The organism is Paraburkholderia metrosideri (assembly GCF_904848625.1).
Taxonomy (GTDB): domain Bacteria; phylum Pseudomonadota; class Gammaproteobacteria; order Burkholderiales; family Burkholderiaceae; genus Paraburkholderia; species Paraburkholderia metrosideri.
Window position 1 is genome coordinate 56,309 of the sequence record NZ_CAJHCP010000016.1, and the last position, 106,467, is coordinate 162,775.

Here is a 106,467-nt window from a genome sequence, read left to right on the forward strand (position 1 = left end):
CCGCGATTTTCCAGGTACGTATAAAGCGAATCGCCGATGGCCTGCGGATCGGGAATCACCGCCGACGGGAAGGTGGAGTTTTCCACCGCCATCACGATGCCGTCAGCCAGACGCAGGCGACGCAGCCGCGTCACCGCCGCCGCCGGCGACAAGCCCAGTTGAATCACCTCGTCGCGATTGGCCGGCGAAATCTCGCGCGACAACCACTTCGAGCTTGGCGTAAAGCCGCGCCGCCGCAGCATCTCGCTGAAGCTCGACAGGCGCGACAGCGGGTCTTCATAACGCGGCGTGATGAAACTGCCCGCACCCTGGGTACGGCGAATCAATCCTTGCTCGACGAGCAACGCAATTGCCTTGCGCGACGTGATCCGCGAAACGCCGAGCGCTTCGGAGAGCACGCGCTCGGACGGTAAAGCCTCGCCGGCGTTCCAGCGGTTTTCGTGGATGGCGGCGCCGAGCTTGCGAGCTAGTTGCAGATACAGCGGTGTGTCGTTTTCCGGGTCCGGGCGCAGGTCGCGCCAGCGGTCTTCCGAGGCAGAGGTCATGAGGCTCACGCAAGATGGGCAAGCGGCAATTCTATGACATCGGCGCGCTACGTTATAGCGGGCTTTTGCCTGGTGCCCGATCGAATGCTCGTAGAGCCGCTAAACTCGTCATGATGATTTGCGTCGCGCGCAGTGGGTCTGGACGCCTAAGGTTTGAAAAAGGGTCCGCGTGGCGCATTGTTTTGCATCGAGCTATTTCGAGGAGTCCGCATGACAAGCGATATTGCAAGCGTCAGCCTGCCAGATGGCGAACGCATTCCGGTATTGGGGCAGGGCACGTGGGAGATGGGCGAGAATTCCGCGCGACGGGCGGCCGAAATCGACGCGCTGCGCTGCGGCGTCGAACTTGGCATGACGCTGATCGACACCGCGGAAATGTATGGCGACGGCGCGACCGAATCGCTGCTCGGCGAAGCGCTTGCCGGGTTGCGGGATCAGGTGTTTCTGGTCAGCAAGGTGTATCCGCATAACGCCAGCCGGCGCGGCGTGATCGCAGCGTGTGAAAGGAGTCTGAAGCGTCTGAAAACGGATCGGCTCGATCTGTATCTGCTGCACTGGCGCGGCTCGGTGCCGCTCGCGGAAACCGTGGAAGCTTTCGAAGCTTTACGCGACGCAGGCAAGATCCGGCATTGGGGCGTCAGCAACTTCGACACCGACGATATGGAAGAACTCGTCGCCACACCGGGCGGGGAAGCGTGCGCGACCAATCAGATTCTGTATAACGTCGCGCGCCGTGGACCGGAATTCGATCTGCTGCCGTGGATGGCCGGGCGCAAGATGCCGGCCATGGCCTACAGCCCGGTCGACCACGCGCGTTTGCCCAAGCGCTCGCCGTTAGACGATATCGCCGCTGCGCGCGGCGTGTCGGTTTTCCAGGTCGCGCTGGCGTGGGTGCTGCTCAAACCCGGCGTGTTTGCGATTCCGAAGGCGGGCAGCGCCGCTCATGTGCGCGACAACCATCGCGCGTTGCAATTGCGGCTCAGTGTCGATGAACTGGCAGCCCTCGACACCTACTTCAAGCCACCGCGCAGCAAGCGGCCGCTCGACATGCTGTAAGCGCCGCGTTAGCTGCTGGCGGCACAGCGATGCGCTGTGCCGCGCGCGATCAGGTGCACGCGTGGTGGAGATGCACGGAACCCAGCAGGGCGACTTCTGCGGAGGTGTGCTTGAGTGCGTCCGGATCGACCTGGGCGGCGTCCGCCAGGAAGTCGTCGACGATTGATGACACGCGGGTGTCTTGCAGACACAGCGACACGCGCTGTGTTTCATTGGCCGGCAACGTGCCGCGCTGGCCCAGGAACAGCACCCCATATTGATAGCCGTGGATGATGCCGCGAATCGCGCCGATGCATTGGCCTGCCGCGACATTGTCGTTTTTCTGCTGGCAGGTCTGCATGAGCCAGTAAGCAGAGAAGGTCGGATCCACCGGCGGGGCGGCTTGCGACATCGTGGGCTGCATGGATGGCGCCGGCGTTTGCGCCTGAGCGAGCGAAGTCAGGCCGAGAGTCAGGCCCAGAGCGGCAGCCATTAGCAGGCCGGAGGCTGCACGTGCTGCGGCGGGGGAGACATTTCGTTGCATGTGGTGGGCCCTCATATCGAACGTTGAATGTGATATGAGGCTTGGCGCCTCAGATTGGTTCCACAACACTTGTGCGCGATCGGCTGTTTTGCGTTCTGGCCGTCGGCAAGCTGGCGTGTGACGGTTTTGTGAGTGTCGATAGCTTACCGGACGCCCATTGCCGTGCGCTTAAGGGGATTCCCGAATCGGACGCTCGCTGACCGGCTCGGGCGGTGACGCTCGACCGGGGGATCGAGACATCACCGCCGATGCCAGCGGGTCGCGAACGGTATGCCGGGGCATGTTGCTGGCGCGAGGAGGGCGCGGGGGCACCCTACCCAGGGAGCGGACGACGACTAGTGTCCGTTCCCTCCGCCATTGCCACTGCCGTTACCGCCGCCACCCTTACCTCCGTGACCGCCGCCGAAGCCTCCGCCAAAGCCCCCGCCGAAGCCGCCACCGAAGCCACCGCCAAAGCCACCGCCTTTTCCGCTGCCAAAGCCACCGCCTTTGCCACCGCTCGGGCCGCCGCTGGAGCCACAACCGCAGCCTGCGCTCCCACTACTGCTGCCGCTGCTGCTTCCGCCGCTGCTTCCACTACTGCCGCCGCTACTACCTCCACTGCTGCCGCCACTACTGCTGCCGCCACTACTGCTTCCACCACTGCTGCTTCCACCACTGCTGCCACCGCTGCTGCCACCGCTGCTGCCACCGCTGCTGCCACCGCTGCTGCCACCGCTGCTGCTTCCACCACTACTCCCACCGCTGCTCCCCCCATTACCTCTACCGGTACCGCCTTTCCCGCCCGCGCCACCGCCGGAACTGCTGCCGCCATTCGCAGCACCCGCACCCGCTGCGCCGCCGCCGCTCGACCCGCCACTCGCCGCACCGTTACTGCCGCTGCCGCCACCGCGGTGAACGCATCCGCTGATATTCGCGCTATTGCAATCGCGCGGCGCGAACAGTGCAGCGGCATCATCGGCGGCGGTGGTGTCGCCGGGTGCCGTACCCGTGGCCACCGCGTCGGGTGTCGCGCCGCTGTCCTGCGCGGCTTGCGTCGAGCCATGCTGACTGTCGCCAGGCAACGGCGTATCGGCAAGCACCATCCACTCGGGGACCACATCCGTCGATGCCGGATACGCCACGCCAGTGGCTAGCGCAACCACGCCTGCCACGATGGCCGCATTCCGAAGGATCCCGAAATAATATCGGTTGAATCGTCTGGTCTTCATCACGTCTCTCCCGAGGGAACGACGGCGCCTCGTTACCGTCCTCTCTCACGCTGATTCCACAGCGGCGGACCCGTCTGAATGCGGTCTTCGCCACCCCCGGGGTTCGTTCGGGCCATCCCGTCGATGCAGCCGGATCATTCTCTGCTGTCGACTCAACGGCGCCTGGTTCGCCGGCACGCGCCCGGGCGCGTTCGTCCTGCCTTACCCGTTTCGCCTTTACGCTCTTCATTTACTCATCGTTCGTGCGGATGCGTGCATGCACGCATCCGCACGGCGCCGCTGGTCTCCCCGCGCCGTCTGGCCTCAACTGTCTGAGCGATACTTAGCGATAACCATGCCACCGGCCGGAAAACCTTGTGGCGCGAGGTGTCGGATGAGCATGTGCGCTGCGCATGACAAAAAAACACCTGAAAACGTTTCGGCGATGAAACGCGCGGCAGGATAACCCCGCGAAAGTCCGCGTGAGCGCCGCCGGCCAAGTCCGGTTATCCAGTCTCTCCGGCGTTCCCGGACACGTCGCCGTTTGCAGTTTCACGTGAGGCGGCCTGCAGCGTGCGCAGTTCTTCTACCGGGATATGACAGCGGATTCGATGCACAACATCGTTGCCGGCATCGACGAAAGGCGGGGGTTGTTGCTCGCAGATCGCACCGATCTTGCGGGGGCAGCGCGTATGAAAGACGCAGCCGGAAGGCGGCGAGACCGCGCTCGGCAGATCGCCGGACAGACGAATGCGCGCGGGTCGGCTTTCGCCATTCAGCGCCGGTGCTGAAGACAGTAGCGCTTCGGTATACGGATGATGCGGTCCTTCGAACACGGTCGCGGCCGGCCCGATTTCCAGCAATCTGCCGAGATACAGCACCGCGATCCGATCCGACAGATAACGCACCACATGCAGATCATGCGAGATGAAAACGTAACTGACCTGGCGTTCACGCTGCAGATCGGCGAGCAGATTTAGAATCGCGGCCTGCACGGAGACATCGAGCGCGGATGTTGGCTCGTCGCAGACCACCACGCGTGGCTCCCCGGCAAACGCGCGCGCAATCGCGACGCGCTGCTTGAGTCCACCGGACAACTGTCGTGTGCGTGAATCGAGATAACGCGCCGGCAGACGCACGGCGTCGGTCAACGTGCCGAGCCGTTCGTCGATCGCGGCGCCGCGCAACGGCGTGAGCCGCGACAACGCACGGCCAATCAGCCGCTTCACCGAATGCGCGCGATTGAGCGCCGAATCGGGATTCTGGAACACGATCTGCAGCGACTTGATCTGTTCGTCGCTGCGTCGCGTGACCCGTGCGGCGAGCGGCGCGCCATCGAGTTCGAGCACGCTGCTTGCATCCGGTGCGAGAAGGCCGAGCATCAGCCTCGCGAGCGTGGTCTTGCCGCTGCCCGATTCGCCGACGAGGCCCAGCGTTTCGCCGCGGGCGAGATCGATTGAAACGTCGTCGAGTGCGACGAGCGGAGCGCCGGATACGTGGAACGTTTTCGACAGCTTCTGCGCGCGCAGCACGGGCGAGGACGGCTTGCCGTTCAAACACGCGTCGGCAGGGTGGTGGGGCAACGTTTCTGGCGTTGCACGCGGCAATTCAATTGCCCGCTCGTGGTAATGGCAGCGCGACATCTGATCGCCATGCGCCGCACTCAGCCGATGCGGCGGCGGCGCGTCACGACGGCAACGGTCATCGGCGAGACGGCATCGATCCGCGTAAATGCAGCCTTGTGTGACCGAACCCGGCGGCGGCAGGCTGCCCGCAATCGTGTCGAGCCGCTCGGTGTCCTTGCTGCGCCCGGCAGTGGGCAAACAGCGCAACAATCCCACCGTGTACGGATGGCGTGGCCGGGTGAACACATCCTGGGTCGCGCCTTCCTCGACCAGCTTGCCCGCGTAAAGCACGCCGACGCGCTCGCACATCCGCCCGATCACCGCGAGGTTATGGCTGATGAACAGCACCGCTGTACCGAGTTCCTCGCGTAGTTGCGCAACCAGGTCGAGCACTTCTGCCTCGACGGTCGCGTCGAGTCCAGTCGTCGGCTCGTCGAGAATCAGCAGCGCGGGATTCGACGCAAGCGCCATCGCGATCACCACGCGTTGCTGCATGCCGCCCGACAGCTGATGAGGATAGCTGTCCATCACACGCTCCGGCGCGGCGATGCGAACGCGCTTGAGCATGTCGAGGGTGCGGTGCAACGCTTCATCGCGCGCGATGCCTGCGGCCTCGAACGCTTCGGACACCTGCCGCGCAATAGTCAGCGATGGATTCAGCGCGCGCCCCGGGTCCTGATAGACCATCGACGTCGTATTCGCCCGCATATGACGCAGCGCATCGGCATCGAGCTTCTGCACATCGTCGCCGGCGATGACGATCTTGCCCGCCTTCACCTTGCCGTTGCGCGGCAGATAACGCACGGCCGCCATTGCAACCGTCGATTTGCCGCAACCCGATTCGCCGACCAGCCCATACGCTTCACCGCGTCGCACACGGAACGACACGTCCTGTAGCACTTCGCGGTCGCGGCCGCGAATCCGGTACGTGACCGTGAGGCCGACCACGGTCAACGCATCCGTGCGGTCGCTCTTCGACACATCGAAGGCGGCGAACGCCGCTGAAGAAGAGGGGGGCGCGTTGTTCATCGGTCGAGTACACCTTGCACGCTATCGGCAACCAGATTGACGCCGACCACCAGCGACGCAATCGCGCCCGCCGAAAACACCACGGTCCACCATGCGCCGCCCGCCATCAGCGTGTACGACTCGGACAACGCCAGCCCCCAGTCGGCAGAGGGCGGCTGAATACCGAAGCCGAGAAACGACAACGTCGCTACCGCGAAGATGGCGTAGCCGAGCCGCACGGTCGCCTCGACGATGATCGGCGGCAATACGTTGGGCAGGATTTCGACGAACATGATGTACAGCGCGTGCTCGCCGCGCAATTGCGCAGCGGCGACGTAATCGAGATGACGTTCTGCGAACACGGCGGCGCGCACGGTGCGCGCGGTGATTGGCGTGAACGTAATGCCGATGACGAGAATGACCGTCAGGTTCGACGCGCCGAGCGCAGCCAGCGCCAGCAACGCGACGATCACGAGCGGCAGCGCGAGGATGGCGTCGATCGCGCGCCCCACGACGTTGTCGACCCAGCCTTCGAAATAGCCGACGATCAACCCAAGCGCGGTGCCTGCCGCCGTGCCGATCAGCGTCGCCAACGGCGCGATGGTCAGAATGTCCCGCGCGCCGACGATCACGCGCGAGAATACGTCGCGGCCCAATTGATCGGTGCCGAACCAGTGCGTGTGATCGGGGGGCGTCAGTGAATTCAGCGGATCGGACGCGTACGGGTCGATCCGCACGATCCACTGTCCGGCGAGTGCGCACACGATCCACCACACGACGATCACCGCGCCCACGACGAACGTCGGCGAGCGCAGCAACTCGCGCAACGGCTCGAAGCGCGGTTCTTTCGACGAGGCCTGAACGGCGGGCGGGGTGGTTTGCGGGGCAGCGGTGCTCATTCGGCGCTCCTCACGCGCAGACGCGGATTCAGCAGCACATGCAATGCATCGGCAATCAGATTGGCGACGGTATAAACCACGCCGATGGTCAGCACCCCCGCTTCGAGCATCGGAAAATCCTTGGCCTTCGCGGCGTTGTAGATCAGCGAGCCGATGCCCTGATAGTGGAACAGCGTCTCCACCACCACGAGTCCGCCGATCATGTAGCCGAGTTGCGTCGCGGCCACCGTAATAGTCGGCAGCAACGCATTGCGCAACACGTGTCGCCAGATCACGATATGGCGCGGCAAGCCTTTGAGGATCGCGGTGCGCGTGTAATCGGCGTCGAGCGCTTCGACGGTGCCGGCGCGCGCCATCCTCGCGATATAACCGAAGAAGACGAATACCAGCGGCAGTATCGGCAGGATCAGATGTCTGAGTTGTTCGAACACGCTGGCGCCGGGCGGATACGACGCTTCGATCGGCAGCCATTGCAGCCAGACGCCGAACACCAGAATCAGCACGATCGATGAGACGAACTCGGGCACCACGGTCGCCGACAACCCGGCAATGCTGATCGTACGATCGAGCCAGCGTCCCGCATGCATGGCCGACCACACGCCGCCCGCAATGCCGAGCGGCACGACGACGATAAAGGCGAGCAAACCGAGCTTCGCCGAATGGGCGAGCGCGTCGCCGATAAACGGCCCGACCGGCTCGCGGTATGCATACGAAAGCCCCATGTCGCCACGCACGAAATGCGTGATCCAGTCGATGTACTGGGTGAGCAGCGGACGATCCGCGCCAAGCTGATGATTGAGCGCCGCGACCGCGCGCGCATCGGCAAGTGGGCCGAGCACTGCGCGGCCGATGTCGCCAGGCAACAGTTGACCGCCCGCGAACACGATGACCGACAGCAACCACAACGTGATCAGCGACAAGCCGACGCGCGTCGCCAGAAAACGCACGACGCGGCCCGCATTGCCATTCGACACACGAGAAGCGGAAGGGGTCACCGTGGACGACATCGTGCGCTCCTGCCCGGCATCCTCCGCGCTTATGCGCTGAGCACCGCGCGATCGAAATAGAGTTGCGCGAGCGCGGTGAAGCGCACGCCGTTGACGCCTTTACGCATCGCAATCAGCTGATCGTAGAAGAACGGAATGATGACGGGCGTTTCGTCGAGCAACAGCGTTTGAATCTGCCCGGAGATTTTCTTCTGCGACGCGAGGTCGATTGCTGCAACGAATTGTGCGACCAGTTGATCGTATTGCGGATTCCTGAAATGTGCTGCGTTCCATGTGCCGGTGCTGGTGAGCGGCGCGTTCAGGAACACGTTCGGCACACCACGATGACCATAGTCGGTGATGCCGAGCGGCGAATCGAGCCAGTCGGATTTACCCGGCGTGCCCGCGCCGTAATACAACGACTGACTCTCGATCTTCAGATTGATACGCACATTGATAGCCTTGGCCGCGTTCTGCACGATCACCGCGAGATCGGGAATCTCCATGTACTTTTCGGTGGTCAACGTGACGTCGAAACCGTTTGGCACACCGGCCTGCGCGAGCAGTTGCTTCGCTTTCGCGATATCGACCTTGCGCTGCGCGACGCCTGCGTCCGACGACGGAAACACTGGCGCAAACGGACTGTCGTTGCCGAGTTGCGCGCGGCCCTTGAACAGGCCACGCACCAGCACGTCGCGATCGATCGACAACGCCAGCGCCTGCCGCACGCGCTTGTCCTTGAACAGCGGATTGTCGTTGCGCATATGAATCTGCCGATGCGCACTCGACTTCACCCCCACGGCCTTGTAGTCCGGGTTGTTCAGAATGCCCGCACCCCCTTGCACGGTGAAGGTGCCCATCACGTCCGCCTGATGGCCTTGCAACGCGAGCAATTGGGCCTGTTCGTCCGCGTAAAACGAGAACTGGACGCGTTGCGGTAACGCTTTCTCGCCCCAGTAATCGGGATTGCGCACGAACGATGCGCCGACCTTCGGCTGATACTTTTCGAACCTGAATGGACCCGTGCCGATGAAGGTTTTTTCATAGCCGCCCGCATAGTTCGCGGGCAGGATCACGGCGTTGTAATTGTCCGAGGAAACGTAGTACGGGAAGTTGCCGTTCGGTGCGTCGAGGTGAAACGCGACCGTGTGGTCGTCGACGACTTTCGCGCCGCCTTTCGACAGCACTCCCTTGAGGACGGAGAGCGCCGCCGATCCGCTCGCCGGATCGGCAAGGCGGTCGAAGGTCGCGACCACGTCCTTCGCGGTGAAGCTCTGACCGTCGTGGAACCTGACGTTCTGGCGCAGCGTGAAGGTCCACACGTCGCCCTTGTCGTTCGGCTTCCACGATAACGCGAGCGCGGGCTTCAGCATCAGTTTTTCGCCGTCGTCGTCGATCAGGAACTCGCCGGTCTGGTTCAGCAGCGCGAGACTCGCGGCGTCTGTCACGGTGAGGGGATCGACCGCGCCCGCTGGCGTCAGATGGGCCACGCGGATCGTCTGGTTAGCTGCACCTGGCGCGCCTTGAGCACGCGCTCGCGGCATGTTCAGTACACCGCCGCCCGCCAGCGACAAACCGATCACGCTCGCATAGCGCAGCAACTCGCGGCGCGTGATGCGACCAGCAAGGAATTCGTCGATGGCGTGATTGCCGTAGGGGTCGGCGGTGAGGCGGGCTGCGTCGGGGGCGAGAAGTCGGTCCGCGAGAGTTTTCATCAATGGAGTGTCCAGTCCGTTCTGTTGCCGGTTCTGAAGCGTCGCGCCGATATAGCGCGTAGCGCGACGATGCGCCGCCGATGCATAGCCGCCATGCGACGAGCGCGCAAAAAAAGCTACCACGAAAGCCTGCGCAAAGCCGCTTCAGTGTAAGCGATTGCCTGGCGATCCGGCAGGCTTGCCGTGCTGCAGGGTGGTCGATTGGCGGGGAAATGGGCCGCTGTGTATCGTCATCACAACGTCCGGCGCTGCGTTGAGCCGCGCGAGCGCTACCGACGCAGCGAATGAGCGGATACCTGTCCGACATCTTTACCGATCGCGTTACGCCGGCCACGCGTTGAATTTACCGTGCGAGCGCGCCCGGACGTCGCCAGCGATGAAACAGGACGGAGCCGATCCAGCACGCCATGAACGCCGCGACGATGCCGTAACCGATCGCGCCAAAACGGTCGTTCACACTGCCGACCGCGTCCCAGAACTTGCCGTTCAGACCGAACTTGTCCGACAGTAGTCCCAATGCCTCGACACCGCCAATCACAATGGCCACCACCGCCGACACGAACGTGATGCTCGCGTTGTAATAGAGCTTGCGTTTCGGATCGTCCATGGCCCAGCCGTACGCGTGGACCATCAGCACGTTATCTGTCGAATCGACCAGCGTCATGCCCGCCGTGAAGAGGGCGGGGAACACGAGGATCGAGTACAGCGGCAGACCTTTGCCCGCCTGCGACGCGGCAATGGCCAGCAGGCCGATTTCGGTGGCGGTGTCGAAGCCCAGGCCGAACAGCACGCCAACCGGGTACATGTGCCAGCTTTTCGTCACGAGCCGGAATAACGGACGCAACGCGCGCGAGAACAGCCCCGCGGGTGCAAGCGGATCAGCCGTTGTTTGCGCAGCAATTTCGACGTCGCGTTGGACATGACGATAACGACGCCACACGTCTCGCAGAATCACGAGGTTCACCACAGCGAGCACCAGCAGGAAGGTGGCCGAAACCAGCGTGCCGATCGTGCCGCCCACCGCCTTGAAGGTATCGAAGCGGCCATGCAGCGAATGCGTGGTCCATGCTATGCCGATCGTCGCGAGAATCACGATGGTCGAGTGGCCCAGCGAAAACGACAGCCCCACGCCAAGCGGCCGCTTGCCGGTTTGCATCAGCTTGCGCGTGACGGCGTCGATCGCCGCGATGTGATCGGCGTCGACGGCATGGCGCAGGCCGAAGCCATACGCGAGCAAGGCGGTGCCGAGCAGCAGCGGGTAATGGCGAAACGCGATCAGCGCCCACGCCCATGCGCCGAGGTTGGCGGCGATCAATACGGCGTACAGCGTAACAAGGCGAGGGCGCAGCGAAGCGGTTGGCGTCATGAGTCGCGTGGCGAAGAGTTAATGATCGTGCGGATGCTTATGAATCGGATCGACCCAGAACACGGTTTCAGGCGCTTCGACCGCGTCGATGTTCAGATTGACCACCACCGCTTCGTTGTCGCTGCGAACCAGCACGCATTCGAGCGGGTCGTCGGTGCTGGCGTTGATCTCCTGATGCGGCACGTACGGCGGCACGAAAATGAAGTCGCCCGGACCGGCTTCTGCCGTGAACTCCAGATGCTCGCCCCAGCGCATGCGCGCCTGGCCGCGCACCACGTAGATCACGCTTTCCAGCGCGCCGTGGTGGTGGGCACCGGTCTTCGCATTCGGATGGATCGTCACGGTACCGGCCCAGATCTTCTGCGCGCCGACCCGTGCGGCATTGATCGCGGCCGCGCGATTCATGCCCGGCGTCTGCGCGGTATTGCTGTCGAGCTGATCGCCTTTGATGACCTTCACGCCGTGCTCTCGCCAATCGACCGGCGCTGCGGGTTGATCGTCGCGGTAATGCGGGTGTTCGTGATCCTGGCTCATGGTGTCTCCTCCTTGGGGCTGGCGCCGGGCGTTCACGTCGGTGCCGTCTGGCATTTTTGCATGTTCAAAAATTGCTGTGTGGGCAACACGCAAGGACAGCGGCGCGGACGAAAAAAAACCCGTTCGGACCGAACGGGTTTGGGGTTGCTGGCATTGACCTGCGCTGCACTGCAATGTCAATGCTCGAGCAGCAGCTTACTTGTGCTTGGCATTGATCACGGCTTCGGCCACGTTGTTCGGGGTTTCAGCGTAGTGCTTGAACTCCATCGTGTAGGTGGCGCGGCCTTGGGTGGCCGAGCGCAGCGACGTCGAGTAGCCGAACATCTCCGCGAGCGGCACTTCGGCGCGCACCAGCTTGCCGCCACCACCGGCGATGTCTTCCATGCCCTGCACGAGCCCGCGACGGCTCGACAGGTCGCCCATTACGTTGCCCATGAAGTCTTCGGGCGTTTCCACTTCGACGGCCATCATCGGTTCGAGCAGCACGGGCTTGGCCTTGCGCATCGCTTCCTTGAATGCCATCGAACCGGCCATGCGGAACGCGTTTTCGTTCGAGTCGACGTCGTGATACGAACCGAAGGTCAGCGTGACCTTCACGTCGACCACCGGGTAGCCCGCGAGCACGCCGGCCTTCAGCGTTTCCACGATACCTTTGTCGACTGCCGGAATGTATTCGCGCGGAATCACGCCGCCCTTGATCGCGTCGACGAATTCGTAGCCCTTGCCTTGCGCCGCCGGCTCGAGCGTGATCACCGCGTGACCGTACTGACCACGGCCGCCCGACTGCTTGACGAATTTGCCTTCGACATCTTCAACCTTGTTGCGCACCGTTTCGCGATACGCAACCTGCGGTTTGCCGACGGTGGCCTCGACGCCGAACTCGCGCTTCATCCGGTCGACCAGAATTTCCAGATGCAGTTCGCCCATGCCGGAGATGATCGTCTGGCCGGATTCTTCATCGGTTTGCACGCGGAACGACGGATCTTCCTGGGCCAGACGGTTCAGCGCGATGCCCATCTTTTCCTGGTCGACCTTGGTCTTCGGTTCCACCGCCTGCGAAATGACCGGCTCCGGGAAAATCATCTTTTCGAGGATGATCACGTTGTTCGGATCGCACAGCGTGTCGCCGGTGGTCGCTTCTTTCAGGCCGACGGCTGCGGCGATGTCGCCCGCGTAGACTTCCTTGATTTCCTTGCGCTCGTTCGCGTGCATTTGCAGGATCCGGCCGAGGCGCTCTTTCTTTTCCTTGATCGCGTTGTACACGGTGTCGCCCGAATTCACGACGCCCGAATAGACACGGAAGAAAATCAGCTGGCCGACGAACGGGTCGGTCATGATCTTGAACGCGAGCGCGGAGAACGGATCGGTGTCGTTCGGATGACGCTCGATTTCCTTGTCGTGCTCGTCGTGACCGGTAATGGCGGGTACATCTACCGGCGAAGGCAGATAGTCGATCACTGCGTCGAGCATGGCCTGCACGCCCTTGTTCTTGAACGCGCTGCCACACAGCATCGGCACGATCTCATTCGCGATGCAGCGCGTGCGAATGCCGTACTTGATTTCTTCTTCACTCAGCGCTTCGCCGCCGAGATATTTGTCGAGCAGTTCTTCGTTCGCTTCGGCGGCGGCTTCGACCATCTTGTCGTGCCATTCCTTCGCGGTAGCTGCGAGTTCCGCCGGAATATCGCGGTATTCAAACTTGATGCCCTGGTTCTCTTCTTCCCAGTAGATCGCCTTCATCTTGACCAGATCGACCACGCCCTGGAAGTGTTCTTCCGCGCCGACCGGAATCTGGATTGGCACCGCCACGCCCTTCAGACGATCGCCGATCTGCCGCTGCACGCGAAAGAAGTCGGCGCCCACGCGGTCCATCTTGTTGACGAACGCGATGCGCGGCACCTTGTACTTGTTCGCCTGACGCCACACGGTTTCGGACTGTGGCTGCACGCCGCCGACCGAGTCGTACACCATGCACGCGCCGTCGAGTACACGCATCGAACGTTCAACTTCAATCGTGAAGTCGACGTGGCCCGGGGTGTCGATGATGTTGATCCGATGTTCGGGATAGTTGCCGGCCATACCCTTCCAGAAAGCGGTAGTCGCCGCCGACGTGATGGTAATGCCGCGCTCCTGCTCCTGCTCCATCCAGTCCATCGTTGCCGCACCGTCGTGAACCTCGCCGATCTTGTGGGTCACGCCGGTGTAGAACAGGATGCGTTCAGTGGTGGTGGTTTTGCCGGCATCGATGTGAGCGCTGATGCCGATATTCCGGTAGCGCTCGATGGGAGTCTTGCGGGGCACGTGAACCTCCTTGAAATGGCGCGCCTGAAACGCTTGCCGGGCGGCAGTCTGTGCTACCCGGGGAACCTGGGTGCTGCTTTACCAAGATTACTAGCATAGCGCGTCGGCCTGTCTTTTGCAGGAATCTTGCCAGCGGGTGCGAACGCCTGCTGGCGGGACTTTGGCCGCGACCGCCGCGGCGCGGCAAGGCTGTGCGCACATGAGCGTGCCCGATGCGTCAGCCGCCCGGACGAATGCAAAAAAGCCGGCGCCTTGCAAAAGGCACCGGCTTTTCCGAAAGCGGTGAGACGAAGCGGCAGCGCGTGCCGCGTCAGCCGATCCGGCTTATTGCTGCTGCAACGGCGGCAGACCCTGAATCTTCATGCCCGGCTTGATACCTTTCGACGTGAACCAGCCCTTGGGCATTTCCAGAGCAAACTCGCCGTTGTTCTTCGGGCAGTGGTTGTCGGTGGTCTCGGCCTGCATCTCGTCGATGTCGGTGATCGTGCCGTCCGCGCGCATGAAGGCGATGGACAGCGGAATCAGCGTGTTCTTCATCCAGAAGCAATGCACAGCGTGCTCGTTGAAGACGAACAGCATGCCCTCGTTCGGGCCGAGACTCGAGCGATACATCAAACCTTGTTCACGGTCGGCGTCGTTTGCGGCAACGGCGGCATCGATCACGAACATACCGGCGGTCAGTTTCACGCGCGGAAACTCGCTGGGCTGCTTCGCGCCCGGCGGCATTTGCTGCGCATGAGCCGGCGCGGCGGTGGTGGCGACAAACGACAACGCGGCGAGCGGCAATGCAACGGCAACAGCAAAACGCGCAATCAACGAGCGCAGGGGAAATCGCACGGCAAGACTCCTTGCTTGGAATTTAATCAGCGAATGTTACGCGAGCGCGTCAAAAACAAAAAGGCAGATCGCCTTGCGGTGATCTGCCTTTCAACGCCGTAAGAACGGCAATGAAGCTAGTTCTTGACTGCGTTTTTACAAACTTATTCCGAAGCTGCCGAAGCTGCTGCAGCAGTTGCTGCCTTCTTGTGCGACTTCTTGTGAGCCTTCTTAGTGGTCTTCTTTGCCGACGAAGCTGCTGCAGCCGGAGCTGCCGAAGCTGCTTCCGGTGCCGAAGCTTGTGCGAATGCTGCCGTTGCGAAGAGGCCAGCGACCAGAGCGGCGATCAGTTTGTTCATTTTGTGAATCCTCAGCTTTAGTTGATTAACCAAATGACCCGGTTATATGTAGAGTCATGTCGGTAAACGTGCCATCCACCTTTCGGTTGACAGCCGCATCGAACAAATTTTTCGGTGCGTCTGTTTAGCGCTCAGACTCCCTGCTCATACCGCAAGAACGGCTTGTGCAAAGGCCCTTAAGGCTGAATGCCGGATAGCTTCGGGCGGCATCTTCGTCGAATAACGCGTGAGCTTGCGCAGCGGTTGACGTAAATTTTGTGGAAAATTTATAACGCGGCAATGCGCTGCGAATGAGTGTGCCGGCGCCTATCGCGCGCACTCGTGTTTCACGTTTTTTTACTTTCGTTTCACGCGCATTTTTATTTGCGGATACAACAGGTTAGCTTTTGTCGAGCAACGAAAAAGCGCACACGTGACGAAGATTCTTGATGATGCGCGATGTGCCCGTACCCACTCGGCGGGTTGAACTGATAGATGTAAGAGAGTGTTAGGCGACACCTTCCCAAGGTGCTGTTGACGACAACTCGACGCTCTCTCCTGGCTGAAGTCCGAGTGAAAAAATGTCGAGTGCGCCGATGCCGACACGCACGAGCCGCAATGTCGGAAAACCGACTGCCGCTGTCATCCGGCGCACCTGACGGTTTTTGCCTTCCGTAATCGACAGTTCGATCCACGTGGTCGGGATGGCGGCGCGAAAACGGATAGGTGGCGTGCGTGTCCACAGCAACTCGCCGGGCTCGGCATAGTCCGCGCGACAGGGGCGCGTCACGTAATCGCCGAGATCGACGCCGCGTGCGAGCTTCTTCAGCGTTGCCTGATCGACGGCGCCTTCGACTTGCGCCCAATAACGTTTGACCAGTTTGTGACGCGGCTCCGCGATACGCGCTTGGAGGGCGCCGTCGTCGGTGAGAAGCAGCAGGCCTTCGCTGTCGGAATCGAGCCGGCCAGCGGGATAGACGCCAGGCACCTTGACCCAGTCGGCCAGCGACGCGCGCGTCTCATGCGGCGAGAATTGACAGATGGTGCCGAACGGCTTGTTCAGGGCGAGAAGGCGCATAGGAAAAACGAATAGAAGTGATGCGGAAACGGTCGCGGCGGAGAGCGTCGTGACGATTTCAGGACTCGCCGCGCCTGCTACCGGGCGAGCAGCGGACGCCGGAATCATAAAGCATTCTTCGCACACGCAAGTCTTAGGTCTTATATAAAACATAAGAGATCGGCGATTTATTGCCGAATCCTCGTCCGGGGTGGAAAACCCCGAGCCGCGGTGCCCGCGTTGCCGCGAAAGCGTGGGCTAGAATAGCGGCCAAGCTGCTTGCGGCAGTCTGGCATTGCGCTTAGCGAGGAGCACCCATTTCCGCAGTCTTCCATCAGCTTTCTGCATAGCCTTCTCTGGAGTCCGATCATGTCGTATCAGCACATCAAGGTTCCGACCGATGGTGACAAGATCACCGTCAACGCCGATTTTTCGCTCAACGTTTCCGACCAGCCAATCATCCCGTTCATCGAGGGCGACGGCACGGGTATCGACATCACGCCGGTGATGATCAAGGTCGTGGATGCCGCGGTCGAGAAAGCGTACGCGGGCAAGAAGAAAATCCACTGGATGGAAATCTACGCCGGCGAGAAAGCGACCAGGGTGTACGGGCCGGACGTATGGCTGCCGGAAGAGACGCTGCAGGTGGTCAAGGAATACATCGTGTCGATCAAGGGGCCGCTCACCACGCCGGTAGGCGGCGGTATCCGTTCACTGAACGTCGCGCTGCGCCAGGAGCTCGATCTCTATGTCTGCCTGCGTCCGGTGCGGTACTTCAAGGGCGTGCCTTCGCCGATGCGCGAACCTGAGAAGACCGACATGGTGATCTTCCGCGAGAACTCGGAAGATATTTATGCGGGCATCGAATGGCCGGCCGGCTCCGAGCAGGCGAAGAAAATCATCAAATTCCTGCAGGAAGAGATGGGCGTGAAGAAGATCCGCTTTCCGGATTCGTCGGGGATCGGGGTCAAGCCAGTGTCGCGTGAAGGCACCGAGCGGCTGGTGCGCAAGGCAATTCAATATGCAATCGACAATGATCGCCGTTCGGTCACGCTGGTGCACAAGGGCAACATCATGAAGTACACCGAAGGCGCGTTTCGCGACTACGGTTATGCGCTGGCGCAAAAGGAGTTCAACGCGGAGTTGATCGACGGCGGTCCGTGGATGAAGGTGAAGAACCCGAAGACGGGCGCGGACGTGGTGGTGAAGGACGTGATCGCCGACGCGTTCCTGCAGCAGATTCTGTTGCGCCCGGCCGAGTACGACGTGATCGCGACGCTGAATCTGAATGGAGACTACGTATCGGACGCATTGGCCGCGCAGGTCGGCGGAATCGGTATCGCGCCGGGCGCGAATCTGTCGGATTCGGTCGCGATGTTCGAAGCTACGCACGGCACCGCGCCGAAATACGCGGGCAAAGATTACGTGAATCCGGGTTCGGAAATTCTGTCGGCGGAAATGATGCTGCGCCACCTTGGCTGGTTCGAGGCGGCGGACCTGATTATCGAGTCGATGGAAAAATCGATTCTGCAAAAACGCGTCACGTACGATTTCGCGCGTCTGATGGAAGGCGCAACCCAAGTGTCATGCTCGGCATTCGGCCAGGTGATGATTGAAAATATGTAAGCGCGTTGTGCTGGAATAATCCAGTTAGCATAGAAAACCCCGGCGTCGCGAGGCGGCCGGGGTATTTTTTCGCCGGCGTTTTAATAGAGCTGTTGCTTATGCACCGCAGCGATTATTTCCGCTAGCGGCGAGAGAAAAGACGAGACGGGAATGAGACCGACAATATCAGAGCGTTTAATCGCCCAGTAATTGGGAATCCGCGCATCGCATTCGATAAAAATACGCGGCCACCAGAAAGCATTCACCCAAAAAAGAAACCCGGCATGAAGCCGGGTTTCAAAAGACAGGTACCGAACAGTCTTAGGCGGGTGCCTGAATGTTCGATGCCTGCTTGCCTTTCGGGCCTTGCACGACCTCGAAGGTCACCTTTTGGCCTTCCTTGAGGGTTTTAAACCCATTCATCTGGATGGCCGAGAAGTGTGCAAACAGATCCTCGCCGCCTTCATCAGGCGTGATGAACCCAAAACCTTTTGCGTCATTGAACCATTTGACCGTACCAGTTGCCATTCCAACTTCCCCTGTAACTCATGTCACTACCACGAGCCCTCGAAAAGCTCTGTGACCGCGGTATGCAGCCACTCCCTCCTCACAAGCTCACCATCGGCATTTTTTCGAATTATGGCTCATTGAAAAAAGTGCCAGCTTGATTGTTGAGGCTCTTTATTCGAGTGTCAAGAAAATTTTGAGATGCCGTTGTCGCGTTGCAAACAGGCCAGTTTCCAGGGTTTTTACCGCTTCCGTTATGTGCGGTTGCGCAAGCGGGACCGCTTGAAAAGTCGCATAATCGACTCACATGCTGTGCTAAGGGTCGCCGGCGAAGCTTAGGCGGTGACGAGCGTCCCAACCGGCTCCGGCAGGTTGTGCGATACTCGATCCGACTGCGGTGCAACACGGCCGCGCTGCATCACAGGACAGGGGCCGGCTCCGCAATCGGCTCGTCGAATCGCACGCATGAGGGGGCTTTACCCATCAGGCGGTAGCGAACGGGCTCATCGGCCGGTTGGCCGGGTTTTGACAGGATTGCGGGCCTGTCCTAGTTGTTTAGAATGGGTGTATGGCGATTATCCCGGACAAGCAGGACGGCACCGTACTGGAGCGGCAGGAGAAGAAGCTCAAGCCGCCATCCATGTACAAGGTGGTGCTGTTGAACGATGACTTCACGCCAATGGAATTTGTCGTGATGATCGTGCAGGAATACTTCAATAAAGATCGTGAAACCGCAACACAGGTAATGTTGAAGGTGCATCGCGAGGGCAGGGGAGTTTGTGGGGTCTATACGCGGGACATCGCGTCGACCAAAGTCGAGCAAGTCGTTACCCACGCACGGCAGGCCGGGCATCCGCTGCAGTGTGTGATGGAGGAAGCATGATTGCCCAGGAACTGGAAGTCAGCCTGCACATGGCGTTCATGGAAGCACGCCAGGCGCGGCACGAGTTCATAACGGTCGAACATCTTTTGCTGGCACTGTTGGACAACCCAACAGCGGCGGAAGTGTTGCGTGCATGCGCGGCCAATATCGAGGATCTGCGCCAGAACCTGCGCAACTTCATTCATGACAACACGCCGACCGTGCCTGGCACGGACGACGTCGACACGCAGCCTACGCTGGGTTTCCAGCGTGTGATCCAGCGCGCCATCATGCATGTTCAGTCCACCTCGAATGGCAAGAAGGAAGTGACCGGCGCGAATGTGCTGGTTGCGATCTTCGGCGAGAAGGATTCGCACGCGGTGTACTACCTGCAACAGCAGGGCGTGACGCGTCTGGACGTGGTCAATTTCATCTCGCATGGCATCGCCAAGACGAGCAGCACGGACGCCGCGAAAGCGAGCGACGCGAATGCCGAGTCTGACGAAGCCGCCGCGCAGAAGGAAACGCCGCTCGCCCAGTTCACGCAGAACCTGAACCAGATGGCGAAAGACGGCCGCATCGACCCGCTGATCGGGCGAGAGTCGGAAGTCGAGCGCGTGGTCCAGGTGCTGTGCCGTCGGCGCAAAAACAATCCGCTGCTGGTCGGCGAGGCGGGCGTCGGTAAGACGGCGATCGCCGAGGGTCTGGCGTGGCGAATTACGCGCGGCGAGGTGCCCGATATTCTGGCGGATGCGCAGGTGTATTCGCTCGACATGGGCGCGTTGCTCGCCGGCACCAAGTATCGGGGCGACTTTGAACAGCGCCTGAAGACGGTTCTCAAGGAATTGAAGGAACGTCCGCACGCTATTCTGTTTATCGACGAAATTCATACGCTGATCGGCGCAGGCGCTGCGTCGGGCGGCACGCTGGATGCGTCGAATCTGCTGAAGCCGGCGTTGTCGTCGGGCACGCTGAAGTGCATCGGCGCGACCACGTTCACCGAGTATCGCGGCATCTTCGAAAAAGACGCGGCCTTGTCGCGTCGTTTCCAGAAGGTCGACGTGACCGAGCCGACTGTCGAACAGACGGTGGCGATCCTGCGTGGCCTGAAGTCGCGTTTCGAAGAGCATCACGGCGTGAAGTATTCGTCGGGCGCGCTGTCGGCGGCGGCTGAGTTGTCGGCACGCTTCATCACCGATCGTCATCTGCCTGACAAGGCGATCGACGTGATCGACGAAGCTGGCGCGGCGCAACGCATCCTGCCGAAGTCGAAGCAGAAGAAGACGATCGGCAAGAACGAGATCGAGGAAATCATCTCGAAGATCGCTCGTGTCCCGCCGCAAAGCGTGTCGCAAGACGATCGCAGCAAGCTGCAAACGCTGGATCGCGACCTGAAGAGCGTGGTGTTCGGGCAAGACCCGGCTATCGACGCGCTGTCGGCTGCGATCAAGATGGCGCGTGCTGGTCTCGGCAAGCTGGACAAACCGATTGGCGCGTTCCTGTTCTCCGGTCCGACCGGTGTCGGCAAGACCGAAGTGGCGAAGCAACTGGCGTTCACGCTGGGTATCGAGCTGATCCGCTTCGACATGTCGGAATACATGGAGCGTCACGCGGTGAGCCGCTTGATCGGCGCGCCTCCGGGCTACGTCGGTTTCGACCAGGGTGGTTTGCTGACCGAAGCTGTCACGAAGAAGCCGCATTGCGTGCTGCTGCTCGACGAAATCGAGAAGGCGCATCCGGACATCTACAACGTGCTGCTGCAGGTCATGGACCACGGCACGCTGACGGACAACAACGGTCGCAAGGCGGACTTCCGCAACGTCATCATCATCATGACGACGAATGCGGGCGCCGAGGCAATGGGCAAGTCGGTGATCGGTTTCACGAATCGTCGGGAAACCGGCGACGAAATGGTCGACATCAAGCGCATGTTCACGCCTGAGTTCCGTAACCGTCTGGACGCGACGATCAGCTTCCGTTCGCTCGATGAAGAAATCATCATGCGCGTGGTCGACAAGTTCCTGATGCAACTGGAAGATCAGTTGCACGAGAAGAAGGTCGACGCGCTCTTCACCGACGCGCTGCGCAAGCATCTCGCCAAGCACGGTTTCGATCCGCTGATGGGCGCGCGGCCAATGCAGCGTCTGATCCAGGACACGATCCGTCGTGCGCTGGCCGACGAGCTGCTGTTCGGCAAGCTGATGAACGGCGGCCGTGTGTCGGTCGACGTCGATGCGGAAGACAAGGTGCAGTTGACCTTCGACGAGCATCCGGCGCCGCGCAATCCGAATCCGGAAGCGGTGGAAGTCGAGTAAGGCTTAGCTAACAGGTTGCACTGAAAGCAGAACGGCGCGGGTTGAAAAACCCGCGCCGTTTTCTTTTGGCGATCCGGTTTGCTAACTTCAGCTCACGTTCGACCGAACGAAGCCGAAGCAGCGATAGTTGCTCAGTGCTTGCCCGTGCTACCAAACCCACCCGCGCCGCGCTCACTTTGGTCGAAGTCGTCGACGATATTGAATTCGGCCTGCACGACCGGCACGATCACCAGTTGAGCGAGGCGTTCCATCGGATTCAGCACGAACGTCGTCTCGCCACGATTCCACGTCGAGATCATCAGTTGGCCCTGGTAATCGGAGTCGATGAGGCCGACCAGATTGCCCAGCACGATCCCGTGCTTATGTCCCAAACCCGAACGCGGCAAGATCAGTGCCGCATAGCCCGGATCACCGACGTGAATCGCGAGCCCCGTCGGCACGAGGGCGGTTTCGCCGGGTTTCAGCGTCAGCGGTTCGTCGAGACACGCACGCAGATCGAGGCCTGCGCTACCGGTCGTAGCGTAAGCGGGGAGCTGATCGCGCATGCGCGCATCGAGAATCTTCAGGTCAAGTTTCATGCAGGTTGGATAATTTTGAAGGTTAGGACTGAGTGGTGTTCGTGCCGAGTTGGAAGGCCTCGGCGAGAAGTTCATAAGAGCGCAGGCGCGCGCGATAACTGCCCGCAAGGGTCAGCACGATGAGTTCGTCCGCCTGGAATTGCTCTTGCAACGCATGTAGCCGTTCGGTGACGGTTTCGGGTGTGCCGATGATACTGCGCGCCTTTTCCCGCGTGATCACAAGTTGCTCGCGCTCGCCGTATTCCTGCGCGACGCCTTGCTCTACCGAAGGAATCAGCTCGTTCAGCCCGTACGCCATTTGCACGCGACGCAGGTCGACGGCCTTTTCAAGATCGGCGGCCTCCTGTTCGGTGTCTGCGCAAATCACGAACACCGCGGCGGCCAGATACGGTTGCTGCGATTCCTGGCTCGGCTTGAAGCGCTCGCGATAAGCGTGCGCGACCTGATGCCCAAAATGCGCGTTGATGAAATGCGCGAACGCGAAGCGAATGCCGAGTTGAGCCGCGAGCAATCCGCCGAATTCGCTGGAACCGAGCATCCACAGTTGCGGACGCGTTTCGATTTGCGGCTGCAGCAACACGCCTTGAGCGACGTGATCCGTAGGTAACGTGCCGTGCATGAGACCCAGCAGATCCGTCACCTGCTGCGGAAAAATATCGCCGCGATTGTAGTCCCCGGCCGCGACCGCTTGCGCTGTGCGCATGTCGCCGCCGGGTGCGCGTCCCACGCCGAGATCGATGCGATTCGGGAACAGCGCTTCGAGCATCATGAATTGCTCGGCGACCTTGAACGGGCTGTAGTACGGCAGCATCACGCCGCCGGAGCCGAGTCGAATGCGTTGGGTGACGCTACCGAGGCGCGCGAGCATCACTTCGGGACACGGGTTCGACACGCCGCGCAAACCGTGGTGCTCGGCGCACCAGTAGCGTGTGTAGCCGAGGTTGTCGGCGAGTTGCGCGAGTTCGACGGTCGCAGCGATTGCGTCCGCCACCGAGTGCCCGGCGATCACGGGCGTTTGATCGAGCACGGAAAGTCGCGTCATGTCAGTACGGCTCCTGAGGATTCAATTCACTGGCCATGTGACGCGCGCTGAGTGTGTCAGCGCGCGTGCGCGCGGCGCACGTTTCGGCTTCAGCGAATCAGACTCGTGTCGGGCAGACGCTTCGCAATTTCCGCGATCAATGCGCGCGCGAGCGTCTGCTTGTCGGCACGCGGCAGCTTCGTGGCACCGGCTGCTTCGAACAGAATCACTTCGTTGTCGTCGAGACCGAAGGTCAGCGGGCCGAGATTGCCGATCAGCAGCGGCACGTTTTTACGGACACGCTTTTCTTCGCCGTGGACTTCGAGGTCGCCGCTTTCCGCTGCAAAGCCGACCGCGAACGGCGGATGCGGCAGTTTCGCGACCGACGCCAGAATGTCGGGATTCTCGACGAACGAGAACGTCGGCAACGTGCGGTCGGCGGCCTTCTTGATCTTGTGCTCGCTGACGTGATCGACTCGCCAGTCGGCCACCGCGGCCACGCCGATGAAAATGTCAGCGTCGGCCACCGAGCGCATTACCGCATCGTGCATCTGCTGCGCGGTTTGCACGTCCTCGCGGAACACGCCCCACGGTGTTTCCAGCGCGACGGGACCGGCGACCAGATGCACGTCGGCGCCAGCCTGTTGGGCGGCGCGTGCCAATGCAAAACCCATCTTGCCGCTGGAGCGATTGGTAATGCCGCGCACCGGATCGAGCGGTTCGAAAGTCGGACCTGCAGTCAGCAACACACGTTTGCCGGACAGAAACTTTGGCGAGAAGAACGACGCGATTGCTTCGAAGGTCGCTGCCGCTTCGAGCATCCGGCCGTCGCCAATTTCGCCGCACGCTTGCGGACCCGAGTCGGGGCCCAGCACTTCGATTCCATCCGCGCGCAATTGCGTCACGTTGCGCTGTGTCGCCGGGTTCTGCCACATCTGACGGTTCATCGCCGGAACGACGAGCAGCGGGCAATCACGCGCAACGCATAACGTCGACAGCAGATCGTCGGCCATGCCGTGCGCGAGTTTGGCGAGGAAGTCGGTGGAGGCGGGCGCGATCACGATCGCGTCGGCTTCACGCGACAGATCGATATGCGCCATGTTGTTCGGCACGCGTCCGTCCCACTGGCTCGTGTAGACCGGACGGCCCGAGAGCGCCTGCATGGTGACGGGAGTGATGAACTGCGTGGCCGCTTCGGTCATGACGACCTGGACCGTCGCGCCGGCCTTGGTCAAGAGGCGCGTGAGTTCGGCGATCTTGTAGCAGGCGATCCCGCCCGTCATGCCGAGGACGAGGTGTTTTCCTGCGAGTTCTGCGGTTGCCAACAAAGCCTCCGACAAAGCGTGGTGGCGGGCAGCGGGGCGAGCTACAGATGTTGTGCACCCCACACCGCGCTGCATTTTTCAAACCAGAGCTCAGGCGAGCGGCGCCAGCAAGGCGCCGCGCCTAAGCCGACGGCGTTAGCGTGAGCCGCGTACGCGCCGCAATTCGTCGAGCACCAGCAGAATCGCGCCGATCGTGATCGCGCTGTCGGCGAGATTGAATGCCGGCCAGTGCGAGCCGCGCAGGTGGAAATCGAGAAAGTCGATTACGTGGCCATACGCAAGCCGGTCGATCACGTTGCCGAGCGCGCCGCCGAGAATCAGCGACAACGCCGTGCAGAACATTCTCTGCCCACTATGACGCTTAAGCAGATAGCAGATCACGATCGCGGCCACCACGCCGAGCGCGGTGAATGCCCAACGCTGCCAGCCGCCCGCCATCGCGAGGAAGCTGAACGCCGCGCCACGGTTGTACACGAGGATCAGGTTGAAAAACGGCGTGACCTCGTGCGGAACACCGTACGCGAACACCTTCTGGACCGCGATTTTCGTCAACTGATCGAACAGGATGACGATGAGCGCGATGCCCAGCCAGGGTGCCAGCGAACTGCTTGCTGCAGACGTTTTCGACGGGCTTTTCGACATGGTTCTCGCCATTATGCCGCGCTCCTCGTTTCACCATTTCCGAACAGATTGCTGAAGCAGCGGCCGCACAGCGTCGGGTGTTCCGCGTTCGCGCCGACATCCGCGCGATAGTGCCAGCAGCGCTCGCACTTCAGATACTTCGACGCGATCACTTCGACGCTTTCTTCCGCTTCGCTGTCGACCTTCACGACGTTCGCCGCCGACGTGATCAGCACGAACTTCAGGTCGTCGGCGAGGCTCGCGAGCGCATCGTAACGCGCGCCGCTCGCGCGGATTTCGACTTCGGCCTGCAACGACGAGCCGATCAGGTTTGCGACGCGCGCTTCTTCCAGCGCCTTCGTCACGTCGCTGCGTGCCGCGCGCAACAGTGTCCACTTGTCGAGCAGTTCGCCGGCGTCCGGCACGGCCGGGAACGCGTGGTACGTCTCGGTGAAGATGGTTTCGCTGTCCGGCTGGAACACCTTCCACGCTTCTTCGGCGGTGAACGACAGGAACGGCGCCATCAGACGCAGCAGACCGTGCGCGATGTGATACAGCGCTGTCTGTGCCGAGCGGCGCGCAACCGAGTCGGCCGCCGTGGTGTACAGGCGGTCCTTCAGCACGTCCAGGTAGAAGCCGCCGAGGTCTTCCGAGCAGAACGTCTGCAGCTTTGCGACCACCGGGTGGAACTCGTATTTGTCGTAGTGCGTGAGGATGTCGTTCTGCAGATTCGCCGACAACGCCACTGCATAGCGGTCGATCTCGAGCCAGTCTTCAACCGGACGCGCGTGTTGCGCGAAGTCGAAGTCCGACAGGTTCGCCATCAGGAAGCGCAGCGTGTTGCGGATCCGGCGATAGCCTTCCGTCACGCGCTTCAGGATTTCTTCGGAGATCGCGAGTTCGCCCGAGTAATCGGTCGACGCGATCCACAGTCGGATGATTTCCGCGCCGAGCCGGTTTGCCACTTCATGCGGATCGATACCGTTGCCGAGCGACTTGCTCATCTTGCGGCCTTCGCCGTCGACGGTGAAGCCGTGCGTCAGAAGCGCGTTGTACGGCGGGCGGCCGTCGAGCATCGACGCGGTCAGCAGCGACGAGTGGAACCAGCCGCGATGCTGGTCCGAGCCTTCCAGGTACAGGTCGGCCGGGAATTGCAGTTCGTCTTTGTGCGAGCCGCGCAGCACGTGCCAGTGCGTGGTGCCCGAATCGAACCACACGTCGAGCGTGTCGCGATTCTTTTCGTACAGGTTCGCGTCGTCGCCGAGCAACTCGCGCGGATCGAGCGATTGCCATGCTTCGATACCGGCCTTCTCGACCCGTTGCGCGACTTCTTCGAGCAATTCCGGCGTACGCGGATGCAGTTCGCCGGTTTCCTTATGCACGAAGAACGCCATCGGCACGCCCCATTGACGTTGACGCGACAGCGTCCAGTCCGGGCGATTGGCGATCATGCTAAAGAGGCGCTGCTTGCCCCACGCCGGATAGAACGCGGTGTTTTCGATTCCTTCGAGCGCGGTTTCGCGCAGGGTCTTGTCGCTGTCGTTCGGCTTCACGTCCATGCCGGCGAACCACTGCGACGTCGCGCGGTAGATGATCGGCGTCTTGTGGCGCCAGCAGTGCATGTAGCTGTGCGTGTACTTCTCGGTGTGCATCAGCGAGCCGGCGTTTTGCAGCGCTTCGACGATCTGCGGATTCGCGGCCCAGATCGACAGGCCACCGAACAGCGCGAGCGATTCGATGTAGCGGCCGTCGCCCATCACCGGATTGATGATGTCGGAGTCGGACATGCCGTGCGCCTTGCACGACACGAAGTCTTCCACGCCGTACGCAGGCGACGAGTGGACGACACCGGTACCCGAGTCGGTCGTCACGTAATCGCCGAGATAGACCGGCGAGGTGCGCTTGTACGACGGATGCGCGGACGCCAAAGGATGATTGAAGCGCAGGTTGACCAGCTTCTCGCCCGTGGTGGTCGCGATGATCGAGCCTTCGAGCTTGTACTGCTTAAGACACGCCTCGACGCGCTCCTGAGCCAGAATCAGCAGACCGCGCGGCGTATCGACCAGCGCGTAGACGATTTCCGGATGCAGGTTCAGCGCCTGGTTCGCGGGGATGGTCCACGGGGTGGTGGTCCAGATTACGATGCCGCCTTCGTTGCGCGGCAGTGCAGCCAGGCCGAACGCCTGCGCGGTCTTTTCCGGCTCGGCGAAGCTGAACAGCACGTCGATGGTCGGATCGGTTTTGTCCTTGTACTCGACTTCCGCTTCAGCCAACGCCGAGCCACAGTCGAAACACCAGTTGACCGGCTTCAGGCCGCGGAACACGTAGCCCTTTTCCATGATCTTCGCGAGCGCGCGGATTTCACCGGCCTCGTTCGTGAAGTTCATCGTCTTGTACGGGTTGTCCCAGTCGCCGAGCACGCCCAGACGGCGGAAGCCGACCTTCTGCTTCTCGATCTGCTCGGTCGCGTAGGCGCGCGCCTTCTGCATCACTTCCGCGGCGGGCAGCGACTTGCCGAACTGCTTTTCGATCTGGATTTCGATCGGCATGCCGTGGCAATCCCAGCCCGGCACGTAGACCGCGTCGAAGCCCGCCAGGTTGCGCGCCTTGACGATCATGTCCTTCAGAATCTTGTTCACCGCGTGGCCGAGGTGGATGTCACCGTTGGCGTACGGAGGGCCGTCGTGCAGGATGAACTTCTTACGGCCTTTGCTGGCGGCGCGGATCTTTTCGTAGATCTTGCGTTCCTGCCATTCCTTGACCCATTGCGGCTCGCGCTTGGGCAGGTCGCCGCGCATCGGGAACGGCGTGTCGAGCAGGTTCACCGGGTAGCGTGACTGCGGTTTCGAATCGGCTTTCTTGTTGCTCATGATGTGGTCGCGGTGAATTCGTTCTATGCGCAGCAACGCGCGGGGTTGCGCACGATGCGCGAGGGCGTTGTTGGGCGCGCCCGGCAGGCATGTCGTGATCCACGGACGCCTTTCGATGCGCGCAGCGACGGTCCGTGCGGCGCTCAGCACGCACGCCTGGACCGCGCCGGCTATCTAATTCGGTCGGTAGCCGAGGTGGCGAAACCGGTGGAACGGCTGCCCGGCGTGCCGGCGCCGACGGCCGCGAACCACGCGCGCGCATTGGCAACGTCACGCGCGATGGCTTTGGTCAGCGTTTCGAGGTCGACATACTTTTCCTCGTCGCGCAGCTTCTTCAGGAATTCGACGCGCACGAGTTTGCCATACGCGTCGCCGTGCCAGTCGAGCAGGTGCACTTCGAGCAACACGCGGCCGGAGTCGTCGACGGTGGGACGCAGACCGAGGCTCGCGACACCCGGCAGCGGTTCGTCGGCCACGCCATGCACGCGCACGACGAAAATGCCTGCGAGCGCCGGACGCTTGTGCGCGATCGCCAGATTGAGCGTGGGGAAACCGAGGTCGCGGCCGAGCTTCATGCCATGCACGACGTGGCCGCTGATCAGATAGTCGCGGCCCAATGCCGAGCGTGCCGCGTCGAGGTCGCCCGCCACCAGCGCGGCGCGTACGCCGGAGCTGGAAATGCGCGCACCCGACGGATCGGCCACCGTGGCCATCTGCTCGACTTCGAAACCGTATTGCTGGCCCGCTGCCTTCAGCGACGCGAAGTCGCCGGCGCGCTTCGCACCGTAACGGAAGTCGTCGCCGATCATCACCCAGCGCGCATGCAGCCCGTTGACGATGATCCGCTCGACGAACGTGTCCGGCGACTGGCTGGCAAAAGTGTGATTGAAATGCTCGACCACCACCCGATCGACGCCGTTGGCGCGCAACGCTTCCAGCTTGTCGCGCAGCAACGCGATGCGCGGCGGCGCGCCGGCCGGATTGAAGAACTCGCGCGGGTGCGGCTCGAAGGTCATCACGCAGACGGGCAGGCCGCGCGCATCCGCTGCTGCGCGCACATGGGCGAGCAGAGCCTGATGGCCGCGGTGGACACCGTCGAAGTTGCCGATGGTCAGTGCGCAGGGCGCACGGCTTTCGGCATTGGGAAGACCGCGGAAGACTCTCACGATAGCGGGTTGGAGTAGGGCGGCTGAGGTGCCGCAAAACAAACGATTATAAACGCTCAACGCAACAGACGGCTCGCGCGTCGCGGTTTAGGTGTTGCTGAATGATAAAATCCGCGAATGAAAAAACTCGTCATCCTGATTTCCGGACGGGGAAGCAACATGGAAGCGATCGTTCGGGCCTGCTCGAACGAAGGCTGGCCGGCGCAAATCGCCGCCGTGATTGCCAACCGTCCTGATGCCGCGGGCCTTGCGTTCGCGGCGTCGCACGGTATTGCGACGGCGGTGGTCGACCACCGCCAGTTTCCCGACCGCGACAGCTTCGACGCTGCGCTGGCCGAACAAATCGACGCTTTCGCGCCGGATCTGGTGGTGCTCGCGGGCTTCATGCGCGTGCTCACCGGCAGTTTCGTCGATCACTACGCCGGGCGCATGCTGAACGTGCATCCGTCGCTGCTGCCGAGCTTTCCGGGCCTGAAAACCCATCAGCAGGCGCTCGACGCGGGCGTGCGCCTGCACGGCGCGTCCGTGCATTTTGTCACGTCGCAGCTGGATCACGGGCCGATCGTCGCGCAGGCGGCCGTCCCCGTGGTCGCCGGCGACACCCCCGCCACGCTCGCCGAACGCGTGCTGGCAACCGAACATATTATTTATCCACGCGCGGTGCGCTGGTTCGTCGAAGGGCGTCTTGCTCTCGATGGCCTGCGTGTCACGCTTACGCCGTCAGAGCCGCAATGGCTCTTTGCCGGTCACACCGCCGGAGAGGGCGCATGAGATTACATGGTTTTTTGATTGGACAAACTGAGACTTTGCTGGCTGAAGTCCTAAAACTGAACGGTCCCGCCGACGCTACGACGAGCCGCTTTTTCCGCGCTCACCCGAGGCTCGGGCATGGCGAACGTGGTGTCATCGCGGAGGCGGTTTTCGCCGTGCTGCGTCGCCGGATGGAATTCGCTCACCTCGCCGAAAGCGGCGCGGGCAGCCCGGCGCGCCGCATGGCCTTGCTGGGTCTGATGCAGACGGCCGGGCGCACGGCGCTCAAGCCGTTCGTGACCGAAGCCGAGTCGCGCTGGCTCGAGCACGTCGCGATGATCGACCCGGAGAGCCTGCCGCTGCGGATTCGCCTGAATCTGCCCGGCTGGATCAGCGACGCGCTGAGTCAGCGTTTCGAACCCGCCGAACTCGCGCAACTGGCCGCCGCGCTGAACTACCCGGCGCCGCTGGATCTGCGCGCGAACCCGATCAAGGCAAGCCGCGACGACGTGCTGAACGCGCTGTCGAAGGCCGGTATCGAAGCTGGCGCGACGCCGTTTGCGCCGTTCGGCGTGCGCGTGGTCGGCAAGCCGCCGCTCACCAAGCTCGACGCGTTCCAGCACGGCTGGCTCGAAGTGCAGGACGAAGGCAGCCAGTTGCTGTGCTCGCTGGTCGCGCCGAAGCGCGGCGAGATGATCGTCGATTTCTGCGCGGGCGCAGGCGGCAAGACGCTGGCGCTGGGCGCGGCAATGCGTTCCACTGGTCGTCTGTATGCGTTCGACATCTCCGAGCGGCGTCTCGCCAAGCTCAAGCCGCGCCTCGCGCGCAGCGGGCTGTCGAACGTGAATCCGGTATTGATCGACAGCGAGCATGACGCGAAGATCAAGCGCCTCGCGGGCAAGATCGACCGCGTGCTGGTCGACGCGCCTTGCAGCGGCTTGGGCACGCTGCGTCGCAATCCCGACCTGAAGTGGCGTCAGTCGCCGGATTCGGTCGCGGAACTCGCGCCGAAACAGGCGTCGATTCTGAAGAGCGCGGCGCGTCTGGTGAAGAAGGGTGGCCGTCTGGTCTACGCCACCTGCTCGATTCTGGAAGCCGAAAACGAAGGCGTGGTGCAGCAGTTCCTCGCCGAGCACCCGGACTTCGCTCTGGTGCCCGCGCGCGACGTGCTGGCTGAACAGCGTATCGATCTGGAAATGGGCGACTACCTGTCGCTGTGGCCGCACCGCCACGCCACGGACGGCTTCTTCGCCGCCGTGCTCGAGCGTCAGAGCTAAGCGTCACATTTAGCTGTCTGCCGGCCCGTGCCGGGTTCGTTTCCTGAATCCGCTGCGGGCCGCCGATTTCGGCGACATCATGGAAGATCGCATCTTTTCTCACATGTTTGGCGACCTTGTGCACGACTTCGGCCAGGCCGTAATGTTGTGGCAGGTCGGTATTCTTCTCGCCTCGCTCGGCTTGGCGTGGCTGCTGGCGCGTGCAGTGCGACGTACGCTGGACGCGCGTCGTGAGACGCGGTACCAGACTTTGCGCTTTGGCGCGGAAAGCCTGAACCGCGCGTGGTTTCCACTGCTGGGCGCGCTGCTCGTCTGGCTCGCGCGCGCCATCACCGGCCAGTTCATGCACACGGCGCTGCTGAACCTCGCGCTGGTGCCGCTGTTCGGCATCGCCTTGATTTACATCATATTTTTCTTCGCGCGGCGGGTTTTTAGCCGCGACGGAAAGGTTCACCCGTGGCTCTTCCTCGTTGAAAAGATCGTCTCACTGGTTGTTTGGGTCGCCATGGTGCTCACCGTGATGGGCATTCAGGACGACGTGATCGCGTGGATGGGGAGCGTCCATTTCCGGATCGCCAACGCGCACATGACGTTGCTGTCGATGACCACGGGCCTGCTTTGGGTTGGCATCACGATGATTGTCGCGATGTGGCTCGGCTCCGCGTTCGAGGAGCGTCTGATGCGAGCGACCACGCTCGACGCCAACCTGAAGGTGGTCGTGGCGCGCGTGGGCCGGGGGGCTTTCGTGCTGGCAGCGGTGCTGATCAGCCTGTCGCTGGTCGGGATCGATATCACGGTTCTTGGCGTGTTCGGCGGTGCGCTGGGTGTCGGCCTCGGGTTCGGCATGCAGAAGATCGCGAGTAACTACGTGTCGGGCTTCATCATCCTGCTCGACCGCTCGCTGCGGATCGGCGACACGATCAATGTGAGCGGCTTGCAAGGCATGGTCACGCAGATCCGCACGCGTTATACGGTGGTTCGCGGGCTGGACGGCATCGAAACGTTGATTCCGAACGAGAAACTGATTACGGACGTCGTGCAGAATCAATCGTCGTATCTGACGCGGGGTTACGCGAAGCTCGCAGTTCAGGTCGCCTATTCGAGCGATGTCGAGCAGGCCATGGGCCTGCTGGCCCGGGCCGCCGAAGGCGTGCCGCGCGTATTGCGCGAGCCGGCGCCTACCCCTTACCTGGCCAGCTTCGGACCGGATGGGGTGAACCTTGAACTCGGTTTCTGGATCGAGGACGCAGCGACCGGAACGTCCGGGGTGCGTTCGAGCGTCAATCGCAATATCTGGCGTCTGTTTTCCGAACACGACATCGCCATCCCCCTCGCGCAGCGCGAAGTGCGAATTGTCGGCAATGCGCGCGATGCGACGTTCCAGCCGGTAACAATGACCGCTGCTGCGGCCAATCAGGCGGACAGCGGCTCCTGACAGGCGTCGGCAGGCCGCAGCGGAGACTTTATTTGGCTCCGCTACCGTCCATCCCCTTGATACCGAACAAAAAATCCCTATTTGTTACAAACACTTGGAACGCTTCAAGTAGAATATCGTCCAATCCCGCTGTATGCTTTCACTTTCTTGACACGCGTATTTTGCGCGTGCCTCGTGTCTCTCGTTCCACAGGTAAATTGCCTTGTTGAATTCTTTGCTCGATTTCCTTGCCCACGGTCTGTTGCACTTCTCGTGGTGGCAACTCGTCGTGTACACGCTGGTCGTGACACACATCACTATTATTGGCGTCACGGTCTATCTGCACCGCTGCCAGGCGCATCGCGCGCTGGAGCTGCACCCGGTCGTCAGTCATTTTTTCCGTTTCTGGCTGTGGATGACCACCGGCATGCTGACTGGCCAGTGGGCTGCGATTCACCGTAAGCACCACGCCAAGTGCGAGACCGAAGAAGATCCGCACAGCCCGCAAACGCGCGGCATCTGGAAGGTGCTGCTCGAAGGCGCGGAGCTCTATCGCACTGAAGCGAAAAACGAAGAAACGATGCGCAAGTTCAGCCACGGCACGCCGAACGACTGGATGGAACGCAACGTCTACACTAAGTACCCGATTCTCGGCGTGAGCCTGATGATGGTGCTGAACGTCGCGCTGTTCGGCGTTGTCGGCCTGACGATCTGGGCCGTGCAGATGGTGTGGATTCCGTTCTGGGCCGCGGGTGTGGTCAACGGACTCGCGCACTTCTGGGGCTACCGCAACTTCAACTCGACGGATGCCAGCACCAACATCTTCCCGTGGGGCATCATCATCGGTGGTGAAGAGCTGCATAACAATCACCACACGTATGCGACGTCGGCCAAGCTGTCGAACAAGTGGTATGAGTTCGATATCGGCTGGATGTACATCCGCATCATGTCGGCGTTCCGTCTGGCCAAGGTGAAGAAGGTTGCGCCTACGCCGCGTCTGACCACCGGCAAGCTGGTACTCGACCAGGACACGTTGCAGGCCGTGCTGGCCAACCGGTATGAAGTCATGGCTCGTTACGGTAAGGCGCTCAAGCGTGCGTATCGCCAGGAGCTGGCTCATCTGAAGGAAGTCGGCGCGCGCGAAAAGTATCTGGTCATGCGCGGTGCCCGAAGCTGGTTCCACAAGGAAGAAGCAGGTCTGGACGAGCCGCAGAAGCGTCAGTTGCCGCAAATCTTTGCGAACAGCCAGAAGCTGAAGACCTACATCGACATGCGTAATGAGCTCGCGGCCATGTGGGAGCGCTCGAATGCGTCGCGTGACCAGTTGCTGGTTCAGTTGCAAGACTGGTGTCACCGCGCTGAACAAAGCGGTATCAAGGCACTGCAAGACTTTGCTACGCGACTGCGTCGCTATGCTTGATCGCGAAATCCATTAAAATTTCGTTACGTCACAAAACCCCGCGTTGGCGGGGTTTTGCTTTTTTGGGCCGCGGAAACTGCAACACCTTTCGATTGACAGTGCGCGGCGGCAGAGCGAAGGCAGAGGAGATCATGGATCAGCAGGCGATCAGGACCGTCGAGTACGACCGGCCGCAAGCGCAAGGCACGACTTGCGGGGTCGGGCAGGCGTGGGCGAAGGTGCCCGACGTGCCGTCGGCGGAAGAAAAGCGGGCATTGAAGGCGCATATTCGCGCATTGCTCGAGCGCGAAAAAGCAGTGCTCGTCGCGCACTATTATGTCGACGCAGAATTGCAGGAACTGGCTGACGAAACCGGCGGTTGTGTAGCCGACTCGCTGGAAATGGCGCGTTTCGGGCGCGACCATTCTGCGCAAACGCTAGTGGTGGCTGGCGTGCGCTTCATGGGCGAGACCGCGAAAATCCTGAGCCCGGACAAACGCATCCTCATGCCGGATCTCGACGCGACCTGCTCGCTCGATCTCGGCTGCCCCGTGGATGAATTCTCGGCTTTCTGCGACGCGCACCCCGATCGCACGGTGGTCGTGTATGCGAATACGAGTGCCGCAGTCAAGGCGCGCGCGGACTGGATGGTGACGTCGTCGATCGGACTGGAAATTGTCGCTGATCTGCATGCGCGTGGTGAAAAGATCATCTGGGCGCCGGACCGGCATCTTGGCAGTTACATCCAGAACAAGACCGGCGCGGACATGCTGCTATGGCAGGGCTCGTGCCTCGTGCACGACGAATTCAAAGGCATCGAGCTCGACTTGCTGCGCGCCGAATATCCGGGCGCGAAAGTGTTGGTGCACCCGGAGTCGCCGGCAAATGTAGTTGAGCAGGCAGACGTAGTCGGCTCGACCACGCAACTCATCGACGCAGCGCAAAAACTCGATGCTACGCATTTCATCGTCGCGACCGATCTCGGCATTCTCCATAAGATGCAACTTGCCGCGCCCGGCAAGACGCTGATCGCGGCGCCGACGGCCGGCAACAGTGCGACGTGCAAGAGTTGCGCGCATTGTCCGTGGATGGCTATGAACGGCCTGGCGAATCTGGCTGACGTACTCGAGCGCGGCCACAACGAAATTTTCGTCGATCGTGCTATTGGCGAACGCGCGCGTCTGCCGATCGACCGGATGCTGGATTTTGCGGCGCGCCACAAGAAGCGCGTGCAGGCAAGCGGCGACCTCGCGCGCGACGCGCAACTTTATTCAAACGTGGGGGCAGCGTGATGGGGGCAGTTGAAGGAGCGGTTGTGCACAATCAATTCGACGCGGTCTCGCCACTGTTCGCAGAGATTCACGCGCAGTACGGCGTGGCATTCGACGCAGCGTTAGCGCGCAACGTCGCTGATGCACTGACCGAAGATGTCGGTTCAGGCGACCAGACGGGCCGGCTCGTCCCCGCCGACGATGTGCGCGCCGCACGCATCATCGTGCGTGAGGACGCTGTGCTGTGCGGCGTGCCGTGGTTCAACGCGGTGATGCATGCGGTCGATCCGCGTATCGACGTGCAGTGGCGTTACCGCGAAGGCGACCGGATGTCGGCGGACACGCCCGTTTGCGAATTACGCGGGCCGGTGCGCGCGCTGCTGACCGCTGAACGTAACGCGCTGAACTTCATGCAACTGTTGTCGGGCGTGGCGAGCGCAACACGCCGTTATGTCGACGCAATCGCGCATACGCAAACCCGCGTTCTTGATACACGCAAGACGCTGCCCGGCTTGCGGCTCGCGCAGAAGTACGCGGTTCGGGTGGGCGGCGGGGCGAATCAGAGGCTCGCGCTGTACGACGGCATTCTCATCAAGGAAAACCACATCGCGGCGGCTGGCGGCGTGGGCGCGGCGATGGAGGCCGCCCTGGCATTGAACGCGGGCGTGTCGATCCAGATTGAAGTCGAGACCCTAGAGCAACTGGAAATCGCGCTGGCGCATCGCGCGCAATCCGTTCTGCTGGACAATTTTTCGTTCGAAGCGATGCGCGACGCGGTTCGCATCACGGCGGGGCGCGCGGTGCTGGAAGTGTCTGGTGGCGTGAACTTCGACACCGTGCGCACGATCGCGGAAACGGGTGTTGATCGCGTATCGATTGGCGCGCTGACCAAAGACGTGCGAGCAACGGACTACTCGATGCGGATCGTCTGATCGTCGGGTTATAGACGGCAATCAGCGTCAATGAGAAAGGCCATCGGCGAAGTCATTCGGCGATGGCCTTTTGTTTTAGCTCAAACTCACCGCATTCATACGTTGCGATTGCGCACGTATTCCGGCGACAGAACCGTCGGCAGCGCTTTGGGCAATGTTGCGGGCCAGTCGCGGCTGAAGTGCAGGCCGCGGCTTTCGCGCCGCGAGCGCGCCCCTTCCACAATCAGCGACGCCACGTCGACCAGATTGCGTAACTCAAGGAGATCGCGGCTCACCTTGAAATTTGCGTAATACTCGTGAATCTCGTCCCGCAGCAGTGTAAGCCGATGTTTCGCACGCGCGAGCCGCTTGTCGGTACGCACGATACCCACGTAATTCCACATCAGCCGGCGCAGTTCGTCCCAGTTGTGGGCGACCACGACTTCTTCGTCCGGATCGGACACACGACTTTCGTCCCAATCGGGCAGCGGCGCATGGACGGCAGCGCTGAAGCCTTCCTGTTCAATGGCCTGCGCAGCGGAGCGCCCAATCACGAGGCATTCCAGCAGCGAGTTGCTGGCCAGCCGATTCGCGCCGTGCAACCCGGTGCATGAGGTCTCGCCCACGGCATACAAACCTGCAAGATCGGTGCGCCCAGCCAGATCGGTGACCACGCCGCCGCACGTATAGTGCGCGGCCGGCACGACCGGGATTGGCTCTTTGGTGATGTCGATGCCGAACTCCAGACAGCGCGCGAGAATTGTCGGGAAATGTTCGCGCAAGAATTCGGGCGGTTGATGGCTAATGTCGAGGTACACGCAATCGATGCCGCGCTTCTTGATCTCGAAGTCGATTGCTCGCGCGACGATGTCGCGCGGCGCAAGTTCGGCGCGTTCGTCGTGTTGCGGCATGAAACGCGTGCCGTCGGGCAGTTTCAGGATGCCGCCTTCACCGCGTACTGCTTCCGAAATCAGGAACGACCCCGCGTACGGGTGGAACAGGCAGGTGGGATGGAACTGGATGAATTCCATGTTCGATACGCGGCATCCGGCCCGCCAGGCCATCGCGATGCCATCGCCCGTCGCGGTATCGGGATTCGTGGTGTAGAGATAGACCTTCCCGGCGCCCCCGGTAGCGAGCACGGTATGCGGCGCCTCAATGGTCACGGTGCGTCCGCTCTGCAGGTCGAGTGCGTAAAGACCGTGGCAGCGTCGGCCAGGCAAGCCGAGGCGGTCGGACGTAATGAGGTCGATCGCGTAGTGATCTTCAAGCAGGGTGATGTTCGGATGGCGGCGCACGCGCTCGCTGAGCGTCGTGACCACTGCGTGGCCGGTCGCGTCTGCTGCATGAATGATCCGCCGGTGACTATGGCCACCTTCGCGCGTTAGATGAAAGCCCAGTTCTGCGGCGTCGTCTTTGGTGAACGGGACACCTTGCTCGATTAGCCATTCAATTGCAGAGCGCCCGTGCTCGACGATGAAACGTGTTGCCGCCTCGTCACACAAACCGCCGCCAGCAATCAGCGTATCGCGTACGTGATTTTCGATGCTGTCTGCCGAGTCCAAAACTGCTGCGATGCCGCCTTGCGCCCAGTCGCTCGCACCTTCGTTCATCGATCGCTTGGCGACCACCGCAACCCGTCGTGTCTCGGCGAGATTGAGCGCGACGCTCAGGCCAGCCAAACCGCTCCCGACAATCGCCACATCGAATTCCATTACTTACATCTCCGTCTATCGTTTTGTCATGACGGCGTGCTGAGTGCTCGCCGCTAAAACGAGAAAGGATACGCGTCGCGACGTCCGAGCGAAAGCTGGCTGAACGGGATAAGACCGTTGAAGTGTTGAGGGGAGGGGGCGCGTAAGCAGCGGAACCGCTTGTAGAAAACAAAAAAGCCTCGCATAAATGCGAGGCTTTTCTTCCGTGACTTTTGCCTTCGTCCGGCTGAAACCAAGATTATTTAATCTTGGTTTCCTTGTAGTCAACGTGCTTACGGACGACCGGATCAAATTTCTTGATCAGCATCTTTTCCGGCATGTTGCGTTTGTTCTTCGTCGTCGTGTAGAAGTGACCCGTGCCTGCGGTCGATTCCAGCTTGATCTTGTCGCGTGCGCCTTTCGCCATGATTTACTCCTTAGGCTTCACCGCGTGCGCGCAGATCTGCGAGCACAGCGTCGATACCGTTCTTGTCGATCAAGCGCAGACCGGCGTTCGAAATGCGCAGACGCACGAAACGGTTTTCGCTTTCCACCCAGATACGGCGGCTTTGCAGGTTCGGCAGGAACCGGCGCTTGGTTTTGTTGTTCGCGTGGGAAACGTTGTTGCCGCTCATCGGCGCTTTCCCAGTTACTTGGCATACGCGTGCCATGAGAGCACTCCTAATACGCTAATTCTGAGTTCGAACGCCGTGAAAGTTTCCCGAAAAGAGCCGCGCTTAAGTGTGAGAACTAGAGACGCTTGACCTTTCCGGAACGCCTTAATGGCTTCGGAACAGGGGGTTGGAAATAGGCAAACCGGAATTATAGCGGAAAAAAAGCCGCAAAATCAAACCTTATTTGCGATGCCGGACACGACGATATCGAGCGCTGGCCCTGGTTCGGCCTCTGTCATGGCCAGCCGGCGCGGGCGAACGAGTAAACGTTGTCGGCGCCGATCACCAGATGATCGACCAACTGCACGTCGATCAACGCGAGCGCGTCGCGCAGCGTGTGCGTCAGGCGGCAATCGCTCGCGCTGGGCTGCACGGCGCCGGAAGGGTGGTTATGCGCGACGATCAGGCTGGCTGCATTGAGGCAGAGTGCGCGCCGCACGATTTCGCGCGGATATACCGCCATGCGCGTGAGCGTGCCCTGCGCGCTTTCCTCGCATCGTATCAGTCGATGCCGGGCGTCGAGAAAAAGCGAAACGAAAACCTCTTGCGGACGCCCGCCGATCAGCAGGCGAAGGTAGTTCTCGACGTCTTCAGGGGAATTCATCAGCGTGCGTTTGCGCATTTTGTCGACCAGCGAGCGGCGCGCCATTTCCATGATCGCGAGCAGTTGCGCCTTTTTCGCCGGCCCCATGCCGCGGATGCCGTCGAAATCCGTGTAAGTCGCGTCGAGCATGGTGCGCAGCGAGCCAAAACGGTCGAGCAATGCCTGCGCGATGCTGAAAACGTCCCGATCAGGCAGGCCCGAGCCGAGTATCAGCGCGATCATCTCGGCGTCGGACAGCACGCCGGGCCCCTGCTTGATCAGGCGCTCGCGGGGCATGTCGTTTTTAAGCCATCTCCCGCGTAGCAGGGATGCCTTCTTTGGCGTCCGGGGCGGCGGCTGTTGTGGCGGCGGTAACGCCCGCGGAAAAACCGCGTCCACCGGCGCTTCGTCGATCGTACCGACGTGATCGTGCATATATATAGACTCCTCCGCTTTGGGCATGGCTGCCGCGCAATGCCGCGGTCATGCCCCTACGCGCGCGACGGACCCAAGCCGCCGCCCGCTATGTGGCTTACAATAGGCGCTTTGCGCACGGCACCCCGACGGTTTGCCACACGCGTCGACTGCGCCAGCGGCGCACGCGTGCAGCGCGCTTCGACCGAGCGAGCATTGCATGAGCATCATCGACATTTCCGAAGTGAAAGCGGGTTCACACGTGACGCTTCACTACCGGCTTTCCCTTGCCGATGGCGCCGAAGTCATCAATACCTTCAACGACAAGCCGGCTACGCTGCTGCTCGGCGCCGGTCAACTGGCGCCGCCGCTGGAAGACATTTTGCTGGGTTTGAAGGTCGGCCACCATTCGACCTTTCAGCTAGCGCCGGGTCAGGCGTTTGGTCCGCGCAATCCGGAGCTGATCCAGCGTGTGTCGCTGGCCACGCTGCGCGAAAACAGCATGATCGGAGAGGATTTTTCGCCGGGCGATCTGGTCGAATTCAACGCGCCGGGTGGCGGCCGCTACGCTGGCGTGCTGAAAGAAGTCGGCGAGACCTCCGCGCTGTTCGATTTCAACCATCCGCTTGCCGGCCAGGCGCTGGCGTTTGAAGTGAAAATCATCGGGATTCTGTAAACATGAGCATCACGGATACGACCCTTGCCGAAACCGAGATCCTGCTGGCGCAGCCGCGCGGGTTCTGCGCCGGCGTCGATCGAGCTATCGAGATCGTCGAGCGCGCCATCAAGCTGCATGGTTCCCCTATCTACGTGCGCCACGAAATCGTCCATAACGCATACGTGGTCGAAGATCTGCGCAAGAAGGGCGCGATTTTTATCGAACGGCTCGAAGAAGTGCCGGCCGGCAACACGGTGATTTTCAGCGCGCATGGCGTGTCGAAGGCGGTGCGTTCGGAAGCCGAATCGCGCGGTCTGCGCGTGTACGACGCCACGTGTCCGCTGGTGACCAAGGTCCATATCGAAGTCGCGAAGATGCGCCAGGACGGTTTCGACATCGTCATGATCGGCCACAAAGGTCACCCGGAAGTCGAGGGCACCATGGGGCAGGCGGGCGAGGGCATGCATCTGGTCGAAGACATCGAAGACGTGCTGGCTTTGCAACTGGCCGACCCCGAGCGGATCGCGTTCGTCACGCAAACCACCTTGTCAGTCGACGACGCCGCGCAGATCATCGGTGCGTTGAAAGCCAAATACCCGTCCATCCGCGAGCCGAAGAAGCAGGACATCTGCTACGCCACGCAAAATCGCCAGGACGCCGTGAAGTTCATGGCGCCGCAGTGCGATGTGGTGATCGTGGTCGGCAGCCCGAACAGCTCGAACTCCAACCGTCTGCGCGAGCTGGCCGAAAAACTCGGCGTGCCTGCCTATATGGTGGATTCGCCCGATCAGATCGATCCGGTCTGGGTCGAAGGCAAGCGCCGCATTGGTGTCACCGCGGGCGCGTCGGCGCCGGAGGTGCTGGCGCAGGCAGTGATCGCCCGTTTGCGTGAGCTGGGCGTGCGCAATGTTCGCGCGCTCGAAGGCATCGAAGAAAACATCGCGTTTCCGTTGCCGCGCGGGTTGGGTCTCCCAGCCTGAGTTTGTCGCCTGACAATCAGCTAACGAAACTGAAAGAAAAGCGCGCCTTAGGGTGCGCTTTTTTTATGTCCGTAATTTGGCAAACGCACAATAAATAAAGTGCCAGATCATCGGGCAATGCCGGTTTGAGTGTCCTTGCGCACAAATTATTTTGAACCGGCATTCAATTTTTTATCAAATTTCCATTGATCGGTCCCCGTTTTATGGCGACTAAATGAGTTGCAGTGATTTTTGACGCACTAAAATAGTGCGCAGGCTTTGATTAGTATGGAAACGTAATACTTAACGCAAAGCGCGGTGCAATCGGCTGTTGCGCCAATTCGCTGCAACACTTGATGCGACTGGGTTCAACGGTGGTGCAACTGATGCACGAAAAATAGTCGCAACCGGGTTGCGCCTATTTGGGAAATAAGCTTCCAAAATAAGGTTGCAATGCAGGAAAACCCTGTCGTTTCAACAATATTGCCCATCGCAAAATTGGAGTTACAATGCGCGCGTTCTCAAGGCCTTAAGGTCCCGAACAATGGATTTTGCAAGGCGCGGGAGACCTACTTAATGCGAGTCAAGTTTGCTTACGCTGTGTCCATCGCGGCCGCGGTTGCGATGTTGACCGCGTGCGGCAAGAAACAGGATGGTGAGGCGGGAGCGGGAGCATCGGCGGCTGTGGTGGCATCGGCGCCGGCAACTGAAGAAGCGACCGTCGTCAGGATTGGTCATGCGGCCCCTTTGACGGGCGGTATCGCCCATCTGGGGAAAGACAATGAAAACGGCGCGCGTCTCGCGGTCGAGGAAATCAACAAACAGGGTTTGACGATCGACGGCCACAAGATCCAGCTTGAGCTCGATGCGCAAGACGACGCGGCAGACCCGAAAACGGGCACCGCGGTCGCGCAGAAGCTCGTTGACGATCACGTGGTCGCGGTAGTCGGGCATCTGAACTCGGGCGTATCGATCCCGGCGTCGAAGATTTATAGCGATGCGAGCATCGTGCAGATCTCGCCGTCGTCGACCAACCCTGCGTATACACAACAGGGGTTCAAGACGACCTACCGGGTCGTCGCGACCGACGCACAACAGGGGCCGGCGCTCGCCAATTACGCCACGAAGGCGCTGGGCGCCAAACGCATCGCGATCGTCGACGATGCAACCGCCTACGGTAAGGGGCTCGCGGATGAATTCGCGAAGACCGTAGAAGCGAGCGGGGCGAAGGTCGTCGCACGGGAGGCGACGAACGACAAGGCCACGGATTTCCGGGCCATCCTCACGAAGATCAAGAGTGTTCGGCCGGACGTGATCATGTTCGGCGGCATGGACGCGACGGGCGGGCCGTTCACCAAACAGGCGGCGGCGCTCGGTATCAGGGCAAAAATCCTTGGCGGCGACGGCGTGTGTACCGACAAGGTGGGTGAGCTGGCGGGAACCGCCGTGCAAAACCTGGTCTGTTCGGAAGCAGGACTCGCGCTTTCGAAAATGGACAAGGGAGCGGACTTCGAGCAGAAGTACGAGGACCGTTTCCACACGCCGGTGCAGATTTACGCGCCGTTCACGTATGACGCTGTGTACGTGATCGTCGATGCAATGAAGCGCGCTAATTCGATCGAGGCGCCCAAGGTGCTGGCTGCGATGCCGTCGACCGACTACAACGGGGTAATCGGTCACATCGCGTTCGACGACAAGGGTGATTTGAAAGAGGGCGCCATTACGCTTTACGACTTCAAGGACGGCAAGAAATCCGTTCTCGACGTGGTGAAGATGTGATGACGGGACGTTCAGCCTGACGGCACCGAAACCACCCAACGGTGCCGTTTTTGCATCCGCTTAAGGCGAGCTGGCAACCGCATCACGGTTGCAGGGCAAACCGGCAGCGGATAACCCTTACCGGTCTTTTACATCAGTACCCGCAGTGCCATTGAGTTTCCGTGCAGCATCACCGCCCACCGGCTGATGAAGAACGCGAATCCAGTCGCACGGGCTAAGGAGCATTAAATGGATATCTTCATCCAGCAGATCCTAAACGGACTGGTGCTTGGCAGCGTTTATGCCATCATCGCACTGGGCTATACGATGGTTTACGGCATCTTGGGCATCATCAACTTCGCTCACGGCGACGTGTTGATGGTGGGCGCGATGGTCGCGCTCTCAGCCATAGGCGTGCTGCAGAATCACTTCCCCGGCCTCGGCAACGTGCCGACGCTGATCATTGCGCTGATCATCGCGGCGGTTGTGTGCGCGGCGGTCGGCTATACGATCGAGCGCGTGGCCTACCGGCCGTTGCGTAAAGCGCCGCGTCTCGCGCCGCTGATTACCGCGATCGGTGTGTCGATCCTGCTGCAGACGCTGGCCATGATGATCTGGTCGCGCAACCCGCTGCCGTTCCCCCAGTTGCTGCCGACCGATCCGCTGAACGTGATCAAGGCCACCGACACGACGCCTGGCGCAGTGATCTCGGTGACTGAAATCGTCATCATCGTGGTTGCGTTCCTCGTGATGGGCGGCCTGCTGCTGCTGGTGCACAAGACCAAGCTCGGCCGTGCGATGCGCGCCATCGCCGAGAACCCGGGCAACGCGTCGCTGATGGGCGTGAACCCGAACTTCGTGATCTCGGCCACCTTCATGATCGGCTCGGCGCTCGCCGCTCTCGCCGGCGTGATGATCGCGTCCGAATACGGCAACGCTCACTTCTATATGGGTTTCATCCCCGGCCTGAAGGCCTTTACCGCGGCAGTGCTCGGCGGCATCGGCAATCTCGGCGGCGCGATGGTGGGCGGCGTGCTGCTCGGCCTGATCGAACAGTTGGGCGCGGGTTACATCGGCAATCTGACTGGCGGTGTGTTCGGCAGTAACTATCAGGACGTGTTTGCGTTCATCGTGCTGATCATCGTGCTGGTGTTCCGTCCGTCGGGCCTGCTCGGCGAACGTGTTGCGGATCGCGCCTGATCCAGGGAGAAAAAAAGATGACCTCAATTCAACCGATCGAGCCGTCCACGACGCTCATCCCTGAAAAGAACCGCACGAAGACCTGGACCGTCGGCATCATCACCGCGTTCTTCGTGATCGCGGCGCCGATGATCATCGGCACGGCCGGTGGCAATTACTGGGTTCGCGTGCTCGACTTCGCGATGCTGTACGTGATGCTCGCGCTCGGCCTGAACGTGGTGGTCGGCTTCGCCGGCCTGCTCGATTTGGGCTACATCGCGTTCTACGCGGTCGGCGCTTACACGTCAGCGCTGCTGAGCTCGCCGCACCTGTCGTCGCAGTTCGAGTGGATCGCGCATCTCGCGCCGAATGGGCTGCACGTGCCGTTCCTGATCATCGTGCCGTGCGCGATGGCGGTTGCCGCGCTGTTCGGCGTGCTGCTCGGCGCACCGACGCTGCGTCTGCGAGGCGACTACCTCGCCATCGTGACGTTGGGCTTCGGGGAAATCGTGCGGATTTTCCTGAACAACCTCGACCGTCCGGTGAACATCACCAACGGCCCGAAGGGGATCACCGCGATTGACCCGGTGCACGTGGGCGACTTCAGCCTCGCGCAAACGCACTCGCTGTTCGGCTTCCAGTTTCCAACGGTGTACTCGTACTACTACCTGTTTGTGATCGGCGCATTGCTCGTGATCTGGGTGTGTACGCGTTTGCAGCACTCGCGTATCGGCCGTGCATGGGCGGCGATCCGCGAAGACGAAATCGCTGCGAAGGCAATGGGCATCAACACCCGCAACGTGAAACTGCTGGCGTTCGCGATGGGCGCGTCGTTCGGCGGTCTGTCGGGCGCGATGTTCGGTTCGTTCCAGGGCTTCGTGTCGCCGGAATCGTTCACGCTGCCTGAGTCGATCGTCGTGCTGGCCTGCGTGGTGCTAGGCGGTATGGGCCACATTCCAGGCGTGATTCTCGGCGCGGTGCTGCTCGCGGTGTTGCCGGAATTCCTGCGCTCGACGATGGGTCCGCTGCAGAACATGATCTTCGGCCACGAAATCGTCGACACGGAAGTGATCCGTCAGCTGGTCTACGCACTCGCAATGGTGCTGATCATGCTGTATCGCTCGGAAGGCTTGTGGCCGTCGCCCAAGCATGAAGACAAGATTGCGAAACTGTCGAAACGCAGCGGCAAGAAGCCGGTGCGGGCGTAATTCACCGGGGACAACAACATGAGCGACAACATTCGACTTTCGGTGAAAGGCGTCAACAAACGCTTCGGCGGTTTGCAAGCTTTGTCCGACGTTGGGCTTGAGATCAGATCCGGCCAGATTTACGGGCTGATCGGTCCGAACGGCGCGGGCAAGACGACCTTCTTCAATGTGATTACCGGGCTGTACACGCCGGATTCAGGCGAGTTCAAACTCGACGGCACGCCGTACACGCCGACCGCTGTTTATCAAGTCGCGCAAGCGGGGATTGCGCGGACGTTCCAGAACATCCGTCTGTTCGGCGGCATGACCGCGCTGGAAAACGTGATGGTCGGCCGTCACGTGCGCACGAAGCACGGCCTGATCGGCGCGGTGTTCCAGACGCCGTCCGAACGCAAGGAAGAACGCGAGATCAAGGAGCGCGCGATCGAACTGCTGGACTACGTCGGCATTGCGCAGTACGCGGACTACACGTCGCGCAATCTGTCGTACGGCCACCAGCGTCGTCTGGAAATTGCGCGCGCGCTGGCAACGGATCCGAAGCTGCTCGCACTCGACGAACCGGCTGCCGGCATGAACGCAACGGAAAAGGTCGAGCTGACCAAGCTGCTCGACAAGATCCGTTCCGACGGCAAGACGATTCTGTTGATCGAACACGACGTGAAACTCGTGATGGGTTTGTGCAACCAGATGACGGTGCTCGACTACGGCAAGGTGATTGCACAAGGTCTGCCGCAAGACGTGCAGAAGGATCCGAAGGTGATCGAGGCTTACCTCGGCGCGGGAGTTCATTAATGGCAGCGACTATGGCAACGAGCGCAAATACCCCGATGCTCAAGATCAAGGGGCTGCAGGTCAATTACGGCGGCATTCAGGCCGTGAAAGGTATCGACCTGCAAGTGGAGCAGGGCGAACTGGTCACGCTGATCGGCGCGAACGGCGCGGGCAAGACCACGACGATGAAGGCGATCACGGGTCTGAAGCCGTACACGATCGGCGACATCGAGTACATGGGCGAGTCGATCAAGGGCATCCCGCCGCATCTGCTTCTGAAGAGAGGCCTGGCGATGGTGCCGGAAGGCCGCGGCATCTTCGCGCGGATGTCGATCGTCGAGAACATGCAGATGGGGGCTTATCTGCGTACCGACACGGACGGCATCAAGGCGGACGTCGATCGGATGTTCGGCTTTTTCCCGCGTCTGAAGGAACGTGCTGCGCAATACGCGGGCACGCTGTCGGGTGGCGAGCAGCAGATGCTGGCGATGGCGCGCGCGATCATCTCGCGTCCGAAGCTGTTGCTGCTGGACGAACCGTCGATGGGTCTGTCGCCGATCATGGTCGAGAAGATCTTCGAAGTGGTGCGCGCGATTTCGGCTGAAGGGATGACCGTGCTGCTGGTCGAGCAGAACGCGCGTCTGGCGTTGCAGGCGGCGAATCGCGGCTACGTGATGGACTCGGGTCTGGTCACGATGTCGGGTGACGCGAAGCAGATGCTGGATGATCCGAAGGTGCGTGCAGCGTATCTGGGCGAATAGCCCGCGTACCCGTACCGACGAAAAAAGCCGCCTGCGTGTCAACACGCAGGCGGCTTTTTCTATTGCGGCAAGCGGCGGCGATTTCTTAACCCGCCGCTGCCACCGTTGTTGCCGTGACGGGATCGGCCAGCTCACCCAGGCGCTTGCCAAGACTGATCACCGGATCGGCACGATAGCCGAGCGACTCGTAAAACGCTCGCAGATCGGTCTTTGCCGACAAAATCTGCAAATTCAACTTCGGGCATCCGAGCCCGGTCAACACCTTCTCGACATGCGCAATGAGACGCGTGCCAATGCCATGACGACGCAGCGACTCATCGACCGCGAGCGAATACATCCAGCCCCGGTGTCCGTCGTATCCGCCCATCACCGTGCCGACGATACGCTCGTCAAGCACCGCGACAAAGAACAGTTCCGGCTGCGTCGCCAGCTTGTTGGCAATCGACAGATGCGGATTACGCTGCGGCCGCGTCACGTCCCGATACTCGGGGAACGCTTGTTGCCACAACGCGATCACGGCATCGGTGTCGTTCGCGTCGAAGCGGCGGATCGATAGTGTCGCGCTGGTCGTCATCGGCGTGGTCCGTTTGATTACAGCGAGTCGAGGATCGAACGCAGCATCGTCATCATCTGGTCGATCTCTTCGTTCGTCACATTCAGCGCGGGCATGAAGCGCAGCAGGTTCGGACGCGCCGCGTTCAGCAGCAGGCCGTCGGGCTGCATGTCGCGCGCCTTCTCGACGATCAGTGGACCATTGTCGTTGTCGAGCAGCAGCGCGCGCAGCAGGCCTTCGCCACGCTCGCCCTTGAAGCCGCGTTCCGCCGACAACTCCAGCAGCTTCGAGCGCAGGTATTCGCCGCGCGCACGCACGCCTTCGAGGAAGCCCGGTGCGGTCAGTTGCGAGATCACCGAATAGCCGACCGCGGTCATCAACGGATTGCCGTTGTAGGTGCCGCCCTGATCGCCGGCTTCGAACACCGCGACTTCCGCTTTCGACAACAACGCTGCCAGCGGCACGCCGCCGCCGATACCCTTGCCGAGCGTCATGATGTCCGGCTCGATACCCGACAACTCGTACGCGAAGAGGGTACCCGCACGGCCGCAGCCGCTCTGCACTTCGTCGACGATCAGCAGCAGGTTGTGCTTCTTCGTCAGTTCGCGCAGTTGCTGCATGAATTCTTTCGTCGCCGGAATCACGCCGCCTTCGCCCTGAATCGGTTCCAGCATCACCGCAACCGTCTTCGCGTTGATCAGCTTTTCAACCGACGCGATGTCGTTCAGATCCGCCTTCGGGAAACCCGGCACTTGCGGTGCGTAGATCGTGTCCCAGCCCGGCTTGCCGCTCGCCGACATCGTGGCGATCGTGCGGCCGTGGAAGCTGTGATCGAACGTGATGATTTCGAACGCGCCGTCCTTGAACTTTTTGCCCCACTTGCGCGCGAGCTTGATTGCGCCTTCGTTCGCTTCGGCGCCGCTGTTCGCGAAGAACACCTTGTCGAAGCAGCTGTGTTGCGTGAGCAGGCCGGCGAGCTTCGCCATCGGCTCGTTGTAGAAGGCCGGCGACGGGTTCAGCAGCAGCTTCGCCTGCGTGTTCAGCGCTTCGATCATGCCGTCGTTGCAATGACCGAGACTGTTGACCGCCCAACCCTGGATGAAGTCCAGATATCGCTTGCCGGTATTGTCGTAAAGCCACGAGCCCTTGCCGTGCGTGAAAACGATTTCGGGCCGGTTCGTGATGTACATCAGCGACTCGATCGGATACTCATTGAAATTCATGACGGCAAGCTCCAGACAACGGGGGTGAAGGTAGATGACGGATTGGCCTTGCAGCAAACAACGGCCGGAAAAACAGAAAAGCCACGGCATGCCGTGGCTTTCATGATTCGAACAGCTTGCGCCTTGTGTAGCGCGAATCCGTGACGAAGCCAGCGGCGTCCCTAGGGGAGCGGCGAGCGGCGACGTCGGAGTTCGGACTGGATGCGGTTCATGCGCGAAAGAATACGACAATAAAAGCGCCGGTGTAAACCATGAATTTTCACAGAAGCGCGGCAAAACGGATTTTTACGCGACTGTCGTCAGGCTGACACGGTATGCGCGAACGGCCTGTTGGGTATTTCAAACAGGCCGTTTTTTGTTCAATCAGCGCGCTTAAACCGCGTTTGCCAGATCGGCTGCGCTGGTGAACGAGTCAGCGTAGAACTCGTCTTCCGGCAGCTTGTGATGCTGGGTGAAATCGCGTTGCGCCGACTCGACCATGACCGGTGCGCCGCACGCATACACCTGATACGCGGACAGATCCGGCAGATCTTCGATCACCGCGCGATGCACGAAACCGACACGGCCGGTCCACGCGTCGCCCGCGTCCGGTTCCGACAGCACCGGCACGAACTTGAAGTTCGGAATCTCACGCGCCCATTGTTCGGCGAGTTCGAGCAGATACAGGTCTTTCTTGCGACGCGCGCCCCAGTACAGCGTCATCGGGCGATTCAGGTTCTTGAACACCGCGTGCTCGACGATCGCCTTCAGCGGCGCGAAGCCCGTGCCCGACGCCAGCAGCACGATCGGCTTGTCGGAGTCTTCACGCAGGAAGAACGTGCCGAGCGGTGCTTCGAAGCGCAGGATGTCGCGCTCTTTCATCGTGTTGAACACGTGATCGGTGAACGCGCCGCCCGGCATGTGACGGATGTGCAGTTCGATCGGGCCTTCGGTATGCGGCGCGTTCGCCATCGAATAGCTGCGACGCTTGCCGTCTTTCAGAATGAATTCGAGGTACTGGCCGGCCAGATATTGCAGACGTTCGTTGGCGGGCAATTGCAGCTTCACGACGATCACGTCGTCGGCCTTGCGCTCGATGGCGTTCACGCGGCACGGCAGCTTCTTGACCTGCACGTCGCCGACACCGGCCACTTCGCGGATGTCCACTTCGAGATCGGTGCAGGCGGTCGCGCAGCACAGCAGCGCGAGACCACGGGTCTTTTCGTCGTTCGACAAGGCCGACGACGAATGCGGGCGCTGTTCGATTTCGCCGCTGACCACGGCGCCCTTGCACGAACCGCAGGCGCCGTTCTTGCAGCCGTACGGCAGGCCGATGCCCTGGCGCAACGCGGCGCTCAGCAGCGGTTCGTCCTGTTCTACCTGAAACTGCCGGCCGCTTTGCCGGAGCGTGACGTTAAATGCCATAGAGTGTTCGAAATCGTAAAGTCGGGAATCGTTATAGGAGCATCGCACCCGCCGCATCAATCGGGCGATACCTGAGGCGCCGATACCTGGCGCGCCTGACGGCTACAATGCGTCCACCATGAAAGCGACACGAAACTTCCGCCGGCCGCGCGTGTTAATCGTAGGTTGCGGCGATGTCGGCATGCGTTGCCTGCCCTTGCTGCAGCCTCGCGCGCATATTTTTGCGCTGACCAGCCACGCCGGACGCTGCGCCGAATTGCGCGCCGCAGGCGTGACACCGCTGGTTGGCGATCTCGACGTGCGCCGCAGCCTCAAACGGCTCGCGGGCCTCGCGCCGACGGTGCTGCACCTCGCGCCACCGCAAAAAACCGGCGACGACGACAGCCGTACCCGCGCATTGCTCGCCACGCTCGGCGCGCGCCGCGGCGGTGTGCTGCGGGCCTCGTCGGCCTCCGCAATCACGCCGGTAGGGCGCCTGCGCCGCGAGTCGTGCCGCGTTCGTGCTCACTTTCGCGCCTCGTGGGCGGAATCTGAGACAGCCGGTATTGTACCCGACAGGGGGTACCGGACCGCCGCTTCGCAGGCACCCGTCAAGCTGGTCTATGCGAGCACGACGGGCGTCTATGGCGATTGCGGCGGCGCGTGGATCGACGAAACGCGTGCGGTGCAGCCGGCCAACGGACGCGCCAAACGGCGGGTGTCGGCAGAACGGCAATTGCGGCGCGCGACAGCTCACGGCAGCGTGATTGCCAGCATCGCGCGAATTCCCGGCATTTATGCGGGCAACCGTCTGCCGCTCGCGCGACTCGAAAAGGGCACGCCCGCGCTGAGCGAGTCCGACGACGTCTATACCAATCACATTCATGCCGACGACCTGGCCGCGATCCTCGTGCGCCTCATCACGCACGGCAAACCGTCACGCGTGATTCACGCGTCCGACGATTCGTCGCTGAAAATGGGCGAGTATTTCGATGAAGTGGCCGATGCTTTCGGCCTCGCGCGTCCGCCGCGCATCACCCGCGCGCAGGCTGAAGAGCAGATCGATCCGAACCTGCTGTCGTTCATGCGCGAATCGAGGCGGCTCGTGAACCGGCGCTTGAAACAGGAATTGCGCGTGCAATTGCGGTTTCCGAGCGTGGAGGATTTCTTGCGAGTGAGTGGGAAGGGGTGAAGGCTGACGCGCGAGCCGTATTGGACGTGCTGGTCGCGCATCGATTTCGGACGAAGGCCGCATGGAAGGGTTGCCGCGATTCAACGCGTTGAACTGCGCGGACGCGCAACGCTAGCTGGCGGGCAAAAAACACAGCAAAAGCACTAAAAAAAACACCGCAAAAACCCGCCATCCCGAGCATGGCCCGGTTATTGGGTGGCCCCGTCGCACTGCTTCAACGCAGTGGCCTCACGGCGGCACGGCGTCGCGAACGCCAACGCCAACGCCAATTAAGACTCACGTCAGCGTCGGCAGGAATTCGAGCAGCAGGAAACACAGCATCCCGCCAATAAGCGCGCCGATCAGGTTCGGATGGTATTTGTGCCGTATCCGCATGACGACCGCCAGTCCGCCGACCAGCAGCAGTCCAAGACAAATAAAAGCAATCATCACCTGCGAGATCGCGGCAGTGCTGTCGATGTGCATGGCGCCCCTCCTTGAAACCCTTTGTAGTCATTTGTGAAATGAGTATAGGGCGACCTGTAAGGAGAATCATGTTGCAAAGCAGCAGTCGCAGCATCGCGCAGACGGCCGGAGAGCGGCCACCAGCAAGCTTCTCCTGTCACATCAAGGTGTTGCGAAGATGCCGCCGCACGCCTACCGGTTTACCCGCTCCGTAAAGAACCGAGGTCGTTTTCGTCGAGCCATTGCCATGCGCCGGGCGCCAGCGTGGACGGCAACGCCAGTCCGCCGACCCGCTCGCGATGCAGCGCTTCGCAACGGTTGCCCGAGGCCGCGATCATCCGTTTGACCTGGTGATATTTGCCTTCCATCACGGTGAGCGCCAGCGTGCGCTCGTCGCGTGCTTCGGCGTTGACGGCCGCAACCGCCTTGGTTTCGCCGTGCAGCAATACGCCATCGCGCAGCGCCTGCAATTGCGTGTCGTCGAGCGGATGACGCGTGGTCGCGACGTACACCTTCGGCACCTTGCGTTTCGGCGACGTGAACAGGTGCACGAATTTGCCGTCGTCGGAAAGCAGCAGCAGGCCGGTGGTGTCCTGATCGAGCCGGCCCACGCATTGCACGCCGCGCTCCGCGAATTGCGGCGGCAGCAGGCTGAACACGCTCAGATGATGTTGCGGATCGCGCGAACATTCGTAGCCGGCGGGCTTGTTCAACAGCAGATAAGCGTGCTCGCGATACGGCCAGTCGACGCCATCCACGTTGAAGCGGAAGGTGTCGTCGAGGACGGGGAAGTCGGCGTCGGCGTCGGTGCATACCGTGCCGCTGATGCTCACGCGAGCGTCGGCAACGAGCGCGCGGCATTGACGTCGCGAGCCGAAACCTTGAGTGAAGAGGAGGCTTTCGAGATTCATGGCGAGCGAAGAATAACACCGCAAGAAGCGAGGCGCCCCGTCACGCCGGACGGACGACGATGGTCGCTCCCTCCCGTCGCAGGAATTCAATCATGCAGGTTACTTCGTCGTCTACGTCCACCTCATCCCCGGTCCGTTTGTCTGCTGCGTTCCAGCGGCTCGCATGGTCGAATCTGGCCGCCCAATCCGCTGAGCAGATCAGCCTCGCCGCCGCGCCGCTCGTCGCCGTATTCGCGCTCGGCGCCGATGCGCGCGACACCGGCCTTTTGCAAACCGCGCAAACCCTGCCGTTCCTGTTGCTCTCTTTGCCGCTCGGCGTATGGGCCGACCGCCGCTCGCGCCGCACGCTGATGACGCTCGCCGAAAGCGTGCGCGTATTCGCGATGCTGTGCGTGCTGCTGTTGGTGATCGCCCATGCGCTGACTCTGCCGATGCTCGCCGCGCTCGGCTTTATCGCCGCGACCGGCACCGTGGCCTACAACGTCGCGGCGCCTTCGCTGGTGCCTTCCATCGTGCCGCGCGAAGCCTTCGCGGTCGCGAATGGCCGGCTCGAACTGGCGCGCAGTGTCGCGTATTCGGCGGGGCCGGCGCTCGGTGGCTTGCTGGTCGGCTGGATTGGCGCGGGTTGGGCGTATGGCTGCGCAGCGGCGCTGTCGGCGCTGGCCGTCGGGTTGCTGGCGGGGCTGCATGAACCGTCGCGTGCGCTCGCGCCACGGCGTCATTTCATGCTCGAACTGCGCGACGGTACGCGCTTCGTGTGGCGCGACGCGCTGCTGCGGCCGATGCTCGCAACGGCGGTGTTCTTCAACCTCGGCTTCTTCATCCTGCAAGCGGTGTATGTGCCGTACGCAGTACATCGGCTGGGGCTGTCCGCGTCGGCGGTGGGCGTGACGCTCGGTGCTTATGGCGTCGGCATGGTGTGCGGTGCGCTGGCCGCGCCCGCGATCGCGCGGCGGCTGGCATTTGGCCGCATGCTGATCATCGGGCCGTCGTGTGGCTTGCTGGCGTCGCTCGTGATGGTGGCAACGCTCGTCGCGCCGTCGTTCTGGCTCGCAACCGCGAGTTTCTTCCTGCTCGGCGTGGGTCCGATCCTGTGGGTGGTCGGCTCGACCACGCTGCGTCAGGCGATCACCCCCGAACGGATGATGGGCCGCGTGTCGGCGCTGATCAGCACCGCCACCTACGGCGCGCGGCCGGTAGGCGCGTTGCTCGGCGCGGCGATCAGCGCACGCTGGAGTGTCGATGCCTGTCTGGTCGCGGCAGCGGTGGCCTTCCTCGTGCAGGCGCTGATCATTTTCACGTCACCGGCGGCACGGCTTCAACGTATTCCCGAACCCGGCGCCGCCGCAGCCTGCTGAAAATGGATTTTCAGGCGGCCTGGCGCAGCCAGCATCACGCCGCTTGCCGCCAGGTGAAAACCCTTGGAAATGAAAATGTATTTTTATCTAGCGAATTTTTATGTAAATATAATTTCATTCCATTCGACCACCGCTACGGCTCTGCCGCGCTCGCATGAACCATCATTCGTCTGCTGCTTCCAGTCCCGCCGAACAGGCCATCGCCGCGCACATCGCGAAGGCGATGCCGACGCTGACGCCGATCCATCGGCGCATGGGCGAGTACGTGCTGGCCAATCTGTTCCGTGCGGCGACCATGCGGATCGACGAACTGGCGAACGTGGTGGGCGCGTCGGTGGCGACGGCGAATCGCTTTGCGCGGGCGCTTGGTTTCGACGGCTACCCGCAGTTTCGCGAGGCGCTGGTGCGCGGTTTCGAGGCGACGCTCGCGCCAGTCGAGCGCTTGCGCAGTGCGCAGGAGTCGCTCGCCCCCGGCGACGATCTGGTCGACGCATCGCTGGAACAGGCGGCCAGCAATCTGAACGCGACGCGCACGGCGATCGACCGCGCCGCTGCCGATGCCGCCGTTGAAGCCATCATCGCGGCGCGTCGCGTGTTCGTGCTCGGCTATGGCGCGAGCGCGTTTCTCGCCGGTCTGATGGAGCATGGGTTGACGCCGTATCACGACAACGTGCAGTCGCTTGCGTTGATGGGTGGCCCGACTCACGCGGCGCGCCGTCTGTTTGCGTCGAACGAAGGCGATCTGGTGATCGGCATCGCGTTCCCGCGTTATGTCGAAGACACGATCGAACTCGCGCGTCGCGCAGCAAGCCGGGGCGCGCGCGTGATGGCGCTCACCGACGGCCCGCATTCACCGCTCGCTCAATTCGCGAGCCTCTCGCTGCATATCCGGGCGGACCGGCGGCTCGCAGCGAACGCGGATTCCGCCGTGCTGGCCGTGATCGAAGCGTTGTGCGATGCGGTTGCGTATCGCACGAAACGCTCGGTGAAAGCGGCCGCCGAGGTCAGCGAATTCGTGCTGCCGTGGCTATTCGATCCGCAAACTGGCTCAGCCGATGCGCTCGACAAGCCGACGGCCGCCGCGACAAAAACTACTCCCCGTAAAACTCGCACGACACAAAAGAAATAATGAATTCCAACGCAGTCATTGCCATCCATGGCGGCGCAGGCACGATCCTGCGCTCGTCGATGTCGGCTAGCGCCGAAGCCGACTATCACGCAGCGTTGCAGGCGGTGCTGAGCGCCGCTCAACGCGTGCTCGCCGAAGGCGGCAGCGCACTCGACGCGGTCAGCGTCGCGGTTCGTCTTCTCGAAGACTGTCCGCTGTTCAACGCGGGACACGGCGCGGTGTACACGGCAGCGGGCACGCACGAACTCGACGCGGCGATCATGGACGGCAGCACGCTCGATGCCGGCGCGGTCTGCTGCGTCACCCGCGTGCGCAATCCGATTCTCGCGGCGCGCAGCGTGCTCGAAAAGAGCGAGCATGTGCTGTTCACCGGCGAAGGCGCGGAAGCGTTCGCCGCCGCACAAGGACTCGAATTCGTCGATCCCGCTTATTTCGATACCGAAGCGCGCCATCGTCAGTGGATGCTGGCGCGCGGTCAGCAACGCGCGATGCTCGATCATGATGGCGCGACGCTCGCGTCCGACGCATCGTTGAAAAGCGCCGAACCCACGCCGCACGAGCCGATCGATCCGAACCGCAAGTTCGGCACGGTAGGCGCAGTTGCGCTCGACATCCACGGTCACCTGGCGGCGGCGACGTCGACCGGCGGCGTGACCAACAAACAGGTCGGCCGGGTCGGCGATACACCGCTGATCGGCGCAGGCTGCTACGCGGACGACGCCACCTGCGCCGTCTCGACGACCGGCTCCGGCGAAATGTTCATGCGCATGGTCGCCGCGTACGACGTCGCCGCGCAAATGGCGTATCGCCAGGTGTCGTTGCAGGAGGCGGCGCACGACGTGGTGATGAACCGCCTGCCAAAGATCAACGGACGCGGCGGTCTGATCGCCGTCGACGCGCACGGCAACGTCACGTTGCCGTTCAACACCGAAGGCATGTATCGCGGCTTCGCGCGGCTCAGCGAAGCGCCCGAGACGGCGATCTATCGCTAAACCGCCTGACTGCATTCCGATCGAACCTCGCCCGAATGAATCATCGCGTGAGCTCACGCTAGCCGCGTCCGTATTCCAAGGAACCACCGTGCCTAATTCATCGCACACCAGCCATTCGCTTATCGACACCCTGCCGCCGCAACGCGTGCTCGCGGTCGACGATCTGTCGGTCGCGTTTCGCGGCGGCGACGCGACCTTCAACGCGGTGCGCAATCTGTCGCTGACGGTCGAGCGCGGCGAGACGCTGGCGATCGTCGGCGAATCGGGTTCGGGCAAATCGGTGACTTCGCTCGCGTTGATGCGGCTGATCGAGCAGGGCGGTGGGCGCCTTGCCGGCGGCAGCGTCATGTTCCGGCGCCGCGACGGCAACGTGCTCGATCTCGCGAAAGCGTCGAACGGCACGATGCGCTCGATTCGCGGCGCCGACATCGCGATGATCTTCCAGGAGCCGATGACGTCGCTCAATCCGGTCTTCACGGTTGGCGATCAGATCAGCGAGGCGATCGCGCTGCATCAGGGCAAGAGCCGCAGCGCCGCGCATGCGGAAACGCTGCGTCTGCTGGAACTCGTGCGGATTCCCGAAGCGCGGCGGGTGGCGGCGCGCTTTCCGCATCAACTGTCGGGTGGCATGCGGCAACGCGTGATGATCGCGATGGCGCTGTCGTGCAAGCCCGCGCTGCTGATTGCCGATGAGCCGACCACCGCGCTCGACGTGACGATCCAGGCGCAGATTCTGCAACTGATTCGCGGCTTGCAGGACGAGATGAACATGGGCGTGATCTTCATCACGCACGACATGGGCGTGGTCGCCGAAGTGGCGGATCGCGTGCTCGTGATGTATCGCGGCGAGAAAGTGGAAGAGGGCGTGTCGGACGCGTTGTTCGCCGCGCCGTCGCATCCTTATACGAAGGCGCTGCTGGCGGCCGTGCCGCGATTGGGCGCGATGCAGGGCACCGATCAACCGGCGCGCTTTCCGATTCTCACCATCGAACAGGCGAGGCTCGGCACCGCAGATCAGGCGTTGCGTGCTGCCGCAGCGGTGGCGAAAGAAGCGCAACCGCTGGTGTTGCACAGCACGCCGCCGATTCTGCGCGTGCGCGATCTGGTCACGCGTTTTCCGGTCAGAAGCGGCATGTTCGGTCGCGTGACGGGCCGCGTGCATGCAGTCGAAAAAGTCAGCTTCGATCTGCGTCCTGGCGAAACGCTTGCGCTGGTTGGCGAGTCGGGGTGCGGTAAGTCGACCACCGGCCGCTCATTGCTGCGTCTGGTTGAAAGTCAGAGCGGTTCGATCGAATTCAACGGCCGCGAAATCAGTTCGCTGACGGGGCCCGCGTTGCAGGCGTTGCGCCGCGATATCCAGTTTATTTTCCAAGACCCGTTCGCGTCGCTGAATCCGCGTCTGACGGTCGGCTTTTCGATCATGGAGCCGTTGCTCGTGCATGGCGTCGCGCAAGGGGAAGAAGCGCAGGCCCGCGTCGAATGGCTGCTCGAAAAGGTCGGCTTGCCGCGCGAAGCGGCGCGTCGTTATCCGCACGAATTCTCCGGCGGTCAGCGGCAGCGGATCGCGATTGCGCGGGCGCTCGCGTTGAACCCGAAAGTCGTGATCGCCGATGAGTCCGTGTCCGCGCTCGATGTTTCCGTGCAGGCGCAGATCGTCAATCTGATGCTCGATCTGCAGCGCGAACTCGGCGTCGCGTATCTGTTCATTTCGCACGATATGGCGGTGGTCGAGCGCGTCAGTCATCGCGTGGCGGTGATGTATCTCGGTCAGATCGTCGAGATCGGGCCGCGGCGCGCAGTGTTCGAAGCGCCGCAGCATCCGTACACGAGGAAGCTGATGGGCGCGGTGCCGGTGGCCGATCCGGCACGCCGTCACGCAAAACGTCAACTCGCCGTCGATGAAATCCCGAGTCCGATCCGCTCGCTGGACGACGAACCGGTCGTCGCGCCGCTCGTCGCGGTGGGACCGGATCACTACGTCGCGCAGCATCGCGTCGGCGGTGCTTACTGAAGCAGACCGACGCATTTGAAGCAACCCGAAGTATCTCGAAGCACCTCGAAGCACCTTGAAGCATCTCGAAGCAAAAACCCAAAGCAAAACGATTTTTTTTCGCAGCCTCTCAACCTGATTTGTTTCGCGGCCTGGAGTCAACCTCATGAACCTGCTGGTCCCGTCTTCTCCGTTTCGTTTGCGCGCGCTGGTTAGCGGCGGCGCGGTAGTGTTCGCGATGCTCGCGGGCAATATGGCGCACGCCGAAACCCAGGCCGTGATGGCCGTCGCGTCGACCTTCACGACGCTCGATCCGTACGATGCGAACGACACGCTGTCGCAAGCCGTGGCAAAGTCGTTCTATCAAGGGCTGTTCGGTTTCGACAAGGACATGAAGCTGGTCAATGTGCTGGCCGACAGCTACGTAGCGAGCCCGGACGCGCGCGTCTATACGTTCAAGCTGCGCCACGGCGTGAAGTTCCAGGACGGCACCGATTTCAACGCAGCCGCCGTGAAAGCAAACTTCGACCGCGTGACCGATCCGGCGAACAAGCTCAAGCGCTACAACATGTTCAGCCGCATCGACAAGACCGAAGTGGTCGATCCGTACACGGTGAAGGTCACGCTGAAGACGCCGTTCTCGGCATTCGTCAACGTGCTCGCGCATCCGTCGGCGGTGATGATTTCACCCGATGCCTTGAAGAAGTACGGCAAGGACATTGCGTTTCATCCGGTCGGCACGGGTCCGTTCGAACTGGTGAAGTGGGATCCGGCGGGCGACCTGACAGTGAAGAAGTTCGCCGGTTACTGGAAGAAGGGCTACCCGAAGATCGACGCGATCGACTGGAAGCCGGTGGTCGACAACAACACGCGCGCCGCGCTGATGAGCACCGGCGAAGCGGACTTCGCATTCCAGGTGCCGTACGAACAGGCCGCGCAATTGCAGGCGAACCCGAAGGTCGATCTGGTCGCCGCGCCGTCGATCGTCCAGCGCTATATCAGCCTGAACGTGAACCAGAAGCCGTTCGACAACCCGAAGGTGCGTGAAGCGCTGAACTACGCGGTGAACAAGGACGCGCTGATCAAGGTTGCGTTCTCCGGTTACGCGACGCCGGCCGAAGGGGTGGTGCCGCAAGGCGTGGACTACGCGACGAAGCTCGGCCCGTGGCCGTACGATCCGGCGAAGGCGCGCGCGTTGCTGAAGGAAGCGGGTTATCCGAACGGTTTCGAAACGACGTTGTGGTCCGGGTATAACTACTCGACCGCGCAAAAGGTGATCCAGTTCGTGCAGCAGCAACTCGCGCAGGTGGGCGTGAAGGCACAGGTCGAAGCGCTCGAAGCGGGTCAGCGCGTCGCCAAGGTGGAGAGCGCGCAGGACCCGGCCAAGGCGCCGGTGCGGATGTACTACATCGGCTGGTCGTCGTCGACGGGTGAGGCCGACTGGGCGATCTCGCCGCTGCTCTCATCCTCAGCGTTTCCGCCGAAGATGGTCAACACCGCGTACTACAGGAACGATACGGTCGACAGCGATCTGAAGCAGGCGCTCGAAACCACCGACCGCACGCAGAAGACCGCGCTCTACGCCGACGCGCAAAAGCGCATCTGGACCGACGCGCCGTGGATCTTCCTCGTGAAGGAGAAGGTCGTGTACGCGCGCAGCAAGCGTCTGTCGGGTGCGTACGTTGCGCCGGACGGCTCGTTCAATTTCGACGAAATCGCAATCAGGTAATGCGTTGCCCCTGCGGCCCGACATGTTGATGAATCAACGTAGCGGGCTGCGCCGCCGCCTCGCCGCCGCACGCGATTCCTCGTTACCCGCATCACTGCAGGATAGGGTTTCATGCTGAACTTCCTCGTCAAACGTCTCTTTGGCCTGCTGCCGACGCTCTTTATCGTCGCCGTGCTGGTGTTCCTGTTCGTGCATCTGTTGCCGGGCGATCCGGCGCGTCTGGCCGCCGGTCCCGAAGCGGACGAAGCAACCGTTGCGCTGGTACGCGCCGATCTCGGTCTCGACAAGCCGATGCCGCAGCAGTTCGTCAACTTCTTCGTGCGTATCGCGCACGGCGATTTCGGTACGTCCACGCGCAGCAAGCGGCCCGTCAGTCAGGAAATCGCCGAACGCTTCATGCCGACGCTGCTGCTCACGCTCACCAGCATGGTGTGGGCCGTGGTGATCGGCATGGCGCTCGGGATCGTCTCGGCGGTATGGCGTAACCGCTGGCCCGACCGGCTCGGCATGACGCTCGCGGTATCGGGCATTTCGTTTCCCGCGTTTGCGCTCGGCATGCTGCTGATGGAGATTTTCTCGGTGAAGCTAGGCTGGCTGCCGATTGTCGGTGACGGTTCGTGGCGCAGTTACGTGCTGCCGTCGCTGACGCTGGGCGCGGCCGTCGCGGCGGTGATGGCGCGCTTCACGCGAGCCTCGTTCGTCGAAGTGATGCATGAAGATTTCGTGCGGACCGCGCGTGCCAAGGGTGTGCCCGAGCGGCTCGTGATCGTCAAACACTGTCTGCGCAACGCGATGATTCCCGTCATCACGATGATGGGTTTGCAGTTCGGCTTTCTGCTGGGCGGCTCGATCGTGGTCGAAGTGGTGTTCAACTGGCCGGGCCTGGGGCGCCTGCTGATCGATGCCGTGGCCATGCGCGACTATCCGGTGATTCAGGCCGAGGTGCTGTTGTTCTCGCTGGAATTCATCATCATCAATCTGATCGTCGACGTGATGTACGCGGTGATCAATCCGACTATCCGTTTCAAGTGAGGCCCGCATGAGCATCTCTGCAACCGAGGCGAATGCGGCGCGCGCCGCTATCGTGGAAAGCGCAATCCGCACCCCGTGGAGCGAGTTCTGGCGCAAATTCCGCAACCAGCACGTGGCGCTCGGCGCCGGCATTTTCGTGCTGCTGCTGATCGTGGTCGCGATTGCCGCGCCGCATATCGTGCCGTACGACCCGGAGAATTTCTTCGACTACGACGCGCTGAACGCTGGGCCCTCCGCTGCACACTGGTTCGGTGTCGATTCGCTGGGGCGCGATATTTTCAGCCGCATTCTCGCGGGCTCGCGCATCTCGCTCGAAGCGGGCTTTTTATCGGTCGCGATCGGCGCGGTGATCGGCACGTTCTTCGGCCTGCTGGCCGGTTACTACGAAGGCTGGTGGGACCGCATCACGATGCGCGTGGCCGACGTGCTGTTCGCGTTTCCCGGCATTCTGCTGGCGATTGGCGTGGTGGCGATTCTTGGCAACGGCATGATCAACGTGATCTGCGCGGTGGCAATTTTCAGCATCCCCGCGTTTGCGCGTCTCGTGCGCGGCAATACGCTGATGCTCAAGCAGCTCACGTATATCGAAGCGGCGCGCAGTATTGGCGCGTCGGACTGGACCATCATCGTGCGACACATTCTGCCGGGGACGATTTCGTCGGTGGTGGTGTACTTCACGATGCGTATCGGCACGTCGATCATCACGGCGGCGAGCCTGTCGTTTCTCGGACTCGGTGCGCAACCGCCCACCCCTGAGTGGGGCGCGATGCTCAACGAAGCCCGCGCCGATATGGTCACTGCGCCGCATATCGCGCTGTTTCCGAGTCTCGCGATTTTCCTGACGGTGCTCGCGTTCAACCTGCTCGGCGACGGCCTGCGCGATGCGCTCGATCCGAAGCTCGACCGGCTATGAGTACTTCACTGAACGCGCGCGAAGCCGCACCGCATATCGGCACGCTGGCGAGTGGACCGCTCGGCACGATTGCCGATGTCGACGGCGTGACTGTCGGTCATTGCACGATTGATCAAGGTGCGCTGCAAACCGGCGTCACGGTGATCCGTCCGCATCGTGACGATCCGTTTGTGCATAAGGTGCCGGCGGCGGTGTCGGTGATCAACGGGTTCGGCAAGAGTATCGGACTCGTGCAGGTCGAAGAACTCGGCACGTTGGAAACGCCGATCGCGTTGACCAATACGTTCGGTGTCGGTGCAATGGCACAGGCGCAGATTCGTGCGGCAATCAGCGCGAATCCGCAGATCGGGCGCGAGTGGTCGACTGTGAACCCGCTGGTGTTCGAATGCAATGATGGGTATCTGAACGATATCCAGGCGCTTGCCGTCACCGAACAGCATTTCGTCGATGCATTCGACGCTGCCAATGCACACGTTGTGAGTGGATCGGTCGGCGCGGGGCGCGGCATGTCGTGCTTCGATCTGAAGGGCGGCATTGGCAATGCGTCGCGCGTGGTTCGTGTGACCGGACGCGACTACACCGTCGGCGCACTCGTGCTGGCGAACTTCGGCCGCTTGCCGATGCTGACGCTCGACGGTGCACCGCTAGGCCGCGTGCTGACCGAACGCGCAGCCAAACAGGCGGCGGCTGCCAGCGAGGCCAGCGCAAAACCCGAGCAAGGCTCGATCATCATGATCGTCGCCACCGACGCGCCGCTCGACTCCCGGCAACTGAAGCGTCTTTCGTTGCGCGCCGCAGCGGGTCTCGCGCGCACCGGCTCGGTCTATGGTCACGGCAGCGGCGATCTCGCGCTGGCGTTTTCAACGGCTTACAGCGTGCCGCACGACGCGGACACGATCACGCTGCCACCGCTCGTCGCCGACGCGCGTCTCGATCCGCTGTTCCGCGCATGCGCGGACAGCGTCGAACAGGCGATTATCGACGCGCTATGGAGCGCCACCCCGGTGACAGGTCGCGACGGGCATCAGCGTCTGTCGTTGCACGACAGCGTCCCTGACCTCGCTCAACTCCTCAAGCTGAAGCCCATTCACTAACGCATGAAAGTCCTCATTTCCGCCGACATCGAAGGCGTGGCCGGTGTATTCCATACTGAGCAAACGCGTGCGGGTAACGGTGAATACGAAGCCGCGCGTCGCTGGATGACGCTCGAAGCCAACGCCGCGATCGAAGGCGCGTTCGCGGGCGGCGCGACGCAAGTGTGGGTCAACGATTCGCACGGCGGCTTTCGCAATCTGCTGCCCGATCTGCTCGATCCGCGCGCGCAGGTCGTGCTCGGCAAACCGCGTACGCTCGGCATGATGGCCGGGCTCGAATATGGCGCGGCGCTGGTTTTCATGATCGGCTATCACGCGATGGCACAAACCCGCGGCATTCTCTCGCACACGATCAACAGCTTCGCGTTCGCGCGAGTCATGTTCAATGGCGTCGAACTGGGTGAGGCGGGTGTGTATGGAGCGCTGGCGGAAGAATATGGTGCACAGGTCGCCCTTTTATCCGGCGACGACGTATTCGCCGAAGAAACCGCACCCCGTTTCCCGCACGCGCGTTTCGTCGTCACGAAAAGCGCAACGGGTCACGCGAGCGGCGTCACGCAATCGCCTGCGAACGCGCGTGAAGCGATCAGAAGCGCCGCTTGCGACGTGGTGCAGCAGTCCATCGCAAAAGCTTATGCGCCGCATGCAACGCGCGCGTCGCAGACCCATCCGGTCGATTGCGAACTGCGCGTGCAGACCAGCGCGCTGGCCGATCTGTTCTGCCAATGGCCGACGCTCACGCGCATCGACGCGGTAACCGTGCGCTTTAACGCCGCCTCCGCCGAACATGCGGTGCGAATGCTGAACTGTCTGTCCGCAATGTCGTTCATGTTGCGTTAGCCCAGCCCTACGCAGTCATTTCACTCTGCTTACGTTTCGCTCATCGGCTGCACATTCGGGCGGCACGTTTTGTGAGGAAGCGTTACGCTCTGGCATTCCGGAGCCATCGTCTTTCTCACTGAATTCTCACCGAGCGGAGTACAGCATGGGTAAGCAGACTATTGCGGATTATCTGGCCAAAACCCTGGCGGCAGCAGACGTCGAACGGATCTGGGGCGTAACGGGCGACAGCCTGAACGGTCTGTCTGACAGCTTGCAGCGGCTCGGTTCGATTCGCTGGATGCACACGCGTCACGAAGAAGTCGCGGCCTTCGCCGCCGGCGCCGACGCTGCTGCGACCGGCAAGCTCGCGGTCTGCGCGGGCAGTTGCGGTCCGGGCAATCTGCATCTGATCAACGGCTTGTATGACTGTCATCGCAACCATCAGCCGGTGCTGGCGATAGCCGCGCATATTCCATCGACGGAAATCGGGCTCGGTTACTTTCAGGAAACGCATCCGCAGGAGTTGTTCAAGGAGTGCAGCCACTACGTCGAACTGGTGACGAACCCGTCGCAGTTTCCGCGTGTATTGGCCCGTGCGATGCGCACCGCGATCGAAGAGCGCGGCGTCGCGGTGATCGTGCTGCCCGGCGACGTCGCACTCGGTGAGGCGCCTGAAGAAACGCCGGCGTGGGCCGGCACGCTGGAGCGCTCGACGGTGGTGCCGTCCGAAGCCGATCTCGACCGTCTTGCCGATCTGTTGAACCAGGCGGGCGGCGTGACGCTGCTCTGCGGCAGCGGCTGCGCAGGCGCGCACGACGAAGTGGTCGCCTTCGCCGATCAACTCGGCGCGCCGACCGTGCACGCGCTGCGCGGCAAGCAATACGTGGAATGGGACAACCCGTTCGACGTCGGCATGACCGGACTGATTGGCTTCAGCTCCGGCTATCACGCGATGATGTCGTGCGACACGCTCGTGATGCTCGGCACCGACTTCCCGTATCGCAACTTCTATCCGTCGCATGGCAACGTGGTGCAGATCGACCGGCGCGGCTCCGCGCTCGGCAAACGCGCGCCGCTGAAACTCGGCCTGGTCGGCGATGTGAAGGCGACCTTGCAGGCACTATTGCCGAAGCTCAAGCGCAAGACCGACCGGCGCTTTCTCGAGAACGCGCGCAAACATTACGCCGACACCCGCAAGGGGCTCGACGATCTCGCGCGGCCGTCCGATCCGGGGCGCGCGATTCATCCGCAATATCTGACCAGCATTATCGACAAGGTAGCCAATGAAGACGCCGTGTTGTGCGCCGACGTCGGCACGCCGACACTGTGGGCCGCGCGTTATCTGACGATGAACGGCAAGCGCAGTCTGCATGGCTCGTTCAATCACGGCTCGATGGCGAATGCGATGCCGCAGGCGCTCGGCGCGCAGGCCGCCGACCCAGGACGCCAGGTGATTTCGCTGTCGGGCGACGGCGGTCTGTCGATGCTGCTCGGCGATCTGCTCAGCGCGCGTCAGCTCGATCTGCCGATCAAGGTGGTCGTGTTCAACAACAGCACGCTCGGTTTCGTCGCAATGGAGATGAAGGCGGGCGGCTATCTGGAAAGCGGTACCGATCTCGCCACCACCGACTTCGCCGCGATTGCGCGCGGCGCCGGGATCTACGGAGTCCGTATCGAGCATTCGGAGAATATTGAAACTGCGTTGCGGGAAGCGTTCGCGCATCCGGGACCGGCGGTGATCGACGTGGTGACCGCGAAGCACGAACTGGCGATGCCGCCGAAAATTCAGTGGGCGCAGGCGAAGGGTTTCAGTCTGTATATGCTGAAGGCCGTGCTGAATGGACGCGGTGACGAGGTGGTCGAACTGGCGACCACCAATCTGCGCTGAGCGTGGTCGAAGCTGAAACGTGCTTCGATTCATGCAGAGGCGCGATGAACTTCGCGCCTCTGCATGACCGGGCGGTGCTCTCTGACTACTGCTGACGGCTCAACTCACGCGCTGCGCGGTCGATCACATCGGCGACCGCGCCCGCGTGCGACACCGGAACGAGATGGCTCGACGCCACCGGGACGATTTTCGCGCCCATCCGCTCGGCCATGAAACGCTGTACCTCGGGCGACACCGCGCGGTCTTTCGTCGTCAGCACGTACCACGAGGGCTTTTCCTTCCAGCCCACCTGGCTCACCGTTTCGCTGAATGCTTTCCCGCTGATCGGCGCTTGAGCCGCGGACAGCACGCGCGTCACGTTCTCGGGCACGTCGGCGGCAAAGTCCGCGTGATAGCGGGTTCGGTCGAGCCACAGGAAGCCGTTGGCGTCCGCAGTGATGGCCTGGCCTGCGGGCATTTGTGCGCCGCGCTTCAGCAGATCGACGGTCGATTCATGCAGGTCCGGCGCAATCGCCGCGACGTAGACCAGGCCCGCGACGTTCGGCGCGTTCGCGCCGACTTCGGTAATCACGACGCCGCCCCACGAATGTCCGACCAGCAACGTCGGCCCATCCTGACGCGCGAGCACACGGCGGGTGGCGGCGACATCGTCGGCGAGTGACGTGAGCGGGTTCTGCACCGAACTCACGTGATAGCCCTTCTGCTGCAAGTGAGCCACCACACCGTTCCAGCTCGATCCGTCGACAAAGGCGCCATGAACCAGCACGATATTGCGCACTGGACCGCTGATCGTCGTGGCGGGTTTGCTGCTAGCGGCGGCAGGGGCAGGCGCGGCAGGGGTCGCCACGGGTTCAGGAGCGGGTGCCGCAGGCGTCACTGCTTCGCTGCCTGACTGGTCTGCCGGTCCCGCGGCAGGAGCTGCGGCGGTCTGGGCGAAGGCATTCACCCCTGCGAAACACAGGGCCCAGACAGCGGCGCAAAGCAGCAGGCGTTTGAGCGACATGTTGATCTCCGAAAGCTGACTTCCCAACTTGGGCAACATACCGAAGCCCCGCACCGGAGACAATCACTATCCTCGCCGTTAAGTGCGGCGCAGAACCAACGCAAACCCGACGCGGGTTGGTCCCAGTATTTGCGAAGATAGCGCTCAAGGTAAAATTTACGGTTTTGCCTGGCCGGGCTATAAGCCTGCCAGGCTGATTGACATCCATACACTGGGGTGCAAGTGAACAGTTCACAGCAGCAAGACGGCCTGAAGCGCGGGCTCAAGAATCGCCATATCCAGCTGATTGCGCTGGGCGGAGCGATCGGCACGGGGCTCTTTCTCGGTTCCGCCAGCGTGTTGCAGGCAGCCGGTCCGTCGATGATTCTCGGCTACGCGATCGGCGGCATCATCGCCTTCATGATCATGCGTCAGCTTGGCGAAATGGTCGCGCAGGAGCCGGTCGCCGGTTCGTTCAGCCATTTCGCGTACAAATACTGGGGCGATTTCCCCGGCTTTCTGTCGGGCTGGAATTACTGGGTGCTGTATGTGCTCGTGAGCATGGCCGAGCTGACCGCGGTCGGCACCTACGTGCATTACTGGTGGCCGGGCGTGCCCACATGGGTATCGGCGCTGGTGTGCTTTGCCGTCATCAACGCGATCAACCTCGCGAACGTCAAGGCCTACGGCGAAACCGAGTTCTGGTTCGCGATCATCAAGGTGGTGGCGGTGATCGGCATGATCGTGTTCGGCGCGTATCTGCTGATCAGCGGTCATGGCGGCCCGCAAGCGTCGATCACCAACCTGTGGAGCCACGGCGGCTTTTTCCCGCACGGCTTTCATGGCCTCTTCATGATGCTGGCGGTGATCATGTTCTCGTTCGGCGGGCTCGAGCTGATCGGCATTACCGCCGCTGAAGCCGCCGATCCGCAGAAGAGCATTCCGAAAGCCGTGAATCAGGTGATCTACCGGATTCTGATTTTCTACATCTGCTCGCTGGCGGTGCTGCTGTCGTTGTATCCGTGGAACGAAGTCGCGGCAGGTGGCAGCCCGTTCGTGATGATCTTCTCGCAGATCGGCTCCACGCTGACCGCGAACGTGCTCAACGTGGTCGTGCTGACTGCGGCGCTGTCGGTCTACAACAGCGGCGTGTATGCGAATAGCCGGATGCTCTACGGCCTCGCGGAGCAAGGCAACGCGCCGCGCGCGCTGATGAAGGTCGACCGGCGCGGCGTGCCGTATATGGCGATCGGTTTGTCGGCACTCGCTACCTTTACCTGCGTGATCGTCAACTACCTGATTCCGGCGGAAGCGCTCGGCTTGCTGATGGCGCTGGTCGTCGCCGCGCTGGTGCTGAACTGGGCACTGATCAGCCTGACCCATCTGAAATCGCGCAAGGCCATGGTCGCGGCGGGTGAGACGCTGGTGTTCAAGTCATTCTGGTTTCCGGTCAGCAACTGGATCTGCCTCGCGTTCATGGCGCTGGTCCTCGTGATTCTCGCGATGACCCCGGGTCTGTCGGTTTCCGTGTGGCTGGTACCGGTATGGCTGCTGGTGATGTGGGCCGGCTATGTGTTCAAGCGCCGCCGCGCCGCTACCCAGCAGCGTGGCGCGGGCGTGGCGGGGCGTTAAACGCCCGCCTTGCCGGATAGCGCGGGTGTGAGCGGTTCCGGGCGTGGTGGCCCGGGACCCGGACGCCGTGCGCCGCACCAACCGCCGGGCGGCTGTACGCCGCTCCGGCCAATTTCACGTTGGGCCGCGCTGGCCGACGTACGCAAACACGCGATCACCCAGATCACCGAACGGCGACGCAATGTCGCCGATCTTCACCACTACGAGCGCTGCATCGCAATGAGCGGCGTGGCATGACTGCCGGAAATCCACCAGAAAATCGCCTCCGCATTTCCCCGATAGGGCGAGTGGATGTGCCCGAGCGCACAGATTGATTTGGTGGAGCCGGTAATCTCAGTCCGAATGTCGGACCAGAACGCCAGCGGCGTTGGCAAAAAATACCTAAAACCTGTATTTGAGGCGCTGAAGCGGGGTTGTAACACGGACGTCTGCATCGCCGCGCAAGCCGGCGATCCGACGCCGGTCAGCCGCTTGCGCCGCCGCCTCCCCGATATCGGTGACCCGGTTGTCTCGTACGTCCCGCGCCGTCGCGGGCCAACGCGCGATAACTCGCACGTTTTATCTTATGTATCGAATAAGGGGACGTCATGTTCAATGCAAGCGCCGTGCGCGCGAAGTCGGGCTCGGGCCTGGGTCTTGGCGCGGGTGCCGTGGGATTGCTGCTGGTCGCGGTGGGCTGCCTCGCGTTGCACATCGTGCACATCGTCGCGAAGTTCCGCGCCAATCCGGCCGATGCGTTTAGCGACTTCAACCTTTATCTGTACGCATTCAACGGCGTCCTCGACGATCCCGCGAGCCTCTACGATCACGACGGCCTCGTGACGTTCCTGCAGGGAATCGGCGCACGGTCGACGGGCGACGACGTGTTTTATGCATACCCTCCGCAGTTCGCGCTGATTTTTTCGCCGCTGTCGATGTTGACGCCGCTTGCCGCCAAGCTCGTCTGGTTTTGCGGGTCGGTCATGCTGTTCGCCGGCGGACTGTGGATGCTCGTGAAGATGGCCTATCGTGGCACTGAGCGGAGTGTGGCCGTGTTGCTGATCGCGGTTGCGCTGCTGAGCTTCCCGCTGGTCGAAGACACTTACGATGGCCAGTCGAATGAATTGTTGTTCTTTCTGCTAGTCGCCACTTTCTTTCTGATCGAGCGTGGCAACCGCTATGCCGCCGGTCTCTTTCTCGGCTTCGCCATTGCGATCAAGTTGACGCCCATTGCGGTCGCCGGTTTGCTGTTGTTGCGCCGCGAATGGCGCACGGTGATCGTGACGATCGTAGTGTCCACGTTACTGACGCTGATTACCGCGGCGCAATTGGGTTCACGCGTTTTGTGGCACTACTTCATGTCGGACATGGCGCGCCTTAATGGCATGACAATGGCGATGGGCGGCGGTGGAGCGCCCACCAACAATTCGTTGAGGGGCGCGTTGCAGACGTTATCGACCGCGGTCGGCATGCCGCTATCCGACGTCACGCTCGCGCTTATTTCTGCAGCGTTCGCGCTGGCCGTGTGCCTGTTTTCACTCTATCTCGTGTTTCGCCGTCATCGGGACAGCCGGATCGATTACGCGCTCATCTGCATGACGATGTTGCTGATCTACCCGGTGCTCGAGTCCATTCACATGGTGCTGGCGTTGATTCCACTGCTGATCCTGCTGGGAACCGCGTTTGAGCTGCGAGGCCGGCGGCTTTCCGCGCTGGGATCAAAAGTCGAAATGCTGCTTGGAGCGGTTGCTGTGGTGTTGCTGTTTTTCTCGGCGCGGTTCGTTTCCTATACCGTCGCGTCGATGATCATTTATCTGCTTTGCGTCGCGCGATATTTTTCATCGTCGATGATGTTTCGACGGAATAAGTTTCACCGGGTGAAGCGGATTGCATGAGCGACGGTGGCCGGCATTGGCATTAACCGACACGGATGCTTGTTGATGCGAAGGGAGCTTTGCGATGTCTTCCGGATGATTGAAAGTCCGGAAGATTTTTGATGGTGCCCAGGGCCGGAATCGAACCGGCACGCCTTGCGGCGGGGGATTTTGAGTCCCCTGCGTCTACCAATTTCACCACCTGGGCAGGTCTTGCAGCGTACGCGCTAGACCACGGCGCGCAGCGAAGACGCAGATTATGGCCGAAAATTCGACGAGGGGCAAGCCGGTTACCTCGGACTTTTGCTTTGAGCCCATCGAATCGATCAAACCGTGCGCGAAAACCGTTCGAGCGTCTGCTGTCCGAGATAGCGGTCGAACACCATCGCGATGTTGCGCACGAGCATGCGGCCGGCCATCTGCACGTCGAGCCGGCCTGCGCCGATCGACACCAGGCCGTCGTCCTCGAAGCTGCGCAGGCGCTCCAGTTCCGGGGCGAAGGTGTCGGCGAAGCGGATGCCATACGCTGCGTCGAATTCATCGAAACGCAATTCCAGGTTGCACATCAGTTGCGTGATGATGTCGCGACGCAGACGGTCGTCGGCGGTGAGGCGCACGCCGCGTGCAATCGCGAGGCGGCCCGAGTCGATTGCGTCGGCATAGTCCGGCAGATGCTTGGCGTTCTGCGCGTACACGTCGCCGACCTTGCCGATCGACGACGCGCCAAAGCCGATCAGATCGCATTCGGCGCGCGTGCTGTAGCCCTGAAAATTGCGATGTAACGTACGTTGCGCCTGAGCGCGCGCGAGTTCGTCGGTGGGCAGCGCGAAGTGATCCATGCCGATGTACACATAGCCCGCGTCCGTCAGGCGCTCGACTACGCGTTGCAGCAGCGCGAGCCGTTCGGTGGGCGACGGCAGCGCCGCTGGGTCCATCTGCCGCTGCATCTTGAAGAGCTGCGGCATGTGCGCATACGCGAATACCGACAGCCGGTCCGGTGCGAGTTCGATCATCGTGTCGAGCGTGCGCGTGAAGCTGTCGACCGTTTGATGCGGCAGTCCGTAAATCAGATCGACGCCGATCGAATCATAGTGAGTGTCGCGCGCGGCCTGCATGACCGAGGTGGTCATCTCGAGCGGCTGAATGCGGTTGATCGCCTTCTGCACGACGGGATCGAAGTCCTGTACACCGAGGCTCAAGCGGTTGAAGCCCAATTCGCGCAGATGCGCGATCGTGTCGGGCGACGCCTCGCGTGGATCGACTTCTATCGAATACTCGGCTTCGCGATCGGCCAGCAATGTGAAATGCTCGCGCGTGGCGGCCATCAATTCGGCCATTTCATCGTGCGACAGAAACGTCGGCGTGCCGCCGCCCCAGTGCAGTTGAGAGACCGGACGACGTGTGTCGAAACACGCCGCCTGCAATGCCATTTCGCGCTTCAACCGGTCGAGGTACGGACGCGCATGCGCGCGGTTCTTCGTGGCGACCTTGTTGCAGCCGCAGTAGAAGCACACGGTGTCGCAAAACGGAATGTGGAAGTACAGCGAGAGGTCGGTGGCGGACGCGCCTGGGTCGGCGGCGCCGCGCAAATAGTCGGCGGGATCGAAACTTTCGCGGAACTGCAGCGCGGTCGGATAGGACGTATACCGTGGACCGTTCGCGTTGTACTTGGCGAGCAGGTCAGGGCGAAATAGCGTGTTGGCAACGGTCATGAGTGGCCCGGAAGAGTCGGCCACCGTGGAAGAGGCGAGAGGCGGCGCACAACAGCATGGTTGCCCGACCCGATCGAACAGCGCAGACGTCTCTTGAACATGGCCTTTCGGAGCCCTTGAGTTTAAGTGAGCGTTCGTTGGCCGGATTGCGTAAAAAGGTCGCACGAAATAGTGCGCACGGCGCGGCGCAAAAAGCTGTCCGTCAGCCGATGGCACAATGCGGGTCTGGCAATGCGTTGCCTGTTTTCGAGCTCAGGAAAAATGTCGTGATGGATGGTTTTCAACGCATGTCGCAAAGCATGCCGGACCGCGTGACGAAGCGCGCGTCTCCCTTCGATTCAGCCGATCATGCGTGCCGCCCCGATTGCGGCGCGTGCTGTATCGCGCCGTCGATTTCGAGTCCGATTCCGGGCATGCCAGAAGGCAAACCGGCGGGCGTGCGTTGCGTGCAACTCGGCGACGATCTGCGCTGCGCGATTTTTGGCCAGCCCGAGCGGCCAGCGTGCTGTTCCGGTCTGCAGCCGCAGACGGAGATGTGCGGCGCAAGCCGTGCGGAAGCGCTCGCGTGGCTGACGCAGCTCGAAGTGCTGACCCAACCGTGTGTGCCGATCCGCCGGTAATGCGCGTCGCCGGAAATGCCGGGCGCGACGTTCACCCATAGCGACATCACGCAACGCCATCAGGCGCATGTCCGACCAAGCTTCCACTGGAGATTTCGTATGACTCGACCTGCCGCGCCGTCCCGGCGCCGCTTTCTGCGCGCTGCGCTGACCGGCTGCAGTGCGCTTGGCATTACCGCGTCGCTGGCGGCGTGCGCAACGCCGATTTTTCCGTTTATCCCGAAGGACTACACGTTCTCGCATCAGCAGGTGCAGGACGCAGTGCAGCGCAAATTCCCGTATCAGCGCACGGTTTCGCAAGTGTTCAATGTCGCGCTGACGAATCCGGTGGTCGATTTTCTGCCCGATACGAACCGGGTATCGGTCAAGCTCGACGCGCGTTTCGCGAGTCCGTTCATGCCGCAACCGGTCGACGGCGTATTCACGCTTTCAAGCGAACTGGCTTACGACGCGGCCAGCAAATCAGTCGTGCTCAGGTCGCCGAACGTCGACAACGTCAGCGTGAGCGGCGACGCGCAGGCCTATACCCAGCAGATCAACGCAGCCGCCGCCGTACTCGCGCAGCAGTTGCTGACCAACTACCCGATCTACACATTCAAGCCAGAACAACTTCAATTTGCCGGCGTGAATTACGAACCCGGTACAATCACCATCCTTACAAACGGCATACGTGTGCAAATCGTCGAAAAATGACGTGGCGCGCGGCCGTCGGGGCCGCGCATCGCTGTGTCGACCTCGTTTTCGTTCCGACAATCTACCGCGATGGGGTCACGGATGGACTGGATACTGGCTTGCAAGGCGCTGATTCTGGGCGTCGTCGAAGGGCTGACGGAATTTCTGCCGGTGTCGAGCACCGGGCATCTGATTGTGGTCGGGAGTTTGCTGAATTTCACCGACCAGCACGCAAAGACCTTCGACGTCGTCATCCAGCTCGGCGCGATTCTCGCCGTGTGCTGGGAATTCCGCCGGCGCATCGGCACGGTGCTGGTCGGCCTTCCAACCAAACCCGAGGCGCGCCGCTTCACGCTGAACGTCATCATTGCGACGATTCCGGCCATCGTGCTCGGTTTGCTGTTCGAAAAGTCCATCAAGGCGGCACTGTTTTCGCCGGTGCCGGTCGCGTTCGCGCTGGTGGTAGGCGGCGTCGTGATTCTGTGGGCGGAGGCGCGGCAGCGCGCGCGCGGGGAATCGGCGGCGCGGGTGCGCAGCATCGACGATCTGAGCGCGCTGGACGCGCTCAAAGTGGGCCTCGCGCAGTGTTTCGCGCTGATTCCAGGCACTTCGCGCTCGGGTTCGACGATTATCGGCGGGATGCTGTTCGGGCTCGAGCGACGGGTCGCGACCGAGTTCTCGTTCTTTCTCGCGATTCCGATTATCTTCGGCGCGACCGCCTACGAGCTTTACAAAGACTGGCACCTGCTTTCGGCCGACGCGTTCGGTAGCTTCGCACTCGGCTTCATCGCAGCGTTTATCAGCGCGTTTATCTGCGTGCGTTGGTTGTTGCGCTATATCGCGTCGCACGATTTCACGGTGTTCGCGTGGTACCGCATCGGCTTCGGCCTGCTGATCCTGCTGGTTGGCTATAGCGGCGCGTTGAGCTGGGCCGATTGAAGCGGTCCGTGATGTTTCGGTTCGCGCCATGAAAAAAGGTCCGCATTGGCGGACCTTTTTGCTTCTGGTGAGTCACTTGTCCGGCGAACGCGTGCTTATGCGGTCGCGCGCTTGCGGAACACCAGATCCCATACACCGTGTCCGAGTCGCAGCCCGCGGCGCTCGAACTTCGTCACTGGACGATAGTCCGGGCGCGGCGCATAACCGTCAGCGGTGTTCTCGAGCGCGGAGTCGGCACCCAGCACGTCGAGCATCTGTTCGGCGTAGTTCTGCCAGTCGGTCGCGCAATGCAGATAGGCACCCGGCTTCAGGCGCGAAACCAGCAGCGCGACGAACTTCGGCTGGATCAGGCGGCGCTTATGATGGCGCGCCTTGTGCCACGGGTCCGGGAAGAAGATGTGCACGCCGTCGAGGCTGTCCGGCGCGATCATCTGTTCGAGCACTTCAACCGCGTCGTGCTGAATGATGCGGATGTTCGACAGCGATTGCTCGCCCATCAGCTTTAGCAGCGCGCCCACGCCGGGTTCGTGCACTTCGACGCCGAGAAAATCGTCGTCGGGACGGTTCGACGCGATTTCCGCCGTGGTCGCGCCCATGCCGAAACCAATTTCCAGTATGCGCGGCGCGTGGCGGCCGAAGACGGTATTCCAGTCGGGCTGTTCCGGCGTGTACGGCACCACGAAGCGGGGGCCGAGTTCGTCCATTGCGCGGCGCTGGCCGGTCGACACGCGGCCAGCGCGCGTGACAAAGCTGCGGATACGGCGCAGGTGCAGCGCTTCGCCTTCAGGGGCGTCGCCCGTGGCGGGTTGGTCAGCGGCTTCGCTGGAGGGCGTCGGAAGGTCGTCCGGCAGGCCGGTGTCGTTTGGATCGTGGATCATCATCGATGCTGCTATGGGTGAGGGCTTAGCGGCTTGCGTGGCGTCGTGCTGCGCGCGGCCTGCCTGCTTATGTGCGGCGGACCGTGAATCGGCTTTTTTGATTGGCTGATTCATCGTCATCGTGCTCGCGACTCGTTATGCCAAACCGCCGCCACTACAAAAAAGCCGCCTTCATGGAGGCGGCTCGTGCTGGATTCCGCCGGGACTCAGCAGAAGGTGGAGCGGACATTGCAAGTGCGCGTAAGGTAGCACACTCGAAAAGGGTAGGTTTGATTTGTACTGGAGCGGGCGATGGGAATCGAACCCACGGCTCTAGCTTGGGAAGCTAGGGTATTACCATTATACGACGCCCGCAGAACGCATGATTCTACTCGGGAAAGGGCGTATAGCGCAAACTACGCCGCCTGCGCACTTTCCCGCGGACGCATCAACGCGCGGTCAGATCACGAAGTAAGTCAGTTGAACGGCGGCGCGCGTGACCACCATCAATAGCACCTGCACGATCACAAACAGCAGAATCGGCGAAAGATCGATACCGCCGAGCTGCGGCACCACGCGCCGCAGCGGGTTCAAAAACGGCGCCGTCAGCTGATAAAGAATCGGCATGGCAGGTGAGCGCGGGTTGAGCCACGACAGCAGCGCCATCAGGATCGTCATCCAGATAATCAGATTCAGCGCCCACTTGATGAGCGTGAGTACGGCGACGATCATCAACGTCGGCAGAAGCGCCCGTGGATCGGCGCCCGTCAGCATGACCATCAGCACGACATAAACGATTGCCGCGAGCAACGCCGCGACAATGCTCGCCCAGTCGATGCTTTTCGTGCTCGGCAAAATGCGCCGCAACGGCAGCACGATCCAGTTAGTGGCTTGCAGGACGGCGTTCGTCACCGGGTTGTAGGGCGGCATGCGCACGACCTGGAGCCATGCGCGCAGCAGCAGCGCCGCGCCGAACAGCGTGAAAACGGTATTGAGCAGAAAACGGGCGATATCGCCAAACATCTCGTGTCCTTATCCTTCTGATGACGGCCACCGGTCGGCCGCGGGATGCTGGCGGGACCGAAAGATCCGCGCCAGCGGTTTCATTTGAATTGCCCACGCCTCTTCGGCGAAAAGGCGCGTCACACGACGTTCCAGTCAGCCGCCGTGCACTCCGATTGCGCGGATTGTGACCCGGTTGCGCGGCTAACTGAATTACATGCCGGAATTTTCACTTTTGTCCGCGCGACATCACACGGAAATCTTGATCTCGCTGATCAGAATCGTGCCGTTGCCACCGTCGGTGTAATTGGGGATATCGGCAGTCAACGGGCCGGCCGCGGACTTGAACACCTTGTAGAAGTCTTCCGCGCTATCGAACAGGAAGTGGCCCGCAGCGACATAGGGCGGCGGCGTTCCGGGCGGGCCGGCGTTGACGCCGACGTCGACCGACCAGCCCTTCAGTGACGGCCCGAACAGTTTTGCCGCGAGCGGCATGTGCGTGACGCGGTAATAGTCCACGTCGAAGTGGCCGTTTTCCCGATACGGATAAAGGATGCTGACCTTGATCATTTTGCGTTCTCGTCTGTTGGTCCCGGAGCGCGGCGCTGGCGGATTTCCGCACGGCGCCGGACGCGTCACATTATCACGGCTTACTTCGCGCTTGCACCTGCCGCAGCCTGATTCAACGAACGCGTGAGCGATTCTTCCACCGCTTCCGCAATCGCTTCGATCGCGGCCGGCGGCGTGGCGCGGCGTTGGGCGAGTCCGACTGCGCGCCGGGTCAGCAAACCGTACAGCGCGGCGTGGTCGCCGCCGAGGCCTTCCAGTAATGCCAGCTGTTTTTCGACGACGCCGGTGTCGCCACGCGAAACCGGGCCGGCGAGCGCGTTGGGCAAACCCTTGTCGCGAGCCGTTTCGATGGTGCCGGAAAGCATGGGCAGCAGCGCGCGCAGCGCGTCGTCTTCGGCAAATCCCAGCGTGCGCCATAACGCGACGCATTCGGCGAGGCTGCACAGCGCGAAGCTGGCGGCGTAGTGCGCGGCAGCGTGATACAGCATGCGGCCGCCCGCCGGAATCGACAGCGGATGGCAGCGCAGCGCGATGGCCAGCGCGGTCAGTGTGTCTTTCAGCGTTCCATCGGCCTCGATTGTCACCGAGCAGCCACAGATTCGTTCGAGGTCGGCGAGGTCCCCGCTAAACAGGTAAAGTGGATGAAACCCCCCGATTGAAACGCCCTGATCGCGTGCCGGCGCGAGCAATTCGACCGGCGAAGCGCCGCTGCAATGCACCAGCGCCTTGCCATGCGGATGGGCTGCGGCATCCGGGCCGAATCGCAGTGTGTGCGCTGACGAACCGATACTGTCGTCGGGAACGGCTAAAAACACGATATCGGCGGCGTCGACCACCTGTTGGGGATTGTCGAAGGCCGCGCAATGTTCGATTTGACTGGCAAGCCGGCCGGCGGAGGCCGCCGAGCGGCTCGCAATGGCGGTGACCGGATAGCCGGCGCGTGAAAAGCTCAGCGCGAGACAGCGCGCGAGCCGCCCGGCGCCGATAAAACCGAGGCGCGGTACAGAGTACTGGGACATGATTACCGGCTCCAGGCGAGATATCTGATGAATGGAAGCAAACGGAAGCAGAAGTATCGCGCATCCGGCCCCGACAGCGTGACGCGGCGCGATTTCCTCTGATCAATTCGCGGCCGATATGGCGGCTGAGGCCGGGTATCTGGCGGCGCGGCACTCGTAGGCCTGGAAACTGCTCACAATCATCTGAAAGCGTTCTACCAACGTTTCAACCAAGAGCCGATTTTGCAGTTGCTGTTTCTGGGTAAATTCGTTTCGCAGTCAGATTCGGGAGGTTCACATGAGTATTTTTTCTTACCGAAAGCACTTGCGGTTCCTGACACATGCACAGCGCCGTCGCTGGTGGGATCAGAAAAAGCGCCTGACGCCACGCGTGCGGATTAGCGGTGCATACGTCCCGCCAAACGTGTCGCGCGAATTTGCCTATGTGAAGGTCGGCTGACGGCGGTAGTTGATGGTGAGAATGCCCGGCGTGAATTCGCCGGGCATTTTTTATTGAATTTTCCATTCGCGTCGTCAGAATTGAAGCGAATTTGTAATCAAAGATTACTGAATTAGGTTCGTGTAATCAGGCCAATCTTGTGAAGTAAAGAAATCGGGTACGTTAGCTTCGCTAAGCCGTTGATTTTCCACTGCCTGCCCCCCACTTGATCACATTGCCGCGCTGTCGCGAGCGGAACCGTCCCGCCGCGCATTGCAATTTGCAACAAATGCGAACAGATAGCCGCGGCCGTTTTCGATACATTGATTTCATGGCATGCGACGCATGCAAAGTCGGCGACCTGGGTGGGCCGCGCTAGGAGAATAAAGTGAAAAAGATCGTTCCGTTTGTCGTTGCTGCAGCACTCGGCCTGGGGCTTGCCGGTGCTGCCGAGGCGCACGTTTCCGTAGGGATTGGGATCGGCGTGCCGATCGCGCCGGCCTATCCGGTATATGCCGCGCCGCCGCCGGTCTACTACGCACCGCCGCCGCCGGTATACGCGCCGCCGGTCGTGTACGCGCCGCCGCCCGCAATCGTAGTAGGGGGTGGCTACTACGGGCACCCGTATTATCGCGGTGGGTACTATCACGGTTATTACGGGCATGGCTACGGCCGCGGTTATGGCCACGGGTACTACCACCGCTAATCGCGGGAAGCCAGCTTGATGACGGCGTAACGCCGGCTTGATCGCCGGGTTACGCCGTTTTTGGCTCCAGAGCCGCAGCGTGACGCATGCCGTTCGCGCAGAGGGCGGGCCATTGCGCGACTGCCGTTCCAAAGCACCGGCTAAGCTGGGAGAATGGCTGTTTCGCCATCGCTCAGGAGAATCTCGCCGTGCCAGCGCTTCCCGCTCCCACTTTCGACGATGTACTCGACGCCGCAGCGCGTCTCGAAGGCGTCGCCCACCGCACGCCCGTCCTGACATCCAGCACGTTCAACGAACGCACGGGCGCGTCGGTGTTCTTCAAGTGCGAAAATTTTCAACGCATGGGTGCGTTCAAATTTCGTGGTGCATATAACGCGATCTCGCACTTCGACGCGCAGCAACGCGAAGCGGGCGTGCTGACGTACTCGTCGGGTAATCATGCTCAGGCAATTGCGCTGTCGGCGCGCCTCGCCGGCATTCGCGCGACGATCATCATGCCGCACGACGCCCCCGCCGCCAAAGTCGCGGCCACCAAGGGTTACGGCGGCGAAGTGATCACCTACGACCGCTACACGGAAAACCGCGAAGAAATCGGCCAGCGGCTCGCCGAAGAGCGCGGCATGACGCTGATTCCGCCCTACGACCATCCGCATGTGATTGCGGGGCAGGGCACCGCGGTGAAAGAACTGATCGACGAAACTGGTCCGCTCGACGTGCTGGTCGCTTGCCTCGGCGGCGGTGGATTGATTGGCGGCAGCGCGTTGTCGGCGGCGGCTTTGAGCCCGCAGTGCACGGTGATCGGCGTCGAACCGGAAGCCGGCAATGATGGCCAGCAGTCGCTCGCACGCGGCGAGATCGTGCATATCGACACCCCGCGTACGATCGCCGACGGCGCGGCATCCACGCATCTTGGCGACTACACGTTCGCGATTATTCGCAAGCTGGTCGCACGGATCGAAACCGTCAGCGACGCGCAACTGATCGAAACCATGCGCTTTTTCGCTCAACGCATGAAGATGGTTGTCGAACCGACCGGCTGTCTTGCCGCCGCGGCCGTGCTCAATGGTGTGGTGCCGGTGAAGGGCAAGCGGGTTGGTGTGGTGGTGAGCGGCGGCAACGTCGATCTGGAAAAGCTCGCGCAGTATCTCGCCTGAATCGTAGCGTCGCGCTGCCAGATCGCGCTGACTGAAGAAAAACGGCTCGCTGGATTACTCCGCGAGCCGTTTTTTTAGCGATTAGCGATCAGCTGACCACTTGCGCCGTTTGTACGATCAGGTCGCGGTAGCCATTAACAATCACGCTGTACGAGAAATACGCGAACAACAGCGCGGACAGCACATGGCAAACGCGCAGCAGACCGGCTCCGGCGCGTTTGCGCCCGTGACTGCCGAGTCCGCAGATAAAGATCGTCCAGCACAGACCACCGAGAAAGAAGCCGCCAAGGAACACGAGCGCCGTTGTCGGACTGGTGGCGCCGGCTTTGGCGATCAATGCGCCGCCAACAGCCGCGAACCATAAGATCGCCGATGGCGACGAAACAGCCAGCAGCACCCCGCGAAAAAATCCTCTCCAGGCTGACAGATGCGGCGCCTTGGCATCAGTGTCGCCAGCCACAGGCGGCGCTGATGCAGGGCGCATCGCCTCACGCGCCATCTTCCATGTGAGGAACAGCAGAATCGCCGCTCCGCCGATCCACACCACCCAGCGCACCGACTCGAATTGCAACAGCGCGGCCATACCCGCGAGCGCGAGCGTCGCGTAAATCAGATCGCCGACACAGGAACCAAGCCCGAGCCAGAAGCCAGGCTTGAAACCATGCGACAGCGTCAGCGAAATAATGGCCACATTCACCAGGCCGATATCCAGACACAACGACAACGACAGAAAGAAACCATCCGACATCATTGAAAAGGCGTGCATCCGTGCAACTGCTCCATCCGTTTTGTTATTGGTCTTGTTGTACGGCTTGCCTTACAGGCCCAACTCGTTCCACAAGGTATCGACGCGCTGTTTGACCGCTGCGTCCATGACGATCGGCCGGCCCCATTCGCGATCGGTTTCACCGGGCCATTTGTTGGTTGCGTCGAGGCCCATTTTCGATCCGAGCCCCGCTACGGGCGACGCAAAGTCGAGATAGTCGATCGGCGTGCGGTCCACGAGCACGGTGTCGCGTGCGGGGTCGATCCGCGTGGTGATGGCCCAGATCACTTCCTTCCAGTCGCGGATATTCACGTCTTCGTCGACCACGACGATGAACTTCGTATACATGAACTGCCGCAAGAAACTCCACACGCCGAACATCACGCGCTTGGCGTGGCCGGGATAGCTCTTCTTCATCTGCACGATCGCCATCCGGTAGCTGCAACCCTCGGGCGGCAGATAGAAGTCGGTGATCTCGGTGAACTGCTTCTGCAACAGCGGAACGAACACTTCGTTGAGCGCAACGCCCAGCACGGCGGGCTCGTCGGGCGGTTTGCCGGTGTAGGTGGAGTGGTAGATAGCGTCGCGCCGCATCGTGATGCGCTCGACGGTGAAAACGGGAAACCACTCCTGTTCGTTGTAGTAGCCAGTGTGGTCGCCATAGGGACCTTCGAGCGCATGCTCATAACCGGCTGACGCGCCCTTCACCGGGCGAGGGGGCGCCCCCGCGGGAGCGGGTGACGGCGCACCCTCCTGCGGATAGATAAAGCCCTCAAGCACGATTTCCGCACGCGCGGGCACCTGCAAGCCGTCGACCCCAGGCGTAATGCACTTTGCCAACTCCGTACGGCCGCCGCGCAGCAACCCGGCGAACTGGTATTCGGACAGCGTGTCGGGCACCGGCGTGACCGCGCCGAGGATGGTCGCCGGATCAGCGCCCAGCACCACGGCGACGGGATAAGGCTTGCCGGGATTCTGCAGCGCAAATTCGCGGAAATCGAGTGCGCCGCCTCGATGCGCGAGCCAGCGCATGATCAGTTTGTTGCGCCCAACCAACTGCTGGCGATATATGCCTAAATTCTGTCGAGTCTTATTCGGACCTTTAGTGACGGTCAGGCCCCATGTCACCAGCGGACCGGCATCGCCGGGCCAGCAGGTCTGGATGGGCAGCTTGCCGAGGTCGACGTCGTTGCCTTCCCAGACGATTTCCTGACAGGGCGGCGCGCTCACGGTCTTCGGCGCCATGTCCCACACCGCTTTCGCCAGCGAGAACAGTTTGCCCGCATCCTTGAGCCCCTTTGGCGGCTCCGGCTCCTTCAGCGCGGACAGCAGGCGGCCGACATCGCGGAGCGACTCGAGTGCCGCGCCATCGCCTTCGCCAGCCTGCGCGTCGACCCCCATGCCGAGCGCAACGCGGCGCGGCGTGCCGAACAGGTTGCCGAGAACCGGGAACGCATGCTGTTCCTTGTTCTCGAACAGCAACGCCGGACCGCCGGCGCGCAACACCCGGTCGCACAATTCGGTCATTTCGAGGTTGGGCGAGACTTTCTGCGAGATACGGCGTAGCTCACCGATTGTCTCGAGACGGCCGACAAAATCGCGCAGGTCTTTGTATTTCATCTTGTGCGGTTCAGAGCCGGGTCAATGCCGGAAGGGGCAAAAAAGCGGCGGGACGGAAGGGGCGCGGCAAGCTTTTTGGCGCCGGAACGATTGTCGATTTTACCTGTGTTGGTAAGCGCACGTAGATCAACTGAACGGCCTAGACCAGGCAGACAAATTGAGATCCCTCAAAAGGCGCATGCGGAGCCGTTCTTGACGGTCTGAACACTGTTCATTATTACAATTAGTTATGAATTTGACATTCTATAGTGTTGACGATCTATAAAACCCTGCATAGAATCCGTCCACATTGGTTGCAGGGCGTGAACCTTTTACCACTGCCCCCGGTCCCTTTCGACGCAACGCGTCACCGATTTACCGACCCCCTGCACGGTATTGACGGCCTTTTTGAAGGCCCGACCAGCGTCTGCTGACGCTGGTTTTCGCGTGGGAGCCACCGCATGCATTTTTTGAGATGCAGCGGGTCATTCTTCCCGAATGGCTCCCCACAGACGGTATTTGCCGTTTTCCCGACATCGCTGCTGCCCTAACCAGACAGAGCGCGCGGTGTCTTGACTCTTCGAACGTGTGGTGCCGCCATTTTCATTCGGCGGAGTTCGCGGATCATGCAAGATGGGAGATCTGAATGAACGCCTGGTTATCGTGGCGTCCCGATGAGCGCATCGCACAGGCTGTGCGAGGAGTGCTGCGTCGCGGGACGCGAGTAAGTCATCATCTGTTTAGCCTCGTTGGCGGCGTGGCCGTCATACTGGGCATCACCCTGTGGTTGATGCCTGGGTTGCGCGGCACGCTGGCCGCCCGGCTGATGCCGGTTATTTCCGCTGCGGTGCAGGCTGGTCCTGCGCGTCTGTTGCAAGGCAACCCGCTGCCGGCTTTCGGACCTCCGGGAAGCACGTCCTCGTCTTCTGACGAATCGCTGTCGGCCAGTACCGGTAGCGGTACCAGCACCGTGGCGAGCGATTCTGACGCCCCCGCCGGCGTGACCGGCACCCACACCAGTTTCACTACGGGCAACACCAGCTTCGACGGCGCTTTCGACGGTTCCGGTTCGGCCGGCATGGGCGTCGCAGCGCTGAACGGGCTCGACCCGCGCACCATGCAAAGCGTTGCCGCTCTGGCTCGATTGATCCCGGCCCAACGTGTTTCGGCCGATGCTCGCGACGATCGTGTCCTCGTATCGAGCCATGAACAGGATCTGGTCGCGTCGTACCTGTCACGCCGTTATCGCGTCGCTCAGGAGCCCGTCAGCGAGCTCGTGAAGGCCGCATTCGATACCGGTCGCGAAGTCGGCCTCGATCCGCTGCTGTTGCTGTCCGTGATGGCAATCGAGTCGGGTTTCAATCCGTATGCCGAAAGCGGTGTCGGCGCGCAAGGCCTGATGCAGGTGATGTCCAAGGTGCACTCGGACAAATTCCAGTATTTCGGCGGCGAAGGCGCGGCACTCGAGCCGGTCGCGAACATCAAGGTGGGTGCGCTGGTGTTGAAGGATTGCATCGCACGTGGCGGTTCGTTGCCAGGCGGCTTGCGTCTGTACGTGGGCTCGACCTCGCAGGACGACGGCGGCTATGGCGCCAAGGTGATGGCCGAGCGTGGCCGTCTGCGCGATGTGGCGCGTGGCCGCAAGGTGCCGATCAATGCACCGCAGGCGCCGACGCCGGTTCTGACCGCGTCGGCCAACACGGCTCAAGCGGCTGCGAGCAGCACGCGGCGGGTTCAGGTCACACTCGACGGCGGTCATGCTGCGGCCAAGACACCTGCTGGCGATCAGGACGACGCGAACGCTACCAAGCATGTGGCGTCTGCGTCGGAGTTGGGCGCCTGAGGTCTCTGGCAGTTCGTTGAATCAGACGATAAGTCGCGAAAGCGGCTGCAACAAAAAAGGACACTTTCGAGTGTCCTTTTTTGCGTTTGGGGTTGCGGGTGATTGACGCGCGATCGGGGTGGTCTTCCGACAGGACGGCGACCGCCACGCCATCCTTCGTGCGACCGCTTAGTGCCGCCCGAAGAGCTTCGCCAGCCGCTCGACCGCTTCTTCCAGCTTCGGATACGCGGTGGCATACGACAACCGGATGTAATCCTTTGGCGCGTGCGTGCCGAAATCCATGCCCGGCACCAGCACGACGCCCGCGTCATGCAGCATGGCCTTGGTGAGCGCGGCGCTGTCGCCGGCCGCTCGATGCGCGACGGTGCGGCAATCGGCATAGACGTAGAACGCACCGTCGGGCATGACCGGCACCGAGAAACCGAGCGACTCCAGCGCAGGCGCAATAAAGTCGCGGCGGCGCTTGAATTCGAGGCGCCGTTCTTCATAAATCGCAATGGTTTCCGGCTCGAAGCAGGCGAGCGCCGCATGCTGCGCGAGCGCCGACGCGCAGATGAACAGATTCTGCGCGAGCTTTTCAAACGCGCCGACCATGGTGGGCGGCACCACGAGCCAGCCCAGACGCCAGCCGGTCATGTTGAAGTACTTCGAGAAGCTGTTGACGGTGATCACGTCGTCGCCGAACGAGAGCGCGGACACGGGCTTCGCGTCGTAACTCAGACCCTGATAGATCTCGTCGACGATCGTGAAGCCGCCACGCGCCCGCACGGCCTTGACGATGCGTTCGAGTTCGGCGGGTTCGATCGACGTGCCGGTCGGGTTCGACGGCGATGCGAGCAGCACGCCACGGGTGCGCTCGTTCCAGAGGCGCTCGACGTCGGCAGCGGTCAGCTGGAAACGCTCGGCCGGGCCGCTCGGCACCATCACGGGCTTGCCTTCGGCGGCGATCACGAAATGGCGGTTGCACGGGTAGCACGGGTCAGGCATCAGCACTTCGTCGTCGCGGTCGACCAGCGCGGCACACGCCAGCAGCAATGCGGCAGACGCGCCGGCTGTGACGACGATCCGCGCGGGATCGACGGTGACGCCGTAGAAGTCTGCGTAGTGCGTCGAAATTGCTTCGCGCAGCGCGTGCAGGCCAAGCGCATTGGTGTACTGCGTGACGCCGCGGCGCAGCGCGTTAGCGGCTGCCTCGATGACCGGCGCAGGCGCGGTGAAATCGGGCTCGCCGATTCCCATGTGAATGATGTCGCGTCCGTCGCGCTCGAGGAGCGCGGCCTCCTTGGCCAGTTCCATCACATAGAACGGCTGGATGGCATCGACGCGCGCAGCTAGCCGCACGAGGGGTTCGGTCACGGAGTTCATACGATCAAATCCAGTTCAGAGCAAAACAGGACGGCGTTTGCGCGCTTGCTTGCGGACTCGTTTCGCGCAGAGGACTCATGCGCGACGGTTCAGGCAGACGCAACACACCGTCCTTGCAGGCGGTTCAACTCGCCAGATAAAACGCGGCACATGACAAGGGCGCAGCCCCCGTCACGCGCCCGACGCTCACGACTTGCGAGCCGCCTGCGTTTCTGCCGCGCGCAATTGCGCCGACAGCTTGTCCAGCACGCCGTTCACATACTTGTAGCCGTCTGCGCCGCCAAACGTCTTGGCGAGTTCGACCGCTTCATTGATGATCACCCGATACGGAATGTCGACGTGATTCCGCAGTTCGAACGCGGCAACCAGCAGCACGGCGCGTTCGACCGGCGACAGTTGTTCGATCGGACGATCGAGGCACGGTGCGATGTCGGCGGACAACGTGTCCGAATCGCGGATCACACCGCGCAGAAGCGCGTCCAGATGCTCGCGATCGGCCTTGTCGAAACCCTGCGCGCCGCTCAGTTGCGCTTCGATTTCGCTGGCGGGCGAACCCGACAGCAGCCACTGGTAAAGCCCCTGCGTGGCCAGTTCGCGGGAGCGTCGGCGTGCGCTCTTCATGCTTCTTCCTCTTCTTCGTCTTCTTCTTCGTCGTCGCCGCCGAGTTGTTCGAGCGCGACAGCGAGGTTCGCCATTTCGACGGCCACGCGTGCTGCGTCACGACCCTTTTCGGTCATGCGCGCCACGGCCTGCTCGTCGTTTTCGGTGGTCAGCACGGCGTTCGCGACTGGAATGCCGAAGTCCAGACCGATACGCGTGATGCCCGCACCGCTTTCGTTCGACACCAGTTCGAAGTGATACGTCTCACCGCGAATCACCGCGCCGAGCGCGATCAGTGCGTCGAATTGCGCGCTTTCCGCGAGCTTTTGCAGCGCCAGCGGGATTTCCAGTGCGCCTGGCACCGTGACCAGCAGCACGTCTTCGCCGGTCACGCCGAGGCGTTCCAGTTCTTCGATGCACGAGTCGGCGAGGCCGTTGCAGACGGGTTCGTTAAAGCGCGCCTGGACGATGCCGATGCGCAGTCCGTCGCCGTCGAGATTCGGTTGATATTGTCCGATTTCCATGTGACTTCCGTAGTGTTTTGAGTGGGCGCTGGGCGCGTGAATGGTCGGGTCAGCCTTGCGGGGCCTGAGCTTTGCTGCCTGGCATGGGCACGAAGCCGGTGACCTCGAGGCCGTAGCCCGACATGGTGCCCAGCTTGCGCGGGTTCGACAGTACCTGCATCTTGCCGACCCCTAGCTCACGCAGAATCTGCGCGCCGATACCGTAGGTCTTGAAATCGACCGGGCGGCGTTTGAGCGCCTCTGCTTTTTCCTTCGAGTCGAACGCCTTGAAGACGTCGATCAGATGGTCTTTCGAATCGCCGCAGTTCAGCAGCACGACCACGCCGCAGTCGCGTTCGGCGATCTCTTTCATGGCTGCGTCGAGCGTCCACGAGTGGGTGGATTCGCCGACTTCGAGCAGATCCAGCACCGACAGCGGCTCGTGCACGCGCACCAGCGTGTCCTGATCCGCGCACGGCGTGCCGCGCACCAGCGCCAGGTGCGGCTGGCCGCTCGGCTGATCGAGATACATGACCGCGCGGAACGCGCCGTGAGCCGTTTGCATGGTGCGTTCGCAAATACGCTCGACGATCGATTCGGTCTGGCTGCGATAGTGGATCAGATCGGCAATCGTGCCGACCTTCAGGCCGTGCACCTTGCCGAATTCGATCAGATCCGGCAGCCGCGCCATCGTGCCGTCGTCGTTGATGACTTCGCAGATCACCGAAGCCGGCGTCAAGCCCGCCAGAGCGGTGAAATCACAGCCCGCTTCGGTGTGCCCGGCGCGCACCAGCACGCCGCCGGGCTGGGCCATGATCGGGAACACGTGGCCAGGCTGGACGATGTGCTCGGCCTTCGCGTCCGGCGCGACCGCCGCGGTGATCGTGCGGGCGCGGTCGGCTGCCGAAATGCCGGTCGTGACGCCTTCGGCCGCCTCGATGCTGACCGTGAACGCCGTGCCGTACTGCGTGCCGTTGCGGTACGTCATGAGCGGCAGGTTGAGCTGCTTGCAGCGTTCCTGCGTCAGCGTCAGGCAGATCAGCCCACGGCCGTAGCGGGCCATGAAATTGATCGCTTCCGGCGTGACGAAGTCGGCAGCAATGACGAGGTCGCCCTCGTTTTCGCGATCTTCTTCGTCGACGAGGATCACCATCCGGCCGGCTTTCAGTTCGGCGATGATCTCTTGAGTGGAGGCGAGCGTCATGGTGGCGAGATTTTCGGGAAAGCGCGTATTTTACGCCACGCGCGAGTGCAAGTCGCCTCCGACGGATGGCATAGGCCGTCTGGCCGACTGGAAATAGGGCGTCCGGCGTTGCTATGCTCGTTCAAACGATCAGCTTACGGACGCCGGAATCACGGAATCAGCCACAGCGCCCCGGCATAAATAACGAGCGACACGGCAAACGTAATCGCCGTATATCCCATCACACGCTGAATGCGGATGCCCGCAATCGCCACCACGGGTACCGCCCAGAACGGCTGCAGCATGTTGGAGACGTTTTCCGCCATCGCCACGCCCATCGTGGTACGCGGAATCGATGCATGCAAACCGAGCGCGGCGGGCAGCACGAACGGCCCCTGAACCGCCCAATGGCCACCGGCGCTCGGCACGAGCAGCGTGATGATCAGCGAACTCAGGTAGCTCCACAACGGCAGCGTAGCCGGTGTGGCGATCACCACGAAGGTCTTGGCGATGGTGGCCGCCAGCCCGGTGCCGGTCATGATGCCCATGATGCCGCCGTACATCGGGTATTGCAGCAGCATCGAACCGGTCTGCCGCGCGGCGCGGCGAATCGCATCGGCGTACGCAATCGGGGTGCGCTGCAACGCGAGTCCTACCAGCAGGAAAATCAGGATCGTCGTGTTGATGTCCAGTTCGAAACCCTTCGCGTGCCAGGTCATGGCCAGATAACCGACGCCCAGCGCCAGCAGGATCAGCGTGCCGAAGAGGGACTGTTCGGCACGCGCGGCGAACGAGGTGGGGTCGGCGTGGCGCGCATGAGGATCGTCGTCGGCACCGGCGCCGGCATCGCTTTGCGTGCGGGGCTGAGTGAACGCGACGACGTGTTCGGCTTTCGGATGAATCCAGATGAACACAGCGGTCATCACCACGACGACCAGCACCGTCGGAATGAAAACGAACGATGCGAACACGGTCTCGCTCAACGGAATGACCTGGCCCGTGGCTTTTTCCACCAGATTCAATGCATTGCCGTGCGATGCCTGCGACAACGCAATCGAACTCGACAAACCGCTATTGCAGATCGACCACGCCGAATAGCTGCCGGCGACGAGCCACGCGAAGTCCACCTTCACGCGCTTTGCGATTTCGCGCGAGAGCAGCGCGCCGACAATAAGCCCGAGCCCCCAGTTGAGCCACGCACAGATCCCGACGACCGGAAATACCAGCAACGCGGCCCGGGCCGGTGTCTGTACGCGGGCCGCCATGGCCCGCAAACCGCGCTGTACGACAGGCGCCTCGGCAATCGCATAGCCCGTCGCGAGGATCAGGATCATCTGCAACGCGAAGCCGAGAATGTTGAAGGTGCCGCCGTACCAGGAGGTCAGCAGCGTCGGCAGCGAGGCATGCGGCGCAAACGCGAAGGCCAGCAGACTGACCAGGACCGTCAGGCCAATTGAAAGCACGAACGGATCGGGCATGACCTGTTCGAATACATAAACAAGGCCACCTACGATGCCTTGCCGCGCTGCGGCTTTGTCTGTCGCGGCGTTATCGCGGCTGTTCTGTTCCATGGTCTCTCTCTCGATGTCGCGCGATCAGCGCAGTACCACCGGCCTCCGCTATGCGCGTGATCGGGGACCGGCTCGATGGATACGGTTGGCTCCCGCGCCAGGGCGGTAAGCGTGAGGACCGAACCATAATCGAATTCAAAAAATTATGCTTTTTCGCGTGACATTGGGGCGCTCCGTCGAGCGTACGCGTTCCGTTTCAACTGACCTTCACGGGCTTTCAGGGGGCCTTCAGACCAGTCTTCCGGCGAGCCGTTTCGCAACGCCGCTCGCCGAGTCGTCTCCTCGCATCTGTTGGAAAAGAGAGCGGGGCTTTTCTGCTTCGCGGCCGTCCAAAAACAACATCATGCGCCTCGCGGCTCATCACGGCATCACGCCGATCAGGCTTCCGTTTGCGCCGTGCCATCCGCACAGACCCTTAGCTCAAAAAAGCTTGACACCTAAATTATGGGCAAATAATCTGAATTCAGAATGTTGAATTCAGGTGATGCCGGCACAGGAGGTCTGTGCCGGACCCTCGCAAAATCATCGAAAAGGGTAACCCGTGCACGAAACAGGACAGGCCGCGCGCATCGTGAAGCCGGCGATTTCTGCGCTAGAAGATTCACCCATCATCGAGGTGTGGCGCCTCGGGATTGATCGTCCGGATGTGATCGGTTTGTGGGCCGGCGAGAGTGACCTGCCGACGCCGGGCTTTATCAACGAGGTAGCGAGCGCGGCGCTCGCGCAGGGCAAAACGTTTTACTCGCAGAATCGCGGCATCGCCCCGTTGCGCGCTGCGATTCGCGACTACTACGCGCGCCTGTGCAATGTCGCGATCGACGACGCGCGGATTTCCGCGACGTCTTCCGGCATGAACGCCGTGATGCTGGTCACGCAGGCGCTGGTCGGACGCGGTGACAACGTGGTGTGTGTGACGCCGTCGTGGCCGAATATCCTGCGCGCCATTTCGATCCTCGGCGGCGAGGTGCGCGAGATGCCGCTCGCTCACGATGAACGCGGCTGGTCGCTCGATCTGCAGAAGCTTTTCGCGCTGTGCGATTCGCGGACCCGCGCCATCTACTTTGCGTCGCCCGGCAATCCGACCGGCTGGATGATGGAGCGCGACGAACAGCAGCAACTGCTGGAGTTCGCGCGTGAGCGGGGCATTTCGATCATCGCCGACGAGGTTTACCAGCGCATTGTTTATGACCGCGTGTCTGCGCCGTCGATGGTCGAGATTGCCGCGCCGGATGACCCCGTCTTCGTCGTCAACAGTTTTTCGAAAGCATGGGCGATGACCGGCTGGCGCATGGGCTGGATGATCTTTCCGGAAAGCCTGACCGCCACCTTCGAGAAGTTGATCCAGTTCAACACGAGCGGCGGCCAGGCATTTCTTCAGGAAGCGGCGGCGGTCGCGCTCAACGACGGCGAGCCGTTCGTCAAATCTTTCGTGGAGCGCTGCCGTGGTGGCCGGCAGATCGTCCTTGATCGTCTCGCGCGGATGCCGGGTGTGCGCGTCGTGCCGAACCTCGCGTCGTTCTATCTGATGATCGAGATCGACGGCGTGACCGACACACTCGATTTCTGCAAGCGCGCGGTACTCGAAGCGGGGGTCGGGCTTGCGCCCGGCATCGCGTTCGGTGTCGAGGCCGCGCAGCAGATCCGGCTTTGCTATGCACGCAGCGATGCCAGTCTGCTCGAAGCGATGGATCGCCTCGCACCGCTGGTGAACTCGGTGGCGCGCCCTTCGGAGCGCTCCGGCTAGGCGACGCTGTCCCGCTGCTTTTCCTTTAACACCGCGTTTATCCCACGCCGGAATCCCAGAGGGGCCCGGCGCGGAGAGTGGCGCGCGCAATCAATCACAGGTCGAGGTCTCGGGCAGGCATCGACCGAATGGAAAGAGACATGACTCAACTTAAGGATAACTACGAAGGCTGGTTGATGTACCACTCGGTGGGCCTGTTCCCGGGCCAGGAAGAGGCCGTCGGCGGCGCGCTGGCGGATTACACCCGGCAGTGGTGCCGGCGTGACGGCTCGCGTTGGGAATACGGGCTGCACGCACGCGATCACATGTTGGGGCTCTGGTCGCGACTGATTCGCTGCGAAGCGGCCCATACCTTCGCGACGGAAAACGTGACCGAAGCGTTCGGACGTTTTGTTTCCGCGATCGGGCCGAGCCGGCTGCGCGGCAGAAAGGTGCTGGTCGCTGCCGACTGTTTTCCGAGCCTGCACTTCCTGCTGAGCGGCCTCGCTGCGCGGATCGGCTTCGACCTGGTCACGGTGCCGCTGCGTGCGGGCGCCTCCTATGTCGAAGACGACGACTACGTGACTCGCTGGGACGCAGAAGTCGCGCTCGCGATCATCACCTGGGTGACCTCGACCACCTCGAAGCGTGCCGATCTCACCCGGCTCGCCACGCATGGCCGGGCCCAGGGCAGCCTGATTGCCGTCGACATCACCCAGGCGGCGGGCGTGCTCGATTTCGATGTCAACTCGCCGCAGGTGGACTTCGTCGCCAGCACGGCGCTGAAGTGGCTGTGCGGCGCACCCGGCACGGGGCTCGCGTATATCGCGCCGCACCTGCTCGACGAACACCTTGCGCCGTTGTTCCAGGGCTGGTTCAGTCAGCCCGACCCGTTCAACTGGGATATCACGCGCTTTTCGCTCGCCCCCGAGGCCCGGCGTTTCGATAACGGCACACCGTCTTTTCTGCCTTATGTCGCGTCGACACCCGGCATCGAATGGTTGCTCGCGCAACCCGACGGCGCGGTACGTGCGCATAACCTGGCGCTCTCGCAGCGGCTGATCGACATTGTCGATGAACTCGGCTTCGCGCTGCTCTCGCCGCGTGCCGACGTCGAGCGTGGCGGCAGCGTGATGGCGCAATTGCCCATCGGCCAGGAGCCGGACGCGGTCGTCGGCGGACTGCGAGAGCGCGGCTTCGAGATCGACTCACGCGGACGCACGCTGCGCTTTTCGCCCGGGCCGTTGACGAGCGCCGCGGCACTCGACCGATTGGCGCCGGCGTTGCACCGCACAGGCAGCTAGCTGCGTCGAGCGGTTCCGGCAACGAGCTGTTTCAGATGACTCCAGCAGTGACCATGCGCTACGGGTGAGTTGGCGCGGCAGTGTGTTTTCTTATTTGAGGATGCTGTGAAAAAAATAATCGCTGTGATGGTGCCGGGACTGCTTTCGATCGGCCATGTTTACGCGCAATCGAGCGTGACGCTTTACGGGGTGGTCGATACGAGCGTGCTGTATCAGAACCATGCAAACAGTAGCAATGGGTCAGTGGTGCAGATGACCGATGGCGCGGTGAACGCCAGCCGTTTCGGCCTGAAGGGCACCGAGGATCTGGGCGGAGGTCTGAGCACCATCTTCGATCTCGAAGGCGGCTTCCAACCGAACAGCGGCGCGATGGATTCGGCGAACACGCTCTTTAACCGTCATGCCTATGTCGGCCTGCAAAGCAAATGGGGAACGGTGACAGTAGGGCGGCAGGACACGCTGTTCTTCACCGGGCTTGGCAATTACGATCCGCTCACGGTGGGCAACTACTACAACAACTCCTGGTACTTCTATCAGTCGGATGCACGCTACGACAGCATGGTGAAGTACGAGGGCACGTTTCACGGCCTCTATCTGGGCGCCAGTTACGGATTCGGCGGCCAGCCAGGCAGTATTTCGGCGGGCTCGCAGGCCGCGGTCGCGCTCAGCTATACGACCGGGCCGTTCTCGATTGGCGGTGTATATAGCCAGACCCATGCGCTCAATAACAAGACCCAGAATATCGCCGGGCTGGGGGCGTCTTATCAGATCGGCACCGCTACGCTCTACGCGGGTCTTTCTTATAACAACGACGGCAGCGGTCTCGCCGAAGAAGGGCTGACGGTGCAGCCGGTGACCGAAGGCACTTCGTCGGTGCGTCGTAAAGACCTTGGCTTCTTCACCGGCGGCGTGTGGTACGCGAGGCCCGATGTCGCGCTGACCGCCGCGTACTACTACGACGACATCCGCGACGCGTACGCGACGCCGGGCAACGACGGTCATCGTCAGACGCTGGCGTTTTTCGCGCAGTACTTCCTGTCCAAGCGCACGTACGTGTACGCGACCGCCGACTACAACAAGGTGAGCGGCGAGGCGGCGCTGGTGGAACTGCCCGGCGCGGACAACCAGTTCGAAGGCGGGATCGGTTTGCACCATTCGTTCTGATCAGGCGCACGGCTGCAATGCAGCCGGCGCATCAATCTGTCGCCAGACAATCTGACGCGCGTCGATGACGCGTGTCGATACTGTTCAAGGGAGTCTTCAGATGGAAGTTACACCCGCAACAAGCCGCGAAGCCGGTCTGGAGAAGGCGCTAAGCCAACGCCAGATCACCATGATCGGGATCGGCGGCGCCATCGGCACCGGACTGTTCATGGGTAGCGGCATCGCGATCGGCTATGCCGGTCCGGCCGTGCTGATCAGCTACGCGATTGCCGCGCTGATTGCGGTCATCATGGTATTCAGTCTCGCGGAGATGGCGGTCGCGCATCCGTCGGCGGGATCGTTTGGTACTTATGCCGAGATGTACCTGAATTCGTGGGCCGGTTTCGTCGTGCGCTACACGTATTGGGTGATCGAAGTCGTGGCGGTCGGCGGCGAGGCCATTGCGGTCGGCATCTATATGGGCTTCTGGTTCCCAGGGGTGCCAGTCTGGTGGTGGTCGCTTGCGTTCGGGGCGGTGCTGGTCTACGTCAACTGCCGCTCGGTGACGAACTTCGGCTCGTTCGAATACTGGTTTGCGCTGATCAAGGTCGTCGCGATCGTCGCGTTCATCGTGTTTGGCCTCGCGGCAATCTTCGGCTTGGGCAGCTTCGGCATGGCGGGCGGGGCGCATGGGGAACCGGTTGGTTTGCACAATCTGACGGGCCTGCCGGGCGGCTTCATGCCGCACGGATTCGGCGGTGTATGGATGGGCGTGCTGATGGCGATCTTCTCCTTCTACGGCGTCGAGGTGGTAGCCGTGACATCAGGTGAAGCACGCGATCCGCAGAAGGCCATCCCGCATGCACTTCGTTCGATGGTGCTGCGTCTGACGCTGTTCTATCTGCTCGCGCTCGGCATCATGATCACCTATCTGCCGTGGACCGAGGCGGGCGCGAAGATCGTGCAGCAGAGCCCCTTCGTCAAGCTGTTCGAACACGCGGGTGTGCGTCATGCAGCCGGGCTGATGAACTTCGTCGTGGTGACCGCCGCGCTTTCCAGCATGAATACGAACCTCTATCTGTCGTCGCGGATGATGTTCTCACTCGCACGCGGCGGCTTCGCGCCTCGCTGGCTGGGCAAACTGACCGCGCGCGGCACGCCTCTCGCGGCGACGCTGGTGTCGGGCGTCGGGGTGCTGGTGGCTGCGCTGATCTCGTTCATGAGTCCGCTCGCGTACAACTACCTGTTCGGTATCGCGCTGTTCGGCGGGATCATGGTCTGGATTGCGATTCTGGTCACCCATATCCGTTTCCGGCGCGCATGGCGTGGCCGCGAACTGCCGGTGCGCATGCCGTTCTTCCCTTATGCGCAGATGCTCGGCATCGTACTGCTCGCCGCCATCCTGATTACGATGGGTCTCGACACGAGCTTCTGGAATATCTCGTGGATTGTCGGCGTGCCCTGGCTGGTGCTGGTGTCGATCGTCTACTTCGTGTTCCGCAAACGGCTTACGACACTCTCAGGCGTGTCTGCCGGACGCGCATGATGTGATCCGCTCTGCGGGCGTGGGTCGTCGTGACACCATCGGCAACGGTTGCTTCTATCAGCACGGACTGCGTCCTCGCAGAGCGCGTTGCCAGAGGCGCCGGGTGCCGCGACGACGCTCGCCTGCACTCGCGCCAGAAAGCGTGTGACGGGCCCTGCAGGTACTGCTTGACTATCGCAGTCGTTCCCAATAATCTGAATTCAGAATTCGTAAATTGAGAGGGCTACCGTGGCACAGAACGACGACAAAGTAGTGAAGCTTCCGCGCCGAACTACGCTCAAACCGACCACGCTCACCGAAACGATTTATCAGGAAGTACGAGGCCGGTTGCAACGCGGTGAAATTGGCGCGGACCAGCGCGTGCTCGACTACGAAATCGCCGAGGAATTTGATTGCACACGTATGCCGGTTCGCCAGGCGCTGCTGCGACTCGCGAACGAAGGGTATCTGATCGGCACGACGCGCGGCTTCGTGGTGCCCACCATCACGACCGAAGACATTCACGAGATCTTCGAGATTCGCCGTCTGCTCGAACCCGCTGCTGCTGCAAGCGCCGCGGCGGTGCTGACCAGCGCGCAGGAAAGTGAGCTGAAGAAGGCTTATCAGCAGGCGCGCAAGGCGTACGAAAAGCGCGATGTCGAGCAGATGATCGCGGCCAATATCGAGTTCCGTTCAACCTGGCTCGCGGCGGTGCAGAACAGCCGCTTGCGCTCGACCATCATGCGCTTCGTCGATCACGCGCAGCAGATCCGGCTGGGCACGCTGACCAATCCCAACACGCAGAAGATCGTGGTCGACGGCATGCGTTCGTTGCTGGAAGCGTTTGTCGAACGCGATCCCAAGCTCATCAAGGTGGCGATGCTGGAGTTCATGTTGAACGCGGAGCAGCAGTATTTTGCGTTGCTCAACGGCGGCGATGCCCGCGACTGACGGCAGATCGACGTCACGCACCCTACAAAAAAGCTGATTCAGGAGACCGAGTGCACGATACCCCCATTCTTTCGATGCTGCGTGAAAGGCAACCGCTCGATCTGGTCTGGCTTTCGCTCGGCAGCACCGCGATCGCCGAGATTGCCGCGCAGCAACGGCCCGGCGCGATCGTGATCGACATGCAGCACGGTTTGTGGGACCGGCTATCGCTCGAAGCCGCGGTGGGCATCGCGCGCAACAGCACGCGCGTGATCGTCCGCTGTGCCGACGATTCGCCGAGCTCGATCGCCCAGGCGCTCGATGCCGGCGCGCACTCGGTGCTGATCCCTTTGATCGAAAGTGGCAGCGCCGCCGCCGACGCGGCCGCGGCCAGCCGTTATCCGCCGCAAGGTCTGCGCTCCGCGGGAGGCGTGCGTCCGTTGCTGCGCGGGGTCGAGGCGATGTTGGCCGCGAATGACACAGTGGCTGTCGGCGTGATGATCGAGACGGTGGCCGGTGTCGAACAGGCCAGCGCGATTGCCGAGGCGAAGGGCGTCGATTATGTGTTCATCGGCACCGGCGATCTCGCGATGTCACGCGGCGCGACGAAGCCGGGCACGCTCGACGACGATTGCGAGCAGGTGCGCCGTGCCGTGCAGGCAGCCGGCCTGCCGTGCGGCATCTTTACCTCCAGTGCCGCCGAGGCCGCGCAGCGCTTCGAAGCCGGCTATGCGATGGCGGTCGTTGCCAACGACATTGGACTCGTCAAAGGCGGTATCGCCGACGCGCGAGCGATGCTCGATCCCCGACACAGGCAAGCGCAAACCGGTACGACGCAACGGCGCGACTGACACGCGCGAGTTTTCCCCACGGCTTGACCCCTATGACCGCGAACAGGCTGCGAAACGACTTGTCGTTTTGCAGGCATTCGCACGGTCGTCGACTCAGGAAATATCGATATGGCTGAACGTTCGTTCAAGGCTGAAGTAGAAAAGCTGCGCACGCCCGCGGGCGAGGAGTTTCGCGGCGAAGGCATTCTTGGTGTGACGAAGGCGTTGTTGCAGTCGGGCGTGTCGTATGTTGCCGGCTATCAGGGCGCGCCGATTTCACACCTGATGGATGTGCTTGCCGATGCGAACGACATTCTCGAAGAACTCGGCGTGCATTTCGAAAGCAGCGCCAGCGAGGCGACGGCGGCCGCGACGCTCGCGGCCTCCGTCAACTATCCGTTGCGCGGCGCCGTAACGTTCAAGGCGACGGTCGGCACCAACGTGGCGTCGGATGCGCTGGCCAATCTTGCATCGGGCGGCGTGACGGGCGGCGCGCTGATCATTGTCGGCGAAGACTATGGCGAAGGTTCCAGCATCATGCAGGAGCGCTCCCATGCATTCGCGATGAAGTCGCAGATCTGGCTACTGGATCCACGGCCCAACCTCGCGTCGATCGTTCACGCGGTGGAGAAGAGTTTCGAGCTGTCCGAGGCGAGCAATACGCCCGTGATGTTGCAGATGCGGATTCGCGCGTGTCACGTGCATGGCCGCTTCATTGCGAAAGCGAACGTACGGCCGGCATTCACGCTGAAGGACGCGATTGAGAATCCGGTGCGCGATGTGAGCCGGATCGTGTTGCCGCCCGCCAGCTTCGTTCATGAAGAGGAAAAGATCCAGCGCCGCTGGCCGGCGGCCATCGATTTCATCAAGCGTGAGAAGCTGAATGAATTCTTTGGCAATGCCGAAGGAGAGGTTGGCATCGTCACGCAAGGCGGCATGTACAACACGTTGATGCGTGCGCTCGAACTGCTCGGTCTCGCCGACATCCACGGAAACACGGATGTGCCGGTCTACGTGATGAACGTCGCCTATCCGCTGGTCGACGACGAAGTACGCGGTTTCTGCGAGAACAAGCGTGCGGTGCTGATGATCGAGGAAGGGCAGCCGGAGTTCGTCGAGCAATCGGTCAACATGATTCTGCGTCAGGCGGATCTCGATGCCCGCGTGCACGGCAAGGACCTGTTGCCGCGCGCCGGCGAATATACGCCGGTCGCGCTGATGAAAGGCCTGCTCAAGTTCTTCGAGCAGTACTGGCCCGATTGGAGTGGGCGCAAGGGCTTGCCGCAAGGCGTGCTTGCCGCCATTGCACCGCAGCGGCCCGTGCCGGTGCCGGTCAATGCGCAGCACGCCGTAACAACCGAGCCGCCAACCGGGACGTCCATCACGCAGACGGCCGTTGCCGAACCGAAGGAGCCACTGCCAGCGCCCGAGTTGCACCCGCGCCCGCCATCGTTCTGCACCGGGTGCCCGGAGCGGCCCATCTTCACCGCAATGAAACTGGTGGAGCGGGAGCTCGGCCCGCACCACGTCAGTTGCGATATCGGCTGCCACCTGTTTTCGATCCTGCCGCCGTTCAATATCGGCGCGACGACGATGGGCTACGGGCTCGGCTGGGCAGGCGCCGCGGCCTTCAATACGGGCGAGACCCAGAAACGCACCATCAGCATGATGGGCGATGGCGGCTTCTGGCATAACGGGCTGACGAGCGGCGTCGGCAATGCCGTGTTCAACAAGAGCAACAACGTGCTGGTGATCGTCGACAACGGTTATTCGGCGGCGACGGGCGGCCAGGACATTCTTTCGTCACGCGCGCCGAACCGGATTCGCGCGACCAACAATCCGATCGAGACGGCGGTGCGCGGAGTCGGCGTCAAATGGGTGAAGACACTCACCCGCACCTATGACGTGGCGAAGATGCGCGACACGCTGCGCGAAGCACTGACGACCCCGCAAACGGGTCCCAAGGTCATCATCGCGCAGTCCGAATGCATGCTGAACCGCCAGCGCCGTGTCAAACCGCTGGTCAGGAAACTGGCGAGTGAAGGCAAGCGGGTCGTGCGCGAGCGCTTCGGCGTCGATGCCGATACCTGCACCGGCGATCACTCATGCATCCGCTTGTCGGGTTGTCCATCGCTGACGGTCGCAGATAACCCCGACCCGATGCGCCGCGAGCCGATTGCGGCGGTGCTGAACAGTTGCGTGGGATGCGGCTTGTGCGGAGAGGTGTCGCATGCCGCCGTGCTGTGTCCGTCGTTTTACCGGGCTGAAGTCGTCACCAATCCGACCCGCTGGGACAGGCTGTCGGCGCGGCTCGCCAATGCGCTGATCGGCTGGTTGCAACGACGCGTGGCGTCACGGGAGATTCGCTATGTCTAAATCCATGCGGCCAGTCAGCGTCGCGATTCTGGCGATGGGCGGCGAGGGCGGCGGTGTGCTCGCGGACTGGATCGTCGATCTCGCCGAACACGAAGGTTATCCGGCACAGACCACATCGGTGCCCGGCGTCGCGCAACGCACAGGGGCGACGATCTACTACGTCGAGTTCTACCCGCACGCGGTCGATATCCACGACCACGTGCACGAACCGGTTCTCTCTCTGGTGCCGATGCCCGGCGACGTCGACGTCGTGATCGCGTCCGAGTTGATGGAAATGGGTCGCGCGGTGCAGCGCGGACTCGTCACGTCGGACCGCACTACGCTGATCGCGTCGACGCACCGCGTGTACTCGATGACCGAGAAGACCTCGATGAGCGACGGGCGCGTCGATCCGAAGCCATTCATCAAACAGGCGGAGGGGGCCGCGAAGCATTTCGTACGGGCCGATTTCGCGCAGATCGCCGAACAGAACGGCAGCGTGATCAGCGCCGCGTTGCTGGGCGCGCTGGCCGGCTCAGAGGTGCTGCCGTTTTCGCGCGAGCAATTCGAGGCGGCGATCCGGCGTGCCGGGGTGGGCGTCGACAGCAGCCTCAAAGCGTTCGCGGCGGGCGTCGAAACCGCGCGGGCGTCGTACCGGAACGACGGCGGTGCTGAAGAAAGCACGCAGCGAAACGGCGCGGCGGGGGCGAAGCCCGGCGCGTTGCCGCCCGCTCCCGATGCTGCAGCGAACCCTGACATCGTTGCGCTCGAACGCCGTATCGCAGGCGAATTTCCCCGCTACGTGACGGACGTTCTGAGCCGGGCGGTGCGCCGTCTCGCCGACTATCAGGATGCCCGTTACGCTCACAGTTATCTCGACAAACTGAAGCCGCTGCTCGCTGTCGACGGCACTCAGGATCAGCCGTCCGACGCCGACACGCTGCTGTCCGAAACGGCCCGCCATCTGGCGCTGTGGATGTCCTATGAAGACACCGTGCGAGTGGCCGAACTGAAGATTCGCGCGACCCGTTTCACCCGGGTACGCGACGAAGTGAAGGCTCAGCCGGAGCAGGTCGTTCACATCAACGAATTCCTGCATCCGCGTGTCGATGAAATCGCCGATACGTTGCCGGCGGCGCTCGGCCGCTGGCTACTGCGGCCGGGCATGTTGCACAACCTCGTGAAGCGGATGACGTCGCGTGGCCGCGTCGTCAGGACGACGTCGCTGCGAGGCTTCCTGATGTTATATGGCGTCGCCTCGCTGCGCACGATCAGACGGCGTTCACTGCGCTTTGCCAACGAGCACGCCGAGATCGATGCATGGCTCGCGCGAGTGCAGGGCTTTGCTGCCACCGACTACGCGCTCGCGCTCGAAATCGCACGCAGCCAGCGGCTCGTCAAAGGCTACGGCGACACGCACGCGCGTGGCATGCGCAATTACCGCAAGCTGGTTGCCGTGTTGCCCGCCATCGCGAGGACCGCGACGCCGGCAGCCCGATTGCGCACTCTCTGCGAAGCCGCGTTAGCCGACGAGGCTGGCGAAAAACTCGATGCATTGCTGGACGCTCTGCAAAAGAACGATCTGGCGAATGTGCGGCACGCAGCCGACACGGAGAGTCGCGCGAGCGATCTGCTGATGGCGTCCACCACCCGTTAGCAGCGCGGTACACAAGCTTCCTTCATTCAAAGCCGGACAACCCAATCGGAGACACTTCATGTCGACTGTTCTTCAGCAACTGGCGAGCGCATTAGGTCAGGGCACTGTCGAAGTCATTGACCTCAGCCAGACGCTGCAACACCGCACGCCGATTATTTCGTTGCCGCCGCAGTATGGGCAGAGCGCGCCGTTTCGTCTCGAAGAAATCTCGAACTATGACGAACGCGGACCGGGTTGGTACTGGAACAACTTTTCCTGTGGCGAGCACACCGGCACGCATTTCGATGCGCCCGTGCACTGGGTTACTGGAAAGGACTTTCCGGACAACACGACCGATGCCATTGCGGTGCGCAACTTCATTGCACCGGCGTGCGTGATCGACGTCTCGGAACAGGTGAAAGCGAATGACGATTATCTGCTGACGATCGCGGACGTTCAGGCGTGGGAATCGACGTATGGGCGGATACCCGCCGGTGCGTGGGTGCTGATGCGTACCGACTGGTCGTTGCGCACCGACCCCGCCGCCTTCATGAATGCGCGCGAGGACGGCAGTCACACGCCGGGGCCGCATCCGGATCTGCCGGCGTTTCTCGCGCAGGAGCGCGACGTGATCGGTTGGGGATCGGAAGGCGTCGGCACCGATGCCGGCCAGGCTCATGCATTTTCACGACCGTTCCCGTGTCACTCGACCATGCATGGGAATAACAAGTTTGGTCTGGCGAGCCTCGTCAACCTCGATCGTCTGCCCGCAACCGGCGCGATGCTGATCACGCCGCCGCTGAAAATAGTGGGTGGGTCGGGCAGCCCGTGCCGGGTGCTGGCTCTGGTTGAGCGTTGACGGTTGTGGGTTTTGCGGAACGTGCTTTAGTTCGGCGGTGGTTGGCTGGTGTGTGAGGTGGAGTGCATCCACTCTACCTGGCTCGCGATCTCGCAGAAAAACCATGCGCCGAGAGATATCGCCGATCCCGCCGATCCCGTCGGGCGGAGATATCAGAAGAAACGCCACAGCGAGAAGCGCTCGATACGCAGCCTGCATAGGCACAGCAACCGCTCCCGGTTCGACGCCTGGGCATACCAGGTGCGCGACGGGCAGGAGCGGTACATCGAGCGGCGCAGGGCTTTTATTGCGCGGCAAGAGCGTCATGCCGAAAGGCCTGTTGCAATGATTCCGCTCAGGCACACGCGCATTGCGGCCGCCGCACCCTTGACGTGTTCTCGACTATCAATGCACTGGACACGCGCGATGTGCGACTCGTGATCCTGCGTGGTAAGGCTGGTACTTCGAATACGCTGTCGAGCCCAGCCGAGTTCGAAGCGCTGTTTTATCACTCCGGCTCACGTTGGACGCTCAGACGTTCTTCCCGAGCGTACGTTCAGAGCCGGGCTTCCATTTGAAAAGCTAACCAGCTTGCGTTATTTCTTGAAAAGTATTTTCTGATTTTTCTAAAAAATACCCAATAGAGCGACTTACTTTCATTGAAGTAATTTGCGGGTATTCAAGTCAACCGCTGCAACCTTGTACAGGTAAAAATTCGAGAGACTCTCTCTTTGGATTTTCCATACTTTGGATAGCGCTGCAAAGCGGTCCGCGATTTTGCGATCTCTTGCGCTCCCGACTATGAGCGGTAGTCCGGGCGTTAGCGCTCGGGCGGCGTGCAACTTCCTGATCGACGTTTGAGCAATAAGTTTTGCTTATAGCGCGCTCGGAATTCTTATCATTTTCCTTCCATCTCAAAACAACTATCATGCCGAACTCGGATCGTTAGACCGTCTTTGCGCGTGACGCGGCATCGAATTTGAAAGACTGTAGTGAGGTGCAGATGAGTGCTTCTCTTGCGTGAATCTATTAAGTTGTACGACTCAGCTTCATGAATTTCTGGTGCGAACAACAGAAATCTGTCGCCATCTAGCAAAAGGCACACTCGGGTACGGCGAGATTTTCGGGGGCGTTAGTTCTCACTTCTGGTGAGCAGGTGGCAGGGCAATTTCATCCGGGTTTGCTGTCGCGTCGTGAACGCACACGCAATTTAGTGGCGGGAGCCGCCTGCGCGTTTAAGTTTTTGATCCGCGTATCACAAGCCGGTCGAGATTCGAATTGCGAGTTTCCGAAAGCCGAGGCGGATAAATACGGGATGAGTTTTTGCGTTCCCGATCAATAAACCCTGACGGTCAGCTTCCACTCGGCCTTCGATATGGCTTGTGTCCGGGCGGGAATCTCAATGAGTACCTGAATACGTCAACTCGCCGGCGCTGAGTGCTCCGTGTGGCCTTCGACTTCCGATCGCGTGAAACATGGGAGAGCGGTTTCAAAGGTTCAGAATCGTCTAATCGTGGCCGTTTATGATCCTCATGAAAATAGATGAAATCGTCTACTCCAGTGGACCGCAGGGGTGCTAATTGCCGCAATTTGTCGCGAAAGGTTGGAGTATGTCTGAGCTTGTATGGGGTGCCATAAGGGAGGACAGAGTCGGATTCGCATTTCAGCCGATATGCCATTCAGGCGATCGTAGCGTCATTCTGTATCACGAGTGTCTGGTCAGGTGTAGGGATGAAAATTATCGTGTGGTGCCGCCAGCTGAATTTATTCCAGATCTGGAAAGGAGCGGGGAAGTTCGCCTTTTTGATCTTCATGTATTTCGGCACGCCGTGGCTTTACTCGGCGAACATCCCCACATTACGTTGGGTGTAAATGTCTCAGCGTTGAGTGCGGTTGACGATCATCTATGGGGTTCTGTGTTTCTTTGGCTGTCTGACAGGCCGGAAATCGCTCATCGACTTGTTGTGGAAATTACGGAAACCGTTCCTGTTGATCCAGTGGGGGCGTGGGCGTTCGCGCGAAGCCTGCGGCAGGTTGGATGTCGTGTTGCGGTGGATGATTTCGGCGCCGGCTATTCATCGCAGGCGGCAACGGCCGTGGAACATGTCGATATAGTCAAAATTGATGCCTCATTCATTAATGGGGCTCGGCGCAATGCGGATGCGTTGTGCCGATTCGATTCCATTCTTGCGTCGGCATTAAAGATCGCAGATTGCATTGTCGTCGAGGGAGTCGAAAATGAGGGCGATCTCTCGTTAGTTCGTCGCGCGGGCATTGATTGGGTGCAGGGCTACTACTTTGGTAGACCGTCTTGCAAAACGCTTCCTTTATATATTCAAGAAAATAGGCATTCCTATTTTAGGGAAGGGCATTAGGCATGTTCGTGCGAGAGGCGGTGGCGGTGAGATGACGCGAATTCTGTTGGTGGAAGATGACGAGGCCCATTCTTCGGCCGTGGATAAATCATTGCAGTCATCAGGCCACGAGATTTCCCGGGTGGGGGATGGCGAAAAAGCTGTTGAGTTTCTGACGGAAAACCTGGTAGATCTGATTATTCTTGATTGGAATCTGCCAAAAATGAGCGGACTCGATGTGTTGCATTGGATACGCGCTCATTTAGGAGGTGGTCCGGGGGTTCTCTTTCTGACTAGCAAGCTTCTCGAGGTCGATATTGTTACGGCGCTCGAAGCGGGTGCCGATGATTATGTTGCAAAGCCGTTTCGGCTGGTCGAACTGTCTGCGAGGGTCAATGCGTTGTTACGCCGCAGCAAACGGGACGATGCTTCACAACGTATCTTGCGAGTTGCGGATTATGTTCTGGATCTGAATGAGCGCAGCGTATTGTTTGGTGGAAAAAATATCGGCTTGACTGCGAGAGAGTTTGAGTTGGCCGCTTGCCTTTTCGGCAACCTGGGTCGAATTATCTCTCGTGATTTGTTGGCCAAAATCGCGTGGGGGCGAGAACACGAGATCGCATCGAGGACTATCGACACACACATCTACCGGATTCGCGGAAAGCTTCAGCTCAACCCGAAAAACGGACTGCGCCTGTCTACGGTTTATACCCGTGGTTACAGGCTCGACGAAGTCGTCGCGACTGATGTGGTTGGTGATGTGGATGGATGAGCGTCATTTTTTCGGGACTCGGCAATACGCTTAAGAGAATTAGGGTTACTGTGACAAATGTTCAGAATGCCATGATGCATCGTCTTCTACTATCCGTTGCATATAGGCATTTCTCCAATTTTTTGTTGCAAAAAGGGAATGCCTTTTGTGATGTTCTTTTGCTCTTGATTTTCACAGATTGTAATGAACAACCTGGATGTGTGTGATCTCGTATGGGGCGCATTAATAAAAGATGACATTGAGATCACGCTCCGGCCCATATATCGATGGCTAAATCGTAATGCGATCCGATACCACGAATGTCTGGTCGCATGTCGAGGCGCTGACGGGCGCGAGATGTCAGCGGAAGAATTCGTTCCCGCTCTGGAGGAACGCGGGCTGATTCGATTGCTGGATCGTCATGTATTCCGGCGCGTTGTGACTTTGCTCGGTGAGCAGCCTGAACTGGTCGTGGAAGTGAAGGTGTCGGCATTTAGTGCGGTGGCCGATGTGTCGTGGGAGGCTATTTTTGTTTCTCTATCGGATACGCCAAACGTTGCGCATCGACTTGTGGTGGTGATTTCAAACGCTGCGTCAGTTGATATGTCGCTGGTTTGGGCATTCGCTCGTCGCTTGCAGCAACTCGGATGTCCGGTCTCGGTTTCATGAGGTCGCAGCAGTAAATAGCGAGGGTTCATTTATTCGTGGTACTGAAATTGAAATGTGCGCAGGGTCGCCATTTCGATTCGATTTTTTGTGCGCGCTTTATTCTGTCCTGAATCTGGGTATTTTTGTTTAGATAATTTAGGTAAAAACGCGGTGTCGGGATTGTCACTGGATTGATGGTTGTCAAATTATAAGGATGACTATCTGATATTTAGATTGACATTGAAAATACAAATAATCGTTCGATAGCGAATGTTGCTTATTGGCGAGATAAAAAAACTTGGATTGGATAGTATGAACAGAGCGTATCGATCGATTTGGAACCAGGCCTTAGGCACGTGGGTTGCCGTATCGGAGCTGGCCTCCGCGCGAGGGAAACCGGGGAAAGCGAAGCTGCTTGGTGCTGTCACGCTGGCCGCCGCGTCTTTAGTGCATAGTCATGCCGCGTATGCGCAGGCCTCGCCTGGTTCCCTGGATGGCGGTACCGCTTCCGACGTGGCTGGTATTGCAATAGGACCAGCGGCCTTGGCAGCAGGAGCAGGAGCAACGCGTACTGCCCTTGGCTCCGCCTCTGGTGCAGGTGCTATTGCAATAGGGTCATCGGCCTCGGCAATCGGGATTAACTCAACTGCAATTGGCGCGAATGCTACCGTCGGAGTCGGCTCGTCCGAGGCCTTTGGTGCATTCGCGAACGCGGGGGGAGTCACCGCAGTCGCGGTTGGCACTAGCGCTAGTGCTACGGGTGCAATCGGCTCCTCGGCTTTTGGATCATCGGCGAGCGCGACAGGAGGTAACTCATTAGCGGCTGGGTCATCGGCTTCGGCTAGCGGGGTGACTGCGACCGCGGTGGGGAGTCGAGCCACCGCCAGCGGAAGTGCGTCTCTTGCGATTGGAGTCACATCGACGTCATCGGGAAGTGGAGCAACCGCGATCGGGCAGAGTGCTGTGGCCGGTCTCAATGATACAAACGCTATTGCGTTCGGTACTAGCGCTTCAGTCGCTGCTGGCACAACGGCTTCCGCTGCCACAGGCGCTATTGCGTTTGGCGCGAGCGCTTCGGTCGCTTCCACTGCCGCAAACGCTATTGCGTTCGGCGCGAGCAGCAGCGCCAGCTACGCTAACAGCGTGGCGATTGGCGCGGGCAGCGCCACCGGGGCAGTTGCACCGACGGGCACGGGCTACCTGACGGGCACTACGGCGCCGCTTTCCGAGGTATCGGTGGGCAACTCTACCGCGTTGCGCCGGATCACCAACGTGGCTGATGGCTCAGCGCCGCAAGACGCGGTCACCGTGTCGCAGTTGAGCACCGGCATGAGTACTACGGCCAGCAGTATCTCGAGCTTGTCGACGGGAGTGGGTTCGCTTTCGACAGGTCTGGCTACGACCAACAGCACGGTGGACTCGCTGTCGACGAACCTGGCCACGACTAACAGCACAGTGACATCGTTGTCGACGGGAGTGGGTTCGCTTTCGACAGGTCTGGCTACGACCAACAGCACGGTGGACTCGCTGTCGACGAATCTGGCCACGACCAACAGCACAGTGACATCGCTGTCGACGGGAGTGGGTTCACTTTCGACAGGTCTGGCTACGACCAACAGCACGGTGGACTCGCTGTCGACGAACCTGGCCACGACTAACAGCACAGTGACATCGTTGTCGACGGGAGTGGGTTCGCTTTCG

At 61.6% G+C, this 106,467-nt stretch carries 92 protein-coding genes and 2 tRNA genes (1 of these 94 running past the window's edge); 50 read left to right on the forward strand and 44 right to left on the reverse strand.

The genetic code is table 11. The features are described from left to right. Nucleotides 1-545: the 5' portion of a GntR family transcriptional regulator gene (locus LMG28727_RS29170; RefSeq protein WP_201645807.1), read on the reverse strand. Its footprint begins 202 nt before the window's first position; only the first 545 of its 747 coding nucleotides appear in the window; it begins with the start codon at nucleotides 543-545; its stop codon lies off the left edge, out of view. Between the two features lie 210 nt (nucleotides 546-755). Between LMG28727_RS29170 and LMG28727_RS29175 the strand changes: the two genes are divergently transcribed. Continuing rightward, nucleotides 756-1,601, forward strand: a complete 846-nt coding sequence (locus LMG28727_RS29175; RefSeq protein WP_201645808.1) for an aldo/keto reductase — start codon at nucleotides 756-758, stop codon at nucleotides 1,599-1,601. 49 nt (nucleotides 1,602-1,650) lie between these two features. On the opposite strand, the gene LMG28727_RS29180 is transcribed toward LMG28727_RS29175, so the two are convergent. The 12 genes from LMG28727_RS29180 to LMG28727_RS29235 form a co-directional block, all read right to left on the reverse strand. After that, nucleotides 1,651-2,124 carry a hypothetical protein gene (locus LMG28727_RS29180; RefSeq protein ID WP_201645809.1) on the reverse strand — a complete coding sequence of 158 codons (474 nt, stop codon included), beginning with the start codon at nucleotides 2,122-2,124 and terminating at the stop codon, nucleotides 1,651-1,653. 335 nt (nucleotides 2,125-2,459) lie between these two features. Continuing rightward, the gene (locus LMG28727_RS29185; protein WP_201645810.1) at nucleotides 2,460-3,335 is read right to left on the reverse strand and encodes a hypothetical protein; all 876 of its coding nucleotides are present in this window, start codon (nucleotides 3,333-3,335) and stop codon (nucleotides 2,460-2,462) included. Nucleotides 3,336-3,820: 485 nt separating this feature from the next. After that, nucleotides 3,821-5,968: an ABC transporter ATP-binding protein gene (locus LMG28727_RS29190; protein WP_201645811.1), complete on the reverse strand. Its 2,148-nt coding sequence runs from the start codon at nucleotides 5,966-5,968 to the stop codon at nucleotides 3,821-3,823. Continuing rightward, nucleotides 5,965-6,846, reverse strand: a complete 882-nt coding sequence (locus tag LMG28727_RS29195) for an ABC transporter permease (RefSeq protein WP_201645812.1) — start codon at nucleotides 6,844-6,846, stop codon at nucleotides 5,965-5,967. Before LMG28727_RS29195 ends, LMG28727_RS29190 begins: the two co-directional genes overlap by 4 nt. Next, nucleotides 6,843-7,853: an ABC transporter permease gene (locus tag LMG28727_RS29200; protein WP_201645813.1), complete on the reverse strand. Its 1,011-nt coding sequence runs from the start codon at nucleotides 7,851-7,853 to the stop codon at nucleotides 6,843-6,845. The genes LMG28727_RS29195 and LMG28727_RS29200 overlap by 4 nt, the downstream gene beginning before the upstream one ends. 29 nt (nucleotides 7,854-7,882) lie before the next feature. Further along, complete coding sequence (locus LMG28727_RS29205; RefSeq protein ID WP_201645886.1) at nucleotides 7,883-9,547, reverse strand: ABC transporter substrate-binding protein; 1,665 nt, start codon at nucleotides 9,545-9,547, stop codon at nucleotides 7,883-7,885. Nucleotides 9,548-9,890: 343 nt separating this feature from the next. Beyond that, nucleotides 9,891-10,913 (reverse strand): HoxN/HupN/NixA family nickel/cobalt transporter, encoded by a 1,023-nt coding sequence (locus LMG28727_RS29210; RefSeq protein ID WP_201645814.1) that lies wholly within the window; start codon nucleotides 10,911-10,913, stop codon nucleotides 9,891-9,893. Between the two features lie 18 nt (nucleotides 10,914-10,931). Next, nucleotides 10,932-11,447, reverse strand: a complete 516-nt coding sequence (locus LMG28727_RS29215; RefSeq protein WP_074765388.1) for a cupin domain-containing protein — start codon at nucleotides 11,445-11,447, stop codon at nucleotides 10,932-10,934. Nucleotides 11,448-11,642: 195 nt separating this feature from the next. After that, complete coding sequence (gene fusA, locus LMG28727_RS29220) at nucleotides 11,643-13,748, reverse strand: elongation factor G (protein WP_201645815.1); 2,106 nt, start codon at nucleotides 13,746-13,748, stop codon at nucleotides 11,643-11,645. Between the two features lie 324 nt (nucleotides 13,749-14,072). Then, nucleotides 14,073-14,585: a DUF192 domain-containing protein gene (locus tag LMG28727_RS29225; RefSeq protein ID WP_201645816.1), complete on the reverse strand. Its 513-nt coding sequence runs from the start codon at nucleotides 14,583-14,585 to the stop codon at nucleotides 14,073-14,075. Between the two features lie 143 nt (nucleotides 14,586-14,728). Next, entirely contained in the window at nucleotides 14,729-14,923 is a 195-nt protein-coding gene (locus LMG28727_RS29230; protein ID WP_201645817.1) for a hypothetical protein, read from the reverse strand. Between the two features lie 487 nt (nucleotides 14,924-15,410). Then, nucleotides 15,411-15,980 carry a pseudouridine synthase gene (locus tag LMG28727_RS29235; protein WP_201645887.1) on the reverse strand — a complete coding sequence of 190 codons (570 nt, stop codon included), beginning with the start codon at nucleotides 15,978-15,980 and terminating at the stop codon, nucleotides 15,411-15,413. Between the two features lie 348 nt (nucleotides 15,981-16,328). Between LMG28727_RS29235 and icd the strand changes: the two genes are divergently transcribed. After that, nucleotides 16,329-17,585 carry an NADP-dependent isocitrate dehydrogenase gene (icd, locus tag LMG28727_RS29240; RefSeq protein ID WP_201645818.1) on the forward strand — a complete coding sequence of 419 codons (1,257 nt, stop codon included), beginning with the start codon at nucleotides 16,329-16,331 and terminating at the stop codon, nucleotides 17,583-17,585. Between the two features lie 300 nt (nucleotides 17,586-17,885). On the opposite strand, the gene LMG28727_RS29245 is transcribed toward icd, so the two are convergent. Beyond that, the gene (locus LMG28727_RS29245; RefSeq protein ID WP_007180614.1) at nucleotides 17,886-18,092 is read right to left on the reverse strand and encodes a cold-shock protein; all 207 of its coding nucleotides are present in this window, start codon (nucleotides 18,090-18,092) and stop codon (nucleotides 17,886-17,888) included. Nucleotides 18,093-18,639: 547 nt separating this feature from the next. Between LMG28727_RS29245 and clpS the strand changes: the two genes are divergently transcribed. After that, nucleotides 18,640-18,954, forward strand: a complete 315-nt coding sequence (clpS, locus tag LMG28727_RS29250) for an ATP-dependent Clp protease adapter ClpS (protein WP_006050100.1) — start codon at nucleotides 18,640-18,642, stop codon at nucleotides 18,952-18,954. Continuing rightward, the gene (gene clpA / locus LMG28727_RS29255) at nucleotides 18,951-21,248 is read left to right on the forward strand and encodes an ATP-dependent Clp protease ATP-binding subunit ClpA (protein WP_201645819.1); all 2,298 of its coding nucleotides are present in this window, start codon (nucleotides 18,951-18,953) and stop codon (nucleotides 21,246-21,248) included. Before clpS ends, clpA begins: the two co-directional genes overlap by 4 nt. Before the next feature lie 131 nt (nucleotides 21,249-21,379). Here the strand turns inward: clpA and dut are convergent, their stop codons facing one another. From dut to LMG28727_RS29285, 6 genes are all read right to left on the reverse strand, one after another. Next, the gene (dut, locus tag LMG28727_RS29260) at nucleotides 21,380-21,826 is read right to left on the reverse strand and encodes a dUTP diphosphatase (RefSeq protein WP_201645820.1); all 447 of its coding nucleotides are present in this window, start codon (nucleotides 21,824-21,826) and stop codon (nucleotides 21,380-21,382) included. A 22-nt stretch (nucleotides 21,827-21,848) separates the two neighbouring features. Continuing rightward, nucleotides 21,849-22,868, reverse strand: a complete 1,020-nt coding sequence (locus LMG28727_RS29265) for an LLM class flavin-dependent oxidoreductase (RefSeq protein ID WP_201645821.1) — start codon at nucleotides 22,866-22,868, stop codon at nucleotides 21,849-21,851. Between the two features lie 89 nt (nucleotides 22,869-22,957). Next, the gene (gene coaBC / locus LMG28727_RS29270) at nucleotides 22,958-24,172 is read right to left on the reverse strand and encodes a bifunctional phosphopantothenoylcysteine decarboxylase/phosphopantothenate--cysteine ligase CoaBC (RefSeq protein WP_201645822.1); all 1,215 of its coding nucleotides are present in this window, start codon (nucleotides 24,170-24,172) and stop codon (nucleotides 22,958-22,960) included. Between the two features lie 135 nt (nucleotides 24,173-24,307). Next, entirely contained in the window at nucleotides 24,308-24,814 is a 507-nt protein-coding gene (gene lspA / locus LMG28727_RS29275; RefSeq protein ID WP_407945882.1) for a signal peptidase II, read from the reverse strand. Nucleotides 24,815-24,825: 11 nt separating this feature from the next. Beyond that, a complete protein-coding gene (gene ileS, locus LMG28727_RS29280; protein ID WP_201645824.1) occupies nucleotides 24,826-27,663 on the reverse strand; it encodes an isoleucine--tRNA ligase in 2,838 nt (945 codons plus the stop codon). 170 nt (nucleotides 27,664-27,833) lie between these two features. After that, on the reverse strand, nucleotides 27,834-28,829 hold the full coding sequence (locus LMG28727_RS29285) for a bifunctional riboflavin kinase/FAD synthetase (protein ID WP_201645825.1): 996 nt from the start codon (nucleotides 28,827-28,829) through the stop codon (nucleotides 27,834-27,836). 117 nt (nucleotides 28,830-28,946) lie between these two features. Here LMG28727_RS29285 and purN point away from each other — a divergent pair, with 117 nt between their 5' ends. The 6 genes from purN (at nucleotide 28,947) to nadC (ending at nucleotide 35,872) form a co-directional block, all read left to right on the forward strand. Then, complete coding sequence (gene purN, locus LMG28727_RS29290) at nucleotides 28,947-29,600, forward strand: phosphoribosylglycinamide formyltransferase (protein ID WP_201645826.1); 654 nt, start codon at nucleotides 28,947-28,949, stop codon at nucleotides 29,598-29,600. Further along, complete coding sequence (locus LMG28727_RS29295; protein WP_201645827.1) at nucleotides 29,597-30,856, forward strand: RsmB/NOP family class I SAM-dependent RNA methyltransferase; 1,260 nt, start codon at nucleotides 29,597-29,599, stop codon at nucleotides 30,854-30,856. The genes purN and LMG28727_RS29295 overlap by 4 nt, the downstream gene beginning before the upstream one ends. Before the next feature lie 79 nt (nucleotides 30,857-30,935). Beyond that, on the forward strand, nucleotides 30,936-32,291 hold the full coding sequence (locus tag LMG28727_RS29300) for a mechanosensitive ion channel family protein (protein WP_201645828.1): 1,356 nt from the start codon (nucleotides 30,936-30,938) through the stop codon (nucleotides 32,289-32,291). Between the two features lie 202 nt (nucleotides 32,292-32,493). Further along, complete coding sequence (locus tag LMG28727_RS29305; protein WP_201645829.1) at nucleotides 32,494-33,690, forward strand: DesA family fatty acid desaturase; 1,197 nt, start codon at nucleotides 32,494-32,496, stop codon at nucleotides 33,688-33,690. Between the two features lie 131 nt (nucleotides 33,691-33,821). Continuing rightward, complete coding sequence (gene nadA, locus LMG28727_RS29310; protein WP_201645830.1) at nucleotides 33,822-34,961, forward strand: quinolinate synthase NadA; 1,140 nt, start codon at nucleotides 33,822-33,824, stop codon at nucleotides 34,959-34,961. Next, nucleotides 34,961-35,872 (forward strand): carboxylating nicotinate-nucleotide diphosphorylase, encoded by a 912-nt coding sequence (nadC, locus tag LMG28727_RS29315; protein WP_201645888.1) that lies wholly within the window; start codon nucleotides 34,961-34,963, stop codon nucleotides 35,870-35,872. Before nadA ends, nadC begins: the two co-directional genes overlap by 1 nt. Nucleotides 35,873-35,967: 95 nt before the next feature. Here nadC and nadB read toward each other — a convergent pair whose 3' ends face one another. The 4 genes from nadB to radC form a co-directional block, all read right to left on the reverse strand. Further along, the gene (nadB, locus tag LMG28727_RS29320; RefSeq protein WP_201645831.1) at nucleotides 35,968-37,566 is read right to left on the reverse strand and encodes an L-aspartate oxidase; all 1,599 of its coding nucleotides are present in this window, start codon (nucleotides 37,564-37,566) and stop codon (nucleotides 35,968-35,970) included. A gap of 238 nt (nucleotides 37,567-37,804) precedes the next feature. Next, complete coding sequence (gene rpmG, locus LMG28727_RS29325; RefSeq protein ID WP_006050116.1) at nucleotides 37,805-37,972, reverse strand: 50S ribosomal protein L33; 168 nt, start codon at nucleotides 37,970-37,972, stop codon at nucleotides 37,805-37,807. 10 nt (nucleotides 37,973-37,982) lie between these two features. Beyond that, nucleotides 37,983-38,216, reverse strand: coding sequence for a 50S ribosomal protein L28 (gene rpmB / locus LMG28727_RS29330; protein ID WP_064268656.1), 234 nt, complete (start codon nucleotides 38,214-38,216; stop codon nucleotides 37,983-37,985). A gap of 238 nt (nucleotides 38,217-38,454) precedes the next feature. After that, complete coding sequence (gene radC / locus LMG28727_RS29335) at nucleotides 38,455-39,237, reverse strand: RadC family protein (protein WP_201645832.1); 783 nt, start codon at nucleotides 39,235-39,237, stop codon at nucleotides 38,455-38,457. Nucleotides 39,238-39,436: 199 nt separating this feature from the next. Here radC and LMG28727_RS29340 point away from each other — a divergent pair, with 199 nt between their 5' ends. From LMG28727_RS29340 to LMG28727_RS29370, 7 genes are all read left to right on the forward strand, one after another. Further along, the gene (locus LMG28727_RS29340; RefSeq protein ID WP_201645833.1) at nucleotides 39,437-39,892 is read left to right on the forward strand and encodes an FKBP-type peptidyl-prolyl cis-trans isomerase; all 456 of its coding nucleotides are present in this window, start codon (nucleotides 39,437-39,439) and stop codon (nucleotides 39,890-39,892) included. 2 nt (nucleotides 39,893-39,894) lie between these two features. After that, nucleotides 39,895-40,854 carry a 4-hydroxy-3-methylbut-2-enyl diphosphate reductase gene (gene ispH / locus LMG28727_RS29345; RefSeq protein ID WP_201645834.1) on the forward strand — a complete coding sequence of 320 codons (960 nt, stop codon included), beginning with the start codon at nucleotides 39,895-39,897 and terminating at the stop codon, nucleotides 40,852-40,854. Nucleotides 40,855-41,409: 555 nt separating this feature from the next. After that, complete coding sequence (locus LMG28727_RS29350; RefSeq protein ID WP_201645835.1) at nucleotides 41,410-42,612, forward strand: branched-chain amino acid ABC transporter substrate-binding protein; 1,203 nt, start codon at nucleotides 41,410-41,412, stop codon at nucleotides 42,610-42,612. A gap of 228 nt (nucleotides 42,613-42,840) precedes the next feature. Continuing rightward, entirely contained in the window at nucleotides 42,841-43,791 is a 951-nt protein-coding gene (locus LMG28727_RS29355; protein WP_201645836.1) for a branched-chain amino acid ABC transporter permease, read from the forward strand. A 17-nt stretch (nucleotides 43,792-43,808) separates the two neighbouring features. Further along, nucleotides 43,809-44,978 (forward strand): branched-chain amino acid ABC transporter permease, encoded by a 1,170-nt coding sequence (locus LMG28727_RS29360; RefSeq protein ID WP_201645837.1) that lies wholly within the window; start codon nucleotides 43,809-43,811, stop codon nucleotides 44,976-44,978. Between the two features lie 18 nt (nucleotides 44,979-44,996). Then, complete coding sequence (locus LMG28727_RS29365; protein WP_201645838.1) at nucleotides 44,997-45,770, forward strand: ABC transporter ATP-binding protein; 774 nt, start codon at nucleotides 44,997-44,999, stop codon at nucleotides 45,768-45,770. A 35-nt stretch (nucleotides 45,771-45,805) separates the two neighbouring features. Further along, on the forward strand, nucleotides 45,806-46,510 hold the full coding sequence (locus tag LMG28727_RS29370; RefSeq protein WP_201645889.1) for an ABC transporter ATP-binding protein: 705 nt from the start codon (nucleotides 45,806-45,808) through the stop codon (nucleotides 46,508-46,510). An 85-nt stretch (nucleotides 46,511-46,595) separates the two neighbouring features. Here LMG28727_RS29370 and LMG28727_RS29375 read toward each other — a convergent pair whose 3' ends face one another. The 3 genes from LMG28727_RS29375 to LMG28727_RS29385 all read right to left on the reverse strand — a co-directional run bounded on the left by LMG28727_RS29375 (nucleotide 46,596) and on the right by LMG28727_RS29385 (nucleotide 49,690). Next, a complete protein-coding gene (locus LMG28727_RS29375; protein ID WP_201645839.1) occupies nucleotides 46,596-47,084 on the reverse strand; it encodes a GNAT family acetyltransferase in 489 nt (162 codons plus the stop codon). A 17-nt stretch (nucleotides 47,085-47,101) separates the two neighbouring features. Beyond that, complete coding sequence (locus LMG28727_RS29380) at nucleotides 47,102-48,286, reverse strand: acetylornithine transaminase (RefSeq protein WP_201645840.1); 1,185 nt, start codon at nucleotides 48,284-48,286, stop codon at nucleotides 47,102-47,104. Nucleotides 48,287-48,658: 372 nt separating this feature from the next. Beyond that, nucleotides 48,659-49,690 (reverse strand): CDP-6-deoxy-delta-3,4-glucoseen reductase, encoded by a 1,032-nt coding sequence (locus LMG28727_RS29385; RefSeq protein WP_201645841.1) that lies wholly within the window; start codon nucleotides 49,688-49,690, stop codon nucleotides 48,659-48,661. A gap of 118 nt (nucleotides 49,691-49,808) precedes the next feature. Between LMG28727_RS29385 and LMG28727_RS29390 the strand changes: the two genes are divergently transcribed. Beyond that, nucleotides 49,809-50,861: a Rossmann-fold NAD(P)-binding domain-containing protein gene (locus tag LMG28727_RS29390; protein ID WP_201645842.1), complete on the forward strand. Its 1,053-nt coding sequence runs from the start codon at nucleotides 49,809-49,811 to the stop codon at nucleotides 50,859-50,861. Between the two features lie 276 nt (nucleotides 50,862-51,137). Here the strand turns inward: LMG28727_RS29390 and LMG28727_RS29395 are convergent, their stop codons facing one another. Both LMG28727_RS29395 and LMG28727_RS29400 read right to left on the reverse strand, forming a co-directional pair. Next, nucleotides 51,138-51,326, reverse strand: coding sequence for a hypothetical protein (locus tag LMG28727_RS29395; protein ID WP_201645843.1), 189 nt, complete (start codon nucleotides 51,324-51,326; stop codon nucleotides 51,138-51,140). A 179-nt stretch (nucleotides 51,327-51,505) separates the two neighbouring features. After that, nucleotides 51,506-52,216, reverse strand: coding sequence for a 16S rRNA pseudouridine(516) synthase (locus LMG28727_RS29400; RefSeq protein WP_201645844.1), 711 nt, complete (start codon nucleotides 52,214-52,216; stop codon nucleotides 51,506-51,508). A gap of 92 nt (nucleotides 52,217-52,308) precedes the next feature. On the opposite strand from LMG28727_RS29400, the gene LMG28727_RS29405 reads away from it, so the two are divergent. From LMG28727_RS29405 to poxB, 11 genes are all read left to right on the forward strand, one after another. Continuing rightward, complete coding sequence (locus LMG28727_RS29405; protein ID WP_201645845.1) at nucleotides 52,309-53,574, forward strand: MFS transporter; 1,266 nt, start codon at nucleotides 52,309-52,311, stop codon at nucleotides 53,572-53,574. Between the two features lie 2 nt (nucleotides 53,575-53,576). After that, nucleotides 53,577-53,732 carry a hypothetical protein gene (locus tag LMG28727_RS29410; protein ID WP_201645846.1) on the forward strand — a complete coding sequence of 52 codons (156 nt, stop codon included), beginning with the start codon at nucleotides 53,577-53,579 and terminating at the stop codon, nucleotides 53,730-53,732. Continuing rightward, the gene (locus tag LMG28727_RS29415) at nucleotides 53,729-54,703 is read left to right on the forward strand and encodes a MurR/RpiR family transcriptional regulator (protein ID WP_201645847.1); all 975 of its coding nucleotides are present in this window, start codon (nucleotides 53,729-53,731) and stop codon (nucleotides 54,701-54,703) included. Before LMG28727_RS29410 ends, LMG28727_RS29415 begins: the two co-directional genes overlap by 4 nt. After that, a complete protein-coding gene (locus LMG28727_RS29420; protein WP_201645848.1) occupies nucleotides 54,703-55,695 on the forward strand; it encodes an isoaspartyl peptidase/L-asparaginase family protein in 993 nt (330 codons plus the stop codon). The genes LMG28727_RS29415 and LMG28727_RS29420 overlap by 1 nt, the downstream gene beginning before the upstream one ends. Before the next feature lie 88 nt (nucleotides 55,696-55,783). Beyond that, nucleotides 55,784-57,706, forward strand: coding sequence for a dipeptide ABC transporter ATP-binding protein (locus LMG28727_RS29425; RefSeq protein WP_201645849.1), 1,923 nt, complete (start codon nucleotides 55,784-55,786; stop codon nucleotides 57,704-57,706). A 145-nt stretch (nucleotides 57,707-57,851) separates the two neighbouring features. Continuing rightward, nucleotides 57,852-59,414, forward strand: a complete 1,563-nt coding sequence (gene gsiB, locus LMG28727_RS29430; RefSeq protein WP_201645850.1) for a glutathione ABC transporter substrate-binding protein GsiB — start codon at nucleotides 57,852-57,854, stop codon at nucleotides 59,412-59,414. A 111-nt stretch (nucleotides 59,415-59,525) separates the two neighbouring features. Beyond that, nucleotides 59,526-60,446 carry a glutathione ABC transporter permease GsiC gene (gene gsiC, locus LMG28727_RS29435; protein WP_201645851.1) on the forward strand — a complete coding sequence of 307 codons (921 nt, stop codon included), beginning with the start codon at nucleotides 59,526-59,528 and terminating at the stop codon, nucleotides 60,444-60,446. Between the two features lie 7 nt (nucleotides 60,447-60,453). Beyond that, on the forward strand, nucleotides 60,454-61,359 hold the full coding sequence (gene gsiD / locus LMG28727_RS29440) for a glutathione ABC transporter permease GsiD (RefSeq protein WP_236592462.1): 906 nt from the start codon (nucleotides 60,454-60,456) through the stop codon (nucleotides 61,357-61,359). Beyond that, complete coding sequence (locus tag LMG28727_RS29445; RefSeq protein WP_201645852.1) at nucleotides 61,356-62,453, forward strand: DmpA family aminopeptidase; 1,098 nt, start codon at nucleotides 61,356-61,358, stop codon at nucleotides 62,451-62,453. The genes gsiD and LMG28727_RS29445 overlap by 4 nt, the downstream gene beginning before the upstream one ends. A 3-nt stretch (nucleotides 62,454-62,456) precedes the next feature. Then, the gene (locus LMG28727_RS29450; RefSeq protein ID WP_201645853.1) at nucleotides 62,457-63,293 is read left to right on the forward strand and encodes a M55 family metallopeptidase; all 837 of its coding nucleotides are present in this window, start codon (nucleotides 62,457-62,459) and stop codon (nucleotides 63,291-63,293) included. A 145-nt stretch (nucleotides 63,294-63,438) separates the two neighbouring features. Then, the gene (poxB, locus tag LMG28727_RS29455; RefSeq protein ID WP_201645854.1) at nucleotides 63,439-65,163 is read left to right on the forward strand and encodes a ubiquinone-dependent pyruvate dehydrogenase; all 1,725 of its coding nucleotides are present in this window, start codon (nucleotides 63,439-63,441) and stop codon (nucleotides 65,161-65,163) included. Nucleotides 65,164-65,248: 85 nt separating this feature from the next. Here the strand turns inward: poxB and LMG28727_RS29460 are convergent, their stop codons facing one another. Beyond that, nucleotides 65,249-66,166: an alpha/beta fold hydrolase gene (locus LMG28727_RS29460; RefSeq protein WP_201645855.1), complete on the reverse strand. Its 918-nt coding sequence runs from the start codon at nucleotides 66,164-66,166 to the stop codon at nucleotides 65,249-65,251. Between the two features lie 222 nt (nucleotides 66,167-66,388). Here LMG28727_RS29460 and LMG28727_RS29465 point away from each other — a divergent pair, with 222 nt between their 5' ends. Together LMG28727_RS29465 and LMG28727_RS29470 are read left to right on the forward strand one after the other, a co-directional pair. Next, on the forward strand, nucleotides 66,389-67,777 hold the full coding sequence (locus LMG28727_RS29465; protein ID WP_201645856.1) for an amino acid permease: 1,389 nt from the start codon (nucleotides 66,389-66,391) through the stop codon (nucleotides 67,775-67,777). A gap of 587 nt (nucleotides 67,778-68,364) precedes the next feature. After that, nucleotides 68,365-69,651 carry a glycosyltransferase family 87 protein gene (locus LMG28727_RS29470; protein WP_201645857.1) on the forward strand — a complete coding sequence of 429 codons (1,287 nt, stop codon included), beginning with the start codon at nucleotides 68,365-68,367 and terminating at the stop codon, nucleotides 69,649-69,651. A gap of 102 nt (nucleotides 69,652-69,753) precedes the next feature. Here LMG28727_RS29470 and LMG28727_RS29475 read toward each other — a convergent pair. Continuing rightward, a tRNA-Leu gene (locus LMG28727_RS29475) sits at nucleotides 69,754-69,838 on the reverse strand. Between the two features lie 118 nt (nucleotides 69,839-69,956). After that, on the reverse strand, nucleotides 69,957-71,342 hold the full coding sequence (gene hemN / locus LMG28727_RS29480) for an oxygen-independent coproporphyrinogen III oxidase (RefSeq protein WP_201645858.1): 1,386 nt from the start codon (nucleotides 71,340-71,342) through the stop codon (nucleotides 69,957-69,959). A gap of 287 nt (nucleotides 71,343-71,629) precedes the next feature. On the opposite strand from hemN, the gene LMG28727_RS29485 reads away from it, so the two are divergent. The 3 genes from LMG28727_RS29485 to LMG28727_RS29495 all read left to right on the forward strand — a co-directional run bounded on the left by LMG28727_RS29485 (nucleotide 71,630) and on the right by LMG28727_RS29495 (nucleotide 73,573). Beyond that, on the forward strand, nucleotides 71,630-71,962 hold the full coding sequence (locus LMG28727_RS29485) for a YkgJ family cysteine cluster protein (RefSeq protein ID WP_201645891.1): 333 nt from the start codon (nucleotides 71,630-71,632) through the stop codon (nucleotides 71,960-71,962). Between the two features lie 99 nt (nucleotides 71,963-72,061). Continuing rightward, the gene (locus LMG28727_RS29490; RefSeq protein WP_201645859.1) at nucleotides 72,062-72,655 is read left to right on the forward strand and encodes a DUF1439 domain-containing protein; all 594 of its coding nucleotides are present in this window, start codon (nucleotides 72,062-72,064) and stop codon (nucleotides 72,653-72,655) included. An 81-nt stretch (nucleotides 72,656-72,736) separates the two neighbouring features. Continuing rightward, entirely contained in the window at nucleotides 72,737-73,573 is an 837-nt protein-coding gene (locus LMG28727_RS29495; protein WP_201645860.1) for an undecaprenyl-diphosphate phosphatase, read from the forward strand. 95 nt (nucleotides 73,574-73,668) lie between these two features. On the opposite strand, the gene trmB is transcribed toward LMG28727_RS29495, so the two are convergent. The 5 genes from trmB to LMG28727_RS29520 form a co-directional block, all read right to left on the reverse strand. After that, nucleotides 73,669-74,451, reverse strand: a complete 783-nt coding sequence (gene trmB, locus LMG28727_RS29500; protein WP_201645892.1) for a tRNA (guanosine(46)-N7)-methyltransferase TrmB — start codon at nucleotides 74,449-74,451, stop codon at nucleotides 73,669-73,671. A gap of 280 nt (nucleotides 74,452-74,731) precedes the next feature. Beyond that, nucleotides 74,732-74,805, reverse strand: a tRNA-Gly gene (locus LMG28727_RS29505). An 84-nt stretch (nucleotides 74,806-74,889) separates the two neighbouring features. Further along, nucleotides 74,890-75,453: a YggT family protein gene (locus LMG28727_RS29510; protein ID WP_201645861.1), complete on the reverse strand. Its 564-nt coding sequence runs from the start codon at nucleotides 75,451-75,453 to the stop codon at nucleotides 74,890-74,892. Between the two features lie 228 nt (nucleotides 75,454-75,681). Further along, complete coding sequence (locus LMG28727_RS29515; protein ID WP_201645862.1) at nucleotides 75,682-76,002, reverse strand: EthD family reductase; 321 nt, start codon at nucleotides 76,000-76,002, stop codon at nucleotides 75,682-75,684. Between the two features lie 80 nt (nucleotides 76,003-76,082). Next, entirely contained in the window at nucleotides 76,083-77,021 is a 939-nt protein-coding gene (locus LMG28727_RS29520) for a Rossmann-like and DUF2520 domain-containing protein (protein ID WP_201645863.1), read from the reverse strand. An 806-nt stretch (nucleotides 77,022-77,827) separates the two neighbouring features. Here LMG28727_RS29520 and LMG28727_RS29525 point away from each other — a divergent pair. After that, complete coding sequence (locus LMG28727_RS29525) at nucleotides 77,828-78,145, forward strand: hypothetical protein (protein WP_201645864.1); 318 nt, start codon at nucleotides 77,828-77,830, stop codon at nucleotides 78,143-78,145. A 188-nt stretch (nucleotides 78,146-78,333) separates the two neighbouring features. Beyond that, nucleotides 78,334-79,299: a threo-3-hydroxy-L-aspartate ammonia-lyase gene (locus tag LMG28727_RS29530; RefSeq protein WP_201645865.1), complete on the forward strand. Its 966-nt coding sequence runs from the start codon at nucleotides 78,334-78,336 to the stop codon at nucleotides 79,297-79,299. Between the two features lie 88 nt (nucleotides 79,300-79,387). Here LMG28727_RS29530 and LMG28727_RS29535 read toward each other — a convergent pair whose 3' ends face one another. Beyond that, the gene (locus LMG28727_RS29535; protein WP_201645866.1) at nucleotides 79,388-80,065 is read right to left on the reverse strand and encodes a LysE family translocator; all 678 of its coding nucleotides are present in this window, start codon (nucleotides 80,063-80,065) and stop codon (nucleotides 79,388-79,390) included. Nucleotides 80,066-80,116: 51 nt separating this feature from the next. Further along, nucleotides 80,117-81,685: a UbiD family decarboxylase gene (locus tag LMG28727_RS29540; protein WP_201645867.1), complete on the reverse strand. Its 1,569-nt coding sequence runs from the start codon at nucleotides 81,683-81,685 to the stop codon at nucleotides 80,117-80,119. Nucleotides 81,686-82,310: 625 nt separating this feature from the next. Here LMG28727_RS29540 and LMG28727_RS29545 point away from each other — a divergent pair. Further along, the gene (locus LMG28727_RS29545; RefSeq protein WP_201645868.1) at nucleotides 82,311-83,507 is read left to right on the forward strand and encodes a lytic transglycosylase domain-containing protein; all 1,197 of its coding nucleotides are present in this window, start codon (nucleotides 82,311-82,313) and stop codon (nucleotides 83,505-83,507) included. A gap of 168 nt (nucleotides 83,508-83,675) precedes the next feature. On the opposite strand, the gene LMG28727_RS29550 is transcribed toward LMG28727_RS29545, so the two are convergent. The 5 genes from LMG28727_RS29550 to LMG28727_RS29570 all read right to left on the reverse strand — a co-directional run bounded on the left by LMG28727_RS29550 (nucleotide 83,676) and on the right by LMG28727_RS29570 (nucleotide 88,729). Continuing rightward, the gene (locus tag LMG28727_RS29550) at nucleotides 83,676-84,872 is read right to left on the reverse strand and encodes a pyridoxal phosphate-dependent aminotransferase (RefSeq protein ID WP_201645869.1); all 1,197 of its coding nucleotides are present in this window, start codon (nucleotides 84,870-84,872) and stop codon (nucleotides 83,676-83,678) included. 186 nt (nucleotides 84,873-85,058) lie between these two features. After that, nucleotides 85,059-85,493: a transcription antitermination factor NusB gene (gene nusB / locus LMG28727_RS29555; protein WP_201645870.1), complete on the reverse strand. Its 435-nt coding sequence runs from the start codon at nucleotides 85,491-85,493 to the stop codon at nucleotides 85,059-85,061. Next, nucleotides 85,490-85,996, reverse strand: a complete 507-nt coding sequence (gene ribH, locus LMG28727_RS29560; RefSeq protein WP_006050161.1) for a 6,7-dimethyl-8-ribityllumazine synthase — start codon at nucleotides 85,994-85,996, stop codon at nucleotides 85,490-85,492. Before ribH ends, nusB begins: the two co-directional genes overlap by 4 nt. 49 nt (nucleotides 85,997-86,045) lie before the next feature. Further along, nucleotides 86,046-87,179: a bifunctional 3,4-dihydroxy-2-butanone-4-phosphate synthase/GTP cyclohydrolase II gene (gene ribBA / locus LMG28727_RS29565; protein WP_201645871.1), complete on the reverse strand. Its 1,134-nt coding sequence runs from the start codon at nucleotides 87,177-87,179 to the stop codon at nucleotides 86,046-86,048. Between the two features lie 149 nt (nucleotides 87,180-87,328). Then, nucleotides 87,329-88,729 carry a TIGR00366 family protein gene (locus LMG28727_RS29570; RefSeq protein ID WP_201645872.1) on the reverse strand — a complete coding sequence of 467 codons (1,401 nt, stop codon included), beginning with the start codon at nucleotides 88,727-88,729 and terminating at the stop codon, nucleotides 87,329-87,331. 541 nt (nucleotides 88,730-89,270) lie between these two features. Here LMG28727_RS29570 and LMG28727_RS29575 point away from each other — a divergent pair. The 13 genes from LMG28727_RS29575 to LMG28727_RS34950 all read left to right on the forward strand — a co-directional run. Then, a complete protein-coding gene (locus LMG28727_RS29575) occupies nucleotides 89,271-90,473 on the forward strand; it encodes a pyridoxal phosphate-dependent aminotransferase (protein WP_201645873.1) in 1,203 nt (400 codons plus the stop codon). 140 nt (nucleotides 90,474-90,613) lie between these two features. Next, nucleotides 90,614-91,756, forward strand: a complete 1,143-nt coding sequence (locus tag LMG28727_RS29580) for an aminotransferase class V-fold PLP-dependent enzyme (RefSeq protein WP_236592464.1) — start codon at nucleotides 90,614-90,616, stop codon at nucleotides 91,754-91,756. 105 nt (nucleotides 91,757-91,861) lie between these two features. Then, nucleotides 91,862-92,920 (forward strand): porin, encoded by a 1,059-nt coding sequence (locus tag LMG28727_RS29585; protein WP_236592466.1) that lies wholly within the window; start codon nucleotides 91,862-91,864, stop codon nucleotides 92,918-92,920. 100 nt (nucleotides 92,921-93,020) lie between these two features. Continuing rightward, complete coding sequence (locus tag LMG28727_RS29590) at nucleotides 93,021-94,445, forward strand: amino acid permease (RefSeq protein WP_201645875.1); 1,425 nt, start codon at nucleotides 93,021-93,023, stop codon at nucleotides 94,443-94,445. A gap of 228 nt (nucleotides 94,446-94,673) precedes the next feature. Then, nucleotides 94,674-95,375: a GntR family transcriptional regulator gene (locus LMG28727_RS29595; protein ID WP_201645876.1), complete on the forward strand. Its 702-nt coding sequence runs from the start codon at nucleotides 94,674-94,676 to the stop codon at nucleotides 95,373-95,375. A 50-nt stretch (nucleotides 95,376-95,425) separates the two neighbouring features. Continuing rightward, on the forward strand, nucleotides 95,426-96,205 hold the full coding sequence (locus tag LMG28727_RS29600; protein ID WP_201645877.1) for an HpcH/HpaI aldolase family protein: 780 nt from the start codon (nucleotides 95,426-95,428) through the stop codon (nucleotides 96,203-96,205). A 108-nt stretch (nucleotides 96,206-96,313) separates the two neighbouring features. After that, nucleotides 96,314-98,560, forward strand: coding sequence for a thiamine pyrophosphate-dependent enzyme (locus tag LMG28727_RS29605; RefSeq protein ID WP_201645878.1), 2,247 nt, complete (start codon nucleotides 96,314-96,316; stop codon nucleotides 98,558-98,560). Beyond that, nucleotides 98,553-100,196 carry an indolepyruvate oxidoreductase subunit beta family protein gene (locus LMG28727_RS29610; protein WP_201645879.1) on the forward strand — a complete coding sequence of 548 codons (1,644 nt, stop codon included), beginning with the start codon at nucleotides 98,553-98,555 and terminating at the stop codon, nucleotides 100,194-100,196. Before LMG28727_RS29605 ends, LMG28727_RS29610 begins: the two co-directional genes overlap by 8 nt. A gap of 58 nt (nucleotides 100,197-100,254) precedes the next feature. Further along, nucleotides 100,255-101,034 (forward strand): cyclase family protein, encoded by a 780-nt coding sequence (locus LMG28727_RS29615; RefSeq protein WP_201645880.1) that lies wholly within the window; start codon nucleotides 100,255-100,257, stop codon nucleotides 101,032-101,034. Between the two features lie 1,589 nt (nucleotides 101,035-102,623). After that, the gene (locus tag LMG28727_RS29620; RefSeq protein WP_201645881.1) at nucleotides 102,624-103,388 is read left to right on the forward strand and encodes an EAL domain-containing protein; all 765 of its coding nucleotides are present in this window, start codon (nucleotides 102,624-102,626) and stop codon (nucleotides 103,386-103,388) included. A 31-nt stretch (nucleotides 103,389-103,419) separates the two neighbouring features. Beyond that, the gene (locus LMG28727_RS29625) at nucleotides 103,420-104,139 is read left to right on the forward strand and encodes a response regulator transcription factor (protein ID WP_201645882.1); all 720 of its coding nucleotides are present in this window, start codon (nucleotides 103,420-103,422) and stop codon (nucleotides 104,137-104,139) included. Between the two features lie 183 nt (nucleotides 104,140-104,322). Next, complete coding sequence (locus tag LMG28727_RS29630; protein ID WP_201645883.1) at nucleotides 104,323-104,787, forward strand: EAL domain-containing protein; 465 nt, start codon at nucleotides 104,323-104,325, stop codon at nucleotides 104,785-104,787. Nucleotides 104,788-105,078: 291 nt separating this feature from the next. Continuing rightward, a partial coding sequence (locus tag LMG28727_RS34950; RefSeq protein ID WP_456238549.1) for an ESPR-type extended signal peptide-containing protein occupies nucleotides 105,079-106,467 on the forward strand: 1,389 nt, incomplete at its 3' end.

Coding starts and splice junctions, on each gene's coding strand:
- LMG28727_RS29195 (WP_201645812.1), bottom strand. CDS start 6,846: ATGAGCACCGCTGCCCCGCAAACCACCCCGCCCGCCGTTCAGGCCTCG.
- LMG28727_RS29355 (WP_201645836.1), top strand. CDS start 42,841: ATGGATATCTTCATCCAGCAGATCCTAAACGGACTGGTGCTTGGCAGC.
- LMG28727_RS29360 (WP_201645837.1), top strand. CDS start 43,809: ATGACCTCAATTCAACCGATCGAGCCGTCCACGACGCTCATCCCTGAA.
- clpA (WP_201645819.1), top strand. CDS start 18,951: ATGATTGCCCAGGAACTGGAAGTCAGCCTGCACATGGCGTTCATGGAA.
- LMG28727_RS29340 (WP_201645833.1), top strand. CDS start 39,437: ATGAGCATCATCGACATTTCCGAAGTGAAAGCGGGTTCACACGTGACG.
- nadC (WP_201645888.1), top strand. CDS start 34,961: ATGGGGGCAGTTGAAGGAGCGGTTGTGCACAATCAATTCGACGCGGTC.
- gsiB (WP_201645850.1), top strand. CDS start 57,852: ATGAACCTGCTGGTCCCGTCTTCTCCGTTTCGTTTGCGCGCGCTGGTT.
- LMG28727_RS29610 (WP_201645879.1), top strand. CDS start 98,553: ATGTCTAAATCCATGCGGCCAGTCAGCGTCGCGATTCTGGCGATGGGC.
- LMG28727_RS29235 (WP_201645887.1), bottom strand. CDS start 15,980: ATGCGCCTTCTCGCCCTGAACAAGCCGTTCGGCACCATCTGTCAATTC.
- LMG28727_RS29520 (WP_201645863.1), bottom strand. CDS start 77,021: ATGTCCCAGTACTCTGTACCGCGCCTCGGTTTTATCGGCGCCGGGCGG.
- LMG28727_RS29620 (WP_201645881.1), top strand. CDS start 102,624: ATGTCTGAGCTTGTATGGGGTGCCATAAGGGAGGACAGAGTCGGATTC.
- LMG28727_RS29510 (WP_201645861.1), bottom strand. CDS start 75,453: ATGTTTGGCGATATCGCCCGTTTTCTGCTCAATACCGTTTTCACGCTG.
- LMG28727_RS29410 (WP_201645846.1), top strand. CDS start 53,577: ATGGATTTTCAGGCGGCCTGGCGCAGCCAGCATCACGCCGCTTGCCGC.
- LMG28727_RS29470 (WP_201645857.1), top strand. CDS start 68,365: ATGTTCAATGCAAGCGCCGTGCGCGCGAAGTCGGGCTCGGGCCTGGGT.
- LMG28727_RS29580 (WP_236592464.1), top strand. CDS start 90,614: ATGACTCAACTTAAGGATAACTACGAAGGCTGGTTGATGTACCACTCG.
- LMG28727_RS29400 (WP_201645844.1), bottom strand. CDS start 52,216: ATGAATCTCGAAAGCCTCCTCTTCACTCAAGGTTTCGGCTCGCGACGT.
- LMG28727_RS29180 (WP_201645809.1), bottom strand. CDS start 2,124: ATGCAACGAAATGTCTCCCCCGCCGCAGCACGTGCAGCCTCCGGCCTG.
- LMG28727_RS29420 (WP_201645848.1), top strand. CDS start 54,703: ATGAATTCCAACGCAGTCATTGCCATCCATGGCGGCGCAGGCACGATC.
- LMG28727_RS29185 (WP_201645810.1), bottom strand. CDS start 3,335: ATGAAGACCAGACGATTCAACCGATATTATTTCGGGATCCTTCGGAAT.
- LMG28727_RS29450 (WP_201645853.1), top strand. CDS start 62,457: ATGAAAGTCCTCATTTCCGCCGACATCGAAGGCGTGGCCGGTGTATTC.
- LMG28727_RS29515 (WP_201645862.1), bottom strand. CDS start 76,002: ATGATCAAGGTCAGCATCCTTTATCCGTATCGGGAAAACGGCCACTTC.
- nadA (WP_201645830.1), top strand. CDS start 33,822: ATGGATCAGCAGGCGATCAGGACCGTCGAGTACGACCGGCCGCAAGCG.
- nusB (WP_201645870.1), bottom strand. CDS start 85,493: ATGAAGAGCGCACGCCGACGCTCCCGCGAACTGGCCACGCAGGGGCTT.
- ileS (WP_201645824.1), bottom strand. CDS start 27,663: ATGAGCAACAAGAAAGCCGATTCGAAACCGCAGTCACGCTACCCGGTG.
- LMG28727_RS29550 (WP_201645869.1), bottom strand. CDS start 84,872: ATGAACTCCGTGACCGAACCCCTCGTGCGGCTAGCTGCGCGCGTCGAT.
- LMG28727_RS29175 (WP_201645808.1), top strand. CDS start 756: ATGACAAGCGATATTGCAAGCGTCAGCCTGCCAGATGGCGAACGCATT.
- LMG28727_RS29190 (WP_201645811.1), bottom strand. CDS start 5,968: ATGAACAACGCGCCCCCCTCTTCTTCAGCGGCGTTCGCCGCCTTCGAT.
- trmB (WP_201645892.1), bottom strand. CDS start 74,451: ATGATCCACGATCCAAACGACACCGGCCTGCCGGACGACCTTCCGACG.
- LMG28727_RS29390 (WP_201645842.1), top strand. CDS start 49,809: ATGAAAGCGACACGAAACTTCCGCCGGCCGCGCGTGTTAATCGTAGGT.
- LMG28727_RS29495 (WP_201645860.1), top strand. CDS start 72,737: ATGGACTGGATACTGGCTTGCAAGGCGCTGATTCTGGGCGTCGTCGAA.
- lspA (WP_407945882.1), bottom strand. CDS start 24,814: ATGTCGAAAAGCCCGTCGAAAACGTCTGCAGCAAGCAGTTCGCTGGCA.
- LMG28727_RS29415 (WP_201645847.1), top strand. CDS start 53,729: ATGAACCATCATTCGTCTGCTGCTTCCAGTCCCGCCGAACAGGCCATC.
- LMG28727_RS29365 (WP_201645838.1), top strand. CDS start 44,997: ATGAGCGACAACATTCGACTTTCGGTGAAAGGCGTCAACAAACGCTTC.
- LMG28727_RS29300 (WP_201645828.1), top strand. CDS start 30,936: ATGGAAGATCGCATCTTTTCTCACATGTTTGGCGACCTTGTGCACGAC.
- LMG28727_RS29615 (WP_201645880.1), top strand. CDS start 100,255: ATGTCGACTGTTCTTCAGCAACTGGCGAGCGCATTAGGTCAGGGCACT.
- LMG28727_RS29590 (WP_201645875.1), top strand. CDS start 93,021: ATGGAAGTTACACCCGCAACAAGCCGCGAAGCCGGTCTGGAGAAGGCG.
- ispH (WP_201645834.1), top strand. CDS start 39,895: ATGAGCATCACGGATACGACCCTTGCCGAAACCGAGATCCTGCTGGCG.
- LMG28727_RS29215 (WP_074765388.1), bottom strand. CDS start 11,447: ATGAGCCAGGATCACGAACACCCGCATTACCGCGACGATCAACCCGCA.
- ribH (WP_006050161.1), bottom strand. CDS start 85,996: ATGGAAATCGGACAATATCAACCGAATCTCGACGGCGACGGACTGCGC.
- LMG28727_RS29385 (WP_201645841.1), bottom strand. CDS start 49,690: ATGGCATTTAACGTCACGCTCCGGCAAAGCGGCCGGCAGTTTCAGGTA.
- LMG28727_RS29535 (WP_201645866.1), bottom strand. CDS start 80,065: ATGCACGCCTTTTCAATGATGTCGGATGGTTTCTTTCTGTCGTTGTCG.
- purN (WP_201645826.1), top strand. CDS start 28,947: ATGAAAAAACTCGTCATCCTGATTTCCGGACGGGGAAGCAACATGGAA.
- LMG28727_RS29375 (WP_201645839.1), bottom strand. CDS start 47,084: ATGACGACCAGCGCGACACTATCGATCCGCCGCTTCGACGCGAACGAC.
- LMG28727_RS29230 (WP_201645817.1), bottom strand. CDS start 14,923: ATGAACAAACTGATCGCCGCTCTGGTCGCTGGCCTCTTCGCAACGGCA.
- gsiD (WP_236592462.1), top strand. CDS start 60,454: ATGAGCATCTCTGCAACCGAGGCGAATGCGGCGCGCGCCGCTATCGTG.
- LMG28727_RS29350 (WP_201645835.1), top strand. CDS start 41,410: ATGCGAGTCAAGTTTGCTTACGCTGTGTCCATCGCGGCCGCGGTTGCG.
- LMG28727_RS29370 (WP_201645889.1), top strand. CDS start 45,806: ATGCTCAAGATCAAGGGGCTGCAGGTCAATTACGGCGGCATTCAGGCC.
- LMG28727_RS29625 (WP_201645882.1), top strand. CDS start 103,420: ATGACGCGAATTCTGTTGGTGGAAGATGACGAGGCCCATTCTTCGGCC.
- LMG28727_RS29605 (WP_201645878.1), top strand. CDS start 96,314: ATGGCTGAACGTTCGTTCAAGGCTGAAGTAGAAAAGCTGCGCACGCCC.
- clpS (WP_006050100.1), top strand. CDS start 18,640: ATGGCGATTATCCCGGACAAGCAGGACGGCACCGTACTGGAGCGGCAG.
- icd (WP_201645818.1), top strand. CDS start 16,329: ATGTCGTATCAGCACATCAAGGTTCCGACCGATGGTGACAAGATCACC.
- LMG28727_RS29245 (WP_007180614.1), bottom strand. CDS start 18,092: ATGGCAACTGGTACGGTCAAATGGTTCAATGACGCAAAAGGTTTTGGG.
- LMG28727_RS29295 (WP_201645827.1), top strand. CDS start 29,597: ATGAGATTACATGGTTTTTTGATTGGACAAACTGAGACTTTGCTGGCT.
- rpmG (WP_006050116.1), bottom strand. CDS start 37,972: ATGGCGAAAGGCGCACGCGACAAGATCAAGCTGGAATCGACCGCAGGC.
- rpmB (WP_064268656.1), bottom strand. CDS start 38,216: ATGGCACGCGTATGCCAAGTAACTGGGAAAGCGCCGATGAGCGGCAAC.
- LMG28727_RS29205 (WP_201645886.1), bottom strand. CDS start 9,547: ATGAAAACTCTCGCGGACCGACTTCTCGCCCCCGACGCAGCCCGCCTC.
- LMG28727_RS29460 (WP_201645855.1), bottom strand. CDS start 66,166: ATGTCGCTCAAACGCCTGCTGCTTTGCGCCGCTGTCTGGGCCCTGTGT.
- nadB (WP_201645831.1), bottom strand. CDS start 37,566: ATGGAATTCGATGTGGCGATTGTCGGGAGCGGTTTGGCTGGCCTGAGC.
- dut (WP_201645820.1), bottom strand. CDS start 21,826: ATGAAACTTGACCTGAAGATTCTCGATGCGCGCATGCGCGATCAGCTC.
- LMG28727_RS29445 (WP_201645852.1), top strand. CDS start 61,356: ATGAGTACTTCACTGAACGCGCGCGAAGCCGCACCGCATATCGGCACG.
- radC (WP_201645832.1), bottom strand. CDS start 39,237: ATGCACGATCACGTCGGTACGATCGACGAAGCGCCGGTGGACGCGGTT.
- LMG28727_RS29540 (WP_201645867.1), bottom strand. CDS start 81,685: ATGAAATACAAAGACCTGCGCGATTTTGTCGGCCGTCTCGAGACAATC.
- LMG28727_RS29200 (WP_201645813.1), bottom strand. CDS start 7,853: ATGTCGTCCACGGTGACCCCTTCCGCTTCTCGTGTGTCGAATGGCAAT.
- LMG28727_RS29490 (WP_201645859.1), top strand. CDS start 72,062: ATGACTCGACCTGCCGCGCCGTCCCGGCGCCGCTTTCTGCGCGCTGCG.
- ribBA (WP_201645871.1), bottom strand. CDS start 87,179: ATGACGCTCGCCTCCACTCAAGAGATCATCGCCGAACTGAAAGCCGGC.
- poxB (WP_201645854.1), top strand. CDS start 63,439: ATGGGTAAGCAGACTATTGCGGATTATCTGGCCAAAACCCTGGCGGCA.
- LMG28727_RS29265 (WP_201645821.1), bottom strand. CDS start 22,868: ATGACGCGACTTTCCGTGCTCGATCAAACGCCCGTGATCGCCGGGCAC.
- LMG28727_RS29630 (WP_201645883.1), top strand. CDS start 104,323: ATGAACAACCTGGATGTGTGTGATCTCGTATGGGGCGCATTAATAAAA.
- LMG28727_RS29570 (WP_201645872.1), bottom strand. CDS start 88,729: ATGGAACAGAACAGCCGCGATAACGCCGCGACAGACAAAGCCGCAGCG.
- LMG28727_RS29380 (WP_201645840.1), bottom strand. CDS start 48,286: ATGAATTTCAATGAGTATCCGATCGAGTCGCTGATGTACATCACGAAC.
- LMG28727_RS29545 (WP_201645868.1), top strand. CDS start 82,311: ATGAACGCCTGGTTATCGTGGCGTCCCGATGAGCGCATCGCACAGGCT.
- LMG28727_RS29405 (WP_201645845.1), top strand. CDS start 52,309: ATGCAGGTTACTTCGTCGTCTACGTCCACCTCATCCCCGGTCCGTTTG.
- hemN (WP_201645858.1), bottom strand. CDS start 71,342: ATGACCGTTGCCAACACGCTATTTCGCCCTGACCTGCTCGCCAAGTAC.
- gsiC (WP_201645851.1), top strand. CDS start 59,526: ATGCTGAACTTCCTCGTCAAACGTCTCTTTGGCCTGCTGCCGACGCTC.
- LMG28727_RS29485 (WP_201645891.1), top strand. CDS start 71,630: ATGTCGCAAAGCATGCCGGACCGCGTGACGAAGCGCGCGTCTCCCTTC.
- LMG28727_RS29395 (WP_201645843.1), bottom strand. CDS start 51,326: ATGCACATCGACAGCACTGCCGCGATCTCGCAGGTGATGATTGCTTTT.
- LMG28727_RS29210 (WP_201645814.1), bottom strand. CDS start 10,913: ATGACGCCAACCGCTTCGCTGCGCCCTCGCCTTGTTACGCTGTACGCC.